The following is a 113811-nucleotide window of genomic DNA, read 5'->3' on the forward strand; positions in this document are numbered from 1 at the left end:
GGCCGCGAGCGGCTTCAGCGGCTTGACCGCATCGAACAGCCCGGCGAACGGCCGGCCGAGCCGCGCCAGCGTCAGGCTCGCCCGGAACCGAGCCGGATACGGCAGCGTCATCGCCAGGATCGTGCGGATCATCCGGTCGGCGAAGGGACGCTTGTAGGTCCGCTCGATATGCGCCCGGGCGTGATCGACCAGATGCATGTAGTTCACGCCCGACGGGCACGTTGTCATGCAGGCGAGGCACGACAGGCAGCGGTCGATATGGGTGACGACCTTGTCGTCGGCCGGCCGGTCGTTCTCCAGCATCTCCTTGATCAGGTAGATGCGGCCGCGCGGTGAATCGAGCTCGTTGCCGAGGGTGACATAGGTCGGACAGGTCGCGGTGCAGAAGCCGCAATGCACGCATTTGCGGATGATCTGCTCGGAATGCGCAACGTCTGGCTGCTGCAGCTGGTCGGCGGTGAAGGCGGTTTGCATGGGTTAGTTCTTCTGCGCCTTTCCGGCACTGAAACGGCGAATTCCGCCGTCCTGATCTATGAGGAGAGGTAGGTTGGGTCGAACCTCAACGAATGCCGCCGCAATGCTTTCGGCGATCGCCGACAGTTTCACGATGTCCTGGGTCGGAAGAACGATGACGCTGATCTCCAGTCCGGTGGTGTTCTGCTGCTGAAGAAGGTTCTTGTCGCACGTAATCAGGCAGTCGTAGCCGTTCTCCCCAAGCCGTCGGAGAAGGTCGCCATTGCGAAGTCCTTTCCACGCATTCGGGAACTTGGCTGCTTCGAGCCCAAGCTCACGAAGCAGGAGTGCAACCGTCTTCGGGACGCCCTCGTCAAGCAGCGCTTTCAAAGTTCTGCCACCTGTAGAATGACTTGAGGTGCTCGCCTCCGAAGATCAAGGCTGCTTCTGCTTGCTCACCCGTCACCGTCGGAAATTCCTCCAGAAACTCTGCGAGGCTGAGACCACTCGCAAGGTTACTGAACAGCGCTTCGACCGGCACGCGCGTTCCTGCGAAGCAGACCGCGCCGGACATGATCTCAGGGTCGGAACTCAGAACTTCATCGAGCTTCACTTCAGATCCTCCCTTTTCGAGGGGCTACGCCGACCATTCTATCCCATCTTCCCCGGATTGAGCACGCCCTTCGGGTCGAACTGCTCCTTCAGCCGGCGGGACAGCCCTGCCAGCGGCCCCGGCTGCGGCTCGAGGACCGGCGTCGCCGCACGCAGGCTTTCGGACGCCCGCACCAGCGTCGCGTGGCCGCCGCCGAAGCGGCGGAGCGTTGCGCGCACCAGATCGGCCTCCGGCTCGCCCGCCTCCATCTTCAGCCAGACGAGGCCGCCCTGCCAGTCGTAGAAGGCGTCGATCGCCGCCTGCATGCGCAGGCTCATGACGATCTCGTGCGCCCGCGTCGGGGTGACCGACAGCCGCCAGACCGGCTTCTGCGTACCATCGGCAAAGGGGCGCACATCTCTCACTTCGCGCCACAGCCGGCGCGAGGCTTCCGCGTCCAGCCGCTCCAGCCGGCCCACCTTTTCCAGCGCCCGGCCGAGATACGCGGCCCGCGCCTCCACCGACGGGCCGAAGCCGTCGATGCGGATCAGCGTCGCGGCATCGTTGCCGAGCGTGCCCTCGACCACCCACGAGGCGACATACATCGGCAGATGCGCCGCGCCGGAAACCTCCGCCGGCGAGCCCATCGAGGCCGCCATGGCGCCGGCCGCCTCTGCGTCGGAAAGGCCGCGCAGCACCAGCGTCGTCTCGGTCTCGCATTTCGGCAGGACCTTGATGGTGATCTCGCTCATCACCGCCAGCGTCCCGTAGGAGCCGGTGAGGCCCTTGGAGAGATCGTAGCCGGTGACGTTCTTGACCACCCGGCCGCCGGACTTGAAGATCTCGGCCCGCCCCGACACGGCCCTGACGCCGAGGACGTGATCGCGCGCGGCGCCCTGTTTCAGCCGCCGCGGACCGGACAGGTTGCAGGCGACGACGCCGCCGAGCGTACCGAGGCCCGCGTCCCTGCCATGCAGCGGGCCGTAATCCATCGGCTCGAATTCCAGCCGCTGTCCATGCGCGTCGACCAGCGCCTCGATCTCGGCGATCGGCGTGCCGGCCCTGGCGGAGAGCACCAGTTCTTCCGGCTCGTAGAGCGTGACGCCGGCCATCTTTTCCAGCGACAGGGTGCGCGCCGCCTGCACCGGCCGGCCGAGCCCGCGCTTGGAGCCGGTCCCCTCGATCGCCAGCGGCTCCTCCGCCGAGACGGCCGCGGCGACGATGTCGCGGATGTCGGCTTCGGTTTCGGGACGAAGAATGGTGGCCCCGCTGTCGTCCTGTGTCATCGGTCGGGCACTGCTCATGCAAGATCGGTCCGGGCATAGAGGTCGCGGAGGAAGCAGGAGAAGCCGAACTCCGGCAGGTCGATGCGGTCGTCCGGCGAGCGATAGACCAGCCCCTTCCACCCGTTCGAGCGAGACCAGACTTCAACGGCCCTGTCTGTTTGAGAGAGGATCAAGATGTACAGACAGAGTGGGTGTTCGGCATAGCGAAGACGCTTGGTGCTGATGTATTCGCGCGTATTCGACTCGGAGAGAACCTCTGCCGCGAAATAAAAGCGCTCGGCGAAATACGGATTTTCCCCGTGATCGTTATCTATTACGGCGACGTCGGCTTGCGGCCGAAACGTTGGATTACCCTCGAGCGCAAGGCCTATCTCACGGATCGCGAACAGATTCGACGTCTGGGCCTCGAGCGCGCCGTTGAGAAGCCGTTCGAGGTTCTGGCCGATGATCTGATGCTTCAGGCTTGGCGGATGCATCGTCATGACCGGTTCTCCGTCGATCAACTCCCAGCGTTCGTCCTCCGACCGCGCATGCAGGAAGGCCAGGAACCGCGCCTCGTCCATCGGCGGCTCGTCCCGCAGCGAGGGAAGCCTTTCGATCGCGCTCATCGCCTTCTCCTCTTCCTCAGAACCTCGGCAGGTCGGGAAACGCCACCTGCCCCTTGTGGACATGCATGCGGCCGAGCTCGGCGCAGCGGTGCAGCGTCGGGAACACCTTGCCGGGATTGAGCAGGTGCTTGTCGTCGAAGGCGCATTTGACCCGCTGCTGGTGCTTCAGGTCGGTCTCGTCGAACATTTCCGGCATCAGGTCGCGCTTCTCGACGCCGACGCCGTGCTCGCCCGTCAGCACCCCGCCGACAGCGACGCAGAGCCTGAGGATGTCGTTGCCGAACTCCTCGGCCCGGTGGAGTTCGCCCTCCTTGTTGGCGTCGTAGAGGATCAGCGGGTGGAGGTTGCCGTCGCCGGCATGGAAGACGTTGGCGACCCGGAGGCCGTATTTCTCCGACATCGCCTTCATGCCGGCCAGCACCTTCGGCAGTTGCTTGCGCGGGATGGTGCCGTCCATGCAGTAATAGTCCGGCGAGATCCGGCCGACGGCGGGGAACGCCGCCTTGCGCCCGGCCCAGAAGGCGGCGCGCTCCTCCTCCGACTGCGACACCCGGCAGGTGACAGCGCCGTTGGCATTGGCGATCCCCTCGACCTCCGCCAGGAGATGGTCGACCTCGGCCGCCGGCCCGTCGAGCTCGACGATCAGCAGCGCCTCGACGTCGGTCGGATAGCCGGCATGGACGAAATCCTCCGCCGCCCGGATCGCCGGTCGATCCATCATCTCCATGCCGCCGGGAATGATGCCCTTGGCGATGATCGCCGCGACGCATTCGCCGGCTTCCTCGGAGGTCGGAAACCCGATGAGCACCGCCCGGGCGGTCTCAGGCTTCTGCAGGATACGCACGGTCACCTCGGTGACGACGCCGAGCAGCCCTTCCGAGCCGGTCATCAGGCCGAGCAGGTCGTAGCCCTCGGCGTCGAGATGCTTGCCGCCGAGCCGCATCACCTCGCCCTCGATGGTGACGAATTCGATGCCCAAGACATTGTTCGCCGTCAGCCCGTATTTCAGGCAGTGCACCCCACCGGAATTTTCCGCGACATTGCCGCCGATCGAGCAGGCGATCTGCGACGACGGATCGGGGGCGTAGTAGAAACCTTGGCCGGCCACGGCATGGGTGATGCCGAGATTGGTGACGCCCGGCTGCACGACGGCGCAGCGGTTGTCGGTGTCGATCTCGAGCACCCGGTTGAACTTCGACAAGACGAGCAGCACGCCGTCTTCCAAGGGGAGCGCTCCACCCGACAAGGACGTGCCCGAGCCGCGCGGCACCACCGGGATCTCCTCGCGGTGGCAGTAGCGCAGCACCGCGGCGACCTGGTCGACGGTCTGCGGCAGGACGACGACGAGCGGCAGCTGGCGATAGGCCGTCAGGCCGTCGCTCTCGAACACCGCCATCTCGTTCGCCGCATCGACGACCCCCTCGCCCGGCACGATGGCGCGCAGCGCCTCGACGATCGCCCGTCGACGGGCGAGGATGGCCCCGGACGGCTTCGGCATCATCACGGACATCGGCAATTCCTCCTCGTCGCTCTCCTTCGGCGCCGGCCGGCCCGACGCACGGCCTCGAACAGACATCTCGATCCCGACGCCGCGATGCAATGCGGCACGGACCCTTCGCGGCTGGCGGCGACCCGAAGTTTGCGACGACCTTATGGCGTTGAAACCACTCAGTCCATTGCCAAGATCGTGGTCGCGCGTCGCGCGACAAGATTGCGTGGACCTTCCGAAACGGGACCGCCATGGGATCGCGCCATGGTAGAAGGTGCGTCCTGCGATCGATCGGCACGACAGCCATCAATCCTTACGAATGATTCTTATAAACCACTTGATTCAATCGGGAAATTTGCAGTTTATGAAACTTGTGTTACACCATTGACCTTGAGTGATCGAGCATTTTCCCCGGTTGTAACGGCTGCGGATGAGCCATAAGGTGGCGGCTTTTTTGCCGCTGAAGGGAGAGGGTTTTGGCCGAAGTCGTCGCCGTCGGAAATCTGAAGTCCTGTGGGTCGTCGACCATGGCGCTGGTGCTGGCCAGCGCCGTCGCGGCGGCGGGACGATCGGTGCTTCTCGTCGACGCGGCCTTGGAGCCCGATCTCCTGACATGGTCGCACAAGGGTTATGGCACGCCGTATCTGCGGGTGCGGCGCGCCGCCGACGAGAAACAGATGGGGGCCTTGGCCGCCGAGGCGCGGCGCCGCGGCGTATGCGTCATCATCGATACCGGTCGCCAGCCCGGAATGATCGCCGCGGGCGCCCTTATCGCCGACCGGCTGATCATTCCCGTCCGGCTATCCCCGCTTCCGGCACTCGCAGCCATCGCGACCGACGCAATGCTCACCGATGCCGCGACGGACTGGACGGCGCCGCTTCGCCGCTTTCTCGTCGCCACCGCGATCGTTCCGATCCCGAGCCGTGTGGCCCGCGCGGTCGAGGCGATCGTCGCCAGCACCGCAACGCCGCGCCTTCCCGTCGGGCTCGGCCTGCGCGCCGCCTATGAGGCGCCCTTCCTCGGGGGTGCGACGCTGTTCGATCTCGTCGACGAGGAGGCCCCGGGGCTTTTCAGGGCCCGCCAGGAAGCGCTGTCGCTGGCGGCTGCCGTCGGGCTTCTCGACCGCTTCGAGCAGCGGGCCTTCCAGTCGCGCCTCGCGCCGCAAGCTTCCTCCTGAGGCGCCGCGTCATCGGCGGGGGATCGGTCTGGAAGCGTCTCTTCGGGTAGCCGGCGCAGAGCGATCGTCAAGACGCTTCGTCTTCGTGTGACGGGCGGACGTGCCGGCGGCGGATGCGCCGGACCACCGTCCAGACGGCAAGCAACGCGATCGGCACGAAGAGCGCGGTCAACACCGTCGAGGAGACCGGAAAACCCTCGTACTCCAGCCCCTTGGCGACATAGCCGAACAGCCCGACGACATAGTAGCCGATTGCCGCCACCGACAGGCCCTCGACGGTCTGCTGGAGCCGCAGCTGCAGCTGCGCCCGGCGGTTCATCGACGACAGGAGATCGCGGTTCTGGTGTTCGAGTTCGACGTCGATCCGGGTGCGCAGGAGATTGGCGGACCGGGCGAGCTTTTCGGAAAGACTGGCCTGGCGTTCCTCCACCGACCGGCAGGTGCGCATCGCCGGCGCCATGCGCCGCTTCAGGAATGCGCTCCAGCTCTCCTGACCGGCGATCGGCTGCTCGACCACCGCGGCGAGGCGCTCGCGGACGATCTCGTCATAGGCCCGGCTCGCGCCGAACCGGTAGAGCACGGAGGCGGACGACGCCTCGACCGCGGCGGCGGCGAGCGTGATCTCCTGCAACAATTCGCGCGAGTGGCCCGGCCCCGCCTTCATCTCCTCGGTGATCAGCATCAGCCGGCCCTCCAGCGCCTGGACCTCCGGCCCGACGGACTGCGCCAGCGGCAGGCCCAGCAGGGCGAGCGTGCGGTAGATCTCGATCTCGACGAGGCGCATCGCCAGCGCTCCGGCACGGGCCGGCGGCAGGCCGTCGTCGAGGACGAGGATGCGCGTCAGGCCGTCGCCGTCCTGGCGAAAATCGGTCGCCGCATGGGCGAGCCCCGCCTCCATCACCGAAAAGCAGAAGCTCGTCTTGTCGAAGATCTCGAGGGCCGCCTGGCCGTCCGCGTCGTTCGGCCGCATTTCGAGGTGGACGCCGCCGATCAGCGGACCGGGCGCGTCGAAGTCGGCGCCGAACGGATGGCCCGCCACCGGATCGCCGAACCGCTCCGGCACCGGCCCTTCCCAGGAATAGGTGCAGAACTCGGTATGGCGTTCCCAGCGCAGCTTGCCCTTGCCGAAGGCGAAGGCATGGGTGCGCGCGTCCTTGGCCGGCGGCGGCACGCCCCGGCGCACCGACATGTCGGAGAGGATCTGATGGTCGCGCACGCCGTGGTCGGCGTTCATGAAGGCGAGGACGATGAGCGCCCGCGGCAGCTTCATCAACGGGAACGGGCGCGCATGCAGCTCGCCGAGAACGAGCGCCCGGCGCGGATCCTGCTCGAAACGCTCGAGCGACTGTCGTGCGAATGTGATCGACGTCATGGAGCCCCCTCCCCGAGAGACCGCCCTTGCTACAGGATGGCGGGTTGGGAGAAAACGCCAATTTGCGATCGTTCCAAATCGAGCCCAGGATCGTTACATGAGTCGGACCATCTCGACAAAGGTCGACCGAGGTCTCGCCCGCATGGTGCCGGTCGAAGATGACAGTGGAGTTTCAGTGCCTTGACCCTGAATGGCATGACAGACGGCGTCCCCTCGACGGGCCCCACACAGACAACGCCGACCGTGGCGCTGTTCGTCACCTGCCTCGTCGACCTGTTCCGGCCGAGCGTCGGCTTTGCCGCGATCAAGCTTCTCGAAAACGCCGGCTGCAAGGTGGTCGTTCCCCCGAACCAGACCTGCTGCGGCCAGCCGGCCTATAATTCCGGCGACCGCGAGGACACGAAGGCGATCGCCCGGCAGGTCATCGAGACCTTCGAGGGCTATGACTACGTTGTCGCCCCGTCGGGCTCCTGCGGCTCGACCCTGAAGAAGCACTATCCGGAACTCTTCGCGGACGATCCGGCATGGCACGAGCGGGCGACGCGGTTTTCCCAGAAGGTCCACGAGCTTGTCAGCTTCCTCACCGACGTCAGGGGCGTGACCGCCGTGGACGCGGCGCTGCCGGCGACGGTCACCTATCACGATTCCTGCTCCGGCCTGCGCGAGCTCGGCATCCGCGAGCAGCCGCGGAAGCTGTTGCGAACCGTCGAGGGGCTGACGCTGAAGGAGCTTCCGGAGGCCGATGTGTGCTGCGGCTTCGGCGGCACCTTCTGCGTCAAGTATCCGGACGTCTCCAACGCCATCGTCGGCAAGAAGACGAAGCACATCGCCTCCACCGGCGCCGACATGCTGCTCGCCGGCGATCTCGGCTGCCTGATGAACATGGACGGCAAGCTGAAACGCGAGAAGATCGGCGTCGAGGTGCGCCATGTCGCCGAGGTTCTGGCGGGAATGACCGACAAGCCGCCGATCGGTGGCAAGCTGTGACGAGGCTCCGGCGCGGCGAGACGACGATCGAGGTGATCACCGCCGACATCACCACGCTCTGGCCGCAGCGGATTCTGGCAAGTTCGAGCGGATCGTGCTCTGCTGCTTCTCCAGCGGCGACGCGAAGATCCACGCCGCCGCGCTGACACGGGAGGCGACGTCATGAGCCTTGCCAAGGATAGCCGGGCCAAGGATAGCCGGCAGATCGCCGGGCCGGCCCGCTACGACGAGGACTTCACCGCCTGGGCCTTCGAACAGGCCGAGCTTTTGCGGCGCGGCCAGCTCGCCGATGCCGATCTGCCCCATCTCGCCGAGGAGATCGAGAGCTTGGGAAACGAGCAGATCCACGCGCTGGAGTCTTTCTACACCCTGCTGATCTTTCATCTTCTGAAGTGGCAGTTTCAGCCAGACCGGCGGTCGCGGTCGTGGGATCTGACGATCTACAACGCGCGAGACCAGATCGCCCGTCGGGAAAAGCGCAATCCGACGCTGCGCGCTGGCGCAGAAGAGATCGTCAAGGACATCTATTCCCAAGCCCGCGGTTCGGCTGCCAAGGAAACCGGCCTGTCGATCGACACCTTCCCCGGGAACTGTCCCTATTCGCTCGACTTCCTGCGCGACCAGAACGCGATGCCGGAGTGAGACGATGAGCAACGCCCCCCGGATCGAACCCGCCGACGATCTCTACGAAAAGGATGGATACGCCTGGTCGAAGCGCGAGGCCGGACTCCTGCGCCAGCGCCGCCTCGGCGAGATCGATCTGGAGAACGTCATCGAGGAGATCGCGAGCGTGGGGAGATCGGAACGAAGGGCCATCGTCTCGAGCTACCGCCTCATCGCGATGCATCTTCTCAAGTGGCAGCATCAGCCCGAGTGGCGCTCCAGATCATGGCGGAACACGATCAACCGCGAGCGCGGCACGCTCGAAATCGACGAGGCGAGGAACCCGTCGCTCGCCGCGCATCCCGAGGAGCAGATCGACGAAGCGTATCGCGCTGCGAGAAAGGACGCCGCCGACGAGACCGACCTGCCGCTCGCGACCTTCCCCGAAAACTGCCCCTATACAGCCGAGCAATTGCGCAACCGCGACTTCCTGCCGGAGTGAGACGATGAGCAATGCCCCCAGAATCGAGCCCGCCGACAATCTCTACGAGAAGGACGGTTACGCCTGGTCGAAGCGCGAGGCCGAACTCTTGCGCCAGCGTCGCTTTGCCGAGATCGACTGGGAGCATGTTATCGAGGAGATCGAGAGCGTGGGCCATTCCCAATGGCGCGAACTGAAATCCAACTATCGGCTGATCATACTGCATCTGTTGAAGTGGCAATATCAACCGGAACGACGGTCGCGATCTTGGACAGACACCATCAGGACGCAAAGAAACAACGTCGAATCGAACGAAGACGACAGCGCGTCGCTGGCAGCGGAGGCCGAGGACATCGTGGCCAAAGCCTACGGTCTTGCCCGCAGGCAAGCAGCTCGCGAAACGGGCCTCCCGCTCGCGACCTTCCCGGACATCTGCCCCTACACGATCGAGCAACTGCGCGACCACGACTTTCTGCCGGAGTGAGACGATGAGCCTCGCCAAGGACAAGCCGTACTACCCCAATCCCTCCGACTACGAGGACGACGTCCACTCCTGGGCCTTCGAGCAGGCGCAACTGCTGCGTCTCGGCCGCTTCTCGGAGGTCGATCTGCCGAACGTCATCGAGGAATTAGAAAGCCTCGGGCGGGAGATCGAGATCCAGCTCGAGACGGCCTATTGCGACCTGATCGCCGGCTTGCTGGAGTGGAACGCGGCTCCCGAGAACCGTACCATCGAACTCTCGAAGACCATCCGAAACGCGCGTTTCAGCATTCGCCAGGAAGAACGGGACAGCAAGTCGCTGCGAAACCGGGCGAAAGCGATAGTGGATGAGGTCTATTCGCAGTCGGTGAGGCAAGCCATGATCGCGACGGGACGGCCCCGCAGCGTTTTCCCGATCGCGTGCCCATACGAACTGGACTTCTTGCGCAATCCGGACTCATTCCCTGGAGACGCAGACTGATGGGCGAACGGCATCGCCGTGCTCACCTCGCGACATTGAGCGGACTCATGACGCATCTTCTGAAGTGGCAGTACCAGCCTCAGCGGCGTTCCCGCTCTTGGCAGAACACGATCGAGAGAGCCAGAGTGGAGATCCTCAAGAGAGAACATCTCAGCCCAAATCTGGCAAAGGATGCTCGCGACTTCGCGGAGATCGTCTACGAGAGGGCGCGTGGCGACGCCGCCGATGAGACTGGCCTGCCGCTTGCGATGTTCCCGGAACGTTGTCCATATGCAGCCGACCAGCTGCGTGATCAGGACTTCCTGCCGGGGTGAGTCGACGAGCGACGGATCCAAGTTCGAACACCCCCGACATCTGCCTCTATACCACCGACCAGCTTCGCGACCGCGACACCCTGCCCGAATAGGCCCTTGCCATGCAGATCACCTCACAGACCTTCAAGGCGAACACCGTCAAGGCGCTCGCCGACGTCGACCTCCAGCGAGCGCTGCGCCACGTCGAGAAGGGCTTCATCGGCAAGCGCCAGAAGGCCGCCGACGCCCTGCCCGAATTCGACGCGCTGCGCGACAATGCGGTCGAGATCAAGAACCACACGCTGAAGCACCTCGATCTCTACATCGAGGCCTATGTGGCGAAGGTCGAGGCGTCGGGCGGCAAGGTGCATTTCGCCGAGGATGCCGACCATGCGCGGCGGATCTTCCTCGACATCGCGAGGCGCCGGAAGGCGAAGACCGTGACCAAGGGCAAGACGATGATCTCCGAGGAGATCGGCCTCAACGCCTTCCTGGAGGAAAACGGCATCGTTCCCGTCGAGACCGATCTCGGCGAATACATCATCCAGCTGCGCGGCGAGCATCCGAGCCACATCATCGCGCCTGCGGTCCACATCAACCGGGATCAGGTCGAAGCCGACTTCCGCAAGTTCCACGTCCATCTGGACCCAAAGCGGGACCTCGTGAAGCCGGAGACCCTGCTGTCCGAGGCCCGCCAGATCCTGCGCCAGAAATACGGCGAGGCGGATATCGGCGTCACCGGCGCGAACTTCCTCATCGCCGAGACGGGCACCTCGGTCATCGTCACCAACGAGGGCAATGGCGATCTAACCCAGTTGATGGGCAAGTGCCACGTGGTGCTGGCCTCGCTGGAAAAACTCGTGCCGACCCTGGAGGACACCGCGCAGATCCTGCGCGTCCTCGCCCGCTCGGCGACGGGCCAGGAGATGAGCGTCTATACGACGCTCTCCACCGGCCCGAAGCGCACCGAGGACGAGGACGGGCCGGAGGAGTACCACGTCATCCTCCTCGATAACGGCCGCTCCAACATGCTCGGCACCGAGTTCGAGGACATGCTGCGCTGCATCCGCTGCGGCGCCTGCATGAACCACTGCCCGGTCTATCACGCCGTCGGCGGCCACTCCTATGGCTGGGTCTATCCCGGCCCGATGGGCGCGGTGCTCACACCGTCGCTGATCGGCGTCGACAAGGCCGGGCACCTGCCGAACGCCTCGACCTTCTGCGGCCGCTGCGAGGCGGTCTGCCCGATGCGCATTCCCCTGCCGAAGATGATGCGGCACTGGCGCGAGAAGGAGTTCGAGAGCCATCTGCAACCGGCCACCGCCCGCGCCGGGCTCGGCGTCTGGGCCTATCTCGCCCGCCGGCCGAAGCTCTACCGGGCGGCGGTGTCCTATGCCATGCCGGCGCTGAAGCTGCTCGCCGGCCGCAAGGGGCGGTTCCGCTCCCTGCCGCTGGCCGGCGGCTGGACAAAATGGCGCGACCTGCCGGCACCGGAAGGGCGAACCTTCATGCAGGCCTACGCCCAGAGCGGCCATGGAGATGCGAAATGAGCGGTTCGACGCGCGATGCGGTAATGGGACGGCTGCGGCGGGCGGTCGGAGCAAATCCTGCGAACGACGCGGAACGGCGGGCAGCCGTCGCCGCGCGGCTGTCGGACGCGCCGAAAGGCGTCATCCCCGCCCGGGGGCAATTGCCGCCGGCCGAGCGGCTCGAGCTGTTCATCCAGATGGCGACGAAGGCCGACGCGACAGTGACGCGCGTCGACGCCGCGTCGGACATTCCCGAGGAAGTCGCCGCCTATCTGCGCGAGCGCAACCTCGCACCGGCGATCAGGATGGGCCGCGATCCGCGCCTTGCCGGGCTCGACTTCTCCAGGACGACGCTCACGGTGACCACCGGGCCGAGCGAGGGCGACGACCTGTCGAGCCTCTCCCATGCGGTGGGCGCCATCGCCGAGACCGGGACGCTGGTGCTGACGTCGGGCCCCGACAATCCGACCAGCCTCAACTTCCTCCCCGAGTATCACCTCGTCGTCCTCGATGCGGCCGACGTCGCCGGCGACATGGAAGCGGTGCTGGCGCGCCTGAGGCAGACGCACGGCAAGGGCACGATGCCGCGCTCGGTGAACTTCGTCACCGGCCCGTCGCGCTCGGCCGACATCGAGCAGACGCTGCTCCTCGGCGCCCATGGGCCGCGGAGCCTGCACATCCTGGTGGTGGGGGAGCCGGCCTAAACGAGCAGCGGGCCCGGCACGAAGTCGATGCCGTCGAAGATCTCGGCGAGCGGCAGCACGATCCCGAGCGCCGGGATCGCGACTTCCTGATCGAGCCCCATGACGCGCCGTTCGTCGAGCCAGCCACCGTCCGCCTCGTCCGACCGCTCGAAGACATAGACCTCGGGGCGGTTCGGCTCGACATAGAGGATCGTGCGGATCGACGGCACGGCCTTGTATTCGACGAGCTTTGCCGCCCGGTCGAAATCGCGGGTGGATGGCGAAAAGACCTCCACGACGAGGACCGGTTTCACGGCCACCAGATCGCTCGGACTGCGCACACCGCAATCGACTCCAGCGTCGGGCCGCCTGATCTGATCGTGTCGCGTCTTGACGCAATAGTCCGCCGTGAAGGCCTTGCAAGGGTGACCCTTGAGACGCTGGCGAAGCTCCGCAAGAACGTTCAGGACGATGGTGTCGTGGCGGGCGGTCGCCCCGGTCTTCATCTTCACCGGCTCGCCACAGACGAACTCGTAACGGCCCGGCCGGCCTTCCTGCCAGACCAGAAACTCTTCGATCGTCCAGTGCTTCTGCGCGTCCTGGCTCACGAAAACCTCGAACGGCCTTGAAAACGACCTGCGCAAGATAGCAGCTTCGGACGGATCTTGCAGCCGCGATCACCGGCCAGGAGAAACTGGGCGAGCGGCGACGAAGGCCACTGGACAGATTCCCAAAGCCATGGCTCGCTTCGGCTCTTCAACAGCCGGTGACCCGCCCATGCCCGTCGAACCCGCCACCCTCCTCGCCTTCGTCCTCGCCTCCCTCGTCCTCCTTGCCATTCCCGGCCCGACGGTGGTGATGGTAGTCGGCCAGGCGCTCGCCCATGGCCGGGCGGTCGCGCTCGCCAGCGTTCTCGGCGTCGGCCTCGGCGATCTCGTCGCCGCGACCGCGTCGATCGGCGGGGTCGGCGCGCTGCTCGCGGCCTCGGCCGAGGGGTTCATGGTGCTGAAATGGGCGGGCGCGGCCTATCTGGTCTTCATGGGCGTGAAGCTCTGGCGCCACCCGCCGCAGCCCGCCGACGCGGCGGACGTGACCGCTTCGGACACCGCCGCCCAGGCCCCGGCGCAAGGCCGGCCGGCCCGGGTGTTTCGCGACGCCTTCCTGGTCACCGTCTTCAATCCCAAGGGGCTGGTGTTCTTCGCCGCCTTCGTGCCGCAGTTCGTCGATGCCGGCCGTCCCTATCTGCCGCAGGCGGCGCTCTTCGTCCTGACCTTCGTGCTCCTCGCCCTCGTCAACGCCGCCCTCTATGCGCGCCTCGCCTCCTCGGCCCGCGGGCTGCTGCGCAAGCCTCGCGCGCTCGTGGCCGCCGGCCGCTTTGGCGGTGCCTGTCTCGTCGGGGCCGGCCTCGCCTCGGCGCTGATGCGGCGCCCGGCCTGACCCGCCTACGGAGCGAGCAGCAACACCCGGGCAGAACTGCCGCCAAGTTAGGCATTCTGCGTACTATTTGGTCAGAACCGAGCCATGACGCCGGGACTCCCCATCGGCGGACGGGGAGGATGCGACGATTTCAGGCGCGTGAGCGGTTGGCATGGCCATTGCTTCGGATGCGACAGTCCCGTCCGACAAGAAGGTCTCGCCTTGCCGAACCAAGCCGCCGATCTCGAACTTGCCGCCGTCACCAAGGCCTATGGAGAAACGATCGCCGTCGACAAGGTCTCGCTGAAGATCCCCGCCGGCACCTATTGCTGCCTGCTCGGGCCGTCCGGCTGCGGCAAATCGTCGACGCTGCGGATGATCGCCGGCCACGAGTTCATCTCCGACGGCGACGTGATGATCGGCAACACCGTCGTCAACGACCTGCCGCCGGCGCGGCGCGGCACGGCGATGATGTTCCAGAACTACGCGTTGTTCCCGCATCTGTCGGTGCGCGACAACGTCGCCTTCTCGCTGAAGATGGCCGGGATCGCCAAGGCCGAGCGGCTGCGGCGCGCCGACGAACTGCTCGATCTCGTCGACATGGCGAAATACGGCGACCGCCTGCCGAGCCAGCTCTCGGGCGGTCAGCAGCAGCGCGTGGCGCTGGCGCGGGCCCTCGTCACCAACCCGACCGTTCTCCTCCTCGACGAGCCCCTCTCGGCGCTCGACCCGTTCCTGCGCATCCGCATGCGCGCCGAACTGAAGCGCTACCAGCGCGACTTCGGCATCTCCTTCGTCCACGTCACCCACAGCCAGGAAGAGGCGATGGCGCTGGCCGACATGGTGGTGGTGATGAATGACGGGCGGATCGAGCAGGTCGGTAGCCCACGCGAGGTCTTCAACGCGCCGAAGACGGTCTTCGTCGCCAAGTTCATGGGCGGCCACAACGTCGTGCCCGAAGGCGGGAGGTCCTATGCCGTGCGGGCGGACCGGATCCGCCTTGCGAGGGCCGGCGAGCCGGGCGCCGCCGCAACGGTCACCGACGTCGAATACCAGGGCATGACCGTCCATGTGGCGATGACGCGCGAGGACGGCACCGACCTTCTCGCCACCCTTGCCGAGAGCGACTTCGACCGCGCGCCGGTCGCCGTCGGCGATACCGTCGCGGTCGCCTGGCAGCCGGCCGACCGCCACGAACTCGCGGCCTGAGCCGCGCCAACCGACACCCACCCCTGAACTGCCAATGGAGGAAGCACTGCCATGACGATCCTGAAGGAAACCCGCGGCGGCATCACCCGCCGGTCGATCCTGAAAGCCTCGGCCGCGCTGGGCGGGGCCGCCCTCGTCACCAAGGTCACCGGCTTTCCGGCGATCGCCCAGGAGAAGGTGACGCTGCGCTATCTGTCGACGGCGGTGAACCAGTCGCCCGCCATCGCCGCCAAGGCCGGCGAGGACATCGGCATCAACATCGAATACATCGCCGTGACGACGGACGACGTCGCCAAGCGCGTGATCACCCAGCCGAACTCCTTCGACCTGGTGGACACCGAGTATTTCGCCCTGCCGAAGCTCCTGCCCTCCGGCAACATCATGGGCCTCGACGCCTCGAAGATCACGCTGTCGGACAAGATCGCCTCGGTGCTGCGCAACGGCACGGTGAACGGCAAGAAGGTCGGCCTCGACGGCACAGCACCGGCGGAAGTGCTCTATCTGCCGGACGAGCAGGCGACCGAGTTCGCCGGCGAGGAGACCGGCTTCCTCACCCTCATCCCGACCACCTACAACGCCGACACGCTGGGCATCCGGCCGGACCTCATCGACGGCGAGGTGTCGAGCTGGGCGTCGCTGCTCGATCCGAAGTTCAAGGGCAAGGCGGCCACCCTCAACATCCCCTCGATCGGCATCATGGATGCGGCGATGGCGATCGAGGCCAGGGGCGACATGACCTATGGCGACAAGGGCAACATGACCCGCGAGGAGATCGACAAGACCATCGCGGTGTTGATCGAGGCCAAGCGCAACGGCCAGTTCCGCGCCTTCTGGACGGACTTCAACGAGAGCGTCAACCTGATGGCCTCCGGCGAGGTCGTCATCCAGTCGATGTGGTCGCCGGCGGTCACCGCCGTGCGCACCCAGGGCATCGAGTGCAAGTACCAGCCGCTGAAGGAGGGCTACCGCGCCTGGGCCTCGGGCTTCGGCCTGCCGGTGGCGATCGGCGAGCGCGAGAAGGACGCGGCCTACGAGTTCATCAACTGGTTCCTGTCCGGCTGGGCCGGCGCCCATCTCGCCAAGCAGGGCTACTACACCGCCGTCCTCGAGACGACCAAGGAAGCCATGGAGCCCTACGAATGGGCCTACTGGTTCGAGGGCAAGGCGGCCGAGAAGGACATCATGTCGCCGGACGGCAAGCTGCTCGAGAAGGCCGGCGCCGTCCGCGACGGCGGCTCCTACGACGAGCGCATGGGCGCCGTCGCCTGCTGGAACGCCGTCATGGACGAGAACATCTACATGATCCGCAAATGGAACGAGTTCATTGCCGCCTGAGGTCATGACCGACACGATGGACGCCCCGGCCACGGCCGCGGCGTCCACCACCCGAACGGGTCCGGCGCGCGCGGGAGCTGCGCGCCGCACCAGCTGGACGCCGCGCTACGTCGCCTATCTCCAGGCGGCGCCGCTGGCGCTGGTCTTCCTGTTGTTCTTCATCCTGCCGCTGCTCGCCACCTTCGTCGTCTCGTTCTGGAACTACACCGAATATTCCATCGAGCCGGCCTTCGTCCTGTCCAACTACCAGGACGTCTTCTACGGCTGCTTCTCGGGATCTTCCGGCCTCTGCACGACCTTCGCGACCTATCTGTCGACGCTGAAATTCGTCGCCATCGTCTGGGCGGCGACGCTCCTCATCGGCTTCACGGTCGCCTATTTCCTCGCCTTCCACATCCGCACCCTGCCGATGCAGATCGCCCTCTTCATGGTCTGCACCATCCCGTTCTGGACCTCGAACGTCATCCGGATGATTTCCTGGATCCCGCTGCTCGGTCGCAACGGCCTCGTCAACGAGACGCTTGCCTCCATCGGGCTGATCGACGCGCCCATCGAATGGCTGCTCTATTCGGATTTCGCCGTCGCCCTCGCCCTCGTCCACCTCTACACGCTGTTCATGGTGGTGCCGATCTTCAACTCGATGATGCGCATCGACCGGGCACTGATCGAGGCGGCCTACGACGCCGGCGCCTCGGGCTGGCAGACGCTCACCAACGTCATCATCCCGCTGGTCAAGCCCGGCATCCTGATCGGCTCGATCTTCGTCGTCACCATCGTCACCGGCGACTATCTGACCATCGGCATCATGGGCGGCCAGCAGATCGCCTCGGTGGGCAAGGTGATCCAGACCCAGATCAACTTCCTGCAGTTCCCGATCGCCGCCGCCAACGCCATCGTGCTCCTCGCCGTCGTGCTGGTGACGATCTGGGGCATGCTGCGCCTCGTCGACATCCGCAAGGAGCTCTGAGGAATGGCCAAGCCATCCACCACCCGCGAGGAGAGACGGCCGCGCTCCTTCTATGCGCTGGCGCTGTTCTTCGCGCTGTTCGTCGTGTTTCTCTACGGTCCCGTGGTGACGATCCTCACCCTGTCGTTCCAGGGGCCGAATGGCGGCCTGACCTTCCCGATGAACGGCGTCTCGCTCTACTGGTTCGAGCGGCTGTGGAGCGGCCGCGGCACCGTCGACATCGGCTCGGCCTTCCAGCGTTCGCTGATGCTCGGCCTGACGGTGATGGTGCTGACCGTCGTTATCTCCGTCCTGGCCGGGCTCGCCTTCCGCAAGAAGTTCGCCGGCGCGACGCCGCTCTTCTACGTCGCCATCGCCAGCCTGATCGTGCCGTCGATCGTTGTCTCGCTGGGCATCGCGCTGGAGTTCCGCATCGTCGACGACGTCCTGCGGCCGGTCCTCGCCTCGATCGGCCTCGTCTCCCCGCGCGGCAATTCGCTCGGCCTGTTCACCTCCGGCCTCGGGGCGCATCTGTCCTGGACGCTGCCCTTCGGGCTGCTGATCATGTTCGCGGTCTTCAACCGCCTCGACAAGAGCTACGAGGAAGCCGCCCGCGATCTCGGCGCCTCCAACTGGCAGAGCTTTCGATATGTCATCCTGCCGATGATCGCACCATTCCTGATCGGCATCGCGCTGTTCGGCTTCACCCTCTCCTGGGACGAGATCGCCCGTTCCAGCCAGACCATGGGCTCGACCAACACGCTGCCGCTGGAACTCGCGGCCCTGACGACGACGGTGACGACGCCGGAGATCTACGCCCTCGGCACCTCGGTGACGGCGGTGTCCTTCACCGTCATCTTCGGGACGCTCGCCGCCTTCGTCCTGCTGCAGAGGCGGCGGCAGCGACGCGCTTTGGCGGATTGAACGCGCAGGGCGGCACCGGCACACGAAATGCACCCGCGAAATCGGCCTGCGAAATCGGCAGAGACCCGTGACATATTCGCCGCCCCCTTTCGGCGACGATGACGTAGAAAGTTCAGCAACCGTGCCATCGGCCCGGACACTCCGGCAGCGAACGTCTGGGTTTCGAGACGGGCCACGATCAGACTGAGGGGCAAATTGCGGATCTCGATCGTCAATCCCAATTCCACCCGGTCGATGACCGAGACCATCGCCCTTGCGGCGCGCCAGGCCGCGGCGCGGGGCACCGAAATCCTCGCCTACCAGAATGACGCCGGCCCGGCCTCGATCGAGGGACATGTCGACGGCGCGCTCGCCGTGCCCGGCCTGCTCCATGCCCTCGCCATCGCCGAACGCGATGGCGCCGAGGCCCACATCATCGCCTGTTTCGACGACACCGGCCTCGAGGCCGCCCGCTCGGTGCTGCAGGGTCCGGTGATCGGCATCGGCGAGGCGGGCGCCCGCATGGCGACCCTCGTCGCGCGGCGGTTCTCCGTCGTCACCACCCTCTCCGTCTCGGTCCCGATCCTCGAGGACAACATCGAGCGCGCCGGGCTGGCGCCGCTCTGCGCCAGCGTCAGGGCGAGCGAGTTGCCGGTGCTGGCGCTCGAGGCCGACCCGGAGGCGGCCAATGTCAGGATTTCCGAGGAGATCGCCCGGGCGATCAACGAGGACGGCGCCGAGGCGGTCGTGCTCGGCTGCGCCGGCATGGCGGATTTCGCCGCCAGCCTCTCGGCCCGCCACGGCGTGCCGGTGATCGAGGGCGTCTCATCGGCGGTCAAGCTGATGGAGGCCGCAGTCACGCTGGGACTGAAGACCGCCAAGCGGGGCGGCTATGCCCTGCCCGGGCCGAAGCACCAGGGCTTCGTCTATCCGGAGGGCATGATCGTCCATCCGGAGCGTCTGCCCGACGCGGAGCCGGCGGAATGACCGCCGCCGCGAGCGGGCGTTCCGGCACGATCGAGATCCGCCCGATGACGCCGGCGGAAGTCGAGCTGGCGATCGAATGGGCCACCCTCGAAGGCTGGAATCCCGGCCTTGCCGACGCGGTCCCGTTCCGCGTCGCCGATCCGGGCGGCTTCCTCATGGCCTTCCTCGACGGCGAGCCCGCCGCCTCGATCTCCGTCGTCGCCTCCGGCGAGCGCCACGGCTTTCTCGGCTTCTACATCGTCCGGCCGCAGCTGCGGGGCCGCGGCATCGGCTGGGCGCTCTGGCAGGCCGGCATCGCCCGGCTCGGCAGCCGCTCGATCGGCCTCGACGGCGTCGTCGACCAGCAGGCGAACTACGCCAAGTCGGGCTTCGTCCTGAAGCATCGCAACATCCGCTACATGGGCCCCGTCCCCGAGCCGACCGCCGCACCGGAGACCGTGCGGGCCGTCAGCGCTGAGGATCTGCCCGCCCTCGCCGTCTTCGACGCGGCGCATTTCGGCTCCGAGCGCACGGCCTTCCTTGAGGCATGGCTCTCGACGCCCGGCCATGTCGCGCGGATCGCGGATGGCAGCGATGATGACGGCGAAGGCGGTGGCATTCGCGGCTACGGCGTCGTGCGCCCGGCGCGGACCGGCTTCAAGATCGGCCCGCTGTTCGCCCGCTCGCCAGAAGTCGCCTCCGACCTCTTCGACGCGCTGGTGCGCACCGTCCCGCCCGGCGAGAGCATCATCCTCGACGTTCCCGAGCCGAACGGCGCCGCCATCGCGCTGGCCGAACGACATGGCCTGAAGCCCGTCTTCGAGACCGCCCGCATGGTGAAGGGCGAGGCACCGTCGCTGCCGCTCGCCGAGATCTTCGGCGTCACCAGCTTCGAACTCGGCTGAGCCCCGCGGCCCGAAAGGTCGTCTCCTCAGCCGCCGGTATGAAGCCGGCGCGGCGCTCGAGCATGAAACACCTGGCGCCGGTCGAAGACCGGACCCACCCTATGAGACGGCCGGAGAGAAGCGCGATGTTCGACTTCGTCCTGCGCGGCGCCCGGATGGATGGCCGGGACGGGCCCCACGACATCGGCGTTGCGGGCGGCCGCGTTGCCGCCATCGCGCCGCAGCTGCCGGAGGGCGCGCCGGAGCGCTCCGCCGAGGGCCGCTTCGTCTGCACCGGCTTCGTCGACGCCCACATCCATCTCGACAAGGCCGGCATCCTCGATCGCTGCGCCATCTGCGCGGGCACGCTGGCGGAAGCGGTCGCGCTGACCGCAGCCGCCAAGGCCGCCTTCACCCCGGACGACGTCTACCGGCGCGCCGAGACGGTGCTCCGGCAGGCGATCACCCACGGCACCATGGCGATGCGCAGCTTCGTCGAGACGGACCCGCGCGTCGGCCTCGCCTCCTTCGAGGCGCTGAGCCAGCTGAAGCGCGACTACGCGCCGATGATCGATCTCGACCTCTGCGCCTTCGCGCAGGAGGGCCTGACCCAGGAGATGGCGACCTGTGACCTCCTGATCGCCGCCCTTGCAGGCGGCGCGACCAGCGTCGGTGGCTGCCCCTACACCGACCCGGACCCCGTCCGCCACATCGACCTCGTCCTCGATCTCGCCGAGCGCTTCGCCGTGCCGGCGGACTTCCACATCGACTTCGATCTCGATCCGGAGAACTCGTGCCTGCCGGCGCTGGTCGCGGCGGTGAAGGCGCGCGGGCTTCGGGGCCGCGTTTCCGTCGGCCATGCCAGCAAACTGTCGGCAATGGCCCCGGAGGCGTTCACCCGGCTCGCCCTCGACCTCGCCGAGGCCGACATCGGCGTCGTCGTCCTCCCCGCGACCGATCTCTATCTGATGGGCCGCAGCGCCGACCGCCTCGCCCCGCGCGGCATGGCGCGGGCCGATCGCCTCGCCAGGGCCGGGGTCCGGACGGCGGTCGCCACCAACAACGTCCTCAACCCCTTCACGCCCTTCGGCGACGCCTCGCTGATCCGCATGGCGAACCTCTTCGCCAACGTCGCCCAGACCGGCACCGACGCGGAGGTCGCCGCCGCCTTCGCCATGGTGAGCGAGGGCGCCGCCTCGGTCATCGGGCGCGCGCGGCCCGCCGCCCCGACGGTCGGCGAGCCCGCCGACCTCGTCATCCTCGATGCGTCCAGCGGCATCGACGCAGTGCGCCGGATCGCCCCGCCGATCGCCGGCTGGAAGGCGGGGCGCCAGATCTTCGAGCGGCCCTTGCCGCGACTATTCGGTGCCGCCCCGGTCGCGCCTCGCCGATCCCGACATTGAGGCTTGGCCGCCGCTCTGTTAGACGGCGGTCTTCCCGCAATCGACCTCCGGAAGACGCCCGATGATCCCCCGCTACGCCCGCCCCGACATGGTCGCCATCTGGTCGCCGGAGGAGAAGTTCCGGATCTGGTTCGAGATCGAGGCCCATGCCTGCGACGCACTGGCCGAACTCGGCGTCATCCCGAAGGAGGCCGCGAAGACGATCTGGGAGAAGGGCGGCGCCGCCACCTTCGACATCGACCGCATCGACGCCATCGAGCGCGAGACCAAGCACGACGTCATCGCCTTCCTGACGCATCTGTCGGAGATCGTCGGCCCCGATGCCCGCTTCGTCCACCAGGGCATGACCTCGTCCGACGTTCTCGACACCTGCCTCAGCGTCCAGCTGACGCGGGCGGCCGACCTCCTGATCGCCGATCTCGACGCCCTCCTCGCCGCGCTGGAACGCCGCGCCTTCGAGCACCGCGACACCATCACCATCGGGCGATCCCACGGCATCCATGCCGAGCCGACGACCTTCGGCGTCAAGCTGGCGCTCGCCCATGCCGAGTTCCAGCGCTGCCGCGAGCGCCTCGTCGCCGCCCGCACCGAGATCGCCACCTGCGCCATCTCCGGCGCCGTCGGCACCTTCGCCAACATCGATCCTTACGTCGAAGAGCATGTCGCCAAGGCCATGGGCCTTGCGCCGGAGCCGGTGTCGACGCAGGTGATCCCGCGCGACCGCCACGCGATGTTCTTCGCCGTCCTTGGCGTCGTCGCCTCGTCGGTCGAGCGGCTGGCGACCGAGATCCGCCACCTGCAGCGCACCGAGGTGCTGGAGGCCGAGGAGTATTTCTCGCCGGGCCAGAAGGGCTCCTCGGCGATGCCCCACAAGCGCAACCCGGTGCTGACGGAAAACCTCACCGGCCTGGCCCGTATGGTCCGCAGCTACGCCCTGCCGGCGATGGAGAACGTCGCCCTCTGGCACGAGCGCGACATCTCGCATTCCTCCGTCGAGCGCTACATCGGCCCGGACGCGACGATCACGCTGGACTTCGCGCTGGTGCGTCTCACCGGTGTCATCGACAAGCTGCTCGTCTATCCCGAGCGCATGGCCAACAACATGAACCGCCTCGGCGGCCTCGTGCATTCCCAGCGCATCCTCCTCGCCCTCACCCAGGCCGGGGTCTCCCGCGAGGACGCCTACCGCCTCGTCCAGCGCAACGCCATGAAGGTCTGGGAGAGCTACCATGTCGCCGGCTCGGCGACGGTCGACTTCCTGGAAGAGCTCCTGAAGGACGACGAGGTCCGCGCGGCGCTGCCCGAGGAAGAGATCCGCAAGCGCTTCGACCTCGGCTACCACACCAAGCATGTCGGCACGATCTTCAGGCGGGTCTTCGGCCGCGAAGCCTGAGACCGGAAGGTGTCGAGAATCCTCCCGGCGCCCGGCCATGATGGTCGTCGGGCCTCCGGCCAGGCGTCGAAAGCCGCGTTCCCGCTCAACGGGCAAAGCCGTCGGCACCTCAAGCGCCGAGGGCGATTGCGGAACTCGCCCCCCATCTCCCCGGTTCGTCTCGTCAGACGCCGCGCCAAAAGGGCGCGGCCGCCCACGAACCGTGGAGGAGCCAGTGGCCCATCATTCCGGACCGCCCGCGCGGGGCCCGAAGTCCCGCAACCGGGGGCGAAACGCGCTGTGGCTGACGCTCGCCGTCATCGCGATCGCTCTCCTCGCCTATTTCACGCTCTTCACCCGCACGCCCGAGGAAGGAACCCGGCTCGATGCTCCGGCCGCGGGCAGTTCGGCGGTGACGCCGGAAGGATAGGGATCGGGGGGCATCGCCACTTCGAGCCGCCGGGCCCCGCCGTGGTTGCGGTGAGCGGCAACGGCTGCGACCCGGGAAGAGTGACCAGCAAAAAGCCCCGGCGCATCGCGCCGGGGCTTCTTTCATTCAGAGGCTCGGTGAGGAAGCCGGATCAGGCCGACTTCTTCTGCTGATCGTCGTCGACTTCCTCGTAGTCGGCGTCGACGACGTCGTCCTTGGGCTCGCCGGAAGCGCTCGCGGAAGCGCCCTCTCCGCCGTCGCCCTCGTTCGCCTGGGCCGCCTCGTACATCGCCTGGCCGAGCTTCATCGAGGCCTGGGCGAGCGTGTCGCTCTTGGCCTTGATGGTCTCCGCGTCGGCTTCCGGCTTCTCCAGCTCGGCCTTCAGGTCGTCGATCGCCGCGCGGATCGCGCCGCGGTCGGCCTCGGAGACCTTGTCGCCATAGTCGGCCAGCGACTTCTCGGCCGAGTGGACGAGGCTTTCGGCCTGGTTCTTCGCCTCGACCGCGGCGCGACGCTTCTTGTCGGCGTCGGCATTGGCCTCGGCGTCCTTGACCATCTGCTCGATGTCGGCGTCGGACAGACCACCGGAAGCCTGGATGGTGATCCGCTGCTCCTTGTTGGTGCCCTTGTCCTTGGCCGAGACGTTGACGATGCCGTTGGCGTCGATGTCGAAGGTCACCTCGATCTGCGGGACGCCGCGCGGTGCCGGCGGAATGCCCTCGAGGTTGAACCGGCCGAGCATCTTGTTGTCCTGGGCCATCTCGCGCTCACCCTGGAAGACCTGGATGGTGACGGCGTTCTGGTTGTCCTCGGCGGTCGAGAAGGTCTGCGACTTCTTGGTCGGGATCGTGGTGTTGCGATCGATCAGCCGGGTGAAGACACCGCCCAGCGTCTCGATGCCGAGCGACAGCGGGGTCACGTCGAGCAGCAGCACGTCCTTGACGTCGCCCTGCAGCACGCCGGCCTGGATCGCCGCGCCCATGGCGACGACCTCGTCCGGGTTGACGCCCTTGTGCGGCTCCTTGCCGAAGAACGACTTCACCGTCTCCTGGATCTTCGGCATGCGCGTCATGCCGCCGACGAGCACGACCTCGTCGATGTCCGACTGGGTCAGGCCGGCGTCCTTGAGGGCTGCCTTCATCGGGCCGACCGTGCGCTGCACAAAATCGTCGACCAGCGCCTCGAACTTGGAGCGGGTGAGCTTCATGTTGAGGTGCTTCGGGCCGGCCTGGTCGGCCGTGATGAAGGGCAGGTTGATCTCGGTCTGCGAAGCCGACGACAGCTCGATCTTGGCCTTCTCGGCCGCTTCCTTCAGGCGCTGGAGAGCGAGCTTGTCGTTCTTCAGGTCGATGCCCTGATCCTTCTTGAACTCCGTCGCCAGGTAGTCGACCAGGCGCATGTCGAAGTCCTCGCCGCCGAGGAAGGTGTCGCCGTTGGTCGACTTCACCTCGAACACGCCGTCGCCGATCTCGAGGATCGAAACGTCGAAGGTGCCGCCGCCGAGGTCGTAGACCGCGATCGTCTTGCCGTCGTTCTTGTCGAGGCCGTAGGCGAGCGCGGCCGCCGTCGGCTCGTTGATGATGCGCAGGACCTCGAGACCGGCGATCTTGCCGGCATCCTTGGTCGCCTGGCGCTGGGCGTCGTTGAAGTAGGCCGGGACGGTGATGACCGCCTTCTCGACCTTTTCGCCGAGATAGGATTCCGCCGTCTCCTTCATCTTCTGAAGGATCATCGCCGAGATCTGCGACGGGGAGTACTTCTCGCCCGAAGCCTCGACCCAGGCGTCGCCATTGTCGGCGCGGACGATCTTGTAGGGCACGAGGCCCTTGTCCTTGGCGACCGTCGGATCCTCGTAGCGACGGCCGATCAGCCGCTTGACGGCGAACAGCGTGTCCTCGGGATTGGTAACGGCCTGGCGCTTGGCGGGCTGGCCGACGAGGCGCTCGCCGTCGTCGGTGAAGGCGACCATCGAGGGCGTCGTGCGCGCACCCTCCGCATTCTCGATGACCTTCGACGTCTTGCCGTCCATGACAGCGACGCAGGAATTGGTCGTGCCGAGGTCGATACCGATAACCTTCGCCATATTCATACTCTCCTTCTGACAGCGAGCCGCCCGGGACCCTCGTCGAGGCGTTCCCGCTGGGCAACCCCCACGTGGCGTCTGCGAAATCATGTTAGGCCGGTCTGGAGTCTGGCGCGACGCCGTCCGGCCGATCGGTGATGGCGGCTATATATGAACGCCCGGAAACCGGTGCAAGGCAGGTTCTGACGCTTTCGTGAAGCCAATTCCAGGCGCCTCGCGGCTCGAGGGCCGGGAGAACGCCGTATCAAAAAATCCTCCGTTCGCGGAACCACCGTCCCGCTGACGCGCTACCGCACGGCACGGTCCATCCGTCGCATCCACCAAAGACCTTGTTTCTGTCGGAGCGCAGTCATGAACAACATCATCTACATCGTCGGCCTCGTCGTGGTCGTGGTCGTCGTGCTTGCCCTGCTCGGTGTCGTGAGCATCTGACGACTGCGCCCGGCGGCACGTCAAACGACGTTCGGGTGGGGCGACGAACACAGGCCTATTCGTCACCCCACCCGAACACCATGCTCTCTGATGCCACTGCCCCGCCCGTTCAATCCCTTGGACGAGCGCCAGGGCGCCGCCACACTGGCGCAGCGGACCTCATCGTTATCGGTGACGCGCCCTCGGGATCCTCTGAGGTCAGCCGCCGAAGATCCGCCTGAACAGGTTCCGATCGTTCTCCCGGGGCGGCGAGACCCGCTCCTCGACGACGACGCCGGGCGGCGGCGCACGGTCGTAGATCACCCGGCCCTGACCGCCATCGGACCCGTCATAGGGCACGCCGTCGTCCCGCGGCAGTTCGCTGTCGTAATATTCCCCGCCATTGCCGTCTGCGACCAGCGGCGCGTCAGGGCCGCCGAGCATGTAGTTGCCCGGCAGCGGCACATTCGGCGTCCCCTCGAGGGCCGCCTGCATGAAGTCGTGCCAGGTCTGCGCCGGCAGCGAGCCGCCGGTCACCCGCTTCATCTTGGCGCCGTTGTCGTTGCCGAGCCAGACGCCGGTGACGAGTTCGGCGGTGTAGCCCATGAACCAGGCGTCCTTGAAGTCCTGGGTCGTGCCGGTCTTGCCGGCCGCCTCGAAGCCGGCGAGCTCCGCCTTGCGCCCGGTTCCGGAGGAGACCACGCGCTTCAGCATGGCGTTCATCATGCCGAGGCTCTCCTCGGACAGGACCTTCGGCGGAACCTCCGCCCCCCGCTCCCACAGCACCTTGCCGTCCTCGGTGGTGATCTTGTTGACGAGATGCGGCGTCGCCTCATAGCCGCCATTGGCGAAGGGCGCGAAGGCGCTGGTCAGTTCCAGCAGCGAGACCTCGGAGGTTCCGAGCGCGATCGACGGGTTGTCGACGATGTCGGACTTGATGCCGAGGCGATGGGCGGTGTCGATCACCGCCTGCGTCCCGACGCTGTCGATGAGCTTGGCCGCCACCGTGTTGAGCGAGAAGCGCAGCGCGTCGGCGACCATCACCGGGCCGCGATAGGTGTTCTCGTAGTTCGAGGGCTTCCACTTGCCGATCTGGACCGGACCGTCGACGATGATGCTCTCCGGCCGCCAGCCATTCTCGATGGCCGCCAGATAGACGAATGGCTTGAAGGTAGAGCCCGGCTGACGCTTGGCGTCGACGGCGCGGTTGAACTGGCTTTCGGCATAGTCGCGCCCGCCGACCAGCGCCCGGATCGCCCCGGTGCCGTCCATGGCCACGATGGCCCCCTGGCTGACATTCTGCTTGGAGCCGTCGATGGTCTTGCGGAGCGTCTGTTCCGCCAGCTTCTCCAGCGACATCTCGATCGTCGTCTCGACCACGACGTCCTGCTGGACCTCGCCGATCAGGTCCCGGATGTCGCGCATCACCAGATCGGCGGCATATTGCTGGGCGCCGTCCCAGTAGCTCTTCGCCTTGGTCGGCTTCTGGGCGGCGGCGTCGGCGAATTCCTCCTGGGAGATCTTGCCTTCCTCGCGCATCGCCGAGAGCACCACCTCGGCGCGGGCCTTGGCGGCCTCCGGATCGCGCGCCGGCGAAAGCCGCGACGGCGCCTTGAGCAGGCCTGCCAGGAGCGCCGCCTCGGACAGCGTCACGTCCTTGGCCGACTTGTTGAAGTAGCGCCGCGCCGCGGCCTCGACCCCCGTCGCGCCCGAACCGAAATAGACCCGGTTCAGATACATGTCGAGGATCTGGTCCTTGGTGAACTTGTGCTCCAGCCAGATCGCCAGGATCGCTTCCTGGATCTTGCGCTGGATGGTCTGCTCGGGGTTGAGGAAGATGTTCTTGGCGAGCTGCTGGGTCAGCGTCGAGCCGCCCTGGACCGTGCCGCCGGCCTGCCAGTTGTTGACGAAGGCCCGCACGATGCCGATCGGGTCGACGCCCCAGTGGTCGTAGAACCGCCGGTCCTCGATCGCCACCACCGCCTCGGGAACATAGGGGCTGATCTCGTCGAGCGAGACTTCCTTGCCGCCGGTCAGGCCGCGATTGGCGAGCAGCGTGCCCTCGACCGAGACGATCTTGACGTTGGGCGGGCGCGCCGGGATCTCCCAGGCCTCCTGCGGCAGCTTGACGGCGAAGTAGCCGACCACCGCGGCGACCGCGAGCGTGCCCCAGAGGGCGCCGGCAAGGCCGAGCCGGACCACATGACCGAAAAAGCTGCGCCGCCGGCGCCGGCCGCCACCACCGCCCTCGCCCGAACCACCGCGCCGCGAGCCGCCGCCACCGCTGCCGCGGCCTGACGCAGCACGCGCGGCGGCCGGCTTGCCCTTGGCGGTTCCCTTGCTGAGCCGTGCTGCGGCCTTGCGCTTGCGGTCGTTGGCCGCCGACGGAACGGCCCGGTCTTCCGGGCTGATCGACAGCTCGTCCTCGCTGACCCGCTCCTGATGATCGAAGCTCGGTTCGATCCGCTCGCGCCGTGCCGCCATGCCCAGCCTCTCATCCTGATGACGGGCGAAGCGGAACGGCCGTGTCGGCGCTCCAGATCCCCCTCATTTTCCCCATGTACCGCGACCCATCGCGAACCCGCTCGAATCCGGCGGTGCTGCTGTCGGTCGACGTCTCGCCGAACCTGTCCCCACAGGTCCGACAGCGGGCGCGAACGGTTCGGCCGCGCCGGAATCGGCAAGTCGCTTCTCGATGGTAATTGCGGCGATTTAACGGGGCTTTAAGGAATGGCGGCAGGCCCGCGAAAAGCATCCCGGACGCACTGTCGCAAGGCCCGCCCCCTGTCGGTCGGCGCGGCGAGGCTAGTTGTTACGCTCGACGTCAGGCAGCGACCAAGGAGATGCGCGCCATGCAAATCGATCTTTCCGACAAGACCGCCATCGTCACCGGCTCGACCGGCGGCATCGGGCTCGCGGCGGCCAAGGGCCTCGCCCGGGCGGGCGCCCAGGTCGTCGTCAACGGCCGCGACAGCGACCGGGTGGAGGCGGCGATCCGCGCCGTGCTGGACGCCGTGCCGCGCTCCGACGTCTCCGGCGTCGCCGCCGACCTCGGCGCGGCGGAGGGCTGCGACAGCCTCGTCGCGGCGGTGCCGGAAGCGGACATCCTCGTCAACAATGTCGGCATCTTCGGCCCGAAGCCCTTCTTCGAGATCGACGACGGGACCTGGGAACGGTTCTTCCAGCTGAACGTCATGTCGGGCGTGCGCCTGTCGCGGGCCTATCTGCCGAAGATGATGGAGCGGGGCTGGGGCCGCGTCGTCTTCATCTCCTCGGAATCGGGACTGAACATTCCCGCCGACATGATCCATTACGGCTTCACCAAGACCGCGATGCTGTCGCTGTCGCGCGGCCTCGCCAAGCTCGCCTCGGGCACCGGCGTCACGGTCAATTCGGTGCTGCCCGGCCCGACCATGTCCGAGGGCGTCAAGGAGATGCTGAAGGAGATGGCCGAGGCGAAGGGCGTCTCCATCGAGGAGGCGGGGGAGATGTTCGTGAAGTCCGAGCGCCCGAGCTCCCTGCTCGGCCGGCTGGCGAGCGTCGAGGAGGTCGCCAACATGATCGTCTATGCCTGCTCGAAGGAAGCCTCGGCGACCAGCGGCGGGGCGCTGCGCGTCGACGGCGGGGTGGTCGATTCGATCGTGCCGTGAGGCCCGCCTGACATGACGATGAGACCGACCGGATGCCGGAGTTGATCGAACCGAGCGTGATCCCGAAAAATGGGAACCGGTTTTCGGGATCATGCGGCAAGAAGAGGATAGAGCGGGATCGCGATCGAAGCTGATCGCATCCCGCTCGAAAGCGCCCACTGCGGGAAATGGCCACCGCCAGCATTGACGGCCCGGCCCCTCCTTGCAGACTCTCGCATCAGGGCATCAGCGCTGCGGATCGGACAGCCGAGGAGAACACGCACCGGCCTTTCGGCCGGCATCGGCTCTGGTGCTCGCATGCGCGACGACGCTCGTCGCTGTCGCGCCTGTCGATCCGTTCGAAAGTGATGCCGACCCCCGCGAGACGCCAGGGATCAGAACAGGTCGAGCGAGAAGCGCTTGGAGATGCCGAGGGTGAAGGAGTACTGGTCGTCGTCGCCAGTCTCGACGATCGGCGAATCCTTGGCGTCGCCGACCAGCTTGTCCCAGGACGCATCGGCGTTGAGGAACCAGTCCGGCGTGAATTCGTATCTCGCCGACGCCGCGACGCCGACGCTCTTGAAGCCGCCGCCGGCGTCATAGGACGAGAACCGGCCGCCGCTCGCCAAAGCCTCGCCGGGGCTCACGGAGAAATAGGTCTCCATGTAGTCCGCGGAGGCAAAGCTCACCGTCGGGCCGAGCTTGAGAATGAGTTCGTCGGTCGGCCGCGCGATCAGGTTCGCGCCTGCATCGCCGACGAAGCCGTCGGCGCCGCCGAAGGCATAACGCGCCGCGCCGTAGATCTCGGCATGTTCCCATTCGTAGGATGCCTTGAGGCCGACTTCGTAGGTGGTGTCGACGTCGTCGAGCCCGGTCAGATCGGGATGGTCGTCGACATTCCGGTCGCCGACGATGTTGAAGGACGGGCCGATCGAGAAGCCGAGGCCGTCCGGCCCGCCGAAGGAGCCGAGACCCGGCAGGCTCAGATACTCGACCGAGAAGATCACGCCCGGAAGGACGCGATAGTCGTCGGAGCCGAGATACTCTGGATCGACGATACCCTCGATGCCGAGCTCGAAGACGAAGTCGGCCCCGCCATAATCGATCGCCGCCGGCTGCGGCGCGGCGGGCGCGGGGTCGTAGGGCCCGGTGACATCGGCCGCGCTCGCCAGGACGGTCGAGCCCATCAGCGTCAGGAAAACCGCCGAGGCGAAGCGCATGGCCATGTACTGATACTCCAGCCTTGTCGCATGCCTCGTTCTGACTCAATCAGGGCACCATCGACTGGCGCCGCGTCGGGCATGCTGTGGGACGATACATGCCCCGCCTCTCGGCGAGGCGCAATTCCCACAGCTTCGAAAACCGGTGTCGGTCGGTTGTTTCGAATCAAGGCGTTGCAGGAGGGTGACAGCGAGTGCGGGCGGAGCGGATCTGCCGTAGAGGCATTGCGCTCCCGCGGCCCGCCCGCGGCCCGAACGAAGAAGGGTGCGGCGATCCCCCGATCACCACACCCTTCCAGCTGTCCCCCGCATCCTCTTTCGAGGCACGGTCATCCCCACACCGCAAATCGGCCTATCGCATGATCGTGACCAAAAATCGATCACTGGTCGCGAAGTCGTGCCTTTTTCGGTGTCCCCTATGCAGATCAAATTAGCGGCGATCTCTTAAGGAGATGTTAATGGACGAGCGAGCTTGCGCCGGGCTAGCGCTCAGCCCTCGCCCAGCGCCGCCAGGACGCGGGCCCAGGAGCGCTGGCCCTTGTGGAACGAGGTCATCTCGTACTTCTCGTTGGGCGAGTGGATGGCGTCGTCGCCGAGGCCGAATCCGATCAGCAGCGACTCCATGCCGAGCCGCGACTTGAACTCGCCGACCACCGGGATCGAGCCGCCCATGCCGATCATCACCGCCGGCTTCGGCCATTCGTCGGACAGCGCCCCCCGCGCCTTTGCGAGGAGCGGCGAATCGAAGGGCAGCTGGATCGCCGGCGAGCCGCCATGGGCGTGGAACTCGGCGGTGCAGTCGGCCGGCAGCCGCGCCTCGACGAAGGCGCGGAACGCCGCGCGGATCTTGTCCGGATCCTGGGAAAACACCAGCCGGAACGACACCTTGGCCGAGGCCTCGGCCGCGATCACGGTCTTGAAGCCCTTGCCGTTGTAGCCGCCGGCAATGCCGTTGACCTCGGCGGTCGGCCGCGACCAGGTCTGCTCGAGCACCGAGCGGCCCTTCTCGCCCGACGGCACGCTGAGGCCCACCTCGCCGAGGAAGTCCGCTTCGGAGAAGTCGAGCCTCTCCCAGCTCTGCCGGACGGCCTCCGGCAGTTCCTCGACGCCGTCGTAGAAGCCGGGAATGGTGACCCGGCCGTCGGCGTCGTGCATCTCGGCGAGGATCTTCGCGAGCACGTGAATGGGGTTCTGCGCCGCGCCGCCGTAATAGCCGGAATGGAGGTCCCGGCTCGCCGCCCGCACCACCACCTCCTCGCCCACCATGCCGCGCAGGCCGGTCGAGATCGCCGGGGTTTCGCGGTTCCACATGTTGGTGTCGCAGACCAGCGCGACATCGGCGGACAACTCCTCCCGGTTGGCGTCAAGGAAGGGGTTCAGCGACGGCGAGCCGGACTCCTCCTCGCCCTCGAGGAAGATCGTCACCCGGCAGGGCAGGCCGCCGGTCTCCGCCTTGAAGGCCCGGCAGGCCTCGATGAAGGTCATCAGCTGGCCCTTGTCGTCAGCCGAGCCGCGGGCGACGATCCGCCTTGTGCCGTCCGGCATCTCCTGCACAACCGGCTCGAACGGGCCGGTGCGCCACTCGGAGACCGGGTCCACCGGCTGGACGTCGTAATGCCCGTAGAACAGGACGTGCGGCGCCTTCACGCCATCACTCGGGGCCGGTCCCTCGTGATGGGCGACGACCATCGGATGGCCGGGCGTATCGCGCACCGCGGCGTCGAAGCCGATCGCCGCCAGGTCACCGGCGAGATATTCGGCGGCGCGCCGGCAGTCCACGGCATAGGCCGGATCGGTGGAGATCGAGGGAATGCGCAGGAGGTCGGACAGGCGCCCGACGGCGCGATCGAGATTGAGGTCGAGGCAGGCGAGCACGCTGTCGAGACCGGCCATGGCGTGATCCTTTGCTGAAATTGCGGTTTCGGGGACGAAGTATCGGTTCGCCGGCCGCTTCGGCAAGGCGGGGGCGCTTTCGGAAGGCGTTTTGCACCGGCCATTGCACGATGCTGCGATGCGGCTATGTTCGCGCGGCAGGGGCCCCGTGGCACCGCGTCGGGCCCGCCCTCTCCATTCCGCATTCGGGATCGTCTTCATGAAATATCGCCCGCTCGGCCGCACCGGCCTGTCCGTCAGCGAAATCTGCCTCGGCACCATGACCTGGGGTTCGCAGAACAGCGAAGCCGAGGGCCATGCTCAGATGGACCTCGCCACCGAGCTGGGGGTGAACTTCTTCGACGCCGCCGAAATGTATCCGACGACGCCGCTCGCCGCCGAGACCGTCGGTCGCACCGAGGAGATCATAGGCTCCTGGTTCGCCGCCAATGGACGGCGCGACGACGTGGTGCTCGCTTCCAAGATCACCGGCGCCGGCAACGACAAGGTCCGCGGCGGCGAGCCGATCACCGCCGATTCGGTGCGCCGCGCCCTGGACGCCAGCCTGAAGCGGCTGAAGACCGACCATATCGACCTCTACCAGCTGCACTGGCCAAACCGCGGCTCCTACCATTTCCGCCAGAACTGGACCTATGATCCGAGCGGCCAGAAGCCCGACGCGGTCAAGGCCAACATCGCGGAGGTGCTGCACGAGCTCGGCGAGCAGGTGAAGGCCGGCAAGATCCGCCATGTAGGCCTCTCCAACGAGTCCGCCTGGGGCGTCATGCAGTTCGCGGCGATCGCCGAGCGGGACGGCACGCCGCGCGTCGCCTCGATCCAGAACGAATATTCGCTGATGCACCGGATCTTCGATCTCGACCTTGCCGAAACCGCAATCAACGAACAGGTCGGCCTCCTCGCCTATTCGCCGCTGGCGGCCGGTCTCCTCACCGGCAAATACACCGCCGGCGCCATTCCGCCCGGCTCGCGCGGCGCGATCAACAAGGGTCTCGGCGGCCGTCACACCGAATATGCGGTCTCCGTGGCCGACGAATATTGCGAAGTGGCGCGCAAGCATGGGCTCGATCCGGCCGCCATTGCCATCGCCTTCGGCCTGACCCGGCCGTTCATGACGGCGGTGATCATCGGCGCCACCGACCTCGACCAGCTGAAGACCAATATCGGCGCGGCCGAGATCGATCTGTCCGACGCGGTGATGGCCGACATCGCCGCCGTCTATCGCCGCCACCCGCTTCCATTGTAAGGGCGACGCTCGACTGCCCGCCGGACCGATTCGGTCCGGCGGACGACGGCGCCCTCCCGCCGGGACATACGACGCCCCTGCCCGTCCGGCGGAGCGCCTAGCGCCCGCTGATCCCAGGCTTTCCGCGTGACCGACGAACCGACGTCCCTGCCTTCCGCCACCACACCGGCGCCCAAGGTGCCGGAAGCGCCCCACGGCGAAGATCGCTTCGCCGCCTTCCGCAACACGCGCTTCCTCCTCTACTGGCTGTCGCGCTTCGCCGCGACCTTCGCGACGCAGATCGTCATCGTCTCGGTCGGCTGGCAGATCTACGATCTGACCCGCGATCCATGGGATCTCGGCCTCGTCGGCCTCTGCCAGTTCGCGCCGGCCTTCTTCCTGGTGCTCGTCACCGGGGCCGCGGCCGACCGCTATTCCCGCCGCCTGATCATGGCGATCGCCGTGGCGATCGAGGGGATCGGCGCGATCCTGCTCCTCGCCCTGACCTATCACGGCCTCGCCACGCCGACGCCGATCTTCGCCATCCTGATCGTCTTCGGCATCGCCCGCGCCTTCTTCGGCCCGGCCTCGAGCTCCCTCGTCGTCAACCTCGTCACCCGCGACGAACTCGCCAACGCCATCGCCTGGAACTCGTCCTCCTGGCAGATCGCGGCGATCGTCGGCCCGGTCGCCGGCGGCCTCCTCTACGGCGTCTCGCCGCTGCTCGCCTATGGCAGCGGCGCCGCGCTGTTCGTCGTCGCGGCGATCTTCGCGCTGGTGATCAAGGCCCCCGCCCATCGCCGCTCCAGCGAGCCGGCGAGCCTCGAGACCATCGTCGCCGGTTTCCGCTTCATCTGGAGCGAGCCCATCGTCCTCGGCGCGATCTCGCTGGATCTCTTCGCCGTCCTTCTCGGCGGCGCCGTCGCGCTGATGCCGGTCTATGCCCGCGACGTCCTCGACGCAGGCCCCATCGCCCTCGGACTGCTGCGGGCGGCGCCCGGCCTCGGCGCGCTGCCGATGGCGGTCTATCTCGCCGCCTACCCGATCCGGAACCACGCCGGCGCGATCATGTTCGTCTTCGTCGGGCTGTTCGGCGCCTTCACCATGATGTTCGGCCTGTCGACCTCGATCTGGATCTCGGTGCCGGCGCTGATGATGATGGGGGCCTCCGACATGATCAGCGTCTATGTCCGCGAGACGCTGATGCAGCTGTGGACGCCGGACGACGTGCGCGGCCGGGTCAACGCCGTCAACATGGTGTTCATCGGCGCCTCCAACGAACTCGGCGAGTTCCGGGCCGGCGGCATGGCGAAACTGATCGGCGCGGTGCCGGCCGTCGTTCTCGGCGGCGCCGCGACGGTGGGCGTCGCCGCCCTCTGGGCGTGGATGTTCCCGCAGCTGAGGAAGGCCCAGCGGCTGGCGCGCGAGTGAGGAAGTGAGCGAGGAGAAGTGAAGCCCGGCATCCCGGCGGGATCGTTCGGGCTTCGTTTCCCGCATGCCGCGAATCGGCCGGGTGGCCCGGCTGACGGCTTCAGCAGACCGAGGCTACTCCTCGGCCACCTCGACCGGGCATGGTACGCCCTCGCGCTTGCATTTGTGCTGGTAGGTATAGGCCCAGAAGGCCGGATTGCGGCCGCTTTCGGCGATCCGAGCGATCAGCGCCTCGATGAATTCGCGCTTTGCGTCCGCGCCGCCGTGATGGGGGAAGGAGTCCTTCTCCGCCTTGGTCATCGAACAGCCGATGCAGCGGCCCTGCCGCTTGTACTTGCAAACGTCGATGCAGGGCGAGGGAGCGCTCTCCCACACGGCGTCGTCCTCCGCCGGGCGCTCCGCCGCTTGGGATCTCGAAGTCATGAAAGCGCCGCGTGCTCCGGCGCCATCGGAATGCCGAGGGTCTCCGACATGAACGGCCGGTTCTCCACCAGGTCGGCGATCGAGAAGCGGCCGAGGGTGGACAGGAAGGCGTCGAGGGCCTGGCGCAGCGCCGCGTTCAACTCGCAATGGAACACCAGCGGGCAGTCGGTCAGGCCGCCGTCGAAGCACTCCGCCATGGCGAAATTCTCCTCCATCAGCTCGACGACCTCACGAAGCGTGATGGCGGTGGCGGGACGGCCCAGCCGGATCCCGCCATTGCGGCCCCGCACGGTCTCGACGAAGCCGGCGGCGACGAGCGGCTGCAGGATCTTGAACATGAAGGGTTCCGGCGCAGCATAGGACCGGGCGACCTCGCCGAGCTTGCTCAGCCGGCCGGGATTGGTCGCGAGATACATCAGGATCCGGATCGCGTAGTTGGTTTGCCGCGTGAGACGCATGTGCAGATTGCCCTTGTCGTGGAGCGGCCGGGCCGCTCCTCCCCCTGCCGGTCAGTTAAGGCTTATTTAGAGCAATTAAAAGGTGGAAGGCAAATTCGCTGGCGCCCATCGCCGCCATCCACGCGCTTCTCTGACGCATGGGAAGAAATCGCCACCACAACCCCTTCGCGACCGGACCGCCTGCTCGGCTCGTGCCTTGGCCGAAGCCCTTGCATTCATTGAGCTGGAGACGAAAACGGCCATCCCCGCGCTCTGCCGGGATGGCCGTTCTTCATGTCCATCAAGCGCCCGGACACTGCCGCACCGCCCGAATCAGCCGCCGATCAGGCGTCTGGGTCGCCCTCGCCGGGATCCTCGCCGGCATCCGGGGCTTCGTCTCCCGATGCCTCGCCGACGTCCGGCGTGTCGGTCGCCGTGTCGTTGGCGACGTCGGCCAGGTCTTCCTCCGCCTCCCCGGCTTCGTCGGCGCCCTGATCGGGAATGCGCTCCACCGAGACCACCCGCTCGCCGTCGGCGGTGCGGAAGATCGTCACGCCGCCGGTGGACCGGCCCTTCATGCCGATGCCGTCGATCGGCACGCGGATCACCTGGCCACGATCGGTCACGAGCAGCAGCTGGTCCTCGCGCTCGACCGGGAAGCCGGCGACGAGCTGGCCGAGCTTGTCGAGACGGTTGGTGTCCGTCGCCCTGATACCCTTGCCGCCGCGCCCGGAGGTGCGGAACTCGTAGGACGACGAGCGCTTGCCATAGCCGAACTCGCTGATCGTCAGGATGAACTCCTCCCGCGCGCCCAGTTCGCCATAGCGCTCCGGGCTGAGGGCGACGTCCTCGACGGCCTCCTCCTCGACCGCCGGCGTCTCGCCGTTCTGATCGGCGCCGGCGTCGTAGTCGACGGCCCGGCGCATCTTCAGATAGGCGGCGCGCTCGGCCGGGGTCGCGTCGACATGGTGCAGGATCGCCATGGAGACGACGCTCTCGCCCTGGCCCAGCGAGATGCCCCGCACGCCGACGGAATTGCGGCCGGCGAAGACCCGCACGTCGGTGGTCGGGAAGCGGATGCACTGGCCGGAGGTCGCCGTCAGGAGGACGTCGTCGTCCTCGCTGCAGGTGGCGACGGCGAGGATCTCGTCACCCTCCTCGTCGAGCTTCATGGCGATCTTGCCGTTGCGGTTCACCTGGACGAAGTCAGACAGCTTGTTGCGCCGGACCGTGCCCCGCGTCGTGGCGAACATGACGTTCAGCCGCTCGGCCGCGTCCGGATCGCTCGGCAGCGGCAGGATCGAGGTGATGCGCTCGTTCTTTTCGAGCGGCAGAAGGTTGATCAGCGCCTTGCCGCGCGCCTGGGGCGTCGCCAGCGGCAGCCGCCAGACCTTTTCCTTGTAGACGATGCCGCGCGAGGAGAAGAACAGCACCGGGGTGTGGGTGTTGGCGACGAACAGCCGCGTCACCGAATCCTCGTCGTTCTTCAGCGACATGCCGGAGCGGCCCTTGCCGCCGCGCCGCTGCGCCCGGTAGGTCGCCAGCGGCACCCGCTTGATGTAGCCGGTATGGGTGACGGTGACGACCATGTCCTCGCGCGGGATCAGGTCCTCGTCCTCCATGTCCGCCGCGCCTTCCGTCAGCTGCGTGCGGCGGGGGGTGGCGAACTCGTCGCGGATGGCGATGAGCTCGGCCTTGATGATCTCGCGCACCCGGGTGCGCGACGACAGGATCTCGAGATATTCGCGGATCTCGGCGCCGATCTTGTTGAGTTCGTCGCCGATCTCGTCGCGGCCGAGCGCGGTCAGGCGCTGCAGGCGCAGGTCGAGGATCGCGCGCGCCTGCGCCTCGGACAGGCGGTAGGTGCCCTCCTCGGTGATGCGGTGGCGCGGATCGTCGATCAGCCGGATCAGCGGCGCGACGTCCCTGGCGTCCCAGTTGCGCGTCATCAGCTGTTCGCGGGCGGTCGCGGGGTCCGGCGCCTGGCGGATCAGCTTGATCACCTCGTCGATGTTGGCGACGGCGATGGCGAGGCCGACGAGGACGTGGGCACGCTCGCGGGCCTTGCGCAGGAGATACTTGGTGCGCCGGTTCACCACCTCCTCGCGGAAGGCGATGAAGGCCGACAGCATGTCCGACAGCGTCAGCTGCTCCGGCTTGCCGCCGTTGAGCGCCACCATGTTGGCGCCGAAGGAGGTCTGCAGCGGCGTGAAGCGGTAGAGCTGGTTGAGGATGACGTCGGACGAGGCGTCGCGCTTCAGCTCGATGACGACCCGGTAGCCGTCGCGATCGCTCTCGTCGCGGATGTCGGAGATGCCCTCGATGCGCTTGTCGCGCACCAGATCGGCCATCTTCTCGATCATCGAGGCCTTGTTCACCTGGTAGGGAACCTCGGTGACGATGATCGCCTCGCGCTCGGCGCGAACCGTCTCCACATGCACCTTGCCGCGCATCAGGATCGAGCCGCGGCCGGTCGAATAGGCCGAGTAGATGCCGGCCCGGCCGAGCACGATGGCCCCGGTCGGGAAATCCGGCCCGGGGATGTGCTCCATCAGCTCGTCGAGGGAGATGGCCGGATTGTCGATCATCGCAATGGTGCCGTCGAGCACCTCGCCGAGATTGTGCGGCGGGATGTTCGTCGCCATGCCGACGGCGATGCCGCCGGAGCCGTTGGCGAGCAGATTCGGGAAGCGCGCCGGCAGGACCACCGGCTCCATCTCGCGGCCGTCGTAGTTCTCCTGGAAGTCGACGGTTTCCTTGTCGATATCCTCCAGCATCGGATCGGCGATCTTCTGCAGCCGGCACTCGGTGTAGCGCATGGCCGCCGGCGGATCGCCGTCGATCGAGCCGAAATTGCCCTGCCCGTCGATCAGCGGCGCGCGCAGCGACCAGTCCTGCGCCATGCGCACGAGGGAATCGTAGATGGCCGAATCGCCGTGCGGATGGAACTTACCCATCACCTCGCCGACGACACCGGCGGACTTGCGATAGGACTTGGTCGAATTCAGCCCCATCTCGTGCATGGCGTAGAGAATGCGCCGATGCACCGGCTTCAGCCCGTCCCGCACGTCCGGCAGCGCGCGGGAGACGATCACGCTCATGGCGTAATCGAGATAGCTGCGCTGCATCTCGTCGATGATGGAGATGGAGTCGATTCCGCTGCCTGGCCCGGAAGGCGGGGGCGGCGGCGGCGTCTTGTCGTTTTCGTCTGCCAAGAGAGGTCCTGATCAGCGGGAATTTGCTCGCTTCGCTATAGCGCGGCGGGGCCGCGAGCGCAAATGACGCACCCGGCGCAAAGGGATCAAAAGTTCATATACGTCAATCACTTGAGAGAACGACCAAAGAAACTTGCAAAAGCTTTGTGTCGGCCGGGTGTCGGCGGGCCATTTAGGGCGAATCGCAGATCTTCCCGGCCCGAGGGGACCGCGCCTAGCCCCTCCGCCGGGAAGCTGTTACGCCGGACGTCACCACTCCCGACACGGGGCTCGTGCCGATGTTCGACATCCTCCTCAATGGCTTCGTCACGCTCTTCGTGATCCTCGATCCGTTCGGGCTGGTCCCGCTCTTCCTTGCCTTGACGCCGGGGGCGACCTCCGCCCAGCGCGGCGCCATCGCGCTGCGGGCCTCGGTCATCACATTCGCCATCCTGGCGCTGTTCGGGCTCACGGGCCTCGCGCTCTTGGAGGTGCTGGGCATCACGCTCGGGGCGTTCCGCCTCGCCGGCGGGCTGTTCCTCTTCTGGATCGGCTTCGAGCTGGTCTTCGAGCGGCGCGCCGAGCGCAAGCAGAAGAGCGCCAGCCACGCCGTCGAGGACAGCGACGGCGGCGATGTCGCGGCCTTTCCCCTCGCCATCCCGCTGATGGCGGGCCCCGGCGCCATCTCGGCGGTGATCCTGCTCTCCGGCAATCTTCCCGGCTTCGTCGGCAAGGCGGCGCTGCTCGGCGTGATCTTCGTCGCCGTCGCCGCCACCTTCGCCTTCCTCGCCGTCGCCCATCGGCTCGACCGGTATCTCGGCGTCACCAGCCGGGCGGTGATCTCCCGGCTGCTCGGCGTCCTCCTCGCGGCGCTCGCCGTGCAGTTCGTCGCCGACGGCGCGGCGGCCCTCGTCGAATCCAGCGGCCACATCGCCCGTCCCACCGCCTGACGGTTCCCGCCGGGCCAACCGGAGAGCCCCGGACCCACCGCCCGGCAGAAATGATAAGGGAAGCAACGTTTCCGCCGATCGCGTGTTGTTGGCTCGATCACGGAAAGGAGAGCAGGCATGGCGAAGGGCGCAAGGCACAGGGCGGGCCCGGGCTCGGGCTCGGGCTCGGGCTCGGGAGGCAGCAAAGGCGCCGTCATCGCCGCGGCGGGCGCCAATCTCGCCATTGCCGTGACCAAGTTCGTCGCGGCCGCCTTCACCGGCTCGTCATCGATGTTCGCCGAGGGCGTCCATTCGGTGATCGACACCGCCAATCAGGGCTTTCTCCTGATCGGGCTCTCCAATTCCAGGAAACCGGCCGACGCGAAGCATCCCTTCGGCTATGGCGCCGAGGTGTATTTCTGGTCCTTTCTCGTCGCCATCTTCCTCTTTGCCCTCGGCGCCGGCTTCTCGACCTATGAGGGCGTGATCGGCATCCTCTCCGTCGAAGACGCCGAGCTGACCTCGCCGCTCGTCGCGCTCGGGGTGTTGTTCCTCGCCTTCTGCTTCGAGGGCTACTCCTGGTCCGTCGCCTCCCGGGAGTTCCAGCACCGCCGGGGCGGCCACGGCCTGCTGCGCGATTTCCACGACATGAAGGATCCGGCGATCTTCGTCGTGCTGTTCGAGGATTCGGCCGCCTGCATCGGCGTCGTCATCGCGGCGATCGGCATCGGCCTGTCCTGGGTCACCGGCAACCACGTCTTCGACGCCATCGGCTCGATCCTCATCGGCATCCTGCTCGGCGTGACCGCGATCCTTTTGGCCATCGAGGTGAAGGGCCTTCTGATCGGCGAGGCCGCCGGCCCCGAGATCGAACGGGCGATCCGCGAGAAGCTCGGCGAGCGGCCGGAGATCCTCGCGATCAACGAGCTTCGGACGCTGCATCTCGGCCCCGAGGACGTCCTCCTGACGATGAGCGTCGACTTTCGCGACGACGTCGTCTCGCAGCGAATCGAGGCGATGGTCAGCGAGATGGAGGGCCGGATCCGGGAGCGATTTCCCATCGTCCGCAAGGTCTATGTCGAGGTGCAGTCGCAGTCCGGCCATCGCGATCTGGCCCGGCAGGACCGCGAGGCGCATCCCGTCGATTGAGACCCTCGGTCCGATCTGCGACGGGCGCCAAGGGATTGACGCGCAAGCGCCGCACGGGCCCGATGCGAGCGGCCCTGGGGTCGATCTTCCCGGGCCGCGGATATCCTGCCCTGCGTCGCGTCTGGGGCGTACCCCGCGCCGTCAGATCCTCCGCGGGCGCCTTGATCGCCCGCCGATCGTCGTCAGCCATCGATCTCAGGCGCGGCCACGGGACCGCGCGGTCGGCCCGCTCATTCGCCGGTTCGCCCGCCCGTAATGCCCCGCGTCAGTTCCCGTTCGTCGGCATCGCCGCGACAAACGCCTTCACCACACGCGCGGAATTCTCCGAAGCAAGGGCGAAAAACGTGACCATCTCGTTCTCTGCCTCGCCGCCGCCGGCCAGATCCGACAGGCTGCGAAAGGCGATGAAGGGGACGGCGTTGGCATAGGCGACATGGGCGACGGCAGCGCTTTCCATGTCGAGCACCGAGGCGTCGAAGGCCTCGGCCACATATTGCCGGAACTCGGCATTGTCCACGAAGACCGGTCCGGAGACGCCCGCCCCCCCGACCACCACCTTCGGTGCCCGCGTCAGGCACGCCTCTCCGGCGCAGCGCTCGAGCTCGACCTCTTCCGCCACCTGGCGCGCTACATCGAGAAGCGCGCCGTCGGCCCCGAACCACAGCACCTCCTCGGCTTTCTCCGAGCGGCCGGAGCGGACCTCGACCGGTTGGGGAAAGATCATGCCGTGGTTCGGCGTCGCCCTGTCGGCGAAGGGCGGCAGCGTCCAGTCCTCGCCGTCCTTCCTGGCGAAGACCGATTCCAGATATTGCGCCCAGCGATCGGCCACCACGACGTCGCCGATGTCGAGCGCCGGATCGACGCCGCCCGCGATCCCCGAGAAGACGATCGCCTCGATGTCGAAGCGGTCGAGCGCGAGCTGCGTCGTCATCGCGGCATTGACCATGCTGACGCCGCTGAGGAACAGGACGACGTCCTTGCCGGCAAGTTTGCCCGTCACGAAGTCGACGCCGTTGATCCGCTCGGTCTCGGCGCCCCCGAGGTCGGCCTTGAGACTCTGCCATTCCGGCTCGAATGCCGAGACCACGCCGATTCGAGCAACGGTTCTCGTCGATGCCGTCCCCTGCGTGCCCGCAGCCACTTGCGCCGCCGACGTCGCAACGTCCCCGGCAGCGGCGAGGCCGCCGAATGGGAGGGCCAGGCTGGCGGCGAGGGCCATCGCCATCACCCATCGGCGGATGAGCGCCGCGACTGCGTTGGATCTCGCATCGACCGGTGTCGTCGGCATTCCGCTTCGCCCTCGCTGTTTCAGGCCCTTCTCTCCACGCTGCCGATCGGACGCGTCAGAACGGGATCTCGTCGTCGAGGTCGTTGGAGCGGCCGCCGCCGCCGCCGCCGTAATCGCGATCGTTGCCGCCGCCGCCACGATCGGGACCGCCGCGGTCGTAACCGCCACCGCCGCCACCGCCGCGATCATAGCCGCCGCCTCCCCCGCCCCGGCTGACGCCGCCCTCGCCGCCGTCGCCGCGGCCGCCCAGCATCTGCATCTCGCCGCGGAAGCGCTGCAGCACGACTTCGGTCATGTATTTCTTCTGGCCGGACTGGTCGTCCCACGAGCGGGTCTGCAGCTGGCCCTCGATATAGACCGTCGAGCCCTTCTTCAGATACTGCTCGGCGACCTTCACGAGGTTCTCGTTGAAGATCACGACGTTGTGCCATTCGGTGCGCTCGCGGCGCTCGCCCGACGCCTTGTCGCGCCAGGTCTCCGAGGTCGCGATCCTGAGATTGGCGACGGCGTCGCCCGAATTCAGCCGGCGGATCTCGGGATCGGCGCCGAGATTGCCCACCAGAATGACCTTGTTGACGCTTCCCGCCATGATCGAACTCCAACTTCGAAAAAACTTGGCAAGACCCTAGACGAGCACCTGCTCCGGCGAAAGCCGGCGGTCCGCCCCGTCCCCATCTTCCAAGCCCGACACGAATTCCACGGGCGACGCGAATTCCAAGTGCGACACGCAAGCCGCCGCTTGGGCACGGCCCGGAATTCCGGCGCCCACGACATCCGGTTTGACGCTCACCACACCCGCGTGAGACAGGCCCCAAGATACAGGAGCCGCACGAGCCAGCCCCACGCGCTGCCTTGCGACGCTCGCCGCCACTGCTCGGCTTGCCGGACACGGCTTGCACCACCGGCAGACACGGTATAGAACAAAGGTGGAACACGCAAGAGGCGAGTCGCGAAAATCCGTTTCTCCGCCGCATCGCCTTGGAGTCGCTCGGGCCGGGCCTTAAGTAGGGGCTTGCCCTTCAGACAGAGACATTGGACGGACCGGCGGATTTCATGGCCGAATTGAAGACGATTTCCATCCGCGGCGCGCGCGAGCACAATCTGAAGGGCATCGATCTCGATCTGCCCCGGGACAAGCTGATCGTGATGACCGGCCTGTCGGGCTCCGGCAAGTCGTCGCTGGCCTTCGACACGATCTATGCGGAGGGCCAGCGCCGCTATGTCGAGAGCTTGTCGGCCTACGCCCGGCAGTTTCTCGAGATGATGCAGAAGCCGGATGTCGACCAGATCGACGGGCTCTCCCCGGCGATCTCCATCGAACAGAAGACCACCTCGAGAAACCCGCGTTCGACGGTCGGCACCGTCACTGAGATCTACGACTATCTGCGGCTGCTCTTCGCCCGGGTGGGGGTTCCCTATTCGCCCGCGACGGGCCTGCCGATCGAGAGCCAGACGGTCAGCCAGATGGTCGACCGGGTGCTGGCGCTGGAGGAAGGCACGCGGCTCTATCTCCTCGCGCCGATGATCCGCGGCCGCAAGGGCGAGTATCGCAAGGAGCTGGCCGAGCTGCAGCGCAAGGGCTTCCAACGGGTCAAGATCGACGGCGAGTATCACGAGATCGCCGACGCGCCGGCTCTCGACAAGAAGTACAAGCACGACATCGACGTGGTGGTCGACCGCATCGTCGTGCGCGAGGACATGAAGGCCCGCCTCGCCGATTCGATCGAGACGGCGCTGGGTCTGGCCGACGGTCTCGCCGTCGCCGAATTCGCCGACAAGCCGCTGCCCAAGGAGCGGCTGGCCGATGCCGGCGCCAACCGCAGCAAGAACGAGACCCACGAGCGGCTCTTGTTCTCGGAAAAATTCGCCTGCCCGGTCTCCGGCTTCACGATCTCCGAGATCGAGCCGCGGCTGTTCTCCTTCAACAATCCCTTCGGCGCCTGCCCGACCTGCGACGGCCTCGGCTCGCAGCAGGCGGTCGACCCGAAGCTGATCGTGCCGAACGAGGCGCTGACGCTGAAGGCCGGCGCCATCGCGCCCTGGGCGAAATCCACCTCGCCCTATTACGGCCAGACGCTCGATGGCCTCGGCCAGGTCTACGGCTTCAAGCAGACCGACCGCTGGGTGGAACTCTCGGACGAAGCCAAGAACGCCGTTCTCTACGGCACCGGCCGGGAGAAGATCGAGTTCCGCTACAAGGACGGCATCCGCTCCTATGCGACGACCAAGACCTTCGAGGGCGTCGTCAACAATCTCGCCCGCCGCTGGAAGGAGACCGACTCGGCCTTCATGCGCGAGGAGATCGAGCGTTTCATGTCGGCGACGCCCTGCCCCGCCTGCAACGGCTACCGGCTGAAGCCCGAGGCGCTGGCCGTGAAGATCGCCGGCCGGCACATCGGCGAGGTCACCCAGCTGTCGATCCGCGACGCCGCCGGCTGGTTCGAGGCCCTGCCCGCCGCGATGAACGCCAAGCAGAACGCGATCGCCGTCCGCATCCTCAAGGAGATCCGCGAGCGCCTGCGCTTCCTCAACGACGTCGGCCTCGACTACCTGACCCTGTCGCGCGCCTCCGGCACGTTGTCCGGCGGCGAGAGCCAGCGCATCCGCCTCGCCTCGCAGATCGGCTCTGGCCTCACGGGCGTCCTCTACGTCCTCGACGAGCCGTCGATCGGCCTCCACCAGCGCGACAATGCCCGCCTGCTCGACACGCTGAAGCACCTGCGCGACATCGGCAACACCGTCATCGTCGTCGAGCATGACGAGGACGCGATCCTTGCCGCCGACTACGTGGTCGACATCGGCCCGGCGGCCGGCATCCATGGCGGCGAGGTCATCGCCTCGGGCACGCCCGGCGAGATCATGGCCCATCCGAAGTCGCTGACCGGCCGCTACCTGTCCGGCGATCTTGGCGTGCCGGTGCCGGAAACCCGCCGCAAGGCGCCGAAGAACAAGCGGCTGAAGGTCGTCGGGGCGCGCGGCAACAATCTCAAGAACGTCACGGCCGAGCTGCCCCTCGGCGTGTTTTCCTGCGTCACCGGCGTCTCTGGCGGCGGCAAGTCGACCTTCCTGATCGAGACGCTGTTCAAGGCCGCCTCCCGCCGCATTGCCAACGGTCGCGACATCCCGGCCGAGCACGACCGCATCGAGGGGCTGGAACTCCTCGACAAGGTCATCGACATCGACCAGTCGCCGATCGGCCGCACGCCGCGCTCGAACCCGGCCACCTATACAGGCGCCTTCACCCCGATCCGCGACTGGTTCGCGGCGCTGCCCGAGGCCAAGGCGCGGGGCTACCAGCCCGGCCGCTTCTCCTTCAACGTCAAGGGCGGCCGCTGCGAGGCCTGCCAGGGCGACGGCGTCATCAAGATCGAGATGCACTTTTTGCCGGATGTCTACGTCACCTGCGACGTCTGCAAGGGCAAGCGCTACAACCGCGAGACCCTGGAGGTCACCTTCAAGGAAAAGTCGATCGCCGACGTCCTCGACATGACGGTGGAAGAGGGCGTGACCTTCTTCGCCGCCGTTCCCGCCGTGCGCGACAAGCTGGTGACGCTGAACGAGGTGGGCCTCGGCTACATCAAGATCGGCCAGCAGGCGAACACCCTGTCCGGCGGCGAGGCGCAAAGGGTGAAGCTCGCCAAGGAGTTGTCACGCAAGGCCACCGGCAAGACCCTCTACATCCTCGACGAGCCGACGACGGGGCTGCATTTCCACGACGTCGCCAAGCTCCTCGAAGTGCTGCACGATCTGGTCGACCGCGGCAACACGGTGGTGGTCATCGAGCACAATCTCGAGGTCATCAAGACCGCCGACTGGGTGATCGACATCGGCCCGGAAGGCGGCGACGGCGGCGGCGAGATCGTCGCCACCGGCACGCCGGAGGACGTCGTCAAGGTCGAGCGGTCCTATACGGGGCAGTTCATGAAGGAGCTGCTGGAGCGCCGGCCCAGGGTGAAGAAGGAGGCGGCGGAGTAGCGTCTCGTTGGCGGTCTGCGGCTTTCATCTGGCTCCGTTCGGTCGTCGTCCGGCTACCAGAGCCGAATGATGCCGAACTGGTCGAAGGCTTCGTCGACCGTAATCAAAGCCAATCCTTCGATCTTCGCCTGTGCGGCAAGGAGACGATCGAACGGGTCCTTGTGAACCCCGAGCATCTGGCCCGCCAGGAGCGCGTGCGAATGGTCGACGTCCAGTTTGGTGAATCGTCCTTGCGCGATGATGTCGTCGAACGTCTCGATGATCTCCCGCGCAACTTCAAGCTTGCCAATTCTCACTTTGTTCGCAAGTTCGAAGGCTGTGACGGCACTGACATGTCGCTCTGTCGCGACATCCTCAATGGCCGATTTAGCCGCAACACTGAGATGCGGATCGGCGGTGAGCCACCAGAGAAGCGCGTGAGTATCGAGAAGGACGCTCACTCGCCATTATCGCTGGGGAAGGAGTATTTACCCTCCCACGCTGCAAGCTCGTCTTCGGACATGGGCTGGAGAAATAGGTCGGATGGGATCTTGTCGCGGAGATGGGCGAGCGCGCCATATCCGCGGACTTTGGGTTTGTCTGCGTCGACCCGCACCAGCTTCGCCACCGGCTCGTCGCCCCGCGCGATCACGATCTCCTCGCCCGCCTCGACCCGGTCCAGGAGCTCCGCGAGGCCCGCTTCCGCCTTCTGAATGGTGACGACCGTCATCGTCCTCTCCTTCGACACGTCATCAATGTAGCGAGCGCATCCGCCAACCACAATCGGGAGACGATCATGAGCGGCACCATCCGCGCCGGCATCGGCGGCTGGACCTTCGATCCCTGGAACGAGACCTTCTATCCGGCCGACCTGCCGAAGAAGCGCCAGCTGGAATATGCCGCATCGAGGCTGACGACGATCGAGGTCAACGGCACCTTCTATCGCAGCCAGAAACCGGAGACCTATGCCAAGTGGGCGAGCGAGGTGCCGGACGGCTTCGTCTTCTCGCTGAAGGCGCCGCGCTTTGCGGTCAATCGCAAGGTGCTGGCGGAAGGCGGAGAATCGATCGAGCGCTTCGTGAACTCCGGCATCGCCGAACTCGGCGACCGTCTCGGGCCGATCCTCTGGCAGTTCGCCGCGACGAAGCAGTTCGATCCGGAAGACTTCGCGGCCTTTCTCGATCTCCTGCCGAAGACCGCCGGCGGCCTGCCGCTCCGCCATGTCGTCGAGCCCCGGCACGAGAGCTTCGCAACGCCTGACTTCGTGGCGCTCTGCCGCGGGGCCGGCGTCGCCATCGCCTGCGCCGACAGCGACGAGCATCCGCAGATCGCCGATGTCACGAGCGATTTCGTCTATCTGAGGCTACAGCGCGGCGACGAGGCGATCGACAGCTGCTACCCGCCGGACCAGCTGGACGAATGGGCCGGGCGGCTGAAGCGCCTCGCGGCGGGCGGGGAGCCCGGCGATCTGAGCAAGGCGGATCCGGACATGTCAGCCGAGAAGACGCCCCGCGACGTCTTCGCCTATTTCATCCGGTCGGGCAAACCGCGGGCGCCGCATGGCGCCATGGCGCTGATGGATCGGCTGCGGCAGGTTTGAGTCGCCGGCCGCTTTGCCGGCCCTCTCCGCCCGACCGCCGCCCGGCGGACGAAGCAGATCGCATGCCGGCGGCCGGACCCTTTGAGCCCGCCCCGCCGACCGATCCGTGCGCGCCTTACGTCTTGGCCCGCCAGGCCTCCAGCGCATCCTTGAAGACCCGGTCCCCGGGGATACCCTTTTCGAGCGAGATCAGCGCCCGCCGGCCGGACTGGTAGGCGACCGGGATGTCGATCCATTTCTGGTTCTCGAGCAGCGACCGGTTGTTCTGCACCGCCTGGTCGAGATTGTTCAGGGCGATGATGAAGTAGTTGTCGGAGATCTTGCCGGCGACGCCGATCAGCGGCTCGCCGCGCGCCTGCTCCGTCTCCTTCAGGGCCGGCCGCTGGACATTGGCGACGCTGCCGCCCGCAAAGTCCGAAGGCACCTCGAATTCCAGCTCGATGACGTGGCTCGCCGGCAGCGTCGGATCGCTGTTCCGCTTGATCGTCATCGTCAGCTTCAGCTTCTCTTCCGGCACCTCGACGACGGCCCTGATCGCGGGCTCGCCCGCCTGTCCGTCGGCGCCCGGCTCCTCGACCAGCGACCAGACGGCGGTACCGGTCTCCTGGGTGCCCGGGAGGTCCTCGGTCTTTTCCTGGTAGAAGACGGCCTTCTGGGCCACTTCGAGCTGGCCGCTGCTCGGCGCGGCGGTCTGGCTGTCGGGCGTGGCGGGTTCGGCCGGGACAACCCCCGGGATCTCGGCGGCGCCGGCAGGCGCCTCGCCCGCCGTCGGGGTGCCGTCCGCGCCGACCATCGCCGGATCCTCGCCGATTTCGCTCGAGATCGTCGGCGTCGCCCCGGATGCCTGGGCGCTCTCGTCGACCGTGGTGGCCGCAGCGACGTTCGTTCCCTCGTCGAAGGCATTGGGCGTCTTCTGCGCCGGTCCCTCGTCGACCTCCGTGCCGTCCGGCATCAGCCGCTGGGTGAAGCGCCGCGTCGAGGCGGGTTCCGGCTCGGCCGCGGCAGTCTCGGTCGGCTGGGCTTCGCCGGTCGCAGGTGTGTCGTCACCCGCCACGCCCGGAGTTTCGGTGCCGGATCTCTCGGCGATCGTGCCGATGTCCGCCGGTCCGACCAGCAAGGCCTCGAGATCCTCCCGGTAGAGCCAGCCGACCGTGCCCGCGCCGGCCAGAGCCAGGACGACGACGGCGGCCGCCGCGATCCTGCCGCCGCGGCCGGAGCGCTTCGCCCGCCGCGTCGGATAGCGCGGCGCCGTCACGTCGGCCTCGGGGATGTCACCGTCGTCGATGCGGATGTCGTGGGGAACCCGCCCGTCGTCCTCGTCCCGTATGTCGTGCCCGTCATCCTCCCAGTGGCCGGAGGCCGGCGACGGCGCAGCGGTCTCGCGCCGCTCGTCGGGAACGATGAAGGGCGCGCCGAGCGCCGGCGGCAGGTCACCGGCGTCCGGCTCGGCCGTCTCGGGCGGGAAAAAGGGCTCCGGCTGCTTCGATGCCGGCTCTGCCGGGCGCGCCGGAGCGCCGTCCGGTCGCTGGGTCGGCATGGTCGCGGCGGGCAATGTCGGACGCGGCTGTCCCGGCTGCGGCGCCTTCGGGGCCGCACTGCCGCCGGCACCGGCCGGTCCCGGGGTCTGCGGGGCGGTGGGCTGCGGGCCGGCCACCGGCGGGACCGCGCCGGACGACGGTGCGGCGTCGCCCATCGGCGGCATCCGGCGCGGCGTCTGCTGCGTTGGAGCGGGTGGTGTCTGCCGGGGCTGCTGCGGCTGCGCTGGCGGGGGCGCCTTCGCGTCCTGCGGGGGAGCAGGCTGCGCTGCCCCGGCCGGCTGCGGTTGCCGGGCGGCGGGAGCGGGCGCCGGCGACGGTGCGGCAGGAGCCTGCGCCGCAGGCGGCGCCGGGCGTGCCGGGGCGGGGGGCTGCGCTGCGGCAGACGCGGGTGATCCCGCCTCGCCCGGCTCCGGCTGCGCGGCATAATGCGCCTCGGTGCGCGAGATCGCGTCCTCGAGCGCCGAGAGCCGTGCCGAGACGACCTGCTCCGCCAAAGGCGGATTGGCCGCGTCGATCTGCCGCTGGATCGCGGCCCGGGCCTTTTCGTAGACCTTTTCGCGCATCTGCGGCGTTGCACGCGGGAGGCCGTCGATGGTCTTGCGAAGAACGCCGCTCAGATCCGCCATGGAATGCAGTCACTCGCTTGTCGTGGTGGATTAAGTCCCTGCGAACGCGACACTAGTCCTGAAACGGATCGCGAACAAGTATCGTGTCCTCGCGCTCGGGCGATGTCGACAACAGCGTCACCGGTGCCTGCACCAGCTCCTCTATGTGTCTGACATATTTGATCGCCTGCGCCGGCAACTCGCTCCAGCTGCGCGCGCCGGCGGTGGTCGCCTGCCATCCCTCGAAGCTTTCGTAGATCGGCTCGACGCGCTGTTGCTCGGAAAGACTTGCCGGCAGATAGTCGATCGTCTCGCCATCCAGCCGGTAGCCGGTGACGACCTTGATTTCCTCGAGGCCGTCCAGCACGTCCAGCTTGGTCAGCGCCAGCCCGTCGATCCCGTTGATCGCCACGGCCTGCCGGACCAGCACAGCGTCGAACCAGCCGCAGCGGCGCTTGCGGCCGGTGACGGTGCCGAACTCCCGGCCCTTCTCGCCGAGGAACTGGCCGACCTCGTTGTCCTGCTCGCTCGGGAACGGCCCCTCGCCCACCCGCGTCGTGTAGGCCTTGGTGATGCCGAGGACGAAGCCGAGGCTGCCAGGCCCGAGGCCCGAGCCGGCCGCGGCCTGGCCGGCGACGGTGTTGGAGGAGGTGACGAAGGGATAGGTGCCGTGGTCGATGTCGAGCAGCGTGCCTTGCGCGCCCTCGAAGAGGATGCGCGCCCCGGCCTTGCGGCGCTCGTCGAGGAGCCGCCAGACCCGGTCCATGAAGGGCACGATCTCGCCCGCCACCGAGGTCAGTTCCTCAAGGATCGCCGCGGGGTCGATTTCGGCGAGGCCGAGGCCGCGGCGCAGCGCATTGTGGTGCGCCAGCAGGCGCTCGATGCGCTCCGGCAGCCCCTCCGGATGGGCGAGATCCATCACCCGGATCGCCCGGCGGCCGACCTTGTCCTCATAGGCGGGGCCGATGCCCCGGCCGGTCGTGCCGATCTTGGTGCCGGAGGCGGAATTCTCGCGGGTCGCGTCGAGTTCCCGGTGCAGCGACAGGATCAGCGCGGCGTTGTCGGCGATTCTCAAGGTCGAGGGGTCGACGCTGACGCCCTGGTCCTGCAGCCGCTTGCGCTCGGCGACGAAGGCGTGCGGGTCGAAGACGACGCCGTTGCCGATGACCGACAGCTTGCCCGAGCGCACGACGCCCGAGGGAAGCAGCGACAGCTTGTAGGACACGCCGTCGACCACCAGCGTGTGGCCGGCATTGTGGCCGCCCTGGAACCGCACGACCACGTCGGCCCGCTCCGAGAGCCAGTCGACGATCTTGCCCTTCCCCTCGTCACCCCACTGCGAACCGATGACGACGACGTTTCCCATAGACTTCCTCATGAAAATCGATCCGCCGCGACGCTGCCGTGCCGGATCGCTGTCGGCGATCGATGGCGCCGAATGTTGATAGGTCGGACGGTCGTCGAGCGTGACGGCACGGACTTTTAGCAGCGCTGTAACGTGTTGCGCCCCCGTCTGTCCATAAAGCCGGTAAAATTGTCGCCGCCGGGGCATTCCCCGCGCAAGCCAGCCGCGCGTGAGGAGCCGGAGCGACGCTGGCGACCATAAGCGGCTCTGGCGTTTGCCGGCAATCCCGACTAGAGGACGAAACCGGCCGCGACCGCTTCCCGGCGTTCCCGAGGAAGCCGGCGCCGGCGATCGGGAGAGATATGCCGCGCGTCCATCCCTATCTCATTCTGACGACCGTCGCGCTTCTGTGGGCCGGCAATGCCATCGCGGGCAAGATGGCCGCCGGCCACATCTCGCCGATGCTGCTGACGCTGGTGCGCTGGTTCCTGGCCACGCTGATCGTCGCGCCCTTCGCCCTGCCCCATGTCAGGCGCGACTGGCCGCTCATCCGCCCCCGCCTCGTCTACCTGTCGCTGCTCGGCGCCGTCGGCTTCGCCTCGTTCAACGCGATCTTCTATCTCGCGGCCAATTTCACCACCGCCATCAACATCACCATCGAGCAGTCGGCGATGCCGCTGGTGGTGTTCCTCGCCAATTTCATCCTGTTCCGGACGCGTGTCGCCTGGCTGCAGATCGTCGGCTTCGCGGTGACGCTGGTCGGCGTCGCGGTGACCACGGCGAACGGCGACCTGACGACGCTCCTGTCGCTGGACCTCAATCGCGGCGACGCCTTGATGATGCTCGCGGTGCTGTTCTACGGCGGCTACACGGTGGCCCTGAGATTCAAGCCGCCGATCCACTGGCTGTCGACGATCTTCGTCCTCTCCTTCGCCTCGCTGGCGATCTCGATCGTCTTTGCCGGCATCGAGCTCGCCCTCGGCCTGACGCGCCTGCCGGACCTGCAGGGCGCCGCGGCGGCGCTCTACACGGTGATCTTCCCGTCGCTGATCGCCCAGTCGCTCTACATCCGCGGCGTCGAGATGATCGGGCCGAACCGGGCCAACCTGTTCATCAATCTCGTCCCGGTCTTCGGCGCGCTGCTCGCGGTCGTCATCGTCGGCGAGGTGCTCCACCCGTTCCACATCGTGGCGCTGGCCTGCGTCCTCGGCGGCATCACGCTGGCAGAGCGGGGCGCCCGGCGCGGCCTCGCCTGACGGGCGGGCACCGAAGGCAGACGAGGAAGGCCCGAAACGGCCAGTCGGACAAGCAGAAGGGCCGGACGCGACGATCGCATCCGGCCCTTCCTCATTCCTGCCGTTGCCGGCGATGCGTGCGGCGAGCGGACGCCTCGGCGTCCCGTCGCCGGCCTCAGATGCCGAGGCCCTCGTAGCGCTTCTTGAAGCGCGAGACGCGGCCGCCGCGGTCCATCAGCTGCTGGTTGCCGCCGGTCCAGGCCGGATGGCTGGTCGGATCGATGTCGAGGTTGAGCTTGTCGCCCTCGGAGCCCCAGGTGGAGCGGGTCTGATACTCGGTACCATTGGTCATCACCACGGTGATGGAATGGTACTCGGGATGGATGTCTTTCTTCATCGCGCCGGTGTCCTCGAACTTCTTTCGCCAGAAAATCCCCAATACACCGTCAGGCCCGAGGTTTGGTACCCAGGGCCGTCGCGATGTCGCGGGGATCGAAAAGCTTTGATCGCTTCCAAAATCGGGTTCGAGCCTATACATGAGGCGCGGGGCCGGCACAAGGTCCGGAACGCTGCTTGCGTCCGGCTCCTTGAACAGGACGACGGAGTTTTTCGTGCCCGACGACCACCAGACGGCCCCCGCAGCGAGCGCCAAGGCGCGCCGCAACCTCAAGCCGCTCGGCAGGCTCGTTCCCTATCTCGCGCGCCACAGGGCGATGGTGGTCGGCGCCTGCTTCTTCCTGGCGCTTGCGGCGCTCACCACGCTGTCGCTGCCGCTGGCGGTGCGGCGGGTCATCGATCACGGCTTCATCGAGGCCGACAGCGGGCTGATCAACGCCTATTTCGGCATGCTGATGGTGCTCGCGGCGGTCCTCGCCCTGGCCAGCGCCGGCCGCTACTTCTTCGTCATCACCCTCGGCGAGCGGGTCGTCGCCGATCTGCGCAAGGATGTCTTCTCGCATCTGACGAAGCTGTCGCCGACCTTCTACGACACCGCCGATTCGGGCGAGATCGTCTCGCGCCTCGCCGCCGACACCACGCAGGTGAAGGCCGCCGTCGGCTCCACCGCGTCGCTGTTCCTGCGCAACGCCATCCTGTTCCTCGGCGCCCTCGCCATGATGGTGGCGACGAGCCCGGCGCTCTCCCTCATCGTCATTGCCGCGATCCCCTTCATCGTCCTGCCGCTCGTCGCCTTCGGCCGGGGCGTCCGGCGCCGCTCGCGCCACGCCCAGGACACGCTGGCGCTGGCCACCGCCTATGCCTCCGAGGCCATCGGCGCGATGCGCACGGTCCAGGCCTTCACCTCCGAGCGCGCGGTGACGAACCGCTTCGGCGCCACGGTTGACGAGGCCTTCGGCGCGGCCCGCGCGTCGATCAAGGCGCGGGCGCTGCTCACCGCCATCGCCATCTTCCTGATCTTCGCCTCCGTCGTCGCCGTCCTGTGGATCGGCGCCGCCCGCGTCAATGCCGGCTCGCTGTCCCCCGGCACCCTCAGCCAGTTCCTGCTCTATGCCGTGTTCGCCGCCGGCGCCCTCGGCCAGCTCTCCGAGGTCTGGGGCGAACTCGCCCTTGCCGCCGGCGCCGCCGAGCGGCTGTCGGAGCTTCTCGCCGAGGAGCCGGTGATCGTCGCGCCGGCGAGCCCCGCCGCCCTGCCTGCCCCCGCCACCGGCCGCGTCGCCTTCGAGGAGGTCGCCTTCTCCTATCCCTCGCGCCCGGACATGCCGACGCTGAACGGCCTGTCCTTCACCATCGAGCCCGGCGAGACGGTGGCGATCGTCGGCCCGTCCGGCGCCGGCAAGTCGACCATCTTCGCGCTGCTCGAGCGCTTCTACGACCCGACCGGCGGCCGCATCCGCGTCGACGGCGTCGACCTCACCGCAGCCGATCCCGTCGACCTGCGCACCCGGATCGCCCTCGTCCCCCAGGACACCACGATCTTCGCCGCCTCGGCCCGCGACAACATCGCCTTCGGCGACCCCTCCGCCTGCGACGAGGCCATCGTCGCAGCGGCCCGCCAGGCGCTCGCCGACGGCTTCGTCAGCGCCCTGCCCGAAGGCTACGGAACCCTCCTCGGCGAGCGCGGCGTGACGCTGTCCGGCGGCCAGCGCCAGCGCATCGCCATCGCCAGAGCGCTCCTGCGCGACGCCCCGATCCTGCTCCTCGACGAGGCGACCTCCGCCCTCGACGCCGAGAGCGAGGTCCTGGTCCAGAAGGCGCTCGACAAGCTGATGGTCGGGCGCACCACCCTCGTCATCGCCCACCGGCTGTCGACAGTCTTGAAGGCCGACCGCATCCTGGTGCTGAACGAGGGACGCCTCGCCGAAGAAGGCAACCATCAGAGCCTGATCGCCAAGGGCGGCATCTATGCCCGCCTCGCCAAGCTCCAGTTCGAGGCCGGCCGGCTGGACGACGCGGCGGAGTAGCCGCCGCGATGCCCGGTCAATCGTGCCGGGCAAGCCCGCGAGGGGCTTGCCGCTCGCCCATCGACGGGACGGACGAGGGTCGCGACGGGCGGGCCGTCGCGGCGCTGACGACGCCGTGAAACGGCGCGAGACCACCGGCTCGATCGTACCGGCAACTTACGGACCGCGATAATCCGCCGCCCTGACCCAATTGTCATCGGCGCGGCGAAGCATCTGACAGCGTCGTGAACCGGCCATCCGGATCGAATGCAATCCGTATCTTTTGACGAACGCAACGTTCGCCAAAACGGAAGGATTGTTCATGAAACGCATCACCATCGCCCTCGTCGCCACCGCCAGCCTCACTGGCGCGGCCCTCGCGCAAGGCATGACGCCGGGCGTCACCGCCTCCGATCAGGACGTCTCCGGCGGTTCGGTCATGGCGACGTCCGTCACTGCGCCCGAAAACGGCTGGCTCGTCGTCCACCGCACCGATGCGGAGATGAAGCCGGGCCCCGTCGTCGGCCACGCGCCACTGACGGAGGGCGTGAACGAGAACGTTTCGGCCGAACTCACCGAGGACGTCGCGTCGGGCGACATGCTCATGCTGATGGTCCATTCCGAGGCCGGCGGCCAGGAAACGGGCGTCTTCGAATATACGCTCGGCGCCAAGGAAGACGGCCCGATCCGCGTCGACGGCAAGCTCGTGACGGCGACCATCACCGCCAACTGATCCGGCGGGCGGCGGAGGGGGCGGCGGACGGGTCGGCGCCCCCCTGCGCCGACACCGTCATTCGGCTAAGTTATCGTCGGGGGCCGGCACGTCGTGCCGGTCCCGTTACGCGCCGGCCGGCGGTGCGGCCCGCTCGCCGCCGTCGAGGCTCACTTCACCTTCGGCGGCGTCGCCGTCACTGCGATGGCCGAGAACCAGGCAGCGAGATCGGCGATGTCCTCGTCGCTGAGGCCCTTGGCGATGATCGACATCTGCTCGTGGCGGCGCTCCCCGCCGCGAAACGCCTTCAGCTGCGCCGTCAGATAGTAGACGCTGTCGCCGGCGAGATTGGGCGCGTCCGGCGCCACCGCGAGGCCGTTGGCCCCATGGCAGGGCGTGCACTCGCCGGCCTTCGCCTTGCCGGCGGCGACGTCGGCGGCCGCTCCCGGCACCGTCAGACCCAAGATCAGCGCCAGCGCGGCGGCCCTCGATGCAAAACCGTTCATTCCCTGTCCTTCGGCGATGGTCACGTGGCGGGAGCGCAGGGGCCGCCGTCCACCCGCCAGCGGCGACAGGAGGCGGGTTTCAGCGATCCGGTTGCGGGAGGAGAACCGGCGGCGCGGGTGTCGCGCCGCCGGATCGTTTCGGAAGGGCTAGAGCGGGATGAGATGAGCTCCGCTCATCATCTCGCTCTGTCTTACCGTTTGCGCATGATCTTTCCCGAAAACCGGTTCCCACTTTTCGGGATCATGCCCTAGCGCTCGTAGGAGATCCGGTAGAGCGCCCCGGCGAGATCGTCCGAGACGAGCAGCGAGCCGTCCTTCATCGTCGCGACGTCGACCGGCCGGCCGATATATTCGCCGCTGGCCGTCAGCCAGCCCGAGGCGAAGGCCTCCGTCTCGCCGGCCGTGCCGTCGTCGTTCACCGGCGTGAACATCACCCGCGCGCCCACCGGTTCGGTGCGGTTCCACGAGCCGTGCTGGGCCGAGAAGATGCCGCCCCGATACTTCGCCGGAAAGCTGTTGCCGGCATAGAAGTCCATGCCGAGATCGGCGGCGTGGGCGGCCATCTGAACCTGCGGCATGACGGCCCCGGCCGGCGGTTCGGAGGCCTTGTATTCCTCGGTCCTGACGTCGCCGCCGCCATACCAGGGGAAGCCGAAGTTCTGTCCGGCTCCCGTCGCGCGGTTGAGCTCGCCCGGCGGGATGTCGTCGCCCATGCCGTCCACCTGGTTGTCGGTGAACCAGAGATCGCCATTGGCCGGATTGAACTGCATGCCGACGGAGTTGCGGACCCCGGTGGCGAAGACCTCGCGGTTCTTGCCGTCACGATCCATGCGGATGATGCCGCCGATGCCTTCCCTGGCATAGAGGTCCATCTTGTCCTCGGGCGGCACGTTGAAGGGCTGGCCGAGGGAGACGTAGAGCTTGTTGTCCGGCCCGACGCGGCAGACGCGGGCCGTGTGGTTGAAGGATTCCTCCGAGGCCGGGATCAGCTTGCCCTGCGCAACGACCTCGCCGACGGCGACGTCCGGGCTCTCGTAGAAGAACTCCGCCGCGGGCATCACCAGGACGCGGTTCTGCTCGGCGACGAAGAGGAAGCCGTCCTTGGAGAAGCAGACGCCGTTGGGAATGGTGAACGAAATCGACGGGGCCAGCTGCTTGACCTCGTCGGCGACGCGGTTCTTGTCGCGGTCGGTCACCACCCAGACGTTCTGCTTGCGGGTGCCGACGAAGGTCGCGACCCCCTGCGGCCCGACGGCGATGTGGCGGGCGTCCGGCACCACCGCGTAGAGTTCGATCTTGAAGCCGGCCGGCAGCTTGATCTCCTCCAGATTCTTGCGGAGCTGGTCCGCATAGTCGCCGGTCTGCTCGATGGTTCGGAAGTCCATCGAGGTGCCGGTCGACTGCATGCCCTGCAGCTTCGTCATGTTGTCGTCGCCGGACTGGGCAAACGCATGCGAAGCCGCCACGAGGCCGAGCGCGGCCACCGTGCTCATCAGCATCTTGGTCATCGTTCCTCCCTGCCGCGCTTGTGACGCGGTCTTTCTTCGGGGCTGTTGCCCCTGCGGAAGGGATGCTGTCACCGACCGTTGCGGCCGTCAATCATGCCTGAAGCGCAGCGCGATGCCTCGCCAGCCCCCCAGCCTGCGCCAGGGACAGGGCGCAACGCCGCAAGTCGTTCGCCGCGCAACGGTTTGCCTCGTCGAGCGGGACGCCACTGTGTCGCAGCAAAATTCCAGCGGCTCCCGCTTCACCACAGGCGGCTGCCCGGAACGCCCTTGAACGGTCCGGCAAGCTTAGAAGTGATCCAGCCGCCGTAGAATTCGCCCGGCTGCGGCACCACGGTCTCGCCGTCGACGCTGCAGCGCTCGAAGGGCGCCGCGTAGAAGGCGACATGATCGCGAAGCGCGGCGAAGGCCGGGCTTGGATGGGGGTAGCTCCAGCCGACACGCGCAAGGACGATGTCGCCGATGACGACGTCGTAATAGACCGCCGCGCCCTTCCACTCGCAGAACGAGGTTCCAGCCGTGCGGCGCAGGAGGCCCGGCGCGATGTCGGCCCTGGGGATGTAGTAGCTCGGCGGATGGCTGGTCTCGAGCGTCCGGATGCTGGCTCTCGTGTCGGCGACGATGCGGCCCGCATGCTCGATGACGACATGCGCGGGGCTCGCCTCGGCGATCGCCGGCCGGGGATAGCCCCAGACACTCTCCTGGCCGGGAAGCGCGGGATCCGGCCGCGGCCTCACGCGGCACCCGCCCTGGCGACGAAGCGTTGCAGCCGCGGCCGGATGCGCAGGAACCGGCGATAGCCGCGTTCGAGCAGCGCCAGCACGGCGGGCGAACGGGCCGCCAGCCCGAGGGGGCGCAGCATGGGGATCTGGCGCCACATGGCCGCGAAGGCGGCGGCGCCGGAAAGCAGTTTGCCGTCCTCGCTGGCATGGAACCGCGCCAGGAGATCGGCCCTGTCGACCGGACAGGATGAATCCTCGGCGCTGGTGGCGTCGACGAAGGTGATCGCGCCACGCCGGTCGAGCCGGCGCATCAGCGCGATCTCGCGCCGGCAAAGGGGGCATGATCCGTCATGCCAGACGATCAGTTCGCTCATGGTCGTCATATGGGGTGCCGGCGGGCCGGCATCATCACCGCCGTCGTCGCCGGGGCCGCGACAAGGCGCCGCCCCCGCCCCTCACCGCCCCGCAGCCTCACCGCTCTGTCAGCTTGAACTCGATGCGGCGGTTGCGAGCCCGCGCCTCCGGGCTGTCGCCCTCCTCCAGCGGCTGGAACTCGCCGAAGCCGGTGGCGGCGAGGCGGGTCGGCGGTACGCCCTCGTCGATCAGGAAGCGCACGACCGCATCGGCGCGGTTGCTGGAGAGCTCCCAGTTGTCCTCGTAGCGCCCCCCGGTGATCGGGATGTTGTCCGTATGGCCGTCGACGCGGATGATCCAGTTGATGTCCGAGGGGATCTCCTTGACCAGCTCGTTGATCGCATCCGCGAGCTTGGCCATCTCCGCCATGCCTTCGGGCTGCAGCACATCCGATCCGGACGCAAACAGCACCTCCGACTGGAAGACGAAGCGGTCGCCGACGACCCGGATGTTGTCGCGGTCGGACAGGATCTCGCGCAACCGGCCGAAGAAGTCCGAGCGGTAGCGCGACAGCTCCTGCACCCTCTGCGCCAAGGCGACGTTCAGCCGCCGGCCGAGATCGGCGATCTTGGTCTGGCTCTGCTCGTCACGGCTCTCGGAGGCTTCCAGCGCGTTTTCCAGCGCGGCGATCTGCTGGCGCAGCGCCGAGAGCTGCTGGTTGAGGAGCTCGATCTGCGATCGGGCCCGCTGGGAGAGCGCCTTCTGGTCGTCGAGCGCGGTCTCGAGGTCGCTCACCTGCTCGTTCGCCGCAGTCGCCGAACCGCTGCCGGAATCCAGCGCCTGCTGCAGCCTCGTCCGTGCGTCCTCGGCATCGGCGAGCGAAGCGCGCAGGGTCGCGATCTGGTCCTGGTAGTCCTGGGACGACGAGCGCTCGAGCGCCAGAAGCTGGGTCAGCTCGTTGATCTGGCTGTTCAGCCGATCGAGCACCGCGTCCTTGCCGGTGATCTCCCGGCTGAGCAGGAACTGCGCCAGGACGAAGACCGAGAGCAGGAACATGATCGCCAAGAGCAGCGTCGACAGGGCGTCGACGAAGCCCGGCCAGTAGTCGATCGTGCGTTCGCTGCGGCGGTTCCTGGACAAGGCCATGGCGCGTCAGCTCTCCCGTGCGGCCCGCGGCGGCGGCGCTGCCTCGGCGTCGCCCGCCTGCCCCGCCACCTGCCCCGGCCCCTGTCCCGTTCCTTGTCCTGGCCCATGCCCGGCCGCGGCGACCGGCCTGTCGGAGCCGATCTGGCCGGCCAGCTTGTCGAGGACGAGACGCATTTCCCGCTGCTCGTCGGCCTGGCTCTCGACGAAGTCGCGCAAGAGCTGCTGCTCGGAGCGCATGTGCTGGACGAGGCCCTGGATGCTCTCGGCCAGATTGGCCATGGCCGCGCTGGTGCGCGGATTGGCGCTCTGATCGGTGATCATCTTGTTCAGCTTGTCCGACAGCAGCCGCAACTCGTCGGTGCCGTCACGCCCGCCGCCCGCCGGGGCGGCCGCCGCCGGCAGCACCATGTCGGACCCGACGTCGGTGACCGATGACAGCCAGTTCTCCAGCTCGGTGTAGAAACGGTTCTGCGCCCGGCCGATCTGCAGGTCGAGAAAACCGAGCACCAGCGAGCCCGACAGGCCGAAGAGCGAGGAGGAGAACGCCGTGCCCATGCCTGCCAGCGGCGCCGACAGACCGGCCTTCAGCGAATTCAGCACCGCATTGGTATCGCCCGAGGCGGGATCCAGCCCCTGGATCGTCGTGCCGATCGAGCCGATGGTCCGCAACAGGCCCCAGAAGGTGCCGAGCAGGCCGAGAAACACCAGGAGGCCGATGAGGTAGCGGGCGATGTCGCGCGTCTCGTCGAGGCGCGTCGCGATGGAATCGAGGATCGAGCGCGTCGACATGGTCGACAGCGAGATCGACCGCCGCCGGCCGATCAGCGCCCGCATCGGCGCGAGCAGGACCGGGTCCTTCAGCTTGTCGAACTCGGCCGAGCCGTCGCGATAGGCGTTGACCCACCGCACTTCGCGCGACAGCCGCCAGACCTGCAGGAGCGCGAGGAAGATGCCGACGCCGAGGACGCCGACGATCAGGCCGTTGAGGCCGGGATTGGTGGTGAAGGCGGTGGAGATCTGCCGGCCGAGGATCGCCGCGACGAAGCCGGCGAGCGCCAGGAACACCAGCATGGACCAGAGGAAGACGAGCGGACTCGACAGCCGGTTCGGATCGAAATCGACCGGTCTCCCCGTCTTTTCGCTCGGCGCGTCGAAGACCTGCATCTTAAGCTTTCACTCAACTCTTTGGCCCGTCAGGGAAAGTCCATCTGCTTGCGCGCCCCGCATTCGCCGGCACCGATGCGCCGACACACCCAAGCGATTCTGACTGGCGGTCCATATCCAGCGAGAAAAACCATATTCAAGATCGGCCCGAATGGAAACGTCAGCATCCAAAATGACCGGCATCGCTGCAGCCTGCGGATGCGGCGACCCTACCTGCCGTCGATGCCCTCGTCCGCCGCGCGCGCCGCCGCGCGCTTCTTGGCCGCCTGGCCCAGCAGCCCGACGAGCGCCTTGTGGATCTGCTCGTTGCCGCAGGCGATGTCGCCGACCATGTGGTCGAACTTGCCGCCGGTCATGCCGGTGACGAAGCCGCCCGCCTCGCGCACCAGGATCGACCCGGCGGCGACGTCCCAGGGCTTCAGCCCCTTCTCCCAGTAGCCGTCGAGACGGCCGGCGGCGACATAGGCGAGGTCCAGCGAGGCGGCGCCGAAGCGGCGGATGCCGGCGGATTCGGCGATCACCTGCCGCAGCTCGTAGAGATAGCCGGCGTGGTCGCCATGGCCGAGGAACGGCGTCCCGGTGCCGAACAGGCTCTCGGGCAGGCGGTTGCGCGCCGACACCCGGATGCGCCGGTCGTTGACATAGGCGCCGCCGCCCTTCTCGGCGACGTAGAGCTCGTCCTGCGCCGGGTTGAAGATCACCCCGGCGACGATCTGGCCGTCGCGCTCGAGGCCGATCGAGACGGCGAAGTTCGGGATGCCATGGAGGAAGTTGGTGGTGCCGTCGAGCGGATCGACGATCCAGCGATGCTGCGGATCCTTGCCCTCGATCTCGCCGCGCTCCTCCATCAGGAAGCCCCAGTCGGGCCGAACGCGCGACAGTTCGCGGAAGACGATCTCCTCGGCCCTTGTATCGGCGTTGGAGACGAAGTCGGCCGGGCCCTTCACCGAGACCTGCAGGTTCTGCACCTCGCCGAAGTCGCGGATCAGCGAGCGGCCGGCCTTCATGGCGGCCTGCGTCATGACGTTGAGCAGTGCGGAACGGGCCATCTTGACCTTTCAGAAATGTCGTCGAACCGACACGCCGCCGTCATGGCGGCGGCGCGTTTCGGCGGATCGCCTCAGTCGGCGCGGCGCAGATAGGTGATTTCGTTTGTGTCGACGAGGATCTTCTCACCGGCCTCGATGAAGGGCGGCACCATCACGCGCACGCCGTTCTCCATCACCGCGGGCTTGTAGGACGACGTCGCCGTCTGGCCCTTCACCACCGGGTCGGCCTCGACGATGGTCAGCACCACCTGGTCGGGCAGCTTGATGCCGATCGGCCGGTCCTCGTGACTTTCCACCGTCACCATCATGCCGTCCTGCAGGAAGGCCGAGCGCTCGCCGACGAAGTCCTGCTGCAGTTCCAGCTGCTCGTAGGTCTCGTTGTCCATGAACACCAGCATCTCGCCCTCGGCGTAGAGATACTGGTAGTCCTTCTGCTCGAGTCGAATGCGCTCGACGGTCTCGGACGAGCGGAAGCGCTCGTTCAGCTTGGTGCCGTCGATCAGGTTCTTCAGCTCGACCTGCGCAAAGGCGCCGCCCTTGCCGGGCTTCACATGAGCGGTCTTGACCGCGACCCAGAGCCCGCCATCGTGCTCGATCACGTTGCCGGGGCGGATTTCATTGCCGTTGATCTTCATCGGATCTCTCGGATTCTCTCAAAGCTGGTGCGGCCGCGCGCGACTGCCGGCCAGACATCATGTTCGTCGATCTGTTGCCGCAGCGGCGCGCCCGAATGCGGACCGCGCCGGGCTGCCGATGTTCCGGCCATCGCGCCCATGGGCAGGTCGGCGCTCAAGACCATAAATCCACGCGCCATTCAAGCCGTTGCGGCCCGCGCGGCCCGTCAGCCCGAGCGAAACCGGTTCGCCGCCTCCAGGGCCGTCTTCTGCGCCGCGGCGTCGAGGCCGCGAAAGAAATCGTCGAGAACGGCGTCGCTGTTCTTCGTGCGCTTGGCCAGAACCGCCCATTTCGCCGCCTCGGCCACGTCCGGTTCGGTGCCGATCCCGTCCTTGTAGAGATGGGCGACGCGGTTGATGGCGATCGGATTGCCCAGCGCGGCGGCATGCCTGAGGAAGCGGAAGCCCTCCTCCGCCTTCGCCGGACCGCCCTTGCCGTTGATCAGCCAGATGCCGTACTCGATCTGCGCGATGGTGAAGCCGTTCAGCGCCGAAGCATGCAGGAAGGCCCGCGCCTTCTGAAGGTCCTCGGTGACGCCGCGACCGCTGGCGAAGAGCTGCGACATGGCATATTGCGCCTCGGGCACGCCGGCTTTCGCCGCCTTCTCGAAGTAGCGGGCGGCGTCGGTGAAGCCGCCGGACGGCGAGCTCTCGATCAGCATCTGGCCGTAATTGTATTCGGCGAGCGGCAGCCCGCGGTCGGCGGCCGCCTGCATCAGGTCCCTCGCCTGCGCCTCGTCCCGCGTCACCGCCGAGCCTTCGAGCAGGATCATCGCGTAGCGGAACTGGGCCTCGGCCTTGCCGGCCTTGGCCGCCGCCTGATACCAGCGCGCCGCCTCCTTCATGTCGCGCTTGACGCCCAGCCCGCGCGAGTAGATCTCGCCGAGCAGCGTCTGCGCCGCCGGATCGCCGAGATTGGCCAGCGGTTCGGCGAGTTCTATGGCCGTGACGTAGTAGCCGCGCTGATAGGCGCCATAGGCGAGATCGGCCTTGCTCGGCCCGCTTCCCGCCGGGCCGGCGGATGTCGCGGCCTCGCCTCCGGCTGCGGTTTCGGGCGCAGCTGCGGGCATCGCCGCCGCGCCGGGTGCCGGCTCGGCCGCCCCGACCGACGACGGCGCGGCCGACAGTGCGGCCGCGATCGCCAGCGCTCCGGCCGCGGCGACGGCGGAGCGAACGCCGCGCCACAGCCTCTGCCCGCCGCGAGGATCGGCCGGCCGCCTCATGGGGTGAACCGCTCGAACACGTCGTCGAACACCCGGTTGGCGGCGGCGACGCCGGCAGCCGGATCGACGCCCTCGCCGAACACCGCCCGCGACAGCCCGATGAACTCCGATCCCGTCGCCGCGGCGTCCTCCAGCGTCGACAGGTCACCGCCGGCGAGGAGGATGCAGGGGATCTCGACGATCGGCGCCCACCACTCTGCCAGCGCCAGGCTCTTCTTGTGGGGCTCGGGATCGGCGTCGCCGCCGATGCGGCCGAACAGGATGTAGTCGGGCATCCACTCGCCGGCGTCGAGGGCGTCGTGGCGGGTCTCGAAGCCCGAGCCGCCGACGATCATTTTCGGCCGGAAGCTCGACACCGCCTCGCCCAGCGCCTCGAGGTCGCCGCCCGTCAGATGCAGGCCGTCGGCCTTGACGCGGCCGGCGGTACGGCTGTCGTCGACGACGATCGCCGCCGCGCCCGCCTCCTGGACGATCGGCACGAGCATCTCGGCAAAGCGCTGGAAGGCCGCCGCGTCGCGGCCGGCCGGATCGATGAGCACGGAGGCGATGTCGCCGCCGGACAGGGCCGCGCGCATCCGCGCTTCGGCGTCGGCATCGGGGAGCGGCGTCGTGACGAGCACCAGCCGGGAACGGATTGGATCTAGGTTCATGATGGATCGTCGATACCCCAGACGCGCCCAGCTGTGAAGCGGCAAGCCGGCGAGGCGGGCGACGGCGTCGCGCTACGATTGCGGCCGGCGGGCTCTCCTTCGGCCGCAAGGTGGGACCGCAGGGTCGGCACGGCAAGATCCGGCCGGCCGCGCCAGGCGCGTCGAGAAGGCGGGAAGGGATGCGACATCAAGCCCTTGCCCGCGAAGCGCCGGCGGCCTATCCCGTGTGCCTCGAGAGGACGTCGAAGCTGCCGTGATCACCGACCCGCTGTTTTATGCCCTCGCCGTTCCGGCGGTGATCCTCGTCGGCCTGTCCAAGGGCGGCTTCGGCGGCACCGCCGCCCTCGTCGGGGTGCCGCTGATGGCGATGGCCGTCGATCCGGTCACCGCGGCCGGCGTGCTCCTGCCGATCCTCGTGGTGATGGACGTGGTCGGCCTTGCCGCCTGGCGCGGCCGATTCGATCGCGGCGTCGTCCTCACCATGCTCCCCGCCGCCGGCCTCGGCGTCCTCACCGGCTATCTGACCGCCGCCTCGGTCTCGGCGGATGCCTTCCGCCTGACCATCGGGCTTCTCGCCTTGTGGTTCTTCGCCAACTGGTTCGCCGGCGAGCGCGCGGCCCGGGCGGCGCGGCCGCAACAGCCGCTGAAGGGGGCCTTCTGGGGCGCGGTGGCGGGCTTTGCCAGCTTCGTCAGCCACGCCGGCGGCCCGCCCTTCCAGGTCTATGTCGTCCCGCTGAAGATCGCGCCGCCGATCTTCGCCGGCACCTCGGTGGTCTTCTTCGCCGCGGTCAATGCGATGAAGCTCGTGCCGTATTTCCTGCTCGGCCAGTTCTCCCACGAGAATCTCGCCACCTCGGCGGTGCTGCTGCCCCTCGCGCCGGTCGCGACGCTCGCCGGCATCTGGCTGGTCAAGCGGATCGAGCCGGGCGTGTTCTACCGGATCATCTACTGGCTGCTGCTGCCGATCGGGCTCAAACTCGCCTATGACGGAGGCATGGCGCTTCTCTGACGGGGCAGCCTGTGCGATCGATGGCGGCAAAGACCGACACGACGCCGAAACCGGGAGGACACGATGGGCATCTACGACGAGCATCTGGGCCGCAACGCCGCCAATCACCAGCCGTTGACGCCGCTGAGCTACCTGTCCCGCGCGGCCGAGATCCATCCCGACCGCATCGCCATCGTCCACGGCTCGCTGCGCCGGTCCTACCGCGACTTCTACGCCCGCTCGCGCCGGCTCGCCTCGGCGCTGTCGCAGCGCGGCATCGGGCGCGGCGAGACCGTCGCAGTGATGCTCTCCAACACCCCGGCGATGCTCGAAGCCCATCACGGCGTGCCGATGGCGGGGGCGGTCCTGCTCTCGATCAACACCCGGCTCGACGCCGACATCATCGCCTTCCAGCTCGACCATGCCGAGGCGAGGCTCGTCATCGTCGACCGGGAATTCTCCGCCGTCATGGCCGAGGCGATCGCAAAGGCCGGCGTCTCGCCGCTCGTCGTCGACTACGACGACCCGGACTTTCCCGCCGAGGCGCCCGCCAGGAAGGGCGACTTCATCGGCAGCCTGGAATACGAGGCGCTTCTCGCCGAGGGCGATCCGGCCTTCGCCTGGCAGATGCCCCGCGACGAGTGGGACGCGATCTCGCTCAACTACACGTCGGGAACCACGGGCAATCCCAAGGGCGTCGTCTACCACCATCGCGGCGCCGCGCTGATGGGCTATGCCAACATCGTCGCCGCCGAGATGACCGGCCATCCGGTCTATCTGTGGACCCTGCCGATGTTCCACTGCAACGGCTGGTGCTTTCCCTGGACGCTGGCGCTACAGGCCGGCACCCATGTGTGCCTCAGATGGGTGCGGGCGAAGGCGATGTACGACGCGATCGCCGAGCACGGCGTCACCCATCTGTGCGGCGCGCCCATCGTGATGGCGGCGCTGATCAATGCCGAGGACAGCGACAAGCGCGACTTCAGCCACACCGTCACCTTCAACACCGCCGCCGCGCCGCCGCCCCAGGCGGTGCTGGCCGGCATGGCCGAGGCCGGCTTCGCCGTCACCCATCTCTACGGCCTGACCGAGACCTACGGCCCCGCCGTGGTCAATGCCTGGAAGGCCCAGTGGAACGACCTCGACGGACCCGGCCGCGCCGCGAGGAAAGCGCGCCAGGGCGTGCGCTATCCGGCGCTCGAGGAACTCGCGGTGATGGACGCCGAGACCATGGAACGGGTGCCGGCGGATGGCGAGACCATCGGCGAGGTCATGTTCCGCGGCAACATCGTCATGCGCGGCTACCTGAAGAACCCCGCCGCCACCGCCGAGGCGTTCCGCGGCGGCTGGTTCCACTCCGGCGATCTCGGCGTCTGCCACGAGGACGGCTACATCGAATTGAAGGACCGGGCGAAGGACATCATCATCTCCGGCGGCGAGAACATCTCCTCCATCGAAGTGGAGAACGCCCTCTACCAGCATCCCGCCGTCCAGACGGCGGCGGTGGTCGCAAGGCCCGACGAGAAATGGGGCGAGGTTCCCCTTGCCTTCGTCGAGCTGAAGCCCGGCCGGCAGGCGAGCGCGGAGGAGCTGATCGCCCACTGCCGCGAGAAGCTCGCAAGGTTCAAATGTCCCAAGGAGATCCGCTTCGCCGAGGTGCCGAAGACGTCGACGGGCAAGATCCAGAAATACGTCCTGAGGAAGATGGTCGACGGCTGAGGCCCAGCCAAAAAAAAGGGCCCTTGCGGACCCCTTGTCGTCACTCCGGACGTGGCTTCTCGCCACGCCCGGCATTGGACCGCGAAACGCTCAGTGCTCGTCGCGCCTGAGCCGTTCGATCTCCTCTTTCAGCCGAAGCTTCTTGAGCTTCATCTCCCTGATCTCCGCATCGCTCATGGCTGGCTTTGAGGCAAAGGCTGCCGTAATCTCCTGGTCGAGGGCAGAATGGCGCTGCTCCAGCGTCGTGATGTGGGTGTTCAAGGACATTGGCATCTCCCTTCGAGAGTTGGGTCCGGCACGCCAGACTTGAGCCGTGACTGAAACCTGGCGAGCGTGTCATAAAAGCTTGGTACTGTCGAACGCGGAAACAAGATTCCGGGACGTCATGTGATTGGCCGGTTTACAAATTGTGACGGTGTGGCAAGAGCTTTCCCGAGGGCGCCGGGTGGCGTCGCGACGAAGTGTCTCGAAAGGAAATCGATGGGGGAACAGGAGCAGGCGGCACTCAGGCTGGAGGTGGCGAGGCTTCGCCAGGATCACGCCGATTTCGATGCGGCCATCGAGGCGATGGAGGCGATGGGCAGCGACCGTCTGCGCGTCCAGCGCATGAAGAAGAAGAAGCTCGCCATCAAGGACAGGCTGCAGGACCTCGAGGACCAGATCATACCGGACATCAGCGCGTGAGCATGGTTTCGACACCCGTCGCGATCATCATGGGCAGCCAGTCCGACTGGCCGGTGATGAAACACGCCGCCGAGACGCTGGACCGCCTCGGCATCGGCCATGCGGCCCGCATCGTCTCGGCCCACCGGACGCCGGAGCGGCTCTACGGCTTCGCCAGGGGGGCGAGGGACGAGGGCTTCAAGGTGATCATCGCCGGTGCCGGCGGGGCCGCCCACCTGCCCGGCATGACGGCGGCGATGACGCCGCTGCCGGTGTTCGGCGTGCCGGTCGAGAGCCGCGCCCTGTCCGGCCAGGACAGCCTGTTGTCGATCGTCCAGATGCCGGCCGGCATCCCGGTCGGAACCCTCGCCATCGGCCGCGCCGGCGCGGTCAACGCCGCGCTTCTGGCTGCCGCCGTCCTCGCTCTGTCGGACGAGGCTCTCGCCGGCCGCCTCGATGCCTGGCGCGAGGCCCAGACCGCCTCGGTGGAAGAAGCGCCGAGGGACGAAGCGTGACCGGCTTTCCGCTTGCCCCCGGCGCCACCATCGGCATCGTCGGCGGTGGCCAGCTCGGCCGCATGCTGGCCATGGCCGCCGCGCGCTTCGGCTACAAGGTGGCGGTGCTCGATCCCGATCCCGCCTGCCCGGCCGCCCAGGTGGCGAGCCGCCTGATCGTCGGGCCCTATGGCGACGAGGCGCTGCTCGCCCAGCTCGCCGCCATCTCCGACGTCGTCACCTTCGAGTTCGAGAACGTCGCGGTGGAGCCGCTGCGCAAGGCGATGGGCGGCACAGAGCTGTCGCCCCCCGCCGAAGCCCTCGAGGTCTCCCAGGACCGGGTGGTCGAGAAGGCGTTTCTCAACGGCATCGGCGTCGCCACCGCCGAGTGGCGGGCGATCGACGCGGCGGACGAGCTCGGCCACGCGCTGCTCGACCTCGGCGGCGACTGCATCCTGAAGACCCGGCGATTCGGCTATGACGGCAAGGGTCAGGCCCGAATCAACGCCGAGACCACCTTCACCGACGCCTTCGAGGAAATCGGCCGCGCCCCGGCGATCCTCGAGAAGCGGGTGCCCTTCGCATTCGAACTCTCGATCATCGCGGCGCGCGGGCGGGACGGCGCCATCGCCGCCTACGACCCGGCGGAGAACGTCCACACCCTCGGCATCCTCAAATCCTCGACGGTCCCCGGCCGCATCACCCCGGACATCGCCGCCGAGGCGCAAGGCGTGGCCGCCAGGATCCTGACCCATCTGAACTATGTCGGCGTCATCGGCGTCGAGTTCTTCGTCGGCAGGGACAGCGCCCTCCTCGTCAACGAGATGGCCCCGCGCGTCCACAATTCCGGCCATTGGACCGAGGCGGCCTGCCTCGCCTCGCAGTTCGAGAATCACGTGCGGGCGATCGCCGGCCTGCCGCTGGCGAGTCCCGAGCGACATTTCGACTGCGTCATGGAAAACCTCATCGGCGACGATGTCGGCCGCTTCGATCAGCTCGTCGCCGAGCCGCGCAGCATCCTGCATCTCTACGGCAAGGCCGAGACCCGCCGCGGCCGCAAGATGGGCCACATCACCCGCGTCACGCCCCGCACCGACGGGGCCTGACGCCCCGCAAATCGCCGGACGGGAGATTGACATCAATCCGTCTTCTGGCTATCTGGCAACCATCATCCCGGCGCACCCGTCATGGTGCGCTTTTTCTCATGCGGCGGAGCGGAAGGATCCGATCGTCGCGACGATCGATCCGGTGAAGTCATGAAGATCAAGAACTCCCTGAAGTCCCTCAAGGGCCGTCACCGCGCCAACCGCATGGTTCGCCGCAAGGGGCGCATCTACATCATCAACAAGGAAGCGCCGCGCTTCAAGGCCCGCCAGGGCTGAGGCGCTCGCCCGGCCGCGGCTGGGCGCGCATCCTTTCGCAAGTTTCGAAAACCCGCTCCCGGGGCATCTCCGGGGCGGGTTTTTGCGTTGTCCGCTTCACGACATCGTCAAATTGACAGCCTTGCGACGATGAGGGAGTCTCCGGCCATGCGGATCCTGACCTTCTTTCTCTGCGCCCTCCCCTTCGCCCTCGGCCTGCCGACGGTCTCGGCAGCCCAGGACACGGCACCGCCCCCCACGGTCGCGCCTCCCGAAGGCGGCATCGCGCCCGCGCCGGGCGGCGACAATCCGCCGATGCCGGGGGGCGAGAACTCGCCCATGATCGTGCCGCCGCCGGACGAGGCCCCCCAGAGCCCGCCCGATGCCTTCGGCAGCGCCCCGCCCGTGGACGACGACGCGGCCGAGATCGTCCCGCCGAACGATCCGGCGACGCAGCAGGCGGACGGCCGACCGGACGAAACCCGCGAGGAAAAGATCGACCGGCTGTTCTCCGAGCTTCGCAAGCAGCCGGACGGCACCAAGGCGGCCCGCATCGCGGCGCGCATCGAGCGCGAGTGGCGGCGGTCCGGCAGCGCCACCATCGACCTCCTGATGCAGCGCGCGGCGAAAGCCATGGGCCAGAAGGACAATGTCGCCGCGATGGACGTGCTCGACCAGACGCTGGTCCTCGATCCCGATTATGCGGAAGCCTGGAACCGCCGGGCGACGCTGAATTTCTCCATGGACCGCTGGGGCAAGTCCCTCGCCGACATCGAGCAGACCCTCGGCCGCGAACCGCGCCACTGGGGCGCGTTGATGGGGCTCGGCATGATTCTCGAACGCCTCGACGAGAAGCAGAAGGCGCTGGAGACCTATCTGAACGTCCTCGCGGTCTATCCGGCGCTGAAATCCGCCCAGGATGCCGCGGGACGCCTGTCCGAGGAGCTGACCGGCCCGGTGATCTGAACCCGGCGGTGCTTGAACGGCAAGCCCTCGGCGCCTTCCGAGGACCGGAGCCGACGGTATGCCACCCACGCCGCGCCGGCATCACGGCGTCCGAGGCGCGGCTGTCAGGGCGGCCCGGCAGCGGCCTGCCATCCTCATTCCATCGACATCGGCATGGCATCCACCGCGTCGTCCGGGCGCCGGCATCTGCGCCCGCACGACTATTTTGGCGACCAACGAGCGTTAATGTTCTGGTAAGGAACACGTCGGAACGATCCGATCGTCTTTCGATTGCCCTCCATGAGTAACGCCCGGCGCGATCGGCGCGGCGTTGCAGAAACAAACGGAGGAACATCTATGAAAAAGACGATTCTCGCCACGACCATTCTCGCCTTCACCGCTGCTCCGGCGCTTGCGCAGTCGGGCAATACCGGTTCCGATGCGGCGAACACCAACCAGTCGAACATGAGCGATCAGTCGACGACGTCCGGCCAGGGCACCGGTGGCCAGGCCGCCATCACCACCGAGGACATGGTGGCCTCGCAGAAGAAGGTGCTCGATGCGCTGAAGACCGCCGGATACGAAGACGCCTCGATCATGGATGCCGCCTATCTCGTCCAGGCCACCACGCCGGACGGCGAGCGCGTCGTCATGATGATCGACACCAGCGGCCGCGTCATGGGCGCCCAGCGCCAGGGTGGCCAGGGCAGCCAGTCCGGCCAGCCGGGCACGTCCGGCCAGTCGGGCCAGTCCGGTCAGTCGGAATCCAACGCCTCCTCCGGCAACGGTTCCGACGACGACACGAACGACGGCTCCGACAGCGATACGTCTTCGCAGTAAGCTTCGGACAGCCTGCAGCCTCGGGGCCATGGCAAGGCCTGCCCGAGACCGCTGCCGGACTTTTCCGGCCCACCAACCATGCCGATCCGTAACGCCCGGTGCGCCCCCGCGCCGGGCGTTCGCATGTCCGCCCGATCGCGTGGATGCCTTGCCCGCAGACCGCCATATTGTCGCCCGCCCGCCGCTCGCTGACGGTTTTGGCACCGCCGGCACCCGATCCGGACAAGCCCCTGATAAGACTGAGCACTTTCCGCGGAGACCGAGCCGCCGCGCCGCCGTACCGGCACATCTTCCCGGTTCGAGACTCGACAGCACTGCCATAATTGCCTAATGACATGCCATGATCTTCACAGCATGCAGAGTTTTTCACCGGATCGGAAATCCGAACAGGGGGCTGTTGGTTTGAGTCAAACGGACGCGCTCACGGTTCGCAATCTCTTCAAGGTGTTTGGGGACCGGCCGCAGGACGCGATCGAACTCTATCGGTCGGGCAAGGACAAGGACAAGATATTCGCCGAGACGGGGATGATGCTTGGCGTTTCGGACGCGAGCTTCTCCGTCAGGGAGGGCGAGATCTTCGTCGTCATGGGCCTCTCCGGCTCCGGCAAGTCGACCCTCGTCAGGATGCTGAACCGCCTGATCACGCCGTCGGCCGGCGAGATCGTCGTGAAGGACGCCGACATCGCCAAGATGTCCGAGAAGGAGCTCATGGAGTTCCGGCGCCAGCACGTGTCGATGGTGTTCCAGTCCTTCGCGCTCCTGCCGCATCTGACCGTCCTGCAGAACGCCGCCTTCGGGCTCGAGCTGTCCGGCGTCGACGTGCCGACCCGCGAGAAGCGGGCTCGCGAGGCGCTGGAGCAGGTGGGTCTCGGCCCCTACGGCCATTCCTATCCGAACGAGCTTTCCGGCGGCATGCAGCAGCGCGTCGGGCTGGCCCGGGCGCTCGCCAACGATCCTTCGCTCCTCCTGATGGACGAAGCCTTCAGCGCCCTCGATCCGCTGATCCGCACCGAGATGCAGGACGAGCTGCTGGCCCTCCAGGCCGAGCAGCGCCGCACCATCGTCTTCATCTCCCACGATCTCGACGAGGCCATGCGCATCGGCGACCGGATCGCCATCATGGAGGGCGGCCGCGTCGTCCAGGTCGGAACGCCGGACGAGATCCTCAACAACCCCGCCGACGACTATGTCCGCTCCTTCTTCCGGGGCGTCGACGTCACCAACGTCCTCAGCGCCCGCGACGTGGCGGCGAAGAGGCAGGTGACGATCTTCGAGGGCGGCGACAATCTGCGCGGCGCCCTGCAGCGGATCGCCGAGGCCGATCGGGACTACGCTTACGTCGTCGACAGCCGGCAGCAGTTTCAGGGCGTGGTCTCCGCCGCCTCCCTCGAGGCGGCCCTGCGCGAAAAGCGCCCGAGCATGAAGAGCGCTTTCCTGCCCGACGTCGCGCCGCTTCAAGGCGACGCCAAGCTCGGCGAGATCATCAGCCGCGTCGCCGAGGCCCGCTGCGGCCTGCCGGTCGTCGACGGCGACGGCCGCTATCTCGGCGTCGTCTCGCGCGGCCGGCTCCTGCAGGCGATGAACCGCGCGGAGAGCGCCCCATGACCGAACAGATTTTGACGGAACAGACTTCGACGATGCCGCCCGAGGCGGCGAGCCAGAACGGCGAGACGCTCCTCGCCCAGAGTTCCAACCCCTGGGCGACCGGCCCCGCACCATCGGCCAACGACACGGCGGAAACGCCCGCCGCCGCCGACGCAGCTCCCGACGCCCCGAGCGCGGCCTCCAATCCCTGGGGCACGCCGTCCTCCGGTGGCACGCCGTCCTCCGGGGGCGCCGACGCGGCTGGCAGCGCCGCGCCGCCGGCCGGCAGCGACGCCGCCGCGACGCCGGACTGGCTGTCCAACGCCGCCCCGGCGCCGGAGCAGCATTTCGACTTCCTCCACCCCTTCGACCATTCGGTCATTCCGCTGCAGACATGGGTCGAGCACTTCCTCGACTGGGTGGTCTCCAACTTCCGGCCGATCTTCCAGGCGATCCGCTGGCCGATCGACAGCGTCCTGTCCGGCGTCGATTCGATCCTCCTCGGCACGCCCTCGCTGGTGATGCTGGCCTTCATCGGCCTCCTCGCCTGGCAGCTGGCCGGCCCGCGCCTCGCCGTCGGCGCCGTCCTCGCCATGACCTTCGTCGGCCTCATCGGCGCGTGGACCGAGGCCATGGTGACACTGTCGCTGGTCATCACCGCGGTGTTCTTCTGCGCCGTCGTCGGCCTGCCGCTCGGCATCTGGATCGCCCGCAACGACCGCGTCGCCGGCTTCGTGCGCCCGGTGCTCGACGCCATGCAGACGACGCCCGCCTTCGTCTATCTGGTGCCGATCGTCATGCTGTTCGGCATCGGCAACGTGCCCGGCGTCGTCGTCACCATCATCTTCGCCCTGCCGCCGCTGGTGCGGCTCACCAATCTCGGCATCCGCCAGGTGCCGCCGGACCTGATCGAGGCGGCCCGCGCCTTCGGCGCCTCGAACCGCCAGCTCCTCTACAAGGTGCAGCTGCCGATCGCCATGCCGACCATCATGGCTGGCCTCAACCAGACCCTGATGCTGGCTTTGTCCATGGTGGTGATCGCCTCGATGATCGCCGTCGGCGGCCTCGGCCAGATGGTGCTGCGCGGCATCGGCCGGCTCGACATGGGCCTCGCCACGGTCGGCGGCGTCGGCATCGTCATCCTGGCGATCATCATCGACCGGATGACCCAGTCGCTCGGCGTCTCGCGGCGCGACCGCGGCAACGTCGCCTGGTACGCGACGGGACCCATCGGCCTCGTCACAAGGCTGCGCAGCCGCAGCGTTGAGGTCGAAAAGTCTGCAGGAAGGCCGAAGGCGGCCTGACTGTCCATCGCGGGCGGGCGCCTCTAGCCGGCCTGCATCTCAGGGCACGCAGCCTCGGCTCGCGTGCCACCATCGACCCCCAGATCAGACAGGAGATCGAGCATGACCAAACCGATCCGAAAAAGCGCACTCCGGGCGCTCGCAGCGTCGGCCGGCATCGCCGCGATTCTTGCCACCGGTGCCGCCACCGCCCAGGACATGCCGGGCGAAGGCATCACCGTCACCCCGCTGAAGTCGTCGCTCGCCGGCGAGACCTTCCAGACCATGCTGGTCATGAAGGGGCTCGAGGAGCTCGGCTATACGGTCAACGACATCAAGGAACTGGAATACGCCACGGCCTATGTCGCCGTTGCCAATGGCGACGGCACCTTCCTCGCCGACAGCTGGGATCCCCTGCACGAGGACTTCTTCCAGGAGGCCGGCGGCACGGACAAGCTGTTCCGTGAGGGCGTCTATTCCGACAACGCGCTCCAGGGCTACCTGATCGACAAGAAGACGGCCGAAGCGCACGACATCACCAATCTCGGCCAGCTCAAGGATCCCGAGATCGCCAAGCTGTTCGACACCAATGGCGACGGCAAGGCGGATCTGACCGGCTGCACCCCCGGCTGGGGCTGCGAGAAGGTGATCGAGCATCAGCTGGATGCCTTCGAGCTGCGCGATACCGTGACCCACAACCAGGGTTCCTATTCGGCGATCATCGCCGACACCATCTCGCGCTACAGGGACGGCCAGCCGATCCTCTACTACACCTGGACGCCCTACTGGGTCTCCGGCGTGCTGGTTCCGGGCGAGGACACCGTCTGGCTGAACGTTCCGAAGTCGGCCCTGCCCGGCTCGCGCAGCGGCGTCGACACCGCCCTGCCGGACGGCTCGAACTACGGCTTCGAGGTCAACGTTCAGAAGATCGCCGCCAACAAGGAATTCACCGACGCCAATCCGGCGGCGGCCAAGCTGTTCTCGATCATGAAGCTGCCGGCCAACGACATCAGCGCCGAGAACCTGCTGATCCAGAACGGCGAGGATTCCGAAGCCGACATCGAGCGTCACGCCGACGCCTGGATCCAGGGCCACCAGGACACCTGGAACAAGTGGATCGAGGAAGCCCGCGCCGCCGCCGACGGCGACAGCGCCGCGGCCGAGTGATCCGACCTTCCATCGCAACGCAAGAACGGGCGGCCTTCGGGCCGCCCGTTTTCGTTTAAGTCCAACGGTTCGTTGCCTTGGGGCGGGAGGCGCGGCGCAGATATGATCTCGACGCTCTGTCTCGCCGCTCACCCCGCCGCGGTATCGTCCTGCCCGCCGCTCTTCTGCAGCGGCGTGAAGCGGGCCGACTGCGAGCCCGCCCCTTCAGCCATCAAACCGCCGACAGCCCGTCCGAGCCGATATAGGCGATGCGCAGCATGTTGGTGGCGCCGGGGGTGCGCAGCGGCACGCCGGCGGTGACGATGATGCGCTCGCCCGCCCGGGCGTATTTCTGCTCGACGGCGATCCGGCAGGCCCGGTCGACCATGTCGTCGAGGCTCTGGGCGTCCTCGGTCACCACGCAGTGCAGCCCCCAGACCAGCGACAGGCGCCTTGCGGTGGCGAGCACCGGCGACAGCGCGACGATCGGGATCTGCGGCCGCTCGCGGGCGGTGCGAAGCCCGGTCGTGCCGGTCGCCGTGTAGGTGACGATCGCCGCCACGCCGATCGTCTCGGCCATCTGCCGCGCCGCCAGCGAGACCGCGTCCGCGCCGGTCGGCTCGGGCTCGGGGCGCTGGGCGAAGATGATGCCCGGATAGAGCGGGTCCTTCTCGACGCACTGGGCGATGCGGTCCATCGTCGACACCGCCTCGACGGGATAGTCGCCCGCCGCCGATTCGGCCGACAGCATGATCGCGTCGGCGCCCTCGTAGACGGCGATCGACACGTCGGAGACCTCGGCTCTGGTCGGCACCGGCGCGGTGATCATCGATTCCAGCATCTGCGTCGCGACGACCACCGGCTTGCCGGCCTTGCGGCAGGCCCGGGTGATGCGCTTCTGGATGCCCGGCACCGCCTCGAGCGGCAGTTCGACGCCGAGATCGCCGCGCGCCACCATGATGGCGTCGGAGAGTTCGATGATCTCGTCGAGCCGTTCGACGGCCTGGGGCTTCTCGATCTTCGACAACAGGAAGGCCCGGCCGCGGGCGATCTTGCGCGCCTCGGCGAGATCGTCGGGCCGCTGGATGAAGGACAGCGCCACCCAGTCGACGTTCTCCGCGAGGACCGCGTCGAGGTCCGCCCGGTCCTTCTCGGTCAAAGCGCCGGTCGCCAGCGTCGTGTCCGGCAGGGACACGCCCTTGCGGTCGGAGATCTTGTCGCCGGCCACCACCTTGCAGGCGATGTGATGGGCGTCGGTCGAGATGCATTCGAGCTGCAGCCGCCCGTCGTCGATCAGCAGCCGGTGGCCGACCTCGACCGCCTCGAGAATCTCGGGATGCGGCAGCTGGACGCGGGTGTCGTCGCCGGGCGCCGGATTGTCGTCGAGGGTGAAGGTCTGGCCGAGCTTCAGCGAGACCTTGCCGTCGGCGAACTTGCCGACCCGGAGCTTCGGCCCCTGCAGGTCGGCGAGGATGCCGATCGGCCGGCCGACGTCGGACTCGACCTTGCGGATGCGCTGGACCAATTCGCGCATCAGCGGGTGGTCGGCGTGGCTCATGTTGATGCGGAAGACGTCTGCGCCCGCCTCGTGCAGCTTGCGGATCATCTCTTCCGACGAAGAGGCAGGTCCCAACGTCGCGAGGATCTTGACCCTACGGTTGCGTCTCATTCGTTCCCCGATTCGTTTCGTGGCGCTTCGGTGAGCTGTACCATCCAGCTCGCCTGTTCGCCGGTGTCGTACTCCCGGAAACCCATGCGCTGATAGCCGCGCTTCAGGCAGTCCTGGCGTCCGGTGATCTTGAATTCGTTTTCGGCGATGCAGAGGTTGATCTGTCCCGCCCAGCGGCTGCGGCCGTCGGCGTCCTCGGCATAAACGTAGTAATAGCGCGAGGCGAGCGGCCCCTCGATGATCGACTTGCACGTCGTCGCCGGTATGCGCCACCAGCCCTCCGTCGTCCAGCCGGCTTCCGTACGGTAGCCGATGGCGACGCCGACCAGCGACTGCGTGCCGTTGCAGACCCTGAAGTCGGCCCTGGCGCTGACGGCGGTCAACGGTGCGCCGAGCACGAAGGCGCCAGCGGCCATGAGGACCAGGCGAAGGGGTTTCGGCATCGCCTGGAACACGCCTACGAGCTTCATATTGGACTTCCTGAAATCAATCGACTTTCGAATCCGCAGTGTTCGCGTTGCCTCGGGCGGTGTCAACGACCAGGGGGCGTATCGCGCGCCCCGTATCATCATTCGATGACGTTCCTGCGGCGCGCCGCGGCCGGGCAAGGGCGATGCCGAGGAGAATCAGGCAGCCGCCGGCGATCTGCGCCAGTCCCGGCCGCTCGCCCGCGAACAGCCAGCCGAACAGCGCCGCCGCCACCGCCTCGACGAAGATCACCAGCGACGAGAAGGATGCCGATAGCACGCCGAGCGCCACCGACAGAAGCCCCTGGCCGCCGGCATGGCTGACGAGCCCCAGGGCGGCGAGGTTGAGCCCGCCCGCCGCCGATGCCGGCAGCAGCGCCTCGCCCGAGAGAATCGCGACGGGCAACAGGATCGCCGTCGTCACGAGGCTCGAGAACAGCGTCGTCGCGCCAGCGCCCAGCGCCGCCCTCGCCCGCCTGACGGCGAGGAAATAGAGGCCGAAGAACAGCGAGGTGACGAGGCCGTAGAGGTCGCCGAGCGGCGAGCCCTCGCCGTTGCCGGAATGGAGGATCAGCAGCGCCGCTCCCGGCACGCAGACCGCGAGGCCGAGAAACGTCGTCCGCGACACCGTCTCGCCGATCGTCACCCGCGACAGCAGCGCCACCCAGAGCGGCGCGAGGCAGGCGAAGAACGTCGCATTGGCGATCGTCGTGTGCATGATCGCCAGATGCCAGAAGGCGAGGTCGCCGGCGAAGAACAGGCCCGCCAGAGCGACCACCCGCGGATCGACGCGATCGAGCGGCTTGTCCGGGCTGCTGCGGCCCCGCCTGCCGCGCCTCTCGATCCCGGCCCACAGGGCGAGCAGCGGGAGCGCGGTGAACACCCGCCAGAAGGCGCTGGCAAAGGGGCCGACCTCGGCATTCCGGACGAAGACCGGGGAGATCGCCATCGCCGCCGCACCGAGGACGAGCAGCGCCAGCGCGCCGCCGGCCGTCAGGGCGGCAGCCGCCGTCGCCGTTCCCGTCACGGGCACGACCGGTGCCTGCGCGCTCACGACGGCAGCGCCGCCGAGGGGCGCATCGCCGGGTGAGGCAGGAGCCGGCGAGGCGTCGGGGGACGTCGGCAAGGCTTCATCCATCGGAACGGGACACGGCAGAAACCTGACAGGGGGCGATATCTTGCGGCGGGAGCGTCTCCGGACGAGCGCGGCCCCGCCTTGCCTGAAGCGCGGCACGCCGCCCGAGCACCGCGACCATCACCGGCCGGACGCGCCGCCGCAAGAGCGGTTCGCCGCGATCCGATCGACGGGGCCGGAGCCCGGATCGCGTTGGAGCGGGATGAGATCGGCTGCGATCGACACCCCGCTCCATCTTATGTTGCTGCATGATCTTTCCCGAAAACCGGTTGCCGCTTTTCGCGATCATGCTGGAGCGGCGAGGAAGCCGACTGGCGAACCGGCATCCCGGCGGGATCCTTCGGACGTCGCAAGATGGGCAGGTCGGCACCGGACGACGACGATCCGGACGAGCGGTCGCCCGCGTCCGGATCGTGTTCGGGCCCCTCTGGGGACGGGCCTACTGCAGATACTTGATCGGATCGACCGGCGTCGAGTTCTTGCGGACCTCGAAATGCAGCTGCGGGATTTCGGTGTCGCCGCTCATGCCGGACTGGGCGATCACCTGGCCGCGCCGCACGTCGTCGCCCTTCTTGACGGACAGCTTGTCGGCGTGGCCGTAGACCGTCACGAGGCCGTTGTCGTGCTTGACGAGGACGGTGTTGCCGAATTCCTTGAGGCCGTCGCCGGCATAGATGACGACGCCGTTCTCGGCGGCCTTGACCGGCGTGCCGCGGGGCACCGAGATGTTGACGCCGTCGTTGCGTCGGCCGTCGACCTTCTCGCCGTAGCGGTTGATGACGCGGCCCTGCACCGGCCAGCGGAACTGGTCGATGCCGGTGGAGTTCGGCGCGACCGCCGCCACCTGCTCCTGGACTTCCTGCTTGACCGAGCCGGTCGCGGTGGTGTCGAGGGCCGGCGCCGGGGTGGCGATCCGGCCGCTCTTGGCTGCGACGTCCGACTTCGCCGGCGTCTGGACCTCGGCCACCTTCGCCGGCGCTCGCGTCCTCGCCGCAGGAGCGTCCGCCACCTGCGTCGTCTCGGCCGGCTTTGCGGCGGGCATCCTGCCGCCGGCCGGGATCATCAGCGTCTGGCCGAGCCGAATCGTGTCGGAATCGAGATTGTTCGCCTGGCGGATCGCGTCGGCCGACACGCCGGCCTTGCGGGCGATCCCGTTCAGCGTGTCGCCGGAGGCGACGGTGACGTTCCCGGCCGCACCGCGCCCGGTCTCCTGGCGCGCCGGGGGGGTGGCGCGGGACTCGTTGGACGGACGCGACTGCGGCGTCGCGATCTGGGCGGCCTGCTGCTGCAGGGTGGTCGGCGGCGCGCCGCGGCTCGCCGGGGCGGGCGAACGGTCATCGCTGCCGCGCGCCTCCGGCTGGCGCATGTCGCTCGTCTGCGCGGAGCGGACCGGCTCCGAGCGCATGTCGCTGGTCTGGCGGCTCCGGTAGTCCGAGCCCTGGCTCCGGTAGGTCGGCTCGGACGGCGGCGGCAGCTGGCCGCGCTGCATCGTCCCGGAGGACGGATAGGCGGAGGGCTGCGGACCACCGAGATAGCCGCCACCGGCCGGAGCGATGGCTCCGGTCGTGGTGCCGTCGACGGCGCCGGGATAGGGCTGGCTCTGGGGCGACGGCTGCACGGGCACGGTCTGCGGTACGGCTCCGGTGTAGAAGCCGTCGTCGAACCGCGCGACGTCACCGCTGCAGCCGGCAAGCAGGCCCGCCATGGAGAGCGCGGCGACGGAACCGAACATGCCTCGGTGCAAGCGACTCAACACGGGTAAGCGCATCACAGTTCCTTCGGTAGGCAATGGATTCTTCGAGGAACATTGAAGCGCGTTAATCTTACTACCCGGTTAAGTCTCCTGCCAGAAAGGCGAATTCTGCCGAGGGAAGTTCTCCTCGCGGCATTTCGGCTACAGGACGTCGGCCTTGCCGAAGGCGATCGGCTGGTAGCGCACCGGGCCGAGATCCTCGCGTTCGAAGCGGCTGCCGACCTTGCGCAGGCGGACCAGCATCTGTTCGCCGTCGCCCGGGCCGATGGCACAGATCAGCGAGGCATGGACGCCGAGCTGCTCGAGGAACTGCTTGGGAGGGGCGGGGAAGGCAGTGTGGATGACGATGCGATGGTAGGGGCTGCCGCTCGCAAATCCGTCCCGGCCATCCTCGAAGATCGGCGTGACGTTGCTGATGCCGAGATCGCGAAAGCGCTGGGCGGCGGCCTTCAGCAGCCGGCGATAGCGCTCGAAGGTGGTGACGTGGCCGACGATCCGGGCGAGCAGCGCGGTGACGTAGCCGCTGCCGGTGCCGATCTCGAGGATCCGCTGCTCGGGCTCGGGCTCCAGCGCGGCCACGATGCGCACCGCCGCCAGCGCGCCGGGCATCGTCTCGCCACAGGCGATCGGCGCCGTGCGATCCTCATAAGGATCGTCGATGCCGGCCGGCAGGAACAGCCGCCGCGGCACGCTTTCCACGGCGTTGAACACGGCAGGCGCCAGATGCGGCTCCCCCCGCAGCCTGACGAGGAACTCCGCGAGCCGTTCGCGATCGGGATCCGGCGTCATCTGAGCGCGTCGGCGAGTTGTCCGCGCAGGCTTTCCGCTGTCAGGTCGAGCTGCAGCGGCGTGACGGAGATCATCCCGGCCTGCAGGGCGGCGATGTCGGATTCCGCGACGTCCGGCCCGACCTGTCGCCCGAACTTCAGCCAGAAATACGGGAAGCCGCGGCCGTCCCGTCGCTCCTCGATGCCGAGCGAATAGTCGAGCTTGCCCTGCCGCGTCACCGCGATCCCGGCGACGGCATCGGCCTCGACGGCGGGGAAGTTGACGTTGAGGAGATGGCCCGGCGGCAGGGGAAAGCCCGCCAGCTTCTCGATCACCGCCGGCGCATGCGCCTCGGCGGTGTTCCACAGCGCCTCCCGGTCGCTGCCGGGGGCAAAGGCCTGGCTGAGGGCGATCGAGCGGATGCCGAGCATCATGCCCTCCATCGCGCCGGCGACGGTGCCCGAATAGCTCACGTCCTCGCAGATGTTCTGCCCGGCATTGATGCCGGACAGGACGAGATCCGGCAGGCCGTCCATCACCTTGCGCACCGCCATGATGACGCAGTCCGTCGGCGTGCCGCGGACCGCGAAGCGCTTGTCGCCGAGCCTGCGCAGCCGGAGCGGCGAGGACAGCGTCAGCGAGTGCGACAGGCCGCTCTGGTCGGTCTCCGGCGCGACCGTCCAGACGTCGTCCGACATTGCATGGGCGACCCGTTCCAGGACGGCGAGGCCGTCCGCATCGATGCCGTCGTCATTGGTGATCAGGATGCGCATGGGTCAGGTCGCCGCGATGGTTTCGATCCCGCCCATATAGGGCCGCAGCGCCTCCGGCACGGTGATCGAGCCGTCGGCGTTCTGGTAGTTCTCCATCACCGCGATGAGCGCCCGGCCGAGCGCCACGCCCGAGCCGTTCAGCGTATGGACGAAACGCTGGGCCTTCTCGCCGGCGATCTTGTAGCGGGCGTTCATCCGCCGGGCCTGGAAGTCGCCGCAGACCGAGCAGCTGGAGATCTCCCGATAGGTACCCTGCCCCGGCAGCCAGACCTCGATGTCGTAGGTCTTGCGGGCACCGAAGCCCATGTCGCCGGTGCACAGCGTCACCACGCGGTAGGCGAGGCCGAGACGTTTCAGCACCTCCTCGGCGCAGGCCGTCATCCGTTCGAGCTCGGCGATCGAGCTCTCCTCGTCGGTGATCGACACCAGCTCGACCTTGTAGAACTGGTGCTGGCGCAGCATGCCGCGCTGGTCGCGGCCGGCGGCCCCCGCCTCGGAGCGGAAGCAGGGCGTCAGCGCGGTGACGCGGATCGGCAGTTCGGCGGCGTCGAGGGTGCGCTCGCGCACAAGGTTGGTGAGCGGCACTTCGGCCGTCGGCACCAGCCAGCGGCCTTCGTTGGTGTGGAACAGATCCTCGGAGAACTTCGGCAGCTGGCCGGTGCCGAACAGCGCCTCGTCGCGCACCAAGAGCGGCACGGCGGTCTCGCTGTAGCCGTGTTCGCCGGTGTGGAGGTCGAGCATGAACTGGCCGAGCGCCCGCTCGAGCCGCGCCAGCTGGCCCTTGAGAATGGTGAACCGCGCGCCCGAAATCTTCGCCGCCTGCTCGAACTCCATCATGCCGAGGGCTTCGCCGAGCTCGAAATGCTCCTTGGCGTCGTTCATCCGGGGCGGCTCGCCGACCCGCCGGATCTCGACGTTGCCGGCCTCGTCCTCGCCCACCGGCACGTCGTCCAGCGGCACGTTCGGAATGCGCGCGAGCACGTCCTCGAGGTCGGCGTCGATCCGCCGCTCGGTCTCCTCGCCCTCCTGGATTTCGGCCTTCAGCGTGCCGACCTCCTCGATCAGCGCGTCGGCGCGGGCGTTGTCGCCCGATCCCTTGGCCTTGCCGATTTCCTTGGAGGCCTCGTTCCGGCGGTTCTGCAGATCCTGGAGGATCTTCAGGTGGTCGCGCCGGCGTTCGTCGAGCTTGATGATGTCCATCGCCGCCGCCGGAGCGCCGCGCTTGGCCAGCGCCGCGTCGAACTTGGCGGGGTTGTCCCTGATCCACTTGATATCGAGCATCGTTCCCTCGTCGTCGGCGGCGAGGGAGATCGGGCCGGGCAAGCCATGGTCAGGCTTGCGTCGGGGCCTCGCTCTCGGGCGTCTGCTCCGCCCGCTTCTTCTCGATCATCCGCGCCGCCAGAATGGAAATCTCGTAGAGAATGATCGTCGGCAGGGCAAGACCGATCTGGGACATCGGGTCCGGCGGCGTCAGGATCGCGGCGGCGATGAAGGCCATGACGATCGCGTATTTGCGCTTTGCGGCAAGGCCCAGCGAGGACGTCATGCCAGCCCGCACCATCAGCGTCGCGACCACCGGCAGCTGGAAGACCAGCCCGAAGGCGAAGATCAGCGTCATGATCAGCGACAGGTATTCCGACACCCGCGGCAGCAGCTCGATGCTCGCCTCGCCGCCGCCGCCGGTCTGCTGCATCGACAGGAAGAACCACATCACCATCGGGGTGAAGAAGTAGTAGACCAGCGACGCACCGAGCAGGAACAGCCCCGGCGTGGCCACCAGATAGGGCAGGAAGGCGCCGCGCTCGTTGCGGTACAGCCCCGGCGCCACGAAGCGGTAGATCTGCGTGGCGATCACCGGGAAGGCCAGGAAGAGGCCGCCGAAGGCCGCGATCTTCACCTGGGTGAAGAAGAACTCCTGCGGCGCCGTGTAGATCAGCCGCACCTGGTCCCCCCGCAACCCGGCCCAGTCGGTCGCCGTCTGGTAGGGAATGACGAGGAAATTGAAGATCGGCTTGGCGAAGTAGAAGCAGATCAGGAAGGCGATGAAGAAGCCGACGATCGACCAGATCAGTCGCTTGCGCAGCTCCACCAGATGTTCGATCAGCGGCGCCGATGACGCCTCGATGTCGTCGTCGCGAGTCTTCACGCTACGTCCCTCGCCTTCTCGGCGCTGTCGCGACTGCCATCTTGGGAGGACTGGGGCTCGGAAGACCGGGCCTCGGAGGACTGGGACGCTGATGTGCCGGTGCCCGGATCAGCGATCTCGCCGCCCGAAGCTCCGGCCTTCGCCTGCGCCCCGTTCCTGCCCGTCTCGCCGCCCGTCGCGGCAGGCGCGCCGGCCTCGACGGCTGCGGTCTTGGCCGGCTCGCCCTCGGGCACCGGCGCATCGTCGCGGGACGGCACGCGGGGCGCCGGAGACGCGGTGGCGCTGTTCAGCGACGAGCGGATGTCGTCGCCGATCGCCTTCATCGGGTTCATCGCTTCGCGGATCGAATTGCGCGGATCGAGGGACCGGACGTCGTCGATGCCCTTGCGGACCTCGTCGAGCTCGGCCTCCTTCAGCGCATCGTCGAACTGCCGACGGAAATCCCCGGCCATCGCCCGCATCTGCCGCGTGACGCGGCCGAAGGTGCGCAGCATTCCGGGCAGATCCTTCGGCCCGACGACGACCACGAGGACCACCGCGATCACCAAGAGTTCGGACCAGCCGAGATCGAACAGCACTACTCAACTGCCTGGGGACGTCGTTCGCCGCGGGGCGTTACGACTTCGAGGAAAAATCCGCCGCTGCGTCCGCAGCGGCGCCACCCGTCCAAGTTCGGCTCAACCAACCGTCTTTTCGGTCTTGACGTCGCGCGAGACCACGTCGCCGTCGTGGGCGTCGAGCGAGCGGCGCTCGGCGGTCTTCGCCTCGCTCTCCTCGTCGGACATGCCCTTCTTGAAGCTCTTGATGCCCTTCGCGACGTCACCCATCAGCTCGGGGATCTTGCCACGACCGAACAGGAGCAGCACGACGGCCAGAACGATGAGCCAGTGCCAAATGCTGAAGCTACCCATACCCTTGTCTCCCTCGAGCGCGTTGATCGCATCTCACGTAGCTAGCGATCGTCGTTCGTCTTTTCAAACACGATAACGTCCTGCGGATCAATGGATACGACGACGTCCCGCTGATTTTCCGGTACGAGGCCCGCCCGCATCCGGGAGCGGAGCGGCTGGTCGAGCCCTTCGACCGCGACGGTCATCAGGTCGACGCCGCCGAGAAACCGCCGCGCGACGATGCGGCCATGGACGCCGCTGTCGCGCTCGTTGAGCCGCAGTCCGCTCAATCGCAATGCCACGGTGACGGGACTACCGTCCGATGATGGCGAATCCGCGACGGGACCGAGCGGCGTCACCACCCGGCCGCCCCGCACCTCGCCCGCTATCACGTTGAGTTCGGAGAAGAATCCGGCGGCGAAGAGATTGGCCGGCCGGCCGTAGAGTTCGGCCCCCGTGCCGATCTGGACCAGCCTGCCGTCCTTGATCAGCGCGATGCGATCGCCGAGGCGCATCGCCTCCTCGGCATCGTGTGTCACGATGATCGCGGTGGCGCGGGCCTCCCTCAGGATCTGCAGCGTATCCGTCCGCACCACGTCCTTCAGCCGGCTGTCGAGGCCCGAGAACGGCTCGTCCATCAGGAGCACCGACGGGCGCGGCGTCAGCGCCCGCGCCAGCGCCACGCGCTGCTGCTCGCCGCCCGACAGCATGTGCGGATAGTTGTCGGCGGCATGGTCGAGACCCACCCGGCCGAGCGCCGCCATCGCCTCGCGTTTCGCCGCCGCCGCCTTCAGGGCGCTGAGGCCGAAGCGGACATTGTCGAGGATGGTCATGTGGGGAAACAGGGCGAAGTCCTGGAACATCAGCCCGACGCCACGCTTTTCCGGCGTCACGAAGGTGTTCGGCCCGCAGATCTCGCGGCCGCCGAGAAGCAGCCGGCCCGAGGTCGGCCGCTCGATCCCCGCCGCGATTCGCAGCAGCGTCGTCTTGCCGGATCCGGACGGGCCGAGCAGGCAGAGCACCTCGCCCGGCTGGGCCTCGATGCTGATGTCGCGCAGGATTTCCGTCGAGCCGACCCGGTGGCCGACATTCTCGAAGGCGAGGCTGGCGGCAATGCTCACGCCGGCGCTGGTGCGGGTCCGCACCGCCTCGGCCGGCTGCAATTCTGGAAGGGGGGTTACGCGCACGCCTCGCCCGATGGCTGGACCGTTCCCGATGCGGTCCGCTTGCCAACGCGAGTCGCGATCGTCCCGGTGGATGAAACCGGCGCTCGCCGCCCCCTGCCCTGCCGGGACCGGGGGACGATCCGCCGCTGCCCCCTTTGCCTAGCGGCTCGCCAGCATCGGTGCAACTGCCGCCGGCGAGCGCTCAGCCGACCCGGGCCATCAACGCGTCGTATTCGGCGCGGAGACCGTCCGTCGATGTGTCGTGTGACCGCGCGATGACCGCCTCGCAGGCCTCGGCCCGGCGCCTGGCGTCGCCGCTGAGCGGCTGCGCGGCGCTGGCGACCCGGCGCATCTCCGCCATGTCGCCGTTGCAATGGAGGACGACGTCGCAGCCGGCCATCAGGGCGGCGGCCGACAGGTCGTAGAGATCGCCGGACAGCGCCTTCATCGACATGTCGTCGCTCATCAGCAGCCCGTCGAAGCCGATCTCCGTCCGGATGACCGAATCGATGACGATCTTCGACAGGGTCGCCGGATGGCGGGGATCGATGTCGGTGTAGAGGATGTGCGCGGTCATCGCCGCCGGCAGCGTGTGGAGCGCCCGGAAGGGGGCGAAGTCGGTGCGGGCGAGTTCGGCGCGGGGCGCGTCCACCCGAGGCAGTTCGTGATGGCTGTCGGCGTTGCCCCGGCCATGGCCCGGCACGTGCTTCATCACCGGCAGGACACCGCCCGCCATCGCCCCGTCGGCGACGGCCCGGCCAAGGGTCGCGACGGTGTCGGCGTCGAGCCCGTAGGCGCGGTCGCCGATCACCGAATGGGCGCCCGCGACGGGCACGTCGAGGCAGGGCACGCAGTCGGCGTTGATGCCATAGGCCATGACGTCGGCGGCGAGCAGCCGGCCCTGCAGCCAGGCGGCACGCTCGCCGGCCCTGCGGTCGGCGGCGAACAGCTCACCGATCGCCGCCGGCGCCGGATAGGCGGGTGCCAGCGGCGGGCGGAGGCGATTGATTCGGCCGCCCTCCTGGTCGATGAAGATCGGCGTCGTCGCCCGCCCGCCGATCTCCTTCAGCGAAGCGACGAGATCGGCCACCTGCCGCCCGGACTGGATGTTGCGGGCAAACAGGATGAAGCCCCAGGGCCGCTCGTCGGCAAAGAAGCGGCGCTCGTCTTGGGAGAGGGTCAGGCCGGCAGGCGCGGCGATCCAGGCTTTCGAACCAGTCATCCTCGGTCTCGTCTCGTGATCATCCGCGCCGGAGTGAGCGTCGGAAAGGGGGCCGCCGGACGGAAGATCGCTTCCATCCGCCGGTGTCTCGCCATGTCGGGAAAAAGGCCACCCGCCGTCTGCGGCGAGACGGCCGAGCAGCGTTGCGCCGCCGAGGCCTAGCGCGACACGAAGCAGCTGCCGCCGGCGGATTTCAGGTCGCCGCAAAGCTGTGCGCCTTCCGTCTTGGATTCCACCGGAACGCGGACCCGGTAATAGGTGCCCTTGCCGGGAATGTCGGCCGACTGGATGACGACGTTGCGGCCGGCGATGACGCCGCTGTAGCGCTGGCCGAGATTGCGTGAGGAGGCTTCGGCGGATTCGCGCGAGGGCTGCGACGAGATCTGGACGTAATAGCCCTCATGCGTCGGAGCAGCGGCAGCCGGCTGCGCCTGCGTATCGGCCGGCTGAGGCTGGACCGGCTGGATCTGGGCCTGGCTCGGCTGTGCCTCCAGCGCCGCCGTCTGGATGTCGTCGGGACGGCCTTGCGTCGCGGGCGCCGGAGACGCCGCAACCGGCCGGGCGGTCTCGCTGCGGGTCGAACCCGGCCTCAGCGTCGGCACCGGGATGTTCGGCGCCGGCACGCCGACGATGTCCTGATCGGCCGCTGCCGGGATCTCGCCGGCCACCCCGGCCGCTGCTTCCCCGCCCGCCACCTGCGACAGGTCGACCGGCCGGGATGCCGCGTCGATGAGCGGGCCGCGGCCGCGCGGATCCTCGGCCGCCTCGCCCGATCCCCCGTCGCCGACGACGAGGGTTCCGTCGGCGCGCACCGAATAGGTCCGGGCGCGCCGCGGCGACAGCACCGCGATCGGCGACGCCTCGCTGTAGACGTCGGCCGCCTGGGCGGTCTCTGCCGGCCGCTCGGCGGCATTGGCCGAGCCGATGCCGATCTCGACGCCGGGAAGGTCGGACAGGTCGGCGCTTTCCGTCGGCAGGTCCATCGGCACCTCCTGGGCGCTGACCAGCTGCTTCTGCTCCGGCGTCACGATCGCATCGCCGCTCTCGACCCGGCTGTAGACCATCTGATTCTGGTTGGGCACCTCGCGGCCACCCGGATTCTCCGGCTTCACCTTCACCGGATCGGGATCGGCCCGCACGATCAGCACGGATCCGTCGTCGACGACGCCCGAGCCTGAGCCGAGGAACACATAGGCACCGCCCGCGGCGAGCATCAGCGCGATGGCGCCGAGCCCCGCCCCGACGAAGCTGCTGCGGCCGCCAAGGCTCGCCGCCGCGACGGCGGCCTTCGGGCGGACTGCCCGCATGTCGTCGTCGTCGGCATAGGGAGAGCCGGGCTGGTTCGCGCCTTCGGCGCCGAAGCCGGACGGCCACTGCGCCCCGTCGAAGGACGGGTCGCCCGCGACCTGTTCCTCGACCTTGGCGGCCTGCGGCGCCTCCTGCTTGATGGCCGCGAGTTCGCTGGCGATCAGCTCGTCGAAGTCGTCGAAGATCTGCGATTCGGCACTGGTCTCGTCGGCCGCCAGCTGGCGGTCCGGCGCGAAGGCCTCGGTGTGATGGATCGTCGCCTGGCGCGGATTGGCCGGCTCGGACAGGCCGCGCAGCGCCTGCTCGAATCCCTGGTCGAAGCCGGCGGCCGTGGCGCCCGCGCTCGCCGCTGCCGGCGGCGCCGCCTTGACCGCCGCCGCCGGCTTGGCGGTCACGGCGGGCTTGGCGGTCACGGCGGGCTGCACAGCGCGCGGTGCCGCGGCCGGTGCCGGTGCCGGGCCTTTCTGGCCGATCCGGCTGGCAAAGGAGGAGACGACCAGCCCCGCCGCCGCTGCGGCAGGCGCGGCTGCGACAGGTGCTTGTGCGGCAGGCGCGGCAGGCGCGGGTGCGGGTTGCGGTGAAGCAGTCTCAGCCGGGGCCTTGGCCGGGGCTACCTGAGCCGGGGCCTTGGCCGGGGCTGCGGCGGCCTTCGCCGGGACGGCGCTCGCGGCAGGACGCTCGGCCGCGGGCGCTGCGACGCTCGCCGGCTCATGCCGCGGCGCAGGGCCGACCGGCGCGGCGGCGGCAGTCGGGGCGGCAACCGGGCCGACGGTGTCGTCGAGAGCCGCGTCGCCGAAATCGGAAGCCGCCAGATCCAGCGCGTCGGCCAGTTCCTGGCTGAGCGCCGCGCTTATCGCGCCTTCGTCGAAGGCGCTCTCGAAGCCGTCGTCGTCGACGTCCGTCTCGGCGGCAACGCCAGCGGCTGGCTGGCTGGGCTCCTGCGCCACGGCGGCAACCGGAGCGTGATGGGCGGCAACCGGAGCCTGATGAACATGTGCTGGGGGCGCGGCGACGGCCGGTTCGGCAACAGGAGGCGCGACGGGCGCGGCGGCGGCCTGCGCCTCCGCCTTCATCGGCGCCTCGAGAATGCGCGCCAGCTCTTCGAACGGGTCATCGAGTTCGGCATCGAACGCCTGACCGCCCTTGCGGGCGGAACCGTTGAGGTCCCCCATCGACATGAAAATCCCCGCTCAATCCCCGCGTGAAGGCCCCATCCCTCACAAATCCGATGGCTAGGCGAGGAAATTGGCCAAAGCGTGATGCCCTAGCGCATTTCGTCCGGCGCGTCGGCGCCGATCAGATCCAGACCGATGAAGAGGACGGTCGCGACCGCTTTGACGAGTCCTAGCCTCGCAACCGACAGTCTTGGCTCAGCTTGGTTAACAAACCGTAAGTCGGGCAAGTCTTTGCCGCGATTGTACTGGGCGTGGAAGGCGGCGGCGAGATCATTGAGATAGAAGGCCAGCCGGTGCGGTTCCTTGGCATCCGCCGCCTGGCCGATGAGCCGCGGAAATTCCGCGAGCTTGCGGATCAGCCCGATCTCGCCGACATCGGCGAGACCGTCGAGCATGGCGGCATCGGCGCCGGCATAGTCCGGGACCGCGATGTTCACTTCGCCCGCCTGGCGGAAGATCGCGGCGGCGCGGGCATGGGCGTACTGGACGTAGAAGACCGGGTTGTCCTTGGACTGCTCGGTCACCTTCTTGAAGTCGAAGTCCAGCGGCGCGTCGCTCTTGCGATAGAGCATCATGAAGCGCACCGGGTCCCGCCCGACCTCCTCGACCACCTCGGCCAGCGTGACGAAGTCGCCGGAGCGCTTCGACATCTTCACCGGCTCGCCGTCGCGGTAGAGCTTGACGAGGTTGCACAGGACGCAGTCGGCCCGTGCCGCGCCGCCCGAAATCGCCTTGGCGACGGCCTCCAGCCGTTTCACATAGCCGCCATGGTCGGCGCCGAGGACATAGACCATCTCGGAGAAGCCGCGCTCGTACTTGTCGCGGAAATAGGCGACGTCGGCGGCGAAATAGGTATAGGCGCCGCTGGACTTCACCAGCGGCCGGTCCTGGTCGTCGCCGACCTCGGTGGAGCGCAGGAGCGTCTGCTCGCGGTCCTCCCAGTCCTCGGGAAGCTGGCCCTTCGGCGGCGGCAGAGTGCCCTGGTAGATGAAGCCCTTGTCCCTGAGATCGGCGATCGCCTCGGCGATCTTGCCGCCGTCCCCGGCATGCAGCGTGCGCTCGGAGAAGAACACGTCATGCTCGACGCCGAGCGTCTTCAGGTCGTCGCGGATCATCGCCATCATGGCGTCGATCGCCCGGTCCTTGACCACCGGCAGCCATTCGGCCTCGTCCTGGCGAAGCAGCGCATCGCCGAATTCCTCCGCCAGCGCCGCGCCCACCGGCTTCAGATAGTCGCCGGGATAGAGGCCCGCCGGAATCTCGCCGATCTCCTGCCCCAGCGCCTCGCGGTAGCGCAGAAAGGCCGAGCGGGCGAGAACGTTCACCTGCTCGCCGGCGTCGTTGATGTAATATTCCTTGGTGACGTCGTCGCCGGCAAAGGCGGCCAGCCGGGCGATCACGTCGCCGACGACGGCGCCCCGCGTATGGCCGACATGCATCGGCCCGGTCGGATTGGCCGAGACATATTCGACATTGACCTTGCGGCCCGTCGCGGCGCCCCGGCCATACTGCCTGCCGGCGCCAAGAAGCGCGGCGAGATGCCCCGTCCAGAAGGTCCGCTCGAGGGTGAGGTTGATGAAGCCCGGCCCGGCGATGGCGACGCTGGCGACGTCCGGATCCGCGCCGAGGCTCGCGGCGATCTGTTCGGCGAGGTCGCGCGGCTTCATGCCGAGGCTCTTCGACAGCACCATCGCGGCATTGGTGGCGAGATCGCCATGGGCGGCGTCGCGCGGCGGCTCGACTGTCAGGCGGGACAGGTCGATGTCGGCGCCCGCCGGCAGGAGCGGCTCCACCGCCCGCTTCACGCGGTTCTCGAAGTCGGCAAAGACGTTCATCGACCAATCCTCTCAACGGCCTGCCGGGCTGTCTGCGCCGGATCGCCGCAGCAGGCGCCGCCCTCGCCCGTCGGCGCGGCACCGGCGAAGAGCGTCGAGCGATGCCGCCACGGGCGGCGCTGGCCGACGACCTGGCACCTGCGACCAAAATGATGAGCCCCGGCGGCTAGCGCAATTGCGGCACCGCGTCAAACAGGCGCTCATACTCGCCGATGGCATAGGTGTCGGTCATGCCGGAGAGATAATCGGCGATCCGCCGCATCAGCCGCTCTTGGGAGAGCTCGGCAAGGCCGCTCGACCAGTCCCGCGGCATCAGCTCGGGTTCTTCGCAGAACCGGTCGAACAGCGCCTCGACCACCCGTTCGGCCTCGCGCATCACCACCATCACGCTCTCGCAGCGATAGAGGCGGTGGAACAGGAACTGCCGGGTCTGGTCGACGGCCGCCTCCATCTGCGGCGAGAAGCGGACGATCTGCCGGCCGGCATCGCGCACGTCGTCGGCGTTTCGCGGCTGCAGCGCCTCGAGCCCCTGCCCCGTCGTGGCGATGACGTCCTCGACGAGCCGGGTGATGTGCCGGCGCATGATCTCGTGGATCGTCCGGGACGGGTCGAGGCCCGGATACTTCGCCTTGACCTCCCGGTGGATCGAGCCGGCGAGGTCGAGCTCCGCGATGTCGGCGAGATCGATCAGCCCGGCGCGCAAGCCGTCGTCGAGGTCGTGGGTGTTGTAGGCGATGTCGTCGGAGATCGCGGCGGCCTGCGCTTCCAGATCGGCGAAGCGGTCGAGGCCGAGGGGCAGGACCGCGTCGAAGTCGAGGATCGGCTTCGGCACCGGGCGCACCTCTCCCCCGTCGGCCCCGGCATGCGGGCCGAGAAGCGGGCCGTTGTGCTTGACCAGCCCCTCCAGCGTCTCGAAAGACAGGTTCAGCCCGTCGAAATCGGCATAGCGGCTCTCCAGCGCGGTGACGATCCGCAGCGACTGGGCATTGTGGTCGAAGCCGCCGAACTCGCGCATCCGCCGGTCGAGCGCCCGCTCGCCGGCATGGCCGAAGGGCGTGTGGCCGAAATCGTGGACGAGGGCCACCGCCTCGGTCAGGTCCTCGTCGAGCCGAAACGCCCGCGCCAGCGCCCGGGCGATCTGCGACACCTCGATCGTATGGGTCAGCCGGGTGCGGTAGGTGTCGCCCTCATAGGGCACGAAGACCTGGGTCTTGTGCTTAAGCCGGCGAAAGGCGGCGGAATGGACGATCCGGTCCCGGTCGCGCTGGAACGGCGTGCGCGTCGGGCTCGAGCCCTCCGGCACCAGCCGGCCGCGCGAGCGGGCGGGATCCTCGGCGAAGATCGCCCGGCCGGAGTGCCCGGCCGGAGTTTCGCCCGGCATCCGGCTCCGGGGCGGGCCCCCTGCCTGGCCCGGAACCGGGCCGATGATCGTGCTCGCGGCCATGCGTCTGCGCCTCTCCTGCCCTTCGGCGATTGACCGGGTCGCCTCGCGTCCATAACTAATGGTCCTGACTCAAACAAGGAGCGGCGCCGGCGGCAACGCGGCGTCGACGAGGCCATGAGCGAGACACTTTCCCAGCCGGTCACCCTGTCGAACAGCGCGGTCAAGCGGATCAACGCCATCCTTGCCAAGAGCGGCGGCGAGCCGAGCCTGCGCATCTCGGTCGAGGGCGGCGGCTGTTCGGGCTTCTCCTACAAGTACGACCTCGCCGAAGGCCGCGAGGCCGACGACCTGGTGATCGAGCGGGACGGCGCCCGCGTCCTCGTCGATCCGGTGTCCCTCGTCTATCTCGAGGGCTCGGTGGTCGATTTCGTCGACGACCTGATGGGCCAGTCCTTCCAGATCCGCAATCCGAACGCCGTCGCCTCCTGCGGCTGCGGCACGTCCTTCACGGTCTGACCGGCCGGATGCTGATCGCCACCTGGAACATCAACGGCATCAAGGCGCGGATCGATTCGCTCTGCGCCTGGCTCGAGGCCGCCTCGCCGGACATCGCCTGCCTGCAGGAGATCAAGAGCGTCGACGAGACTTTTCCGCGCGGCCCCATCGAGGCGCTCGGCTACCATGTCGAGACCCACGGCCAGAAGGGCTTCAACGGCGTCGCGCTGCTGTCGAAGGTCGCGCCATCCGCGGTGATGCGCGGCCTGCCGGGTGACGACGCCGACGAGCAGTCCCGCTACATCGAGGGCCTCTGGGAGATCGGCGGGCGGCGGCTGCGCGTCGCCTCGATCTACCTGCCGAACGGCAATCCCCTCGGCACCGAGAAATTCCCTTACAAGCTCGCCTGGATGGAGCGGCTGATCGCCCATGCGGGCGCGCGCCTCGCCGAGGAGGACGATCTCGTCCTCGCCGGCGACTACAACGTTATCCCGATGCCCATCGACGTCGCAAGGCCCGCCGCTTGGGCCGGCGACGCGCTGTTCCAGCCGGAAAGCCGGGCAGCCTTCCGCCGCCTCGTCAATCTCGGCCTCACCGATGCCTTGAGGGCGACGACGGACGCCGAGAAGACCTACACCTTCTGGGACTATCAGGCCGGCGCCTGGCAGAAGAACGACGGCATCCGCATCGACCACCTGCTGGTCTCGCCGGAAGTGCAGGACCGTCTGGTCTCGGTCGGCATCGAAAGCCACGTGCGCGGCTGGGAAAAGCCCTCGGACCACGTGCCGGTGATGATCCAGCTCGCGGCCTGACGGCGACCGGGCAATCCGGCCACTCCTGACATGTCATCCCGACGCCGGCGACGCGGCACCGACGCGCTCCGCCGCTTCGACGCCATCGCCGGAATTCAGCGTCTCGGGCTCGGCCTCGGCGGCTCAGTTCTTGGCGCTCGCCACCGGACCCGTCGCGGGTGCCGGCAGCCCCTGCTCGTCGGCGCGCGCGAGCGCCTCGCGCCGCACGTCCTCGCTGGCGACGGAGAAAGTCTCCTCCTGCAGCGGGCGGATCCATTGCTGGTCGCTCGCGCCGGCCTGGCGCAGCGCCAGGGTCAGCATGGCGAGGCCGCGGACGGGCTCGGGCCTGAGCGAGATCTTCTTGCCGTCGAAGAGCAGGTAGCCGAGCAGCGCCTTGGCGCCGACATGGCCCTTCTCGGCCGCAAGGTTCAGCCAGCGCGCCGCCTGGCGGGGATTGGCGCGGCCCCCCTCGCCATAGAGCAGCATCCGGCCGAGCTCGAACTGCGCCTCCGCGTCGCCGAAGAACGAGGCGGCGTGGAAGTAGAACTGCCGCGCCCGCGGCAGGTCGGCGGTCACCGGGCTGTCGGCGATGCCGAGCCGCAGGTAGTCGGCGAGCGCGACGACGGCGCTGGCGACATAGGCGGCGTTGGAATAGCTGCCGTTCTCGTCCTCCTGGTCGCGGACGATCTGCTCGAAGATCTTGAACGCCTCGTAGTCGTTCTCGGGCACGCCGTCGCCTTCGGCATACATCCGCCCAAGCTTCCAGCGCGCGCCGGGATGGCCCTTGTCGGCGGCGTAGCGCAGGGCCTCGAAGGCCTCGAGCTTCTCGCCGCGCTGATAGGCCTTGAAGCCGAAGGAGAACAGCTCCAGCGGCCCGGCGTCGGGATTGACCTTGGCGTCCGGGTCGAGCGCCAGGACGCCCTGGCCGCACGACAGAAGCGTCGCCGCCGCCAGGGCGAACGCCAGGAGATGCCGCTCAAATATCCGCATAGCAGTGCTTTTCCGCGGTGCCGCCCGGATGGGTGACCGCTCCCTTGCGCGCCGTTCCGACCTGCTGCGCATACTTCCAGATCGCTCCCGTCGGATATTCGGTCTCACGGGCGGTCCAGCCGACCCGCCGCCGGGCGAATTCTTCCTCGCTGACATCGACCGAGATCTCGCCGGTCGTGGCGTCGAGGGTGATGATGTCGCCATCCTCGATCAGCGCGATCGGGCCGCCGACCGCCGCCTCCGGGCCCACATGGCCGACGCAGAAGCCCCGCGTCGCGCCCGAGAACCGCCCGTCGGTGATCAGCGCCACCTTGTCGCCCATGCCCTGGCCGTAGAGGGAGGCGGTGGTGGACAACATCTCGCGCATGCCGGGTCCGCCCTTCGGCCCCTCGTAGCGGATCACCAGCACCTCGCCTTCCTTGAACTCCCGCTTGTCGACGCAGTGGAAGCACTCTTCCTCATTGTCGAAGACCCGGGCCGGGCCGACGAAGCGCAGGTTCTTCAGGCCAGCCACCTTCACGATGGCGCCGTCGGGGGCGAGGTTGCCGCGCAGCGAGACGACGCCGCCGGTGGGCGAGATCGCGTTCGCGGTCGTGCGCACGACGTCCTGGTCGGGGTTCCACTTCACATTGGCGAGGTTCTCCGCGACGGTCTTGCCGGTCACGGTCATGCAGTCGCCATGCAGGAAGCCGCCGTCGAGCAGCGCCTTCATCACCAGCGGGATGCCGCCGGCCTCGAAGAGATCCTTGGCGACGTATTTGCCGCCGGGTTTCAGGTCGCCGATATAGGGCGTCCTGCGGAAGATCTCGCCGACGTCGAAGAGGTCGAATTCGATCCCCGCCTCGTGCGCCATGGCCGGCAGGTGCAGGGCGGCATTGGTCGAGCCGCCGGTCGCGGCCACCGTCATGGCGGCGTTCTCGAAGGCCTTGCGGGTGACGATGTCGCGCGGGCGCAGGTTCTGCTGCAGGAGCTCCATCACCTGCTCGCCGGCATTCGAGCAGAAGGCGTCGCGGATCTCGTAAGGGGCCGGCGCGCCGCAGCTGTAGGGCAGCGCGAGGCCGATCGCCTCGGCGACCATGGCCATGGTGTTGGCGGTGTACTGGCCGCCGCAGGAGCCGGCCGAGGGACAGGCGACCCGCTCCATCTCGTCCAGCGTCACGTCGTCCATCTTGCCGACCGAATGCAGCCCGACCGCCTCGAACAGGTCCTGCACGACGATGTCGCGGCCCTTGTAGCGGCCCGGCAGGATGGAGCCGCCATAGATGAAGATCGACGGCACGTTGAGCCGGATCATCGCCATCATCATGCCCGGCAGGCTCTTGTCGCAGCCGGCCATGGCGACCATCGCGTCGTAGGAATGGCCGCGCATGGTCAGTTCGACCGAATCGGCGATCACGTCGCGGCTGGCGAGCGAGGACTTCATGCCGGCATGGCCCATGGCGATGCCGTCGGTGACGGTGATGGTGGCGAATTCGCGCGGCGTGCCGCGATTGGCGGCGACGCCCTTCTTGACCGCCTGGGCCTGGCGCTGCAGCGAGATGTTGCAGGGCGCCGCCTCGTTCCAGGCGGTCGCGACGCCGACCAGCGGCTGGTGAATCTGGACGTCGGTGAGGCCCATGGCGTAGAGGTAGGACCGATGCGGCGCGCGCTCCGGACCTTCGGTCACGTGACGGCTGGGCAGCCGTGACTTGTCGATCCTGTTCGCGTCCATGATATCCCCCTCGTCATCTCACCGATTCCTCCGCCAGGAACACGGCTTGAGGATCGAGGTGACGGTGTTTTGTGGCGGCAACGGGGCGCCTGCACCGTCGCCACGACTATAGCCGGTGCAAGCCTGCAATAGTGTTGCTGCGAAATCACACGGCATCTTTCGCAAGAAACCGGCGGAACCTTCTGCCCCCAACGAAACGGGGTACGCCGCGTTGGCGCACCCCGTTTCATGGCTGGATCCCTTGCGGGAAGACGCCGGATGCCGGTGGCCCTGAGCCGCCGGCCGGTCAGAAGGTGAAGCGCATCGACGCGTTGACGCCGTAGACGAAATCGTCGCCGACGGTGGCGTTGTAGTAGCTGCCCTCGGAGATCGACTGGTCGCCGTCGGTCCAGTAGCCGAGGACGCCGCCGAAGCGCAGCTCGGCCATCTTGTTGGCCTTGAACGAGACGCCGCCCGACAGGGTGTAGAGGTCGGTATAGGTGGTCTCCGCGCCGGTCGAGACGCCGCGGTCGTAGCCGACGGCGATGGCGCCGGAGATCTGCTCGTTGAAGGCATGGCCGACGCCGATCTGCGCGGTGTAGCCGTCGCGCCAGTGATAGGGCGCGTAGGAGGAGGTCGTGCCGATCAGCGGGCTGGAGATGGTGTTGACCGAGACCTCGTTGGTCGACCAGTCGGTCCAGCGGAACGAGCCGAGCAGCAGCCAGCCGGGCGCGATGCCGGTCTGTCCCTTGATCTCGAGCGACTGCGGGCTGGTCGCCTCGCTGAGGAAGGACTGCACCGGGATCACGGTGCCTGCCGGCAGCGTCGGCAGCAGCGAACTCAGGATCGTCACGGTGCCGTCGCCCTGGATCTCGTCGTGCTTGACTTCCGAGCGGTACATGGCCTGGACGCGCAGGGCGATCTCGGGGATCTCGTAGGCGGCGCCGATGCGGAAGCCGGCTTTGAAGTCGCCGTCGCTCTCGACATCGATGCGGCTGGTGACGGCGGCGATCGGAACGCCGGGCGCCGGATAGCGGGTGCCGAGGCTCGTGCCCTCGAAGTGGAAGTCCTCGACGAAGACGCCGCCGAGCAGGCTGTAGCGCCCGCTGTCCGCGGCATAGCTCACCCGGCAGGTCAGGCCGAGTTCGGTGGAATCGAAGGCCAGCCGCTGGGTCCGCGAGGTTGCCGTCGCAGTGGCGAAGTCGAGCCGGTCGGCGTTCGAGGTGCTCTGGGTCGAGCTGACCTGCATCGGCAGCGCCTCGCCAGGCAGCCCCGAATAGTCGGATTCACCGGCGAAGGATTCGGTCGCGGTGCCGGCGCAGCCGAAGACGTCGTTGCCGAGCGAAATCGAATAGTTCGGGATCGTGTAGTCGCCGGTGTAGTCGCCGCCATCGACGTCGGCGCCATTCACCGAGGTGAAGCCGCGCTGCGGATCGATGTAGGTCATGCTGGCGCGGGTGTTGACGGTGCCGGGCTCGAACAGGATGTCGGTGTCGGCGGTGCCGCGCTGGAAGCCGCCGGCCAGGGCGCTGCTGCAGGTGGCTGCCGCGAGGACGGCTGCGATCGATAGGCTTTTACGATTGATGGACATGAATTCCCCCCACTCTTCCGACGCCCGGCCTGTCTCGGCGTTGCATGGCGTCATCCAATCCCTGCAGCCTAGTGCAAAACTGACGAGATGGATACATGGATGATACTCGCCATCCGCAACGGGTTTGCTGATCTATAATGCAAATCATGAGGTCCGAAGCAGAACTTTTCGACAACGATCGGGAATTTTACTCAAGTCTGCTTCACGTCTCGGCGCCAATCCGTATGATGGGAGGATCAAATCACCCCCTCCGTCGCGCAATTCCGCATGCTGCGTGGCGGAAATGTGACAGAATCCGGGCTTACGAATACGTAAGCGTCAGGGCGCGCAAGAATTGTCCATCAGCCCGCAACGAAACATCAAAAACGTCTTGGCTGACGGTTACGTCAATGCGACTGACGGTTGGCCGCGCCGATCCGCGGCGCAGGGTCGCCACCGGATCCGGCCGTGATTCCTCGTGTCCGGACCGTCGCGACAAACGCCTCGGCTTATTCGATGGATGACAGTACAGGGACCAAACTGCTTGCCCGCGCCGGCCGCGCGTCGAGCGGGCTCCGCCACCGACAGCCCCTCGGCGGCAGGGGCGGACACGGCTGTCGTCCGGCCGCTGCACCAGAGCATGATCCTGGAACGCGCAAACCGGCTTGCGGAAGCGATCAACCGGCAACTGGAGGATCGAGCGGGATGCCGGCCGAAGCCGATCTCCTCCGGCTCCAGCGGTTCATCCCGCAGGCGCCGCGGATCCGGCGCCCCCGGCGTTCCAACACCCGGATCGAGATCTGCCCGATAAGGGACGGTTCAGGGACCTGCGCGGTCGGCGAGGGCCGTCACTGCGAATCGGCCGGCATCACGTCCCGGCCCGGCTCGAAGCGTCCGAGCCGCTTGATCTCCCAGTCGAGGAGGATGCCGGACGTTGCCCGCACCCTTTGCCGGACCGTCTCGCCGAGGGTCTCGAGGTCGAAGGCCGTGGCGCCGCCGGTATTGATCATGAAGTTGCAGTGCATCTGCGACATCTGCGCGCCGCCGACCGTCAGCCCGCGGCAGCCCGCCCGGTCGATCTCCTTCCAGGCGGAGGTGCCCGGGGGATTCTTGAAGGTCGACCCGCCGGTCTTCTCGCGAATCGGCTGGACGGTCTCGCGGTGGGTCTGCACCTCGTCCATCCTCGCGCGAATCTCGTCGCGATCGGCCGGCACGCCCTCGAAGATCGCCCCGGTGAAGATCAGCCCCTCCGGGGCCTCGGAGTGCCGATAGGCATAGCCCATCTCGCTTTTGGTCAGCACATGACGCCGCCCCTTGCGATCGATGGCGTGGACCTCGACAACCCGCTCGGCCGTCTCGACCCCGTTGGCGCCGGCATTCATCCGCAGCGCCCCGCCGACGGCGCCCGGAATGCCGTGATAGAAGTGCAGCCCGCCGATCCCCGCCTCGAGCGCGGCGGCCGCCAGCCGCTTGTCGGGCAGCGCCGCGCCGGCGCGCAGCCGGTGGTCGGAGATCTGCTCGACGCCGGCGAACCCCTTGGCCGAGAGGCGGATCACCGCGCCCGCGATGCCGCCGTCGCGCACCAGGAGGTTCGATCCCACCCCGACGACCAGGACCGGGATTTCCTCGGGCAGGCGCTCGAGGAACAGCGCCAGGTCCTCCTCGTCCGCCGGCTGGAAGAACAGCTCGGCCGGACCGCCGACCTGGAACCAGGTCAGCTTGCCCATCGAGGCATCCGCGCTCAGCCGGCCGCGCACGCCGGACAGCCTGTCGCCGAGACGTTCGAGAAGCGCGGTCATCCGTCTCTTCCGAGCCCGAGCTTTTCCAGTTCCTTCGGCAGGGCATAGGCCCACTGGGTGATCGACCCCGCGCCGAGGAAGACGACGATGTCGCCGGGGTCGGCGAGCTGCCGGACCAGCGGCGCGATCTCCTGCGGCCCGTCGATCAGCCGCGCGTCCCGGTGGCCGCCGAGCTTCAGCCGCTCGACCAGCATTTCCGAATTGACGAATTCGATCGGCTCCTCGCCCGCCGCATAGACCGGCGCGACCACCACCGTGTCGGCGTCGTTGAAGCAGGAGGCAAAGTCGGAGAACAGCGACTGCAGGCGCGAGTAGCGGTGCGGCTGGACGATGGCGACGACGCGGCCGGTCGCCGACGAGCGAGCGGCGGCGAGGACGGCCCGGATCTCCACCGGGTGGTGGCCGTAATCGTCGTAGATGGCGATGCCGCCGACGGTGCCGGTCAGGGTGAAGCGGCGCTTGACGCCGCCGAAGGCCGCGAGCCCGGCGCGGATCGCGTCGCCGGAAATGCCCAGCCGGTGCGCGACGGCGATGGCGGCGGTGGCGTTGGAGACGTTGTGGCGGCCGGGCATCGGCAGGACGAGATCCGCGATCGTCTCGCTGGTGCCGGTGACCCGGTCGCGCAGCGTCACCTCGAACAGCGACTTGCCCGGCTCGAAGCGCAGATTGTGGAAGCGCACGTCGGCCTGGATGTTCTCGCCATAGGTGATGACCCGGCGGTCCTCGATCTCGCCGACGAGGATCTGCACCTCCGGATGGTCGAGGCACATCACCGCGAAGCCGTAGAACGGCACGTTCTCGACGAACGCCCGGAAGGCGGCGCGCACCGCGTCGAAGGTCCCGTAATGGTCGAGATGCTCCGGATCGATGTTGGTCACGACGGCGACGTCGGCCGGCAGCTTCAGGAAGGTGCCGTCGCTCTCGTCGGCCTCGACCACCATCCAGTCGCCGCCACCCATGCGGGCGTTGGTGCCATAGGCGTTGATGATGCCGCCATTGACGACGGTGGGGTCCATGCCGCCGGCATCCAGCAGCGTCGCGACCATCGACGTCGTGGTCGTCTTGCCGTGGGTGCCGCCGATGGCGATGGCCTGGCGGAAGCGCATCAGCTCGGCCAGCATCTCGGCGCGGCGAACGATCGGCAAGAGCCGCTCGCGGGCGGCGGAGAGCTCCGGGTTGCTGCGCCGGATCGCCGTCGAAACGACGACGACCTCGGCCGTGCCGAGATTGTCGGCGGCATGGCCGATATGGACGGTGACGCCCTTCTCGCGCAGCCGCTGGACGTTGGCGTTCTCGCTCTGGTCGGAGCCCTGCACCGTGTAGCCGAGATTGACCAGCACCTCGGCGATGCCGCTCATGCCGATACCGCCGATCCCGATGAAGTGCACCGGTCCGATGTTCGGCGGCATTTTCATGGCGTGTTCCCTTCGCGTGATCGGGTTTTCAGCGCGTTATAGCGACCCCGGGCATAGAGGCAACGAGGTCGGCGAGCAAGGCGGCGGCATTGGCGACGCCCGTCGCCCTGGCGGCGGCGGCCATCGCGGCGGCGCGCTGCGGATCGGCGGCGATGTCGCCGATCAGCCCGGCGAGGCGCTCCGGCGACAGCTCCGCCTGGGCGGCGACGATCGCCCCGCCCTCGGCCGAAAGCTTCGCGGCATTGGCCGCCTGGTCGTGGTCGAGGGCATAGGGAAACGGCACCAGGATCGCCGGCCGGCCGATCACGGCGATCTCGGAGACCGTCGAGGCGCCGGAGCGGCTGACCACCAGATGCGCCCCGGCGATCCGCGCCGCCATGTCGGTGAAGAAGGGCGACACCTCCGCCGCGATCCGGCGCTCGGCATAGAAGGCGCTCACTCGCGCCTCGTCCTCGGGCCGGGCCTGCTGGGTCACCCTGAGGCGCCTGCGCAGCTCCTCCGGCAGACGGTCCACCGCCTGCGGGATCGCATCGGAGAAGAAGGCCGCGCCCTGGCTGCCGCCGAAGACGACGAGGTTGAAGGGGTCCTGCGGCCCGGCCGCCACATAGGGCCGCTGGGCGGCCTCCAGCACGGCCGGCCGCACCGGATTGCCGGTGACGGTGATCTTCGCGGCCACCGCCGGCTCGGCCTTGTCCTGGGGAATGCCGGCGGCGATCCGGTCGACCCGGCGGGCGAGAAACCTGTTGGCCCGGCCCATCACCGCGTTCTGCTCGTGGATGATCGTCGGCCGCCCGGCGCGGATCGCCGCCATCAGCGGCGGCACCGTCGGATAGCCGCCGAAGCCGATCACCACCGCCGGCTTCAACCTGCGAACCAGCTCGCCGGCCTCCCGGAAGCCGCGCCAGAGCGTCCACAGGGATTTCGCGACGGCGAACGGGTTCTTCGAGGCGAAGGTCGCCGAGCGCACATGGTGGACCTCCTTCACCGGAAACCGTTCGGCATAGCGGCCCGCCCGGTCGTCGGTGACGAGTTCGACGGTGTAGCCGCGGGCGATCAGCTCGTGGGCCAGCGCCTCGGCGGGAAACAGGTGGCCGCCGGTGCCGCCGGCGGCGAGGAGGATGGTGGTCATGGATACTCGTGGCGGGAAGGGTCGAGAACGGGATGGCCTTCGTCAGCGTAAATTGAGGCGAAACGGCATGGTACCGCACGGAAAGATGCTTTTCAGCTGCGATTGCGAGGGTGCGAGTTTGCAGCTTCGGGATCCCAAGTTGCAGTTGTGTCGCGATCTGGTTCAGCGAGCCGGACCAGGCGTTTCGCTCGAGCATGCGCCCGCTGGGTAATCTTCCGAGACTCGCGGTTGACCGACAGCCCGATCAGAAGGGCGCTGACCGGCATGATCAGGGCCAGAATAAAGGTCTCCTAAATGGTCATCGTTCAAACCGCAGCGTCGAGCCTCAACTTCCGATCCGACAGACCCAATGCCCCCTAACAGAGCGACCGTACGATCGATATGTTCTTGCCGGGTTAGCCAAGACCCTACCGCGACTTCCGCTGAGCCGTTGCGCGAGCGTGAGCTTGCGCCGTGATCTTCCGAGAATCACGCAATACGAGTGCAGCGATCGCAACTGCGCCTATCGGCAGCAGCGAAGCCAGTAAGATCGTCTCCACCAAGCTCATCGGTCCAGCTCCTTCAGCGATCTTTTCGCGACCTTATGTAGTCCGAAACTGAGGACGAAGCAAAGCGGCGCAAAAAATGCGGCAAAAATCAAGTCGCCCGAACTGAGGATGATAGACGTCGGTATCGTGAAGCCACCGACGACGAAGACGCCGATGGCGATGCCGTTCATATAGGTCGCCTGCAGCTTGATCTGTTCGCGCTCGCCTTCGGTCTTGGCGCCGCCGGCAACGCTCCCGGCCAGCGGCAGGTCTTCCGGTTCGGGCGGGCGATCGCCTCCCACGCCGCCTGTCCCTTACGCCGCCCCGTGCAGCACCATCGTCCTCTGCACCAGCTGGTCGGTGAAGGAGCGGTTCTCCGCCCGCTTGCGGGTCAGGGCGAGGATGAAGCCCGCCGACATCGCGATCGCCAGCATCGACGAGCCGCCATAGGAGACGAAGGGCAGCGTCATGCCCTTGGCGGGCATCAGCTGCAGGTTCACCCCCATGTTGATGATCGACTGCAGGCCGAAGACGAAGACGAGGCCGCAGATCGACAGGCGCACGAAGGGATCGCGCTGGGTCAGCGCCGTCGACAGGCCGCGCAGCACGACGAAGGCGAAGAGCGCCGCCAGCGCCATGCAGGCGAGGATGCCGAATTCCTCGGCAAGCACCGAGAAGGCGAAGTCGGTGTGGCTGTCGGGCAGGAGCCGCTTCACGGTGCCCTCGCCCGGGCCCTGGCCGAGCCAGCCGCCGTTGAGGATCGCCTCGCGGGCCCGGTCGGTCTGGAAGGTGTCGCCCTCGCCGGTCCAGAACCGGTTGATGCGGCTCGCCACGTGGTCGAACATCAGATAGGCGCTGGCCGCGCCGACCGCGCCGAGGCCGCCGAGCGCCACGATCCACAGCCAGGACAGGCCGGCCATGAAGACGAGGCCGCCCCAGGCGCCGGCGACCAGCATGGTCTGGCCGAGGTCGGGCTGGGCGACCAGCAGCGCGGTGACGATCAGCAGCAGGATGAGGGCATAGAGATTGCCGGGCACGTCGGCGCGCTTGACCTTCTCGGCCAACAGCCAGGCGCAGACGACGATGAAGCAGGGCTTCATGAATTCCGACGGCTGGATGTTGAGCGGGCCGAAGTCGATCCAGCGGCGGGCGCCCTTGATCTCGGTGCCGAAGAACAGCGCCGCGACCATCAGGAGGATCGAGCCGATCAGGATGACGAAGGCGATGCGGCGCACGCCCCGCGGCGTCAGCAGCGAGGTGACGAGCATCACCAGGATGGAGGGGACGAGGAACAACGCGTGCCGCTTGACGAAGTGGAACGGCTCGAGACCGATCCGCTCGGCCACCGGCGGGCTCGCCGCGAAGGACAGCATGAAGCCGGCGACGAGGAGAATCAGGAAGGCGGCGAGCAGCCAGCGGTCGACGCTCCGCCACCAGTCGGCGATCAGCGTCGTCGTCTCCCGTCTCGTCAGTGCAATCGTCATCGCGTTTCCCCGCGGCTCGCGTCGACGTCCGGAAGGGCGGCCACCGCCGCACGGAACGCATCGCCCCGGACCTCGAAATTTCGAAACTGGTCGAAGCTCGCGCAGGCCGGGGACAGGAGAACCACCGCATCCTCTCCGGCCGCCTTCGCCTCGGCTGCCGCATGTTCGACGGCGACCGACAGTGTGCCAGAGATTTCGTAAGGAATTCGTTCACCAAGAGTGGCGGCGAAGGCGGGCGCCGCCTCGCCGATCAGGTAGGCCTTGGCGATCCGGGGAAAATACGGCTTCAGGGACGCGATGCCGCCCTCCTTCGGCAGCCCGCCGGCGATCCAGTGGATCCGCTTGAAGGCCGCCAGCGCCGGCGCCGCGGCATCGGCATTGGTCGCCTTGGAATCGTTGACGAAGAGGACGCGGCCAGCCCGGCCGACCTCCTCCATCCGGTGCGCAAGACCGGGGAATGACCGCAAGGCCCGCTCGATCGTCGCATCGTCGATGCCGAGGCAGGTGAGGGTCGCGACGGCGGCCGCCGCATTCTGCGCATTGTGGCGACCGCGCAAGGATCCGATCGCGGAAATGTCGAAGCTCGCATCGGCAAGGCCGGCCATGCGGCGCTGCAGGCACGTGCCGTCGAAACCGATGCCCGCATCGAGCGTCGCCGCCTGGGAGATCCGCACCACCGGGCGGCCATCGGATTCGAGGCCGAGGGCGATCTGGCGGCACGGCTCGGTGTCGACGCCGATCACCGCCGTCTCCGATTCGGCCACGAGCCGCGCCTTGATGGCGGCGTAGTTGCCCATGCTGCCGTGCCGGTCGAGATGATCCGGCGACAGGTTGAGGAGAATGCCGACGGTGGGCTGGAGCGTCGGGGCGAGATCGATCTGGTAGGACGAGCACTCGACGACGTAGTGGCGCTCCGGCGTCGGCGGATCGAGGGTGAGGACGGCGACGCCGATGTTGCCGCCGAGCTGGGTGTCCTTGCCGGCGACGGTCAGGCAGTGGGCGATCAGCGCCGTCGTGGTCGACTTGCCGTTGGTGCCGGTGATCGCGACGAAGGGCGCCGTCGGCGCGGCGGCCCGGCGCTCGCGCGCGAACAGCTCGATGTCGCCGATCACCGGAACCTGGTGGATGCGGGCGAGATCGACGGTCCAGTGCGGCCGCGGATGGGTGAGCGGCACCCCCGGCGACAGCACCAGCGCCGCCAGCTGCGTCCAGTCGGCGGTTCGAAGGTCGGCCGTCGCGATGCCCTCGGCCGCGGCCTTCTCGGCACTGGCCGGATTGTCGTCGAAGGCGATGACGTCGACGCCGCCCTGAACCAGCGCCCGGGCCGTCGCCAGCCCCGAGCCGCCGAGCCCGAACAGCGCCACTTTCTGGCCAGCGAAAGAACGGACCGGAATCATCGCGCCTCGCTCATCTGAGTTTCAGGGTCGACAGGCCGACGAAGGCCAGCATGAAGGCGATGATCCAGAAGCGGACGACCACCTGGCTCTCGGTCCAGCCGAGCTTCTCGAAATGATGGTGGATCGGCGCCATCAGGAAGACCCGCTTGCCGGTCAGCTTGAAGGAGACGACCTGGATGATCACCGACATCGCCTCGATCACGAAGAGGCCCCCGATGATCGCCAGGACGAGTTCGTGCTTGGTGGCGACCGCAATGGCGCCGGTCATGCCGCCGAGCGCCAAGGAGCCGGTGTCGCCCATGAAGATCGCCGCCGGCGGCGCGTTGAACCAGAGGAAGCCGAGGCCGGCGCCGATCACCGCGCCGCACAGCGGCGAGAGTTCGCCGGTGCCGGCCACGTAGTGGATCTGCAGGTAGTTGGAGAAGTTCACGTTGCCGGCGACGTAGGCGATCAGCCCCAGCGCGGCCGCGGCGATCATGATCGGCACGATCGCCAGGCCATCGAGGCCGTCGGTCAGGTTCACCGCATTGGCCGAGCCGACCACCACCACGGCCCCGAAGGCGACGTAGAACCAGCCGAGATTGAGCAGCAGTTCCTTGATGAACGGGAAGGCCAGCGAGGTCGCGAAGGGGCCGGTGCCGGCATAGACGATCGCCCCGACGGCGAGCGCCGCGATGAGGAACTCCAGCGCCAGCCGGGCGCGGCCGGAAAAGCCGAGATGGCTCTGCTTGGTGACCTTCAGATAGTCGTCGTAGAAGCCGATGGCGCCAAAGCCGACGGTGACCAGCAGCACGGTCCAGACATAGATGTTGCGCAGGTCCGCCCACAAGAGCGTCGAGACGATCACCCCGGACAGGATCATCAGGCCGCCCATGGTCGGCGTCCCGGCCTTCTTGAAATGGGTCTGCGGGCCGTCGGCCCGGATCGGCTGGCCCCGCCCCTGGCGCAGGCGCAGCGCCGCGATGATCGCCGGGCCGAACAGGAAGACGACGATGAAGCCGGTGATCATCGCCGCGCCGGTGCGGAAGGTGATGTAGCGAAAGACGTTGAAGAGCGGAACCGTGTCGGCGAATTCGGCCAGGTAGGCGATCATCTGGCCGCTCCCGAGGTCGTCTGCGCCGCCGCGGCCTGCGTGTCGCGGGAGGTGCTCTCCTGCGTCCTATCTTCGTGGCGTGACAGCAGCGTTTCGACCAAGGGAGAAAATCCAATACTCTTCGAAGCCTTCACGAGGACGACGTCGCCCCCGCGCATCGTGCGCTCGAGATCGGCGACCAGCTCGTCGTTGGTCTCGTGCCACTGGCACGCGACCACGCCGGACAGGACATCGTCGAGCGCCTTCATCTCTTCGCCGGCGAGGAACACGATATCGACGCCTGCCGCAAGGACTTCATCCTTCAGGCCGGCATGAAGTTCGGCCGAGTGCGTCCCGAGTTCCAGCATGTCGCCGAGAACCGCGATCCGTCGCCCGCTTTCGCCGGGCTTGGCGCGGGAGAGCACGTCGAGCGCCGCGCGCATCGAGGCGGGGTTGGCGTTGTAGCTGTCGTCGATGAGCGTCGCGGCGCCGCCGTCGCCGAGCGCCAGGCTGTGCCGGGCGCCCCTGCCCTTGACGGCATGCCAGCCGGCGAGCGCCGCGGCGACCTTGCCGACATCGGCGCCGATGCGCGCCGCCGTGCCGAGGACGGCGAGGACGTTCTGGGCCATGTGACGGCCGGGCGTCGCCAGCGCGAGGCGCAGCGGCTCGCCGGAGATCTCGGCGTCGACATTGGCGCCCTCGCGGGTCGCCTCGAAGGCGATCAGCCGGAAGTCGGCACCCGCCGCCTCGCCGAAGGTGGCGATCTCGGTGATCCCGGCCTTGCGGGCATACTCCGCCAGGAGGCCGCAGCGCTCGTCGTCGGCATTGAGGATGGCGGTGCCGCCCGGCACCACGCCCTCGAAGATCTCCGCCTTGGCCTCGGCGATCTCGTCGAGGTCGCGGAAATGGCCGAGATGGGCCGGCGCGATCAGCGTGACGATGGCGACATGCGGCCGGACCAGCCCGACCAGCGGGCGGATCTCGCCCGGGTGGTTCATGCCGATCTCGAAGACGGCATAGCTCGTCTCCGCCGGCAGCCTGGCGAGGGACAGCGGCACGCCCCAGTGGTTGTTGAAGGAGGCGGCGCTCGCGTGGACGCTGCCGACGGCGCCGAGCCCGTGGCGCAGCGCCTCCTTGGTGGTGGTCTTGCCGACGCTGCCGGTGACCGCGACGATCTTCGCGCGCGAGCGGGCCCGGGCCGCCTCGGCGAGCCGCACCAGGGCCGCGAGGACGTCGTCGACGACCAGCATCGGCGCCTGCACCCGGCCGAGTGCGGGAAGCTTCTGCTCGGCGACGACCACCAGCCCCGCCCCGGCGCGCTGGGCCGCCGTCAGGAAGTCATGGCCGTCGAAGCGCTCGCCCTTGATGGCGAAGAAGGCATCGCCCGGGCTGATCGTCCGGGTGTCGATGGAGATGCCGGTGATGCCCTCCGGCACCGGCCCCATCGGCCGCGCCTGCATCGCGTCGAGAAGGACGCTCGTCTCCCAAAGCATGTCACTCATGCATGAAGCTCCGCGATCGCCGACCGCACTTCCTCGTGGTCGCTGAACGGATGCACCACCTCGCCGATCTTCTGGCCGGTTTCGTGTCCCTTGCCGGCGACGATCACCGTATCGCCCGCCGCCGCGCCCGAAATCGCCTGGCGGATCGCCTCGCGGCGGTTGCCGATCTCGATTGCGCCGGGCGCCGCCGCCATGATGGCGGCCCGGATCTTGGCCGGATCCTCCGAGCGCGGATTGTCGTCGGTGACGATGGCGACGTCGGCGAGCCGCGTCGCGATCTCGCCCATCATCGGGCGCTTGCCGCGATCCCGGTCGCCGCCGCAGCCGAAGACGACGACGACACGGCCGGTGGTGAACGGGCGCACCGACTCGATGACGTTCTCGAGCGCCTCCGGCTTGTGGGCGTAGTCGACGAAGACCGGCACCCCCGATGGCGTCGTCCCGGCGAGTTCCAGTCGGCCGCTCGCGCCCTCGAGTTCCTCGAGCGCGCCGAGCGCTTCGGCCGTCGGCACGCCGGTGACGATGGCGAGCCCCGCGGCGACCAGCGCATTGGCCATCTGGAAGCTGCCGGCGAGCGGCAGGACGATGCGGTGGATGCGGCCCTCGGCCTCGATCTCGGCGATCTGCCGGCTGCGCTCGTGCTCGAGGCGCTTCAGCGTCAGGAAGCTGCCCGCCCGGCCGACCGTCATGACCTTCGCCGAGACGCCCGTCGCCACCTCGATCGCCCGGCCGGACCAGGCGTCGTCGGCATTGATCACCGCCGGCGCGCCCTTCGGCAACAGCGTCGTGAACAGCCGCATCTTGGCGGCGAAATAGCTCTCGTGGTCCGGATGATAGTCCAGATGGTCGTGGCCGAGATTGGTGAAGGCGGCGGCGCTGAGCCGGACGCCGTCGAGCCGGCGCTGGTCGAGGCCGTGGCTCGAGGCTTCCATGGCGACGTGGGTGACGCCGTCGCCGGCAAGCTGCGCCATCAGTTCCGCAAGGTGGACGGGATCGGGCGTCGTCAGCGCGCCCTCGACGACACGCTTCGGCGAGACGACGCCGGTGGTGCCGATGGAGGCGGCGGCGCGGCCGGTGCGCTCCCAGATCTGCCGGGTGAAGGTGGCGATGGAGGTCTTGCCCGCCGTGCCGGTCACGGCGACGACGTGGTCCGGCTGCGCGCCGTAGAAGCGCGCCGCCATGACTGCGAGGGCGTGGCGCGGATCGGGGCTGCACAGCACCGGCAGGCTCGTGTGGGGCGTGCCCGCCTCGGCGCAGAGGATCGCTGCCGCGCCCCGCGCTTCGGCATCGGCTACGAAGGCGGCGCCGTCCACCTTCGTTCCCGGCAGCGCCGCGAACAGCGCCCCGGCCTTCACCTGCCGCGAATCGGCCGTCAGCGAGGAGATCTCCGGATCGGCGCCGCCTTCGAGCGCGCCGAGCCCCTCTGCCAGAAGGGAGAGCTGCATGATCGCTGGTCCTTGCTTCGTCCACGGCCGCAGAACCGGCCGACTGCCTGATCTTTTAGTGCAGCGACCCGGTCATTTGAATGCCGTTCGCGCGACATCGAAGACCCAATGTCGCCTTCGAAAGGACGGCCGCACGATGGGTCCATCGCGCGGCCGATCCGGAAAGTCTCGGGCCACGGAACGCGTCCCTGGCCGGATCGCGGCCGCCTAGTAGGAAACCAGCAGGGACTTGCCTTCTTCGCCGAATTCCGGGCGCACGCCGAGGAAGGTCGCCGAACGCCGGACGATGTTGCCGGCCATCACGGCGGCGTTCATGCCGGCCGTCGCATAGTACTTGCCCTTCTCCGGCTTCGGCTCGTCGACCACCGTCAGGACGATGTAGCGCGGGTGGTCGATCGGGAAGGCCGCCAGGAAGGCGTTGAACTTGGCGGTGTTGGAATAGCGGCCATTGACCACCTTGTTGGCCGTGCCGGTCTTGCCGCCCACCATGTAGCCCGGAATGTTGGCGTAGTTGCCGGAGCCGCGATCGTCGGCGACGTTGAGGCGGAACAGGTAGCGCATCTCGTCGCTGGTCCGCTGGTCGACGACCTGGGTCGCCAGCGCGTCGGCCTCCGCCTTGGTCCGCGGCAGGAAGGTCGGCGGGATGAGACGGCCGCCGTTCATCAGCGCCGCTGCCGCGACCGCCGTGTTCAGCGGCGTGGTCGACACGCCGTGGCCGAAGGAGATCGTGATCGAGTTGATCAGCTTCCATTCCTTCGGCTGCGTCGGCGTCGCCATCTCGGGCAGCTCGGTCTGCCACCGGCTCAGGAGACCGAGCTTGGTGAGAAATGCCTTGTGCGCCGGGATGCCGACCTTCTCGGCCTCCTGGGCGGTGCCGATGTTGGAGGAATAGATGAAGATCTCCGGCACCGACAGCACCCGGCGCTTGCCGTGGAAGTCGTTGATGGTGAAGCCGCCGATGCGGATGGGCCGGGAGGCGTCGAAGGAATCGGTGATCTTCACCTTGCCCGAATCGAGCGCCATCGCGGTGGTGAAGGTCTTGAAGGTCGACCCCATCTCGTAGAGGCCCGCCGACATGCGGTTCAGCCGGTTCTTGTCGAGGGCCTGGGAGGGGATGTTCGGGTCGTAGTCCGGCGCCGAGGTCATGGCGACGACCTCGCCGGTCTCGACGTCGAGCACGACGCCGCCCGCCGCCAGGGCCTGGTAGCGTTCCATCGCCTGCGCCACCTCGTCCCGCACGATGTGCTGGACGCGGAGATCCATGGCGAGCTTGACCGGCTTCAGATCCGCCTCGGTGGCGAGGCCCGAGGTCTGCAGCGCCTTGAAGCCATCGTCGTCGATCCACTTCTCGATGCCGGCGGTGCCCTGGTTGTCGACATTGACATGGCCGACGATGTAGGCGGCGGTGCTGCGTCCGGGATAGAAGCGCGTCTTTTCCGGGCGGAAGCCGACGCCGGGAATGCCGAGATCGAGGATCGCCTGCTTCTGGCTGGGGGTCAGCTCCCGCCGCAGCCAGACGAAGCCCTGATCGCCGGACAGGCGCTTGAAGAGCCACTTCGGGTCGAGATCGGGCAGCACCGACAGGAGCAGCTCGCTCGCCTCGTCGGCGTCGATGATCCGGCGCGGCTCGGCGAACAGCGAGAAGGTGGTGATGTCGGTCGCCAGCACCCGGCCGTTGCGGTCGACGATCTGCGGGCGCGCCGACATGATCTGGTTGGCGCTGCGGAAATAGGCCGCCGATTGCACCGGCTCGACGCCCCATTCCACCAGCCGCGCGCCGATGACGAGATAGACGGCCGCGAACAGGCCGATCGCCAGGGCGAAGCGGCCGTGGTTCTTCGGCACGTCGACGCCGCCCTTGCGGCGGCCGAAGCGATCGTAGCGCGACACCGCGGGGCCGGCCGGCGCCCGCGTCGCCAGCTTGGTGAAGGGGCGGGCCATGAGTTTGGAAAGGTCTTTGAAATGCATCATTTCACGGACGTCCCGGCATTGTAGGCATAGCGCCCTTCGGAAGGTTGCGCCGGCAGGGGCACGACGCGCGGCGCGGGCAGCTCGTCCGGCTCGACGATCTGGTCGGGCTGGATCGGGTGCAGCTTCAGGTCCTCGGCATAGATCTCGACGAGGCGCTGCAGGCGGCCGGGCTGGTCGAGCAGCGTCCAGTCGGCCTGGAGCAGCGAGATCGTCTCCTTCTCCAGCCTGATCTTGCGGTCGATCTTGGCGACCTCCGCCTCGATCAGCTCGGCCTCGTGCTTGATGCCGTAGGTGTAGGCGGCGGCTCCGAGCATCACCGTGACCAGAAGAATGTTCAGCGTCTTCAGCATGGCTCAGTCTCCGGTCTCGGGCAGGTCGGCGAGGTTGGGAAGGTCGGCGAAGGACAGGGCGTCGGCCTCCGGGCGCGGCGCGGCGTCGGTCCGGATCCCGAGCCGCAGCTTGGCGGAGCGGGCGCGCGGGTTTCTCGCCGCCTCCTCGCCGGTCGCCGCCACGGCCTTGTTGCTGGCCGCGAAGGTCAGCGTCCGCAGCGAGACGTCCGGCAGGTGCCGCGAGGCGGTGGGCTGCGTCGAGCGATCCTTGAGGAAGCGCTTGACGATCCGGTCCTCCAGCGAATGGAAGGTGACGACGACGAGGCGGCCACCCGGCTTCAGGACGCGTTCGGCGGCGGCGAGGGCGCGCGCCAGCTCGCCGAGCTCGTCGTTGACGTAGATCCGCAGCGCCTGGAAGCTG

The 113811-nt window shown here is 67.9% G+C and carries 105 protein-coding genes and 1 pseudogene (1 of these 106 only partly in view); 42 read left to right on the top strand and 64 right to left on the bottom strand.

What is annotated here, in order from left to right; translation table 11 throughout:
• The 6 genes from ATO4_RS04300 to ATO4_RS04325 form a co-directional block, all read right to left on the bottom strand.
• The coding region (locus ATO4_RS04300; protein ID WP_139802250.1) for a 4Fe-4S dicluster domain-containing protein at positions 1-474 on the bottom strand (474 nt) is incomplete at its 3' end.
• Between the two features lie 3 nt (positions 475-477).
• On the bottom strand, positions 478-843 hold the full coding sequence (locus ATO4_RS04305) for a hypothetical protein (protein WP_083590200.1): 366 nt from the start codon (positions 841-843) through the stop codon (positions 478-480).
• The gene (locus tag ATO4_RS04310; RefSeq protein WP_210191019.1) at positions 827-1066 is read right to left on the bottom strand and encodes a DUF433 domain-containing protein; all 240 of its coding nucleotides are present in this window, start codon (positions 1064-1066) and stop codon (positions 827-829) included. The genes ATO4_RS04305 and ATO4_RS04310 overlap by 17 nt, the downstream gene beginning before the upstream one ends.
• Before the next feature lie 38 nt (positions 1067-1104).
• Complete coding sequence (gene glcE, locus ATO4_RS04315; RefSeq protein ID WP_139802251.1) at positions 1105-2331, bottom strand: glycolate oxidase subunit GlcE; 1227 nt, start codon at positions 2329-2331, stop codon at positions 1105-1107.
• A 14-nt stretch (positions 2332-2345) separates the two neighbouring features.
• Positions 2346-2939: a Uma2 family endonuclease gene (locus ATO4_RS04320; protein WP_176222856.1), complete on the bottom strand. Its 594-nt coding sequence runs from the start codon at positions 2937-2939 to the stop codon at positions 2346-2348.
• 16 nt (positions 2940-2955) lie between these two features.
• Positions 2956-4449, bottom strand: a complete 1494-nt coding sequence (locus tag ATO4_RS04325; RefSeq protein WP_083590358.1) for an FAD-linked oxidase C-terminal domain-containing protein — start codon at positions 4447-4449, stop codon at positions 2956-2958.
• Positions 4450-4904: 455 nt separating this feature from the next.
• Here ATO4_RS04325 and ATO4_RS04330 point away from each other — a divergent pair, with 455 nt between their 5' ends.
• Positions 4905-5606 carry a chromosome partitioning protein ParA gene (locus tag ATO4_RS04330; RefSeq protein WP_139802252.1) on the top strand — a complete coding sequence of 234 codons (702 nt, stop codon included), beginning with the start codon at positions 4905-4907 and terminating at the stop codon, positions 5604-5606.
• A 67-nt stretch (positions 5607-5673) separates the two neighbouring features.
• Here the strand turns inward: ATO4_RS04330 and ATO4_RS04335 are convergent, their stop codons facing one another.
• Positions 5674-6978 carry a DUF3422 domain-containing protein gene (locus ATO4_RS04335; RefSeq protein ID WP_083590203.1) on the bottom strand — a complete coding sequence of 435 codons (1305 nt, stop codon included), beginning with the start codon at positions 6976-6978 and terminating at the stop codon, positions 5674-5676.
• 195 nt (positions 6979-7173) lie between these two features.
• Between ATO4_RS04335 and ATO4_RS04340 the strand changes: the two genes are divergently transcribed.
• The 8 genes from ATO4_RS04340 (at position 7174) to ATO4_RS04375 (ending at position 12537) form a co-directional block, all read left to right on the top strand.
• Entirely contained in the window at positions 7174-7965 is a 792-nt protein-coding gene (locus ATO4_RS04340) for a (Fe-S)-binding protein (protein WP_083590360.1), read from the top strand.
• A 162-nt stretch (positions 7966-8127) separates the two neighbouring features.
• Positions 8128-8607 (top strand): DUF29 domain-containing protein, encoded by a 480-nt coding sequence (locus tag ATO4_RS04345; protein ID WP_083590204.1) that lies wholly within the window; start codon positions 8128-8130, stop codon positions 8605-8607.
• A gap of 4 nt (positions 8608-8611) precedes the next feature.
• Positions 8612-9070, top strand: a complete 459-nt coding sequence (locus ATO4_RS04350; RefSeq protein WP_083590205.1) for a DUF29 domain-containing protein — start codon at positions 8612-8614, stop codon at positions 9068-9070.
• 4 nt (positions 9071-9074) lie between these two features.
• Positions 9075-9533: a DUF29 domain-containing protein gene (locus ATO4_RS04355; protein ID WP_083590206.1), complete on the top strand. Its 459-nt coding sequence runs from the start codon at positions 9075-9077 to the stop codon at positions 9531-9533.
• Positions 9534-9537: 4 nt separating this feature from the next.
• Positions 9538-10011 (top strand): DUF29 domain-containing protein, encoded by a 474-nt coding sequence (locus ATO4_RS04360; protein ID WP_083590207.1) that lies wholly within the window; start codon positions 9538-9540, stop codon positions 10009-10011.
• Positions 10011-10325 (top strand): DUF29 domain-containing protein, encoded by a 315-nt coding sequence (locus ATO4_RS04365; RefSeq protein WP_083590208.1) that lies wholly within the window; start codon positions 10011-10013, stop codon positions 10323-10325. Before ATO4_RS04360 ends, ATO4_RS04365 begins: the two co-directional genes overlap by 1 nt.
• Positions 10326-10426: 101 nt before the next feature.
• Positions 10427-11854: a LutB/LldF family L-lactate oxidation iron-sulfur protein gene (locus ATO4_RS04370; RefSeq protein WP_083590209.1), complete on the top strand. Its 1428-nt coding sequence runs from the start codon at positions 10427-10429 to the stop codon at positions 11852-11854.
• Positions 11851-12537 (top strand): lactate utilization protein, encoded by a 687-nt coding sequence (locus ATO4_RS04375; RefSeq protein ID WP_083590210.1) that lies wholly within the window; start codon positions 11851-11853, stop codon positions 12535-12537. Before ATO4_RS04370 ends, ATO4_RS04375 begins: the two co-directional genes overlap by 4 nt.
• Here ATO4_RS04375 and ATO4_RS04380 read toward each other — a convergent pair.
• A complete protein-coding gene (locus ATO4_RS04380; protein ID WP_176222857.1) occupies positions 12534-13124 on the bottom strand; it encodes a Uma2 family endonuclease in 591 nt (196 codons plus the stop codon). The genes ATO4_RS04375 and ATO4_RS04380 overlap by 4 nt on opposite strands.
• A 169-nt stretch (positions 13125-13293) precedes the next feature.
• Between ATO4_RS04380 and ATO4_RS04385 the strand changes: the two genes are divergently transcribed.
• The 10 genes from ATO4_RS04385 (at position 13294) to ATO4_RS04430 (ending at position 23380) form a co-directional block, all read left to right on the top strand.
• The gene (locus ATO4_RS04385; protein WP_083590212.1) at positions 13294-13953 is read left to right on the top strand and encodes a LysE family translocator; all 660 of its coding nucleotides are present in this window, start codon (positions 13294-13296) and stop codon (positions 13951-13953) included.
• 201 nt (positions 13954-14154) lie between these two features.
• The gene (locus ATO4_RS04390) at positions 14155-15141 is read left to right on the top strand and encodes an ABC transporter ATP-binding protein (RefSeq protein ID WP_245308569.1); all 987 of its coding nucleotides are present in this window, start codon (positions 14155-14157) and stop codon (positions 15139-15141) included.
• A 51-nt stretch (positions 15142-15192) separates the two neighbouring features.
• On the top strand, positions 15193-16476 hold the full coding sequence (locus tag ATO4_RS04395; protein ID WP_083590214.1) for an extracellular solute-binding protein: 1284 nt from the start codon (positions 15193-15195) through the stop codon (positions 16474-16476).
• 4 nt (positions 16477-16480) lie between these two features.
• A complete protein-coding gene (locus ATO4_RS04400) occupies positions 16481-17443 on the top strand; it encodes an ABC transporter permease (RefSeq protein ID WP_176222867.1) in 963 nt (320 codons plus the stop codon).
• A 3-nt stretch (positions 17444-17446) separates the two neighbouring features.
• On the top strand, positions 17447-18346 hold the full coding sequence (locus ATO4_RS04405) for an ABC transporter permease (RefSeq protein WP_083590215.1): 900 nt from the start codon (positions 17447-17449) through the stop codon (positions 18344-18346).
• 195 nt (positions 18347-18541) lie between these two features.
• The gene (locus tag ATO4_RS04410) at positions 18542-19312 is read left to right on the top strand and encodes an aspartate/glutamate racemase family protein (protein WP_083590216.1); all 771 of its coding nucleotides are present in this window, start codon (positions 18542-18544) and stop codon (positions 19310-19312) included.
• On the top strand, positions 19309-20196 hold the full coding sequence (locus tag ATO4_RS04415; RefSeq protein WP_210191020.1) for a GNAT family N-acetyltransferase: 888 nt from the start codon (positions 19309-19311) through the stop codon (positions 20194-20196). Before ATO4_RS04410 ends, ATO4_RS04415 begins: the two co-directional genes overlap by 4 nt.
• 125 nt (positions 20197-20321) lie before the next feature.
• Entirely contained in the window at positions 20322-21578 is a 1257-nt protein-coding gene (locus ATO4_RS04420) for an amidohydrolase family protein (protein ID WP_083590363.1), read from the top strand.
• Between the two features lie 61 nt (positions 21579-21639).
• Positions 21640-22971 (top strand): adenylosuccinate lyase, encoded by a 1332-nt coding sequence (gene purB / locus ATO4_RS04425; protein WP_083590217.1) that lies wholly within the window; start codon positions 21640-21642, stop codon positions 22969-22971.
• Positions 22972-23185: 214 nt separating this feature from the next.
• A complete protein-coding gene (locus tag ATO4_RS04430; protein WP_083590218.1) occupies positions 23186-23380 on the top strand; it encodes a hypothetical protein in 195 nt (64 codons plus the stop codon).
• Between the two features lie 151 nt (positions 23381-23531).
• Here the strand turns inward: ATO4_RS04430 and dnaK are convergent, their stop codons facing one another.
• Entirely contained in the window at positions 23532-25463 is a 1932-nt protein-coding gene (dnaK, locus tag ATO4_RS04435) for a molecular chaperone DnaK (protein WP_083590219.1), read from the bottom strand.
• Between the two features lie 630 nt (positions 25464-26093).
• Entirely contained in the window at positions 26094-28358 is a 2265-nt protein-coding gene (locus ATO4_RS04440; RefSeq protein ID WP_083590220.1) for a penicillin-binding protein 1A, read from the bottom strand.
• A gap of 368 nt (positions 28359-28726) precedes the next feature.
• Here ATO4_RS04440 and ATO4_RS04445 point away from each other — a divergent pair, with 368 nt between their 5' ends.
• Entirely contained in the window at positions 28727-29524 is a 798-nt protein-coding gene (locus ATO4_RS04445; RefSeq protein WP_083590364.1) for an SDR family oxidoreductase, read from the top strand.
• 374 nt (positions 29525-29898) lie between these two features.
• Here ATO4_RS04445 and ATO4_RS04450 read toward each other — a convergent pair whose 3' ends face one another.
• Complete coding sequence (locus ATO4_RS04450) at positions 29899-30729, bottom strand: MipA/OmpV family protein (protein ID WP_083590221.1); 831 nt, start codon at positions 30727-30729, stop codon at positions 29899-29901.
• 483 nt (positions 30730-31212) lie between these two features.
• Positions 31213-32616, bottom strand: coding sequence for a M20/M25/M40 family metallo-hydrolase (locus ATO4_RS04455; RefSeq protein ID WP_083590222.1), 1404 nt, complete (start codon positions 32614-32616; stop codon positions 31213-31215).
• Between the two features lie 199 nt (positions 32617-32815).
• Between ATO4_RS04455 and ATO4_RS04460 the strand changes: the two genes are divergently transcribed.
• Together ATO4_RS04460 and ATO4_RS04465 are read left to right on the top strand one after the other, a co-directional pair.
• Positions 32816-33859, top strand: coding sequence for an aldo/keto reductase (locus ATO4_RS04460; protein WP_083590223.1), 1044 nt, complete (start codon positions 32816-32818; stop codon positions 33857-33859).
• 177 nt (positions 33860-34036) lie between these two features.
• Positions 34037-35269, top strand: a complete 1233-nt coding sequence (locus ATO4_RS04465) for an MFS transporter (protein WP_083590365.1) — start codon at positions 34037-34039, stop codon at positions 35267-35269.
• A 114-nt stretch (positions 35270-35383) separates the two neighbouring features.
• Here ATO4_RS04465 and ATO4_RS04470 read toward each other — a convergent pair whose 3' ends face one another.
• The 3 genes from ATO4_RS04470 to gyrA all read right to left on the bottom strand — a co-directional run bounded on the left by ATO4_RS04470 (position 35384) and on the right by gyrA (position 39344).
• The gene (locus ATO4_RS04470) at positions 35384-35692 is read right to left on the bottom strand and encodes a DUF1289 domain-containing protein (RefSeq protein WP_083590224.1); all 309 of its coding nucleotides are present in this window, start codon (positions 35690-35692) and stop codon (positions 35384-35386) included.
• On the bottom strand, positions 35689-36150 hold the full coding sequence (gene rirA, locus ATO4_RS04475; RefSeq protein ID WP_083590225.1) for an iron-responsive transcriptional regulator RirA: 462 nt from the start codon (positions 36148-36150) through the stop codon (positions 35689-35691). The genes ATO4_RS04470 and rirA overlap by 4 nt, the downstream gene beginning before the upstream one ends.
• 323 nt (positions 36151-36473) lie before the next feature.
• Positions 36474-39344, bottom strand: a complete 2871-nt coding sequence (gyrA, locus tag ATO4_RS04480; protein ID WP_083590226.1) for a DNA gyrase subunit A — start codon at positions 39342-39344, stop codon at positions 36474-36476.
• Positions 39345-39616: 272 nt separating this feature from the next.
• Between gyrA and ATO4_RS04485 the strand changes: the two genes are divergently transcribed.
• Positions 39617-40273, top strand: coding sequence for a MarC family protein (locus ATO4_RS04485; RefSeq protein WP_139802253.1), 657 nt, complete (start codon positions 39617-39619; stop codon positions 40271-40273).
• A 117-nt stretch (positions 40274-40390) separates the two neighbouring features.
• Positions 40391-41401, top strand: a complete 1011-nt coding sequence (locus ATO4_RS04490) for a cation diffusion facilitator family transporter (protein WP_083590228.1) — start codon at positions 40391-40393, stop codon at positions 41399-41401.
• Positions 41402-41666: 265 nt separating this feature from the next.
• On the opposite strand, the gene ATO4_RS04495 is transcribed toward ATO4_RS04490, so the two are convergent.
• Complete coding sequence (locus ATO4_RS04495; protein WP_210191021.1) at positions 41667-42689, bottom strand: 5'-methylthioadenosine/S-adenosylhomocysteine nucleosidase; 1023 nt, start codon at positions 42687-42689, stop codon at positions 41667-41669.
• 55 nt (positions 42690-42744) lie between these two features.
• Complete coding sequence (gene ssb / locus ATO4_RS04500; RefSeq protein WP_083590229.1) at positions 42745-43278, bottom strand: single-stranded DNA-binding protein; 534 nt, start codon at positions 43276-43278, stop codon at positions 42745-42747.
• Positions 43279-43742: 464 nt separating this feature from the next.
• On the opposite strand from ssb, the gene uvrA reads away from it, so the two are divergent.
• Positions 43743-46664 carry an excinuclease ABC subunit UvrA gene (uvrA, locus tag ATO4_RS04505; RefSeq protein WP_083590230.1) on the top strand — a complete coding sequence of 974 codons (2922 nt, stop codon included), beginning with the start codon at positions 43743-43745 and terminating at the stop codon, positions 46662-46664.
• 53 nt (positions 46665-46717) lie between these two features.
• Here uvrA and ATO4_RS04510 read toward each other — a convergent pair whose 3' ends face one another.
• Both ATO4_RS04510 and ATO4_RS04515 read right to left on the bottom strand, forming a co-directional pair.
• Positions 46718-47104 (bottom strand): type II toxin-antitoxin system VapC family toxin, encoded by a 387-nt coding sequence (locus ATO4_RS04510; protein ID WP_083590231.1) that lies wholly within the window; start codon positions 47102-47104, stop codon positions 46718-46720.
• Positions 47101-47373, bottom strand: a complete 273-nt coding sequence (locus ATO4_RS04515) for a type II toxin-antitoxin system prevent-host-death family antitoxin (protein WP_083590232.1) — start codon at positions 47371-47373, stop codon at positions 47101-47103. The genes ATO4_RS04510 and ATO4_RS04515 overlap by 4 nt, the downstream gene beginning before the upstream one ends.
• Before the next feature lie 66 nt (positions 47374-47439).
• Here ATO4_RS04515 and ATO4_RS04520 point away from each other — a divergent pair, with 66 nt between their 5' ends.
• Positions 47440-48243, top strand: a complete 804-nt coding sequence (locus ATO4_RS04520) for a DUF72 domain-containing protein (RefSeq protein ID WP_083590233.1) — start codon at positions 47440-47442, stop codon at positions 48241-48243.
• Positions 48244-48358: 115 nt separating this feature from the next.
• Here ATO4_RS04520 and ATO4_RS04525 read toward each other — a convergent pair whose 3' ends face one another.
• Together ATO4_RS04525 and ATO4_RS04530 are read right to left on the bottom strand one after the other, a co-directional pair.
• On the bottom strand, positions 48359-50407 hold the full coding sequence (locus tag ATO4_RS04525; RefSeq protein ID WP_083590234.1) for a hypothetical protein: 2049 nt from the start codon (positions 50405-50407) through the stop codon (positions 48359-48361).
• 52 nt (positions 50408-50459) lie between these two features.
• Positions 50460-51752, bottom strand: coding sequence for an adenylosuccinate synthase (locus ATO4_RS04530; protein WP_083590235.1), 1293 nt, complete (start codon positions 51750-51752; stop codon positions 50460-50462).
• 341 nt (positions 51753-52093) lie between these two features.
• On the opposite strand from ATO4_RS04530, the gene ATO4_RS04535 reads away from it, so the two are divergent.
• Positions 52094-52987 carry a DMT family transporter gene (locus ATO4_RS04535; protein WP_083590236.1) on the top strand — a complete coding sequence of 298 codons (894 nt, stop codon included), beginning with the start codon at positions 52094-52096 and terminating at the stop codon, positions 52985-52987.
• Positions 52988-53141: 154 nt separating this feature from the next.
• Here ATO4_RS04535 and rpmE read toward each other — a convergent pair whose 3' ends face one another.
• The gene (rpmE, locus tag ATO4_RS04540) at positions 53142-53363 is read right to left on the bottom strand and encodes a 50S ribosomal protein L31 (protein ID WP_083590367.1); all 222 of its coding nucleotides are present in this window, start codon (positions 53361-53363) and stop codon (positions 53142-53144) included.
• 214 nt (positions 53364-53577) lie between these two features.
• Between rpmE and ATO4_RS04545 the strand changes: the two genes are divergently transcribed.
• Both ATO4_RS04545 and ATO4_RS04550 read left to right on the top strand, forming a co-directional pair.
• Positions 53578-55386: an ABC transporter transmembrane domain-containing protein gene (locus ATO4_RS04545; RefSeq protein WP_245308570.1), complete on the top strand. Its 1809-nt coding sequence runs from the start codon at positions 53578-53580 to the stop codon at positions 55384-55386.
• 301 nt (positions 55387-55687) lie between these two features.
• Positions 55688-56098 carry a hypothetical protein gene (locus ATO4_RS04550; protein ID WP_083590368.1) on the top strand — a complete coding sequence of 137 codons (411 nt, stop codon included), beginning with the start codon at positions 55688-55690 and terminating at the stop codon, positions 56096-56098.
• A gap of 149 nt (positions 56099-56247) precedes the next feature.
• Here ATO4_RS04550 and ATO4_RS04555 read toward each other — a convergent pair whose 3' ends face one another.
• The 11 genes and pseudogenes from ATO4_RS04555 to ATO4_RS04600 form a co-directional block, all read right to left on the bottom strand.
• Positions 56248-56583, bottom strand: coding sequence for a cytochrome c (locus ATO4_RS04555; RefSeq protein ID WP_083590238.1), 336 nt, complete (start codon positions 56581-56583; stop codon positions 56248-56250).
• 248 nt (positions 56584-56831) lie between these two features.
• On the bottom strand, positions 56832-58091 hold the full coding sequence (locus ATO4_RS04560; protein WP_083590239.1) for a PQQ-dependent sugar dehydrogenase: 1260 nt from the start codon (positions 58089-58091) through the stop codon (positions 56832-56834).
• 239 nt (positions 58092-58330) lie between these two features.
• Entirely contained in the window at positions 58331-58825 is a 495-nt protein-coding gene (locus ATO4_RS04565) for a DUF427 domain-containing protein (RefSeq protein WP_083590240.1), read from the bottom strand.
• Entirely contained in the window at positions 58822-59184 is a 363-nt protein-coding gene (locus ATO4_RS04570) for a DUF393 domain-containing protein (RefSeq protein WP_083590369.1), read from the bottom strand. The genes ATO4_RS04565 and ATO4_RS04570 overlap by 4 nt, the downstream gene beginning before the upstream one ends.
• Positions 59185-59281: 97 nt before the next feature.
• Positions 59282-60310 carry a peptidoglycan -binding protein gene (locus ATO4_RS04575; protein ID WP_083590241.1) on the bottom strand — a complete coding sequence of 343 codons (1029 nt, stop codon included), beginning with the start codon at positions 60308-60310 and terminating at the stop codon, positions 59282-59284.
• Positions 60311-60445: 135 nt separating this feature from the next.
• Positions 60446-61474 (bottom strand): annotated as a pseudogene (locus ATO4_RS04580) (flagellar motor protein MotA); the annotation flags it as partial.
• A 209-nt stretch (positions 61475-61683) separates the two neighbouring features.
• On the bottom strand, positions 61684-62523 hold the full coding sequence (locus tag ATO4_RS04585) for an inositol monophosphatase family protein (RefSeq protein ID WP_083590242.1): 840 nt from the start codon (positions 62521-62523) through the stop codon (positions 61684-61686).
• A gap of 71 nt (positions 62524-62594) precedes the next feature.
• On the bottom strand, positions 62595-63158 hold the full coding sequence (gene efp / locus ATO4_RS04590; RefSeq protein ID WP_083590243.1) for an elongation factor P: 564 nt from the start codon (positions 63156-63158) through the stop codon (positions 62595-62597).
• Positions 63155-63316: a hypothetical protein gene (locus tag ATO4_RS27610; RefSeq protein WP_176222858.1), complete on the bottom strand. Its 162-nt coding sequence runs from the start codon at positions 63314-63316 to the stop codon at positions 63155-63157. Before ATO4_RS27610 ends, efp begins: the two co-directional genes overlap by 4 nt.
• A 48-nt stretch (positions 63317-63364) precedes the next feature.
• Positions 63365-64420, bottom strand: a complete 1056-nt coding sequence (locus ATO4_RS04595) for a tetratricopeptide repeat protein (protein ID WP_176222859.1) — start codon at positions 64418-64420, stop codon at positions 63365-63367.
• Positions 64417-65070: a thiamine phosphate synthase gene (locus ATO4_RS04600; protein WP_083590244.1), complete on the bottom strand. Its 654-nt coding sequence runs from the start codon at positions 65068-65070 to the stop codon at positions 64417-64419. The genes ATO4_RS04595 and ATO4_RS04600 overlap by 4 nt, the downstream gene beginning before the upstream one ends.
• 253 nt (positions 65071-65323) lie before the next feature.
• On the opposite strand from ATO4_RS04600, the gene ATO4_RS04605 reads away from it, so the two are divergent.
• Positions 65324-66079 (top strand): sulfite exporter TauE/SafE family protein, encoded by a 756-nt coding sequence (locus tag ATO4_RS04605; protein WP_083590245.1) that lies wholly within the window; start codon positions 65324-65326, stop codon positions 66077-66079.
• A gap of 63 nt (positions 66080-66142) precedes the next feature.
• Positions 66143-67777 (top strand): acyl-CoA synthetase, encoded by a 1635-nt coding sequence (locus ATO4_RS04610; protein ID WP_083590246.1) that lies wholly within the window; start codon positions 66143-66145, stop codon positions 67775-67777.
• Between the two features lie 90 nt (positions 67778-67867).
• On the opposite strand, the gene ATO4_RS04615 is transcribed toward ATO4_RS04610, so the two are convergent.
• Positions 67868-68044, bottom strand: coding sequence for a YdcH family protein (locus ATO4_RS04615; RefSeq protein WP_083590247.1), 177 nt, complete (start codon positions 68042-68044; stop codon positions 67868-67870).
• Between the two features lie 213 nt (positions 68045-68257).
• Between ATO4_RS04615 and ATO4_RS04620 the strand changes: the two genes are divergently transcribed.
• From ATO4_RS04620 to proX, 9 genes are all read left to right on the top strand, one after another.
• A complete protein-coding gene (locus tag ATO4_RS04620) occupies positions 68258-68461 on the top strand; it encodes a DUF465 domain-containing protein (protein ID WP_083590248.1) in 204 nt (67 codons plus the stop codon).
• A 2-nt stretch (positions 68462-68463) separates the two neighbouring features.
• On the top strand, positions 68464-68955 hold the full coding sequence (gene purE, locus ATO4_RS04625) for a 5-(carboxyamino)imidazole ribonucleotide mutase (RefSeq protein WP_083590249.1): 492 nt from the start codon (positions 68464-68466) through the stop codon (positions 68953-68955).
• The gene (locus tag ATO4_RS04630) at positions 68952-70040 is read left to right on the top strand and encodes a 5-(carboxyamino)imidazole ribonucleotide synthase (protein ID WP_280940478.1); all 1089 of its coding nucleotides are present in this window, start codon (positions 68952-68954) and stop codon (positions 70038-70040) included. Before purE ends, ATO4_RS04630 begins: the two co-directional genes overlap by 4 nt.
• A 150-nt stretch (positions 70041-70190) precedes the next feature.
• Positions 70191-70316 carry a type B 50S ribosomal protein L36 gene (gene ykgO / locus ATO4_RS04635; RefSeq protein WP_083590251.1) on the top strand — a complete coding sequence of 42 codons (126 nt, stop codon included), beginning with the start codon at positions 70191-70193 and terminating at the stop codon, positions 70314-70316.
• A 147-nt stretch (positions 70317-70463) separates the two neighbouring features.
• Positions 70464-71261, top strand: a complete 798-nt coding sequence (locus tag ATO4_RS04640; protein WP_139802256.1) for a hypothetical protein — start codon at positions 70464-70466, stop codon at positions 71259-71261.
• A 336-nt stretch (positions 71262-71597) separates the two neighbouring features.
• Positions 71598-72080 carry a hypothetical protein gene (locus ATO4_RS04645; RefSeq protein WP_083590252.1) on the top strand — a complete coding sequence of 161 codons (483 nt, stop codon included), beginning with the start codon at positions 71598-71600 and terminating at the stop codon, positions 72078-72080.
• Positions 72081-72482: 402 nt separating this feature from the next.
• Entirely contained in the window at positions 72483-73685 is a 1203-nt protein-coding gene (gene proV / locus ATO4_RS04650; protein ID WP_245308571.1) for a glycine betaine/L-proline ABC transporter ATP-binding protein ProV, read from the top strand.
• Entirely contained in the window at positions 73682-74968 is a 1287-nt protein-coding gene (proW, locus tag ATO4_RS04655) for a glycine betaine/L-proline ABC transporter permease ProW (protein WP_083590254.1), read from the top strand. Before proV ends, proW begins: the two co-directional genes overlap by 4 nt.
• A gap of 102 nt (positions 74969-75070) precedes the next feature.
• Positions 75071-76114: a glycine betaine/L-proline ABC transporter substrate-binding protein ProX gene (gene proX, locus ATO4_RS04660; RefSeq protein ID WP_083590255.1), complete on the top strand. Its 1044-nt coding sequence runs from the start codon at positions 75071-75073 to the stop codon at positions 76112-76114.
• Between the two features lie 211 nt (positions 76115-76325).
• Here proX and pyk read toward each other — a convergent pair whose 3' ends face one another.
• The 15 genes from pyk to ATO4_RS04740 form a co-directional block, all read right to left on the bottom strand.
• A complete protein-coding gene (pyk, locus tag ATO4_RS04665) occupies positions 76326-77762 on the bottom strand; it encodes a pyruvate kinase (RefSeq protein ID WP_083590256.1) in 1437 nt (478 codons plus the stop codon).
• Entirely contained in the window at positions 77759-78178 is a 420-nt protein-coding gene (locus tag ATO4_RS04670) for a DUF1036 domain-containing protein (protein ID WP_083590372.1), read from the bottom strand. The genes pyk and ATO4_RS04670 overlap by 4 nt, the downstream gene beginning before the upstream one ends.
• Positions 78179-78248: 70 nt before the next feature.
• Entirely contained in the window at positions 78249-79355 is a 1107-nt protein-coding gene (locus tag ATO4_RS04675; RefSeq protein ID WP_245308572.1) for a DMT family transporter, read from the bottom strand.
• Positions 79356-79803: 448 nt separating this feature from the next.
• Positions 79804-81096 carry a peptidoglycan DD-metalloendopeptidase family protein gene (locus ATO4_RS04680; protein WP_176222860.1) on the bottom strand — a complete coding sequence of 431 codons (1293 nt, stop codon included), beginning with the start codon at positions 81094-81096 and terminating at the stop codon, positions 79804-79806.
• Positions 81097-81258: 162 nt separating this feature from the next.
• Entirely contained in the window at positions 81259-81906 is a 648-nt protein-coding gene (locus ATO4_RS04685; protein ID WP_083590259.1) for a protein-L-isoaspartate(D-aspartate) O-methyltransferase, read from the bottom strand.
• The gene (gene surE / locus ATO4_RS04690) at positions 81903-82658 is read right to left on the bottom strand and encodes a 5'/3'-nucleotidase SurE (RefSeq protein ID WP_083590260.1); all 756 of its coding nucleotides are present in this window, start codon (positions 82656-82658) and stop codon (positions 81903-81905) included. Before surE ends, ATO4_RS04685 begins: the two co-directional genes overlap by 4 nt.
• Positions 82659-82661: 3 nt before the next feature.
• Entirely contained in the window at positions 82662-83939 is a 1278-nt protein-coding gene (gene serS / locus ATO4_RS04695) for a serine--tRNA ligase (protein WP_083590373.1), read from the bottom strand.
• Between the two features lie 49 nt (positions 83940-83988).
• Positions 83989-84804 carry a twin-arginine translocase subunit TatC gene (gene tatC / locus ATO4_RS04700; protein ID WP_083590261.1) on the bottom strand — a complete coding sequence of 272 codons (816 nt, stop codon included), beginning with the start codon at positions 84802-84804 and terminating at the stop codon, positions 83989-83991.
• Complete coding sequence (tatB, locus tag ATO4_RS04705) at positions 84801-85379, bottom strand: Sec-independent protein translocase protein TatB (RefSeq protein WP_083590374.1); 579 nt, start codon at positions 85377-85379, stop codon at positions 84801-84803. The genes tatC and tatB overlap by 4 nt, the downstream gene beginning before the upstream one ends.
• A 102-nt stretch (positions 85380-85481) precedes the next feature.
• The gene (locus tag ATO4_RS04710; RefSeq protein ID WP_083590262.1) at positions 85482-85715 is read right to left on the bottom strand and encodes a twin-arginine translocase TatA/TatE family subunit; all 234 of its coding nucleotides are present in this window, start codon (positions 85713-85715) and stop codon (positions 85482-85484) included.
• 41 nt (positions 85716-85756) lie between these two features.
• Complete coding sequence (locus ATO4_RS04715) at positions 85757-86881, bottom strand: ABC transporter ATP-binding protein (RefSeq protein ID WP_245308573.1); 1125 nt, start codon at positions 86879-86881, stop codon at positions 85757-85759.
• A 181-nt stretch (positions 86882-87062) separates the two neighbouring features.
• On the bottom strand, positions 87063-88082 hold the full coding sequence (nagZ, locus tag ATO4_RS04720; protein ID WP_083590264.1) for a beta-N-acetylhexosaminidase: 1020 nt from the start codon (positions 88080-88082) through the stop codon (positions 87063-87065).
• 158 nt (positions 88083-88240) lie between these two features.
• The gene (locus ATO4_RS27615; protein WP_210191022.1) at positions 88241-90562 is read right to left on the bottom strand and encodes an SPOR domain-containing protein; all 2322 of its coding nucleotides are present in this window, start codon (positions 90560-90562) and stop codon (positions 88241-88243) included.
• A gap of 92 nt (positions 90563-90654) precedes the next feature.
• Complete coding sequence (argS, locus tag ATO4_RS04735) at positions 90655-92400, bottom strand: arginine--tRNA ligase (protein WP_083590267.1); 1746 nt, start codon at positions 92398-92400, stop codon at positions 90655-90657.
• A gap of 166 nt (positions 92401-92566) precedes the next feature.
• On the bottom strand, positions 92567-93781 hold the full coding sequence (locus ATO4_RS04740; protein ID WP_083590375.1) for a deoxyguanosinetriphosphate triphosphohydrolase: 1215 nt from the start codon (positions 93779-93781) through the stop codon (positions 92567-92569).
• A gap of 177 nt (positions 93782-93958) precedes the next feature.
• On the opposite strand from ATO4_RS04740, the gene erpA reads away from it, so the two are divergent.
• Together erpA and xth are read left to right on the top strand one after the other, a co-directional pair.
• The gene (erpA, locus tag ATO4_RS04745) at positions 93959-94300 is read left to right on the top strand and encodes an iron-sulfur cluster insertion protein ErpA (RefSeq protein WP_083590268.1); all 342 of its coding nucleotides are present in this window, start codon (positions 93959-93961) and stop codon (positions 94298-94300) included.
• A gap of 8 nt (positions 94301-94308) precedes the next feature.
• Positions 94309-95091 carry an exodeoxyribonuclease III gene (xth, locus tag ATO4_RS04750; protein ID WP_083590269.1) on the top strand — a complete coding sequence of 261 codons (783 nt, stop codon included), beginning with the start codon at positions 94309-94311 and terminating at the stop codon, positions 95089-95091.
• Positions 95092-95214: 123 nt separating this feature from the next.
• Here the strand turns inward: xth and ATO4_RS04755 are convergent, their stop codons facing one another.
• The 15 genes from ATO4_RS04755 to rsmH all read right to left on the bottom strand — a co-directional run.
• Positions 95215-96060 (bottom strand): tetratricopeptide repeat protein, encoded by an 846-nt coding sequence (locus tag ATO4_RS04755; RefSeq protein WP_083590270.1) that lies wholly within the window; start codon positions 96058-96060, stop codon positions 95215-95217.
• A complete protein-coding gene (gene ilvD / locus ATO4_RS04760) occupies positions 96047-97771 on the bottom strand; it encodes a dihydroxy-acid dehydratase (protein ID WP_083590271.1) in 1725 nt (574 codons plus the stop codon). Before ilvD ends, ATO4_RS04755 begins: the two co-directional genes overlap by 14 nt.
• Positions 97772-98057: 286 nt before the next feature.
• The gene (locus ATO4_RS04765; protein ID WP_083590272.1) at positions 98058-99341 is read right to left on the bottom strand and encodes an outer membrane protein transport protein; all 1284 of its coding nucleotides are present in this window, start codon (positions 99339-99341) and stop codon (positions 98058-98060) included.
• 827 nt (positions 99342-100168) lie between these two features.
• On the bottom strand, positions 100169-101119 hold the full coding sequence (murB, locus tag ATO4_RS04770) for a UDP-N-acetylmuramate dehydrogenase (protein ID WP_083590273.1): 951 nt from the start codon (positions 101117-101119) through the stop codon (positions 100169-100171).
• Positions 101116-102534 carry a UDP-N-acetylmuramate--L-alanine ligase gene (gene murC, locus ATO4_RS04775; RefSeq protein ID WP_083590274.1) on the bottom strand — a complete coding sequence of 473 codons (1419 nt, stop codon included), beginning with the start codon at positions 102532-102534 and terminating at the stop codon, positions 101116-101118. The genes murB and murC overlap by 4 nt, the downstream gene beginning before the upstream one ends.
• A gap of 28 nt (positions 102535-102562) precedes the next feature.
• A complete protein-coding gene (gene murG / locus ATO4_RS04780; protein ID WP_083590275.1) occupies positions 102563-103663 on the bottom strand; it encodes an undecaprenyldiphospho-muramoylpentapeptide beta-N-acetylglucosaminyltransferase in 1101 nt (366 codons plus the stop codon).
• A gap of 544 nt (positions 103664-104207) precedes the next feature.
• Positions 104208-104492, bottom strand: coding sequence for a hypothetical protein (locus ATO4_RS04785; protein ID WP_083590276.1), 285 nt, complete (start codon positions 104490-104492; stop codon positions 104208-104210).
• 12 nt (positions 104493-104504) lie between these two features.
• Positions 104505-105674 (bottom strand): putative lipid II flippase FtsW, encoded by a 1170-nt coding sequence (gene ftsW, locus ATO4_RS04790; protein ID WP_083590277.1) that lies wholly within the window; start codon positions 105672-105674, stop codon positions 104505-104507.
• Positions 105671-107071, bottom strand: coding sequence for a UDP-N-acetylmuramoyl-L-alanine--D-glutamate ligase (gene murD / locus ATO4_RS04795; RefSeq protein WP_083590278.1), 1401 nt, complete (start codon positions 107069-107071; stop codon positions 105671-105673). Before murD ends, ftsW begins: the two co-directional genes overlap by 4 nt.
• Positions 107072-107081: 10 nt before the next feature.
• Positions 107082-108164, bottom strand: coding sequence for a phospho-N-acetylmuramoyl-pentapeptide-transferase (mraY, locus tag ATO4_RS04800; protein WP_083590279.1), 1083 nt, complete (start codon positions 108162-108164; stop codon positions 107082-107084).
• The gene (locus ATO4_RS04805) at positions 108161-109645 is read right to left on the bottom strand and encodes a UDP-N-acetylmuramoylalanyl-D-glutamyl-2,6-diaminopimelate--D-alanyl-D-alanine ligase (protein ID WP_083590280.1); all 1485 of its coding nucleotides are present in this window, start codon (positions 109643-109645) and stop codon (positions 108161-108163) included. The genes mraY and ATO4_RS04805 overlap by 4 nt, the downstream gene beginning before the upstream one ends.
• A complete protein-coding gene (locus ATO4_RS04810) occupies positions 109642-111090 on the bottom strand; it encodes a UDP-N-acetylmuramoyl-L-alanyl-D-glutamate--2,6-diaminopimelate ligase (protein ID WP_083590281.1) in 1449 nt (482 codons plus the stop codon). Before ATO4_RS04810 ends, ATO4_RS04805 begins: the two co-directional genes overlap by 4 nt.
• A 207-nt stretch (positions 111091-111297) precedes the next feature.
• The gene (locus ATO4_RS04815; RefSeq protein ID WP_245308574.1) at positions 111298-113061 is read right to left on the bottom strand and encodes a penicillin-binding protein 2; all 1764 of its coding nucleotides are present in this window, start codon (positions 113059-113061) and stop codon (positions 111298-111300) included.
• Positions 113058-113411 (bottom strand): hypothetical protein, encoded by a 354-nt coding sequence (locus tag ATO4_RS04820; RefSeq protein ID WP_083590282.1) that lies wholly within the window; start codon positions 113409-113411, stop codon positions 113058-113060. Before ATO4_RS04820 ends, ATO4_RS04815 begins: the two co-directional genes overlap by 4 nt.
• Positions 113412-113414: 3 nt before the next feature.
• Positions 113415-113811, bottom strand: the 3' end of a protein-coding gene (gene rsmH, locus ATO4_RS04825; RefSeq protein WP_083590283.1) for a 16S rRNA (cytosine(1402)-N(4))-methyltransferase RsmH. The gene runs 650 nt beyond the window's last position; the window shows 397 of its 1047 coding nt (coding positions 651-1047); its start codon lies off the right edge, out of view; its stop codon occupies positions 113415-113417.

It is taken from the genome of Aurantimonas sp. 22II-16-19i (assembly GCF_002088275.1).
Lineage (GTDB): Bacteria > Pseudomonadota > Alphaproteobacteria > Rhizobiales > Rhizobiaceae > Jiella.

Excerpts from the sequence above, each read along its gene's own strand:
- ATO4_RS04320 (WP_176222856.1), bottom strand. The coding sequence starts at position 2,939 with ATGAGCGCGATCGAAAGGCTTCCCTCGCTGCGGGACGAGCCGCCGATG.
- ATO4_RS04815 (WP_245308574.1), bottom strand. The coding sequence starts at position 113,061 with ATGATGCATTTCAAAGACCTTTCCAAACTCATGGCCCGCCCCTTCACC.
- purE (WP_083590249.1), top strand. The coding sequence starts at position 68,464 with ATGGTTTCGACACCCGTCGCGATCATCATGGGCAGCCAGTCCGACTGG.
- ATO4_RS04400 (WP_176222867.1), top strand. The coding sequence starts at position 16,481 with ATGACCGACACGATGGACGCCCCGGCCACGGCCGCGGCGTCCACCACC.
- surE (WP_083590260.1), bottom strand. The coding sequence starts at position 82,658 with ATGCGCATCCTGATCACCAATGACGACGGCATCGATGCGGACGGCCTC.
- ATO4_RS04755 (WP_083590270.1), bottom strand. The coding sequence starts at position 96,060 with ATGCGGATATTTGAGCGGCATCTCCTGGCGTTCGCCCTGGCGGCGGCG.
- ATO4_RS04575 (WP_083590241.1), bottom strand. The coding sequence starts at position 60,310 with ATGGCCTTGTCCAGGAACCGCCGCAGCGAACGCACGATCGACTACTGG.
- ATO4_RS04450 (WP_083590221.1), bottom strand. The coding sequence starts at position 30,729 with ATGGCCATGCGCTTCGCCTCGGCGGTTTTCCTGACGCTGATGGGCTCG.
- ATO4_RS04495 (WP_210191021.1), bottom strand. The coding sequence starts at position 42,689 with ATGCCGACGACACCGGTCGATGCGAGATCCAACGCAGTCGCGGCGCTC.
- xth (WP_083590269.1), top strand. The coding sequence starts at position 94,309 with ATGCTGATCGCCACCTGGAACATCAACGGCATCAAGGCGCGGATCGAT.
- ATO4_RS04355 (WP_083590206.1), top strand. The coding sequence starts at position 9,075 with ATGAGCAATGCCCCCAGAATCGAGCCCGCCGACAATCTCTACGAGAAG.
- rirA (WP_083590225.1), bottom strand. The coding sequence starts at position 36,150 with ATGCGTCTCACGCGGCAAACCAACTACGCGATCCGGATCCTGATGTAT.
- ATO4_RS04365 (WP_083590208.1), top strand. The coding sequence starts at position 10,011 with ATGGGCGAACGGCATCGCCGTGCTCACCTCGCGACATTGAGCGGACTC.
- proW (WP_083590254.1), top strand. The coding sequence starts at position 73,682 with ATGACCGAACAGATTTTGACGGAACAGACTTCGACGATGCCGCCCGAG.
- ATO4_RS04805 (WP_083590280.1), bottom strand. The coding sequence starts at position 109,645 with ATGAGTGACATGCTTTGGGAGACGAGCGTCCTTCTCGACGCGATGCAG.
- efp (WP_083590243.1), bottom strand. The coding sequence starts at position 63,158 with ATGAAGATCAACGGCAATGAAATCCGCCCCGGCAACGTGATCGAGCAC.
- ATO4_RS04360 (WP_083590207.1), top strand. The coding sequence starts at position 9,538 with ATGAGCCTCGCCAAGGACAAGCCGTACTACCCCAATCCCTCCGACTAC.
- ATO4_RS04595 (WP_176222859.1), bottom strand. The coding sequence starts at position 64,420 with ATGAGGCGGCCGGCCGATCCTCGCGGCGGGCAGAGGCTGTGGCGCGGC.
- ATO4_RS04740 (WP_083590375.1), bottom strand. The coding sequence starts at position 93,781 with ATGCCGGGCGAAACTCCGGCCGGGCACTCCGGCCGGGCGATCTTCGCC.
- ATO4_RS04680 (WP_176222860.1), bottom strand. The coding sequence starts at position 81,096 with ATGTTCGGTTCCGTCGCCGCGCTCTCCATGGCGGGCCTGCTTGCCGGC.
- ATO4_RS04335 (WP_083590203.1), bottom strand. The coding sequence starts at position 6,978 with ATGACGTCGATCACATTCGCACGACAGTCGCTCGAGCGTTTCGAGCAG.
- murG (WP_083590275.1), bottom strand. The coding sequence starts at position 103,663 with ATGACCACCATCCTCCTCGCCGCCGGCGGCACCGGCGGCCACCTGTTT.
- ATO4_RS04550 (WP_083590368.1), top strand. The coding sequence starts at position 55,688 with ATGAAACGCATCACCATCGCCCTCGTCGCCACCGCCAGCCTCACTGGC.
- dnaK (WP_083590219.1), bottom strand. The coding sequence starts at position 25,463 with ATGGCGAAGGTTATCGGTATCGACCTCGGCACGACCAATTCCTGCGTC.
- uvrA (WP_083590230.1), top strand. The coding sequence starts at position 43,743 with ATGGCCGAATTGAAGACGATTTCCATCCGCGGCGCGCGCGAGCACAAT.
- ATO4_RS04470 (WP_083590224.1), bottom strand. The coding sequence starts at position 35,692 with ATGACTTCGAGATCCCAAGCGGCGGAGCGCCCGGCGGAGGACGACGCC.
- argS (WP_083590267.1), bottom strand. The coding sequence starts at position 92,400 with ATGAACGTCTTTGCCGACTTCGAGAACCGCGTGAAGCGGGCGGTGGAG.
- pyk (WP_083590256.1), bottom strand. The coding sequence starts at position 77,762 with ATGAGACGCAACCGTAGGGTCAAGATCCTCGCGACGTTGGGACCTGCC.
- nagZ (WP_083590264.1), bottom strand. The coding sequence starts at position 88,082 with ATGACTGGTTCGAAAGCCTGGATCGCCGCGCCTGCCGGCCTGACCCTC.
- ATO4_RS04615 (WP_083590247.1), bottom strand. The coding sequence starts at position 68,044 with ATGTCCTTGAACACCCACATCACGACGCTGGAGCAGCGCCATTCTGCC.
- ATO4_RS04455 (WP_083590222.1), bottom strand. The coding sequence starts at position 32,616 with ATGGCCGGTCTCGACAGCGTGCTCGCCTGCCTCGACCTCAATCTCGAT.
- ATO4_RS04395 (WP_083590214.1), top strand. The coding sequence starts at position 15,193 with ATGACGATCCTGAAGGAAACCCGCGGCGGCATCACCCGCCGGTCGATC.
- ATO4_RS04570 (WP_083590369.1), bottom strand. The coding sequence starts at position 59,184 with ATGAGCGAACTGATCGTCTGGCATGACGGATCATGCCCCCTTTGCCGG.
- erpA (WP_083590268.1), top strand. The coding sequence starts at position 93,959 with ATGAGCGAGACACTTTCCCAGCCGGTCACCCTGTCGAACAGCGCGGTC.
- ATO4_RS04490 (WP_083590228.1), top strand. The coding sequence starts at position 40,391 with ATGGCGAAGGGCGCAAGGCACAGGGCGGGCCCGGGCTCGGGCTCGGGC.
- ATO4_RS04325 (WP_083590358.1), bottom strand. The coding sequence starts at position 4,449 with ATGTCCGTGATGATGCCGAAGCCGTCCGGGGCCATCCTCGCCCGTCGA.
- ATO4_RS04645 (WP_083590252.1), top strand. The coding sequence starts at position 71,598 with ATGAAAAAGACGATTCTCGCCACGACCATTCTCGCCTTCACCGCTGCT.
- ftsW (WP_083590277.1), bottom strand. The coding sequence starts at position 105,674 with ATGACGATTGCACTGACGAGACGGGAGACGACGACGCTGATCGCCGAC.
- ykgO (WP_083590251.1), top strand. The coding sequence starts at position 70,191 with ATGAAGATCAAGAACTCCCTGAAGTCCCTCAAGGGCCGTCACCGCGCC.
- ATO4_RS04810 (WP_083590281.1), bottom strand. The coding sequence starts at position 111,090 with ATGCAGCTCTCCCTTCTGGCAGAGGGGCTCGGCGCGCTCGAAGGCGGC.
- ATO4_RS04345 (WP_083590204.1), top strand. The coding sequence starts at position 8,128 with ATGAGCCTTGCCAAGGATAGCCGGGCCAAGGATAGCCGGCAGATCGCC.
- murC (WP_083590274.1), bottom strand. The coding sequence starts at position 102,534 with ATGAAAATGCCGCCGAACATCGGACCGGTGCACTTCATCGGGATCGGC.
- ATO4_RS04535 (WP_083590236.1), top strand. The coding sequence starts at position 52,094 with ATGCCGCGCGTCCATCCCTATCTCATTCTGACGACCGTCGCGCTTCTG.
- purB (WP_083590217.1), top strand. The coding sequence starts at position 21,640 with ATGATCCCCCGCTACGCCCGCCCCGACATGGTCGCCATCTGGTCGCCG.
- serS (WP_083590373.1), bottom strand. The coding sequence starts at position 83,939 with ATGCTCGATATCAAGTGGATCAGGGACAACCCCGCCAAGTTCGACGCG.
- ATO4_RS04585 (WP_083590242.1), bottom strand. The coding sequence starts at position 62,523 with ATGGCCCGTTCCGCACTGCTCAACGTCATGACGCAGGCCGCCATGAAG.
- ATO4_RS04600 (WP_083590244.1), bottom strand. The coding sequence starts at position 65,070 with ATGAACCTAGATCCAATCCGTTCCCGGCTGGTGCTCGTCACGACGCCG.
- ATO4_RS04340 (WP_083590360.1), top strand. The coding sequence starts at position 7,174 with ATGACAGACGGCGTCCCCTCGACGGGCCCCACACAGACAACGCCGACC.
- proX (WP_083590255.1), top strand. The coding sequence starts at position 75,071 with ATGACCAAACCGATCCGAAAAAGCGCACTCCGGGCGCTCGCAGCGTCG.
- ATO4_RS04350 (WP_083590205.1), top strand. The coding sequence starts at position 8,612 with ATGAGCAACGCCCCCCGGATCGAACCCGCCGACGATCTCTACGAAAAG.
- glcE (WP_139802251.1), bottom strand. The coding sequence starts at position 2,331 with ATGACACAGGACGACAGCGGGGCCACCATTCTTCGTCCCGAAACCGAA.
- ATO4_RS04670 (WP_083590372.1), bottom strand. The coding sequence starts at position 78,178 with ATGGCCGCTGGCGCCTTCGTGCTCGGCGCACCGTTGACCGCCGTCAGC.
- murB (WP_083590273.1), bottom strand. The coding sequence starts at position 101,119 with ATGACCGCGCTTCTCGAACGTCTCGGCGACAGGCTGTCCGGCGTGCGC.
- mraY (WP_083590279.1), bottom strand. The coding sequence starts at position 108,164 with ATGATCGCCTACCTGGCCGAATTCGCCGACACGGTTCCGCTCTTCAAC.
- murD (WP_083590278.1), bottom strand. The coding sequence starts at position 107,071 with ATGATTCCGGTCCGTTCTTTCGCTGGCCAGAAAGTGGCGCTGTTCGGG.
- ATO4_RS04415 (WP_210191020.1), top strand. The coding sequence starts at position 19,309 with ATGACCGCCGCCGCGAGCGGGCGTTCCGGCACGATCGAGATCCGCCCG.
- ATO4_RS04440 (WP_083590220.1), bottom strand. The coding sequence starts at position 28,358 with ATGGCGGCACGGCGCGAGCGGATCGAACCGAGCTTCGATCATCAGGAG.
- ATO4_RS04520 (WP_083590233.1), top strand. The coding sequence starts at position 47,440 with ATGAGCGGCACCATCCGCGCCGGCATCGGCGGCTGGACCTTCGATCCC.
- ATO4_RS04640 (WP_139802256.1), top strand. The coding sequence starts at position 70,464 with ATGCGGATCCTGACCTTCTTTCTCTGCGCCCTCCCCTTCGCCCTCGGC.
- ATO4_RS04420 (WP_083590363.1), top strand. The coding sequence starts at position 20,322 with ATGTTCGACTTCGTCCTGCGCGGCGCCCGGATGGATGGCCGGGACGGG.
- ATO4_RS04530 (WP_083590235.1), bottom strand. The coding sequence starts at position 51,752 with ATGGGAAACGTCGTCGTCATCGGTTCGCAGTGGGGTGACGAGGGGAAG.
- ATO4_RS04370 (WP_083590209.1), top strand. The coding sequence starts at position 10,427 with ATGCAGATCACCTCACAGACCTTCAAGGCGAACACCGTCAAGGCGCTC.
- ATO4_RS04560 (WP_083590239.1), bottom strand. The coding sequence starts at position 58,091 with ATGACCAAGATGCTGATGAGCACGGTGGCCGCGCTCGGCCTCGTGGCG.
- ATO4_RS04610 (WP_083590246.1), top strand. The coding sequence starts at position 66,143 with ATGGGCATCTACGACGAGCATCTGGGCCGCAACGCCGCCAATCACCAG.
- ATO4_RS04445 (WP_083590364.1), top strand. The coding sequence starts at position 28,727 with ATGCAAATCGATCTTTCCGACAAGACCGCCATCGTCACCGGCTCGACC.
- ATO4_RS04385 (WP_083590212.1), top strand. The coding sequence starts at position 13,294 with ATGCCCGTCGAACCCGCCACCCTCCTCGCCTTCGTCCTCGCCTCCCTC.
- ATO4_RS04405 (WP_083590215.1), top strand. The coding sequence starts at position 17,447 with ATGGCCAAGCCATCCACCACCCGCGAGGAGAGACGGCCGCGCTCCTTC.
- ATO4_RS27615 (WP_210191022.1), bottom strand. The coding sequence starts at position 90,562 with ATGGGGGACCTCAACGGTTCCGCCCGCAAGGGCGGTCAGGCGTTCGAT.
- ATO4_RS04515 (WP_083590232.1), bottom strand. The coding sequence starts at position 47,373 with ATGACGGTCGTCACCATTCAGAAGGCGGAAGCGGGCCTCGCGGAGCTC.
- ilvD (WP_083590271.1), bottom strand. The coding sequence starts at position 97,771 with ATGGACGCGAACAGGATCGACAAGTCACGGCTGCCCAGCCGTCACGTG.
- ATO4_RS04820 (WP_083590282.1), bottom strand. The coding sequence starts at position 113,411 with ATGCTGAAGACGCTGAACATTCTTCTGGTCACGGTGATGCTCGGAGCC.
- ATO4_RS04555 (WP_083590238.1), bottom strand. The coding sequence starts at position 56,583 with ATGAACGGTTTTGCATCGAGGGCCGCCGCGCTGGCGCTGATCTTGGGT.
- ssb (WP_083590229.1), bottom strand. The coding sequence starts at position 43,278 with ATGGCGGGAAGCGTCAACAAGGTCATTCTGGTGGGCAATCTCGGCGCC.
- ATO4_RS04460 (WP_083590223.1), top strand. The coding sequence starts at position 32,816 with ATGAAATATCGCCCGCTCGGCCGCACCGGCCTGTCCGTCAGCGAAATC.
- ATO4_RS04685 (WP_083590259.1), bottom strand. The coding sequence starts at position 81,906 with ATGACGCCGGATCCCGATCGCGAACGGCTCGCGGAGTTCCTCGTCAGG.
- ATO4_RS04710 (WP_083590262.1), bottom strand. The coding sequence starts at position 85,715 with ATGGGTAGCTTCAGCATTTGGCACTGGCTCATCGTTCTGGCCGTCGTG.
- rpmE (WP_083590367.1), bottom strand. The coding sequence starts at position 53,363 with ATGAAGAAAGACATCCATCCCGAGTACCATTCCATCACCGTGGTGATG.
- ATO4_RS04765 (WP_083590272.1), bottom strand. The coding sequence starts at position 99,341 with ATGTCCATCAATCGTAAAAGCCTATCGATCGCAGCCGTCCTCGCGGCA.
- ATO4_RS04525 (WP_083590234.1), bottom strand. The coding sequence starts at position 50,407 with ATGGCGGATCTGAGCGGCGTTCTTCGCAAGACCATCGACGGCCTCCCG.
- ATO4_RS04620 (WP_083590248.1), top strand. The coding sequence starts at position 68,258 with ATGGGGGAACAGGAGCAGGCGGCACTCAGGCTGGAGGTGGCGAGGCTT.
- ATO4_RS04375 (WP_083590210.1), top strand. The coding sequence starts at position 11,851 with ATGAGCGGTTCGACGCGCGATGCGGTAATGGGACGGCTGCGGCGGGCG.